This is a genomic window from Sphingomonas carotinifaciens (assembly GCF_009789535.1).
Classification (GTDB): Bacteria; Pseudomonadota; Alphaproteobacteria; order Sphingomonadales; family Sphingomonadaceae; genus Sphingomonas; species Sphingomonas carotinifaciens.
Genome location: NZ_WSUT01000005.1, coordinates 2337608 through 2452950, shown reverse-complemented (window position 1 = coordinate 2452950; position 115343 = coordinate 2337608). Strand labels below are relative to the sequence as shown.

General features: G+C 67.1%; 98 protein-coding genes and 1 tRNA gene (2 of these 99 running past the window's edge). 62 read left to right on the top strand and 37 right to left on the bottom strand.

Annotation, left to right across the window (positions count from 1 at the left end):
• The 6 genes from GQR91_RS13540 to GQR91_RS13520 all read left to right on the top strand — a co-directional run.
• On the top strand, positions 1-891 hold the 3' portion of the coding sequence (locus GQR91_RS13540) for a hypothetical protein (RefSeq protein WP_149682877.1). It extends 834 nt beyond the left edge of the window; only the last 891 of its 1725 coding nucleotides appear in the window; its start codon lies off the left edge, out of view; its stop codon occupies positions 889-891.
• A 14-nt stretch (positions 892-905) separates the two neighbouring features.
• Positions 906-1451, top strand: a complete 546-nt coding sequence (locus tag GQR91_RS13535; RefSeq protein WP_149682878.1) for a hypothetical protein — start codon at positions 906-908, stop codon at positions 1449-1451.
• 526 nt (positions 1452-1977) lie between these two features.
• Entirely contained in the window at positions 1978-2133 is a 156-nt protein-coding gene (locus GQR91_RS19155; RefSeq protein WP_162844010.1) for a DUF6771 family protein, read from the top strand.
• Positions 2134-2230: 97 nt separating this feature from the next.
• Positions 2231-2854, top strand: a complete 624-nt coding sequence (locus GQR91_RS13530; RefSeq protein ID WP_235904093.1) for a hypothetical protein — start codon at positions 2231-2233, stop codon at positions 2852-2854.
• 164 nt (positions 2855-3018) lie between these two features.
• Positions 3019-3330, top strand: coding sequence for a hypothetical protein (locus GQR91_RS13525; protein ID WP_149682879.1), 312 nt, complete (start codon positions 3019-3021; stop codon positions 3328-3330).
• 94 nt (positions 3331-3424) lie between these two features.
• Complete coding sequence (locus tag GQR91_RS13520; RefSeq protein WP_149682880.1) at positions 3425-4114, top strand: hypothetical protein; 690 nt, start codon at positions 3425-3427, stop codon at positions 4112-4114.
• Positions 4115-4595: 481 nt separating this feature from the next.
• On the opposite strand, the gene GQR91_RS13515 is transcribed toward GQR91_RS13520, so the two are convergent.
• Positions 4596-8138 (bottom strand): hydantoinase B/oxoprolinase family protein, encoded by a 3543-nt coding sequence (locus tag GQR91_RS13515; protein WP_149682881.1) that lies wholly within the window; start codon positions 8136-8138, stop codon positions 4596-4598.
• A gap of 65 nt (positions 8139-8203) precedes the next feature.
• On the opposite strand from GQR91_RS13515, the gene GQR91_RS13510 reads away from it, so the two are divergent.
• Genes GQR91_RS13510 through GQR91_RS13495 form a run of 4 tightly spaced genes read left to right on the top strand, consistent with a single transcriptional unit; the run spans position 8204 to position 13063 of the window.
• Positions 8204-8872 carry a DUF969 domain-containing protein gene (locus tag GQR91_RS13510; protein WP_149682882.1) on the top strand — a complete coding sequence of 223 codons (669 nt, stop codon included), beginning with the start codon at positions 8204-8206 and terminating at the stop codon, positions 8870-8872.
• On the top strand, positions 8869-9825 hold the full coding sequence (locus tag GQR91_RS13505; protein WP_160146811.1) for a DUF979 domain-containing protein: 957 nt from the start codon (positions 8869-8871) through the stop codon (positions 9823-9825). The genes GQR91_RS13510 and GQR91_RS13505 overlap by 4 nt, the downstream gene beginning before the upstream one ends.
• The gene (locus tag GQR91_RS13500) at positions 9825-10805 is read left to right on the top strand and encodes a DUF2891 domain-containing protein (RefSeq protein WP_149682884.1); all 981 of its coding nucleotides are present in this window, start codon (positions 9825-9827) and stop codon (positions 10803-10805) included. Before GQR91_RS13505 ends, GQR91_RS13500 begins: the two co-directional genes overlap by 1 nt.
• A gap of 2 nt (positions 10806-10807) precedes the next feature.
• Complete coding sequence (locus tag GQR91_RS13495) at positions 10808-13063, top strand: S9 family peptidase (RefSeq protein WP_149682885.1); 2256 nt, start codon at positions 10808-10810, stop codon at positions 13061-13063.
• Here GQR91_RS13495 and mntR read toward each other — a convergent pair.
• Positions 13027-13506 (bottom strand): manganese-binding transcriptional regulator MntR, encoded by a 480-nt coding sequence (gene mntR / locus GQR91_RS13490; protein WP_112383293.1) that lies wholly within the window; start codon positions 13504-13506, stop codon positions 13027-13029. The genes GQR91_RS13495 and mntR overlap by 37 nt on opposite strands.
• Positions 13507-13549: 43 nt before the next feature.
• Here mntR and GQR91_RS13485 point away from each other — a divergent pair, with 43 nt between their 5' ends.
• Both GQR91_RS13485 and GQR91_RS13480 read left to right on the top strand, forming a co-directional pair.
• Positions 13550-15643 carry a TonB-dependent receptor plug domain-containing protein gene (locus GQR91_RS13485; RefSeq protein WP_160146812.1) on the top strand — a complete coding sequence of 698 codons (2094 nt, stop codon included), beginning with the start codon at positions 13550-13552 and terminating at the stop codon, positions 15641-15643.
• Between the two features lie 7 nt (positions 15644-15650).
• Positions 15651-16109: a thioredoxin-like domain-containing protein gene (locus GQR91_RS13480; RefSeq protein WP_160146813.1), complete on the top strand. Its 459-nt coding sequence runs from the start codon at positions 15651-15653 to the stop codon at positions 16107-16109.
• A gap of 3 nt (positions 16110-16112) precedes the next feature.
• Here GQR91_RS13480 and GQR91_RS13475 read toward each other — a convergent pair whose 3' ends face one another.
• A complete protein-coding gene (locus tag GQR91_RS13475) occupies positions 16113-17465 on the bottom strand; it encodes a chloride channel protein (RefSeq protein ID WP_149682888.1) in 1353 nt (450 codons plus the stop codon).
• A 131-nt stretch (positions 17466-17596) separates the two neighbouring features.
• Between GQR91_RS13475 and GQR91_RS13470 the strand changes: the two genes are divergently transcribed.
• Both GQR91_RS13470 and GQR91_RS13465 read left to right on the top strand, forming a co-directional pair.
• Positions 17597-18871 carry a PQQ-dependent sugar dehydrogenase gene (locus GQR91_RS13470; RefSeq protein ID WP_149682889.1) on the top strand — a complete coding sequence of 425 codons (1275 nt, stop codon included), beginning with the start codon at positions 17597-17599 and terminating at the stop codon, positions 18869-18871.
• 14 nt (positions 18872-18885) lie between these two features.
• The gene (locus GQR91_RS13465; protein ID WP_149682890.1) at positions 18886-19746 is read left to right on the top strand and encodes a hypothetical protein; all 861 of its coding nucleotides are present in this window, start codon (positions 18886-18888) and stop codon (positions 19744-19746) included.
• On the opposite strand, the gene GQR91_RS13460 is transcribed toward GQR91_RS13465, so the two are convergent.
• The 6 genes from GQR91_RS13460 to GQR91_RS13435 are packed head-to-tail and all read right to left on the bottom strand — an operon-like array spanning position 19718 to position 26603.
• The gene (locus GQR91_RS13460; RefSeq protein ID WP_149682891.1) at positions 19718-20632 is read right to left on the bottom strand and encodes a glycosyltransferase family 2 protein; all 915 of its coding nucleotides are present in this window, start codon (positions 20630-20632) and stop codon (positions 19718-19720) included. The two genes, GQR91_RS13465 and GQR91_RS13460, sit on opposite strands and share 29 nt — an antisense overlap.
• A complete protein-coding gene (locus GQR91_RS13455) occupies positions 20629-21531 on the bottom strand; it encodes a polysaccharide pyruvyl transferase family protein (RefSeq protein ID WP_149682892.1) in 903 nt (300 codons plus the stop codon). The genes GQR91_RS13460 and GQR91_RS13455 overlap by 4 nt, the downstream gene beginning before the upstream one ends.
• Positions 21528-22601, bottom strand: coding sequence for a glycosyltransferase (locus GQR91_RS13450; protein WP_149682893.1), 1074 nt, complete (start codon positions 22599-22601; stop codon positions 21528-21530). The genes GQR91_RS13455 and GQR91_RS13450 overlap by 4 nt, the downstream gene beginning before the upstream one ends.
• Positions 22598-23503, bottom strand: coding sequence for a glycosyltransferase family 2 protein (locus GQR91_RS13445; protein ID WP_149682894.1), 906 nt, complete (start codon positions 23501-23503; stop codon positions 22598-22600). The genes GQR91_RS13450 and GQR91_RS13445 overlap by 4 nt, the downstream gene beginning before the upstream one ends.
• Positions 23500-24651: a glycosyltransferase gene (locus tag GQR91_RS13440; protein WP_149682895.1), complete on the bottom strand. Its 1152-nt coding sequence runs from the start codon at positions 24649-24651 to the stop codon at positions 23500-23502. The genes GQR91_RS13445 and GQR91_RS13440 overlap by 4 nt, the downstream gene beginning before the upstream one ends.
• A complete protein-coding gene (locus tag GQR91_RS13435; RefSeq protein ID WP_235904094.1) occupies positions 24648-26603 on the bottom strand; it encodes an HAD-IIB family hydrolase in 1956 nt (651 codons plus the stop codon). The genes GQR91_RS13440 and GQR91_RS13435 overlap by 4 nt, the downstream gene beginning before the upstream one ends.
• A gap of 213 nt (positions 26604-26816) precedes the next feature.
• Between GQR91_RS13435 and GQR91_RS13430 the strand changes: the two genes are divergently transcribed.
• Positions 26817-27617 (top strand): class I SAM-dependent methyltransferase, encoded by an 801-nt coding sequence (locus GQR91_RS13430; RefSeq protein WP_149682896.1) that lies wholly within the window; start codon positions 26817-26819, stop codon positions 27615-27617.
• Between the two features lie 46 nt (positions 27618-27663).
• Here GQR91_RS13430 and GQR91_RS13425 read toward each other — a convergent pair whose 3' ends face one another.
• Positions 27664-28653, bottom strand: coding sequence for an SDR family oxidoreductase (locus GQR91_RS13425; RefSeq protein WP_211368610.1), 990 nt, complete (start codon positions 28651-28653; stop codon positions 27664-27666).
• Between the two features lie 104 nt (positions 28654-28757).
• Positions 28758-29693 (bottom strand): 3-keto-disaccharide hydrolase, encoded by a 936-nt coding sequence (locus tag GQR91_RS13420; protein WP_249042543.1) that lies wholly within the window; start codon positions 29691-29693, stop codon positions 28758-28760.
• 114 nt (positions 29694-29807) lie between these two features.
• Between GQR91_RS13420 and GQR91_RS13415 the strand changes: the two genes are divergently transcribed.
• The 5 genes from GQR91_RS13415 to GQR91_RS13395 all read left to right on the top strand — a co-directional run bounded on the left by GQR91_RS13415 (position 29808) and on the right by GQR91_RS13395 (position 37603).
• Positions 29808-30815, top strand: coding sequence for a zinc-dependent alcohol dehydrogenase family protein (locus GQR91_RS13415; protein WP_174236651.1), 1008 nt, complete (start codon positions 29808-29810; stop codon positions 30813-30815).
• Positions 30816-31109: 294 nt separating this feature from the next.
• Entirely contained in the window at positions 31110-34313 is a 3204-nt protein-coding gene (locus GQR91_RS13410; RefSeq protein ID WP_149682897.1) for a TonB-dependent receptor, read from the top strand.
• A 73-nt stretch (positions 34314-34386) separates the two neighbouring features.
• Positions 34387-35112 carry a SapC family protein gene (locus GQR91_RS13405; protein WP_162527080.1) on the top strand — a complete coding sequence of 242 codons (726 nt, stop codon included), beginning with the start codon at positions 34387-34389 and terminating at the stop codon, positions 35110-35112.
• Positions 35112-36131 carry a cupin-like domain-containing protein gene (locus GQR91_RS13400; protein ID WP_149682898.1) on the top strand — a complete coding sequence of 340 codons (1020 nt, stop codon included), beginning with the start codon at positions 35112-35114 and terminating at the stop codon, positions 36129-36131. The genes GQR91_RS13405 and GQR91_RS13400 overlap by 1 nt, the downstream gene beginning before the upstream one ends.
• Positions 36128-37603, top strand: a complete 1476-nt coding sequence (locus GQR91_RS13395) for a tryptophan halogenase family protein (RefSeq protein WP_149682899.1) — start codon at positions 36128-36130, stop codon at positions 37601-37603. The genes GQR91_RS13400 and GQR91_RS13395 overlap by 4 nt, the downstream gene beginning before the upstream one ends.
• On the opposite strand, the gene GQR91_RS13390 is transcribed toward GQR91_RS13395, so the two are convergent.
• Positions 37591-38586 (bottom strand): LacI family DNA-binding transcriptional regulator, encoded by a 996-nt coding sequence (locus tag GQR91_RS13390; protein WP_149682900.1) that lies wholly within the window; start codon positions 38584-38586, stop codon positions 37591-37593. The genes GQR91_RS13395 and GQR91_RS13390 overlap by 13 nt on opposite strands.
• 234 nt (positions 38587-38820) lie before the next feature.
• On the opposite strand from GQR91_RS13390, the gene GQR91_RS13385 reads away from it, so the two are divergent.
• The 13 genes from GQR91_RS13385 (at position 38821) to GQR91_RS13325 (ending at position 55466) form a co-directional block, all read left to right on the top strand.
• The gene (locus GQR91_RS13385; RefSeq protein ID WP_149682901.1) at positions 38821-40083 is read left to right on the top strand and encodes an MFS transporter; all 1263 of its coding nucleotides are present in this window, start codon (positions 38821-38823) and stop codon (positions 40081-40083) included.
• Complete coding sequence (locus GQR91_RS13380) at positions 40080-41150, top strand: sugar phosphate isomerase/epimerase family protein (RefSeq protein ID WP_149682902.1); 1071 nt, start codon at positions 40080-40082, stop codon at positions 41148-41150. The genes GQR91_RS13385 and GQR91_RS13380 overlap by 4 nt, the downstream gene beginning before the upstream one ends.
• Complete coding sequence (locus GQR91_RS13375) at positions 41147-42295, top strand: Gfo/Idh/MocA family protein (RefSeq protein ID WP_149682903.1); 1149 nt, start codon at positions 41147-41149, stop codon at positions 42293-42295. Before GQR91_RS13380 ends, GQR91_RS13375 begins: the two co-directional genes overlap by 4 nt.
• A complete protein-coding gene (locus GQR91_RS13370; protein ID WP_174236652.1) occupies positions 42292-42672 on the top strand; it encodes a c-type cytochrome in 381 nt (126 codons plus the stop codon). The genes GQR91_RS13375 and GQR91_RS13370 overlap by 4 nt, the downstream gene beginning before the upstream one ends.
• A gap of 13 nt (positions 42673-42685) precedes the next feature.
• A complete protein-coding gene (locus GQR91_RS13365; RefSeq protein ID WP_149682904.1) occupies positions 42686-43612 on the top strand; it encodes a hydroxypyruvate isomerase family protein in 927 nt (308 codons plus the stop codon).
• Positions 43609-44436 carry a 3-keto-disaccharide hydrolase gene (locus tag GQR91_RS13360; RefSeq protein ID WP_149682905.1) on the top strand — a complete coding sequence of 276 codons (828 nt, stop codon included), beginning with the start codon at positions 43609-43611 and terminating at the stop codon, positions 44434-44436. Before GQR91_RS13365 ends, GQR91_RS13360 begins: the two co-directional genes overlap by 4 nt.
• Entirely contained in the window at positions 44433-44996 is a 564-nt protein-coding gene (locus tag GQR91_RS13355; RefSeq protein ID WP_112383272.1) for a gluconate 2-dehydrogenase subunit 3 family protein, read from the top strand. The genes GQR91_RS13360 and GQR91_RS13355 overlap by 4 nt, the downstream gene beginning before the upstream one ends.
• The gene (locus tag GQR91_RS13350) at positions 44993-45829 is read left to right on the top strand and encodes a sugar phosphate isomerase/epimerase family protein (RefSeq protein WP_149682906.1); all 837 of its coding nucleotides are present in this window, start codon (positions 44993-44995) and stop codon (positions 45827-45829) included. The genes GQR91_RS13355 and GQR91_RS13350 overlap by 4 nt, the downstream gene beginning before the upstream one ends.
• 25 nt (positions 45830-45854) lie before the next feature.
• Positions 45855-47528, top strand: a complete 1674-nt coding sequence (locus tag GQR91_RS13345; protein ID WP_149682907.1) for a GMC family oxidoreductase — start codon at positions 45855-45857, stop codon at positions 47526-47528.
• Positions 47529-47636: 108 nt separating this feature from the next.
• Positions 47637-48215, top strand: a complete 579-nt coding sequence (locus GQR91_RS13340; RefSeq protein ID WP_149682996.1) for a TerD family protein — start codon at positions 47637-47639, stop codon at positions 48213-48215.
• A 142-nt stretch (positions 48216-48357) separates the two neighbouring features.
• A complete protein-coding gene (locus GQR91_RS13335; protein ID WP_164727754.1) occupies positions 48358-50709 on the top strand; it encodes a glycoside hydrolase family 127 protein in 2352 nt (783 codons plus the stop codon).
• A gap of 168 nt (positions 50710-50877) precedes the next feature.
• A complete protein-coding gene (locus GQR91_RS13330; protein WP_149682909.1) occupies positions 50878-54090 on the top strand; it encodes a glycoside hydrolase family 2 TIM barrel-domain containing protein in 3213 nt (1070 codons plus the stop codon).
• Positions 54087-55466, top strand: a complete 1380-nt coding sequence (locus GQR91_RS13325) for a family 43 glycosylhydrolase (protein ID WP_235904095.1) — start codon at positions 54087-54089, stop codon at positions 55464-55466. The genes GQR91_RS13330 and GQR91_RS13325 overlap by 4 nt, the downstream gene beginning before the upstream one ends.
• Before the next feature lie 3 nt (positions 55467-55469).
• On the opposite strand, the gene GQR91_RS13320 is transcribed toward GQR91_RS13325, so the two are convergent.
• Positions 55470-56069, bottom strand: coding sequence for a TetR/AcrR family transcriptional regulator (locus GQR91_RS13320; RefSeq protein WP_149682910.1), 600 nt, complete (start codon positions 56067-56069; stop codon positions 55470-55472).
• Between the two features lie 97 nt (positions 56070-56166).
• Between GQR91_RS13320 and GQR91_RS13315 the strand changes: the two genes are divergently transcribed.
• Positions 56167-59565 carry an acyl-[ACP]--phospholipid O-acyltransferase gene (locus GQR91_RS13315; RefSeq protein ID WP_162853775.1) on the top strand — a complete coding sequence of 1133 codons (3399 nt, stop codon included), beginning with the start codon at positions 56167-56169 and terminating at the stop codon, positions 59563-59565.
• A gap of 266 nt (positions 59566-59831) precedes the next feature.
• Here the strand turns inward: GQR91_RS13315 and GQR91_RS13310 are convergent, their stop codons facing one another.
• From GQR91_RS13310 to GQR91_RS13290, 5 genes are read right to left on the bottom strand one after another with little or no spacing between them, the layout of a single operon-like run.
• The gene (locus GQR91_RS13310; protein WP_149682911.1) at positions 59832-62168 is read right to left on the bottom strand and encodes a glycoside hydrolase family 31 protein; all 2337 of its coding nucleotides are present in this window, start codon (positions 62166-62168) and stop codon (positions 59832-59834) included.
• Between the two features lie 29 nt (positions 62169-62197).
• The gene (locus GQR91_RS13305) at positions 62198-63826 is read right to left on the bottom strand and encodes an alpha-L-fucosidase (RefSeq protein ID WP_149682912.1); all 1629 of its coding nucleotides are present in this window, start codon (positions 63824-63826) and stop codon (positions 62198-62200) included.
• Positions 63823-64620, bottom strand: a complete 798-nt coding sequence (locus GQR91_RS13300) for an SGNH/GDSL hydrolase family protein (RefSeq protein WP_149682913.1) — start codon at positions 64618-64620, stop codon at positions 63823-63825. The genes GQR91_RS13305 and GQR91_RS13300 overlap by 4 nt, the downstream gene beginning before the upstream one ends.
• Before the next feature lies 1 nt (position 64621).
• Positions 64622-65422: a GDSL-type esterase/lipase family protein gene (locus GQR91_RS13295; RefSeq protein ID WP_149682914.1), complete on the bottom strand. Its 801-nt coding sequence runs from the start codon at positions 65420-65422 to the stop codon at positions 64622-64624.
• The gene (locus GQR91_RS13290; protein ID WP_149682999.1) at positions 65419-66381 is read right to left on the bottom strand and encodes an alpha/beta hydrolase; all 963 of its coding nucleotides are present in this window, start codon (positions 66379-66381) and stop codon (positions 65419-65421) included. Before GQR91_RS13290 ends, GQR91_RS13295 begins: the two co-directional genes overlap by 4 nt.
• Before the next feature lie 427 nt (positions 66382-66808).
• On the opposite strand from GQR91_RS13290, the gene GQR91_RS13285 reads away from it, so the two are divergent.
• The 3 genes from GQR91_RS13285 (at position 66809) to GQR91_RS13275 (ending at position 73527) form a co-directional block, all read left to right on the top strand.
• The gene (locus GQR91_RS13285) at positions 66809-69646 is read left to right on the top strand and encodes a TonB-dependent receptor (protein WP_249042542.1); all 2838 of its coding nucleotides are present in this window, start codon (positions 66809-66811) and stop codon (positions 69644-69646) included.
• Positions 69647-69720: 74 nt separating this feature from the next.
• On the top strand, positions 69721-71304 hold the full coding sequence (locus tag GQR91_RS13280; RefSeq protein WP_311732277.1) for a GH39 family glycosyl hydrolase: 1584 nt from the start codon (positions 69721-69723) through the stop codon (positions 71302-71304).
• Positions 71305-71316: 12 nt separating this feature from the next.
• Positions 71317-73527 (top strand): WD40/YVTN/BNR-like repeat-containing protein, encoded by a 2211-nt coding sequence (locus tag GQR91_RS13275; protein WP_149682917.1) that lies wholly within the window; start codon positions 71317-71319, stop codon positions 73525-73527.
• Positions 73528-73531: 4 nt separating this feature from the next.
• On the opposite strand, the gene GQR91_RS13270 is transcribed toward GQR91_RS13275, so the two are convergent.
• The gene (locus tag GQR91_RS13270) at positions 73532-73864 is read right to left on the bottom strand and encodes an L-rhamnose mutarotase (RefSeq protein WP_149682918.1); all 333 of its coding nucleotides are present in this window, start codon (positions 73862-73864) and stop codon (positions 73532-73534) included.
• A 126-nt stretch (positions 73865-73990) separates the two neighbouring features.
• On the opposite strand from GQR91_RS13270, the gene GQR91_RS13265 reads away from it, so the two are divergent.
• From GQR91_RS13265 to GQR91_RS13230, 8 genes are all read left to right on the top strand, one after another.
• Positions 73991-74779 (top strand): IclR family transcriptional regulator, encoded by a 789-nt coding sequence (locus GQR91_RS13265; protein ID WP_149682919.1) that lies wholly within the window; start codon positions 73991-73993, stop codon positions 74777-74779.
• 164 nt (positions 74780-74943) lie between these two features.
• Positions 74944-76242, top strand: a complete 1299-nt coding sequence (gene fucP, locus GQR91_RS13260; protein ID WP_235904104.1) for an L-fucose:H+ symporter permease — start codon at positions 74944-74946, stop codon at positions 76240-76242.
• A 22-nt stretch (positions 76243-76264) separates the two neighbouring features.
• The gene (locus GQR91_RS13255; protein ID WP_235904097.1) at positions 76265-76996 is read left to right on the top strand and encodes an SDR family oxidoreductase; all 732 of its coding nucleotides are present in this window, start codon (positions 76265-76267) and stop codon (positions 76994-76996) included.
• A gap of 31 nt (positions 76997-77027) precedes the next feature.
• Positions 77028-77885: a fumarylacetoacetate hydrolase family protein gene (locus GQR91_RS13250; protein WP_149682921.1), complete on the top strand. Its 858-nt coding sequence runs from the start codon at positions 77028-77030 to the stop codon at positions 77883-77885.
• A 5-nt stretch (positions 77886-77890) separates the two neighbouring features.
• Complete coding sequence (locus GQR91_RS13245; RefSeq protein ID WP_149682922.1) at positions 77891-78760, top strand: amidohydrolase family protein; 870 nt, start codon at positions 77891-77893, stop codon at positions 78758-78760.
• A complete protein-coding gene (locus tag GQR91_RS13240) occupies positions 78757-79803 on the top strand; it encodes an aldo/keto reductase (protein WP_149682923.1) in 1047 nt (348 codons plus the stop codon). Before GQR91_RS13245 ends, GQR91_RS13240 begins: the two co-directional genes overlap by 4 nt.
• Positions 79800-80102, top strand: a complete 303-nt coding sequence (locus GQR91_RS13235) for a UxaA family hydrolase (protein WP_149682924.1) — start codon at positions 79800-79802, stop codon at positions 80100-80102. Before GQR91_RS13240 ends, GQR91_RS13235 begins: the two co-directional genes overlap by 4 nt.
• Complete coding sequence (locus tag GQR91_RS13230; RefSeq protein WP_149682925.1) at positions 80099-81298, top strand: UxaA family hydrolase; 1200 nt, start codon at positions 80099-80101, stop codon at positions 81296-81298. Before GQR91_RS13235 ends, GQR91_RS13230 begins: the two co-directional genes overlap by 4 nt.
• A gap of 10 nt (positions 81299-81308) precedes the next feature.
• On the opposite strand, the gene mgrA is transcribed toward GQR91_RS13230, so the two are convergent.
• The 3 genes from mgrA to GQR91_RS13215 form a co-directional block, all read right to left on the bottom strand.
• Positions 81309-82388: an L-glyceraldehyde 3-phosphate reductase gene (gene mgrA / locus GQR91_RS13225; protein ID WP_149682926.1), complete on the bottom strand. Its 1080-nt coding sequence runs from the start codon at positions 82386-82388 to the stop codon at positions 81309-81311.
• Between the two features lie 72 nt (positions 82389-82460).
• Positions 82461-84956: an ABC transporter permease gene (locus GQR91_RS13220; protein WP_149682927.1), complete on the bottom strand. Its 2496-nt coding sequence runs from the start codon at positions 84954-84956 to the stop codon at positions 82461-82463.
• Complete coding sequence (locus GQR91_RS13215; RefSeq protein ID WP_149682928.1) at positions 84953-85627, bottom strand: ABC transporter ATP-binding protein; 675 nt, start codon at positions 85625-85627, stop codon at positions 84953-84955. The genes GQR91_RS13220 and GQR91_RS13215 overlap by 4 nt, the downstream gene beginning before the upstream one ends.
• Positions 85628-85651: 24 nt before the next feature.
• Here GQR91_RS13215 and GQR91_RS13210 point away from each other — a divergent pair, with 24 nt between their 5' ends.
• Positions 85652-86371 (top strand): arylesterase, encoded by a 720-nt coding sequence (locus GQR91_RS13210; protein ID WP_149682929.1) that lies wholly within the window; start codon positions 85652-85654, stop codon positions 86369-86371.
• 122 nt (positions 86372-86493) lie between these two features.
• On the opposite strand, the gene GQR91_RS13205 is transcribed toward GQR91_RS13210, so the two are convergent.
• Genes GQR91_RS13205 through radA form a run of 9 tightly spaced genes read right to left on the bottom strand, consistent with a single transcriptional unit; the run spans position 86494 to position 94694 of the window.
• Positions 86494-87075 (bottom strand): retropepsin-like aspartic protease family protein, encoded by a 582-nt coding sequence (locus tag GQR91_RS13205; RefSeq protein WP_235904098.1) that lies wholly within the window; start codon positions 87073-87075, stop codon positions 86494-86496.
• A complete protein-coding gene (locus GQR91_RS13200; protein WP_149682930.1) occupies positions 87072-87836 on the bottom strand; it encodes an MBL fold metallo-hydrolase in 765 nt (254 codons plus the stop codon). The genes GQR91_RS13205 and GQR91_RS13200 overlap by 4 nt, the downstream gene beginning before the upstream one ends.
• A complete protein-coding gene (locus tag GQR91_RS13195; protein ID WP_149682931.1) occupies positions 87833-88609 on the bottom strand; it encodes a TatD family hydrolase in 777 nt (258 codons plus the stop codon). The genes GQR91_RS13200 and GQR91_RS13195 overlap by 4 nt, the downstream gene beginning before the upstream one ends.
• Positions 88609-90165, bottom strand: coding sequence for a methionine--tRNA ligase (gene metG / locus GQR91_RS13190; RefSeq protein WP_149682932.1), 1557 nt, complete (start codon positions 90163-90165; stop codon positions 88609-88611). The genes GQR91_RS13195 and metG overlap by 1 nt, the downstream gene beginning before the upstream one ends.
• A 46-nt stretch (positions 90166-90211) precedes the next feature.
• The gene (locus tag GQR91_RS13185; protein WP_149682933.1) at positions 90212-90541 is read right to left on the bottom strand and encodes a DUF423 domain-containing protein; all 330 of its coding nucleotides are present in this window, start codon (positions 90539-90541) and stop codon (positions 90212-90214) included.
• Complete coding sequence (locus GQR91_RS13180; protein WP_149682934.1) at positions 90541-92289, bottom strand: cation:proton antiporter domain-containing protein; 1749 nt, start codon at positions 92287-92289, stop codon at positions 90541-90543. Before GQR91_RS13180 ends, GQR91_RS13185 begins: the two co-directional genes overlap by 1 nt.
• On the bottom strand, positions 92289-92729 hold the full coding sequence (locus tag GQR91_RS13175; protein WP_112383241.1) for an iron-sulfur cluster assembly scaffold protein: 441 nt from the start codon (positions 92727-92729) through the stop codon (positions 92289-92291). Before GQR91_RS13175 ends, GQR91_RS13180 begins: the two co-directional genes overlap by 1 nt.
• The gene (locus GQR91_RS13170) at positions 92726-93283 is read right to left on the bottom strand and encodes a CvpA family protein (protein WP_149682935.1); all 558 of its coding nucleotides are present in this window, start codon (positions 93281-93283) and stop codon (positions 92726-92728) included. The genes GQR91_RS13175 and GQR91_RS13170 overlap by 4 nt, the downstream gene beginning before the upstream one ends.
• Positions 93284-93320: 37 nt before the next feature.
• A complete protein-coding gene (gene radA / locus GQR91_RS13165) occupies positions 93321-94694 on the bottom strand; it encodes a DNA repair protein RadA (RefSeq protein ID WP_112383239.1) in 1374 nt (457 codons plus the stop codon).
• An 87-nt stretch (positions 94695-94781) separates the two neighbouring features.
• On the opposite strand from radA, the gene GQR91_RS13160 reads away from it, so the two are divergent.
• Entirely contained in the window at positions 94782-95921 is a 1140-nt protein-coding gene (locus GQR91_RS13160; protein ID WP_149682936.1) for a glycosyltransferase family 4 protein, read from the top strand.
• 6 nt (positions 95922-95927) lie between these two features.
• Here the strand turns inward: GQR91_RS13160 and GQR91_RS13155 are convergent, their stop codons facing one another.
• A complete protein-coding gene (locus GQR91_RS13155; RefSeq protein WP_149682937.1) occupies positions 95928-96953 on the bottom strand; it encodes an Ldh family oxidoreductase in 1026 nt (341 codons plus the stop codon).
• Positions 96950-99331, bottom strand: coding sequence for a glycoside hydrolase family 127 protein (locus GQR91_RS13150; RefSeq protein WP_249042541.1), 2382 nt, complete (start codon positions 99329-99331; stop codon positions 96950-96952). The genes GQR91_RS13155 and GQR91_RS13150 overlap by 4 nt, the downstream gene beginning before the upstream one ends.
• A 306-nt stretch (positions 99332-99637) precedes the next feature.
• Here GQR91_RS13150 and GQR91_RS13145 point away from each other — a divergent pair, with 306 nt between their 5' ends.
• Positions 99638-100117, top strand: a complete 480-nt coding sequence (locus GQR91_RS13145; RefSeq protein ID WP_149682938.1) for a cell wall hydrolase — start codon at positions 99638-99640, stop codon at positions 100115-100117.
• 8 nt (positions 100118-100125) lie between these two features.
• Here GQR91_RS13145 and GQR91_RS13140 read toward each other — a convergent pair whose 3' ends face one another.
• Together GQR91_RS13140 and GQR91_RS13135 are read right to left on the bottom strand one after the other, a co-directional pair.
• Complete coding sequence (locus GQR91_RS13140) at positions 100126-100416, bottom strand: DUF2218 domain-containing protein (protein WP_112383236.1); 291 nt, start codon at positions 100414-100416, stop codon at positions 100126-100128.
• A complete protein-coding gene (locus GQR91_RS13135; RefSeq protein WP_149682939.1) occupies positions 100416-100982 on the bottom strand; it encodes a PadR family transcriptional regulator in 567 nt (188 codons plus the stop codon). The genes GQR91_RS13140 and GQR91_RS13135 overlap by 1 nt, the downstream gene beginning before the upstream one ends.
• A 100-nt stretch (positions 100983-101082) precedes the next feature.
• Between GQR91_RS13135 and GQR91_RS13130 the strand changes: the two genes are divergently transcribed.
• The 13 genes from GQR91_RS13130 to GQR91_RS13070 all read left to right on the top strand — a co-directional run bounded on the left by GQR91_RS13130 (position 101083) and on the right by GQR91_RS13070 (position 112841).
• Positions 101083-102393 carry a replication-associated recombination protein A gene (locus GQR91_RS13130; protein ID WP_149683003.1) on the top strand — a complete coding sequence of 437 codons (1311 nt, stop codon included), beginning with the start codon at positions 101083-101085 and terminating at the stop codon, positions 102391-102393.
• Positions 102377-103243, top strand: coding sequence for a DUF429 domain-containing protein (locus tag GQR91_RS13125; RefSeq protein ID WP_149682940.1), 867 nt, complete (start codon positions 102377-102379; stop codon positions 103241-103243). The genes GQR91_RS13130 and GQR91_RS13125 overlap by 17 nt, the downstream gene beginning before the upstream one ends.
• 26 nt (positions 103244-103269) lie before the next feature.
• A tRNA-Thr gene (locus tag GQR91_RS13120) sits at positions 103270-103345 on the top strand.
• 23 nt (positions 103346-103368) lie between these two features.
• Entirely contained in the window at positions 103369-104064 is a 696-nt protein-coding gene (locus GQR91_RS13115; protein ID WP_112383232.1) for an endonuclease/exonuclease/phosphatase family protein, read from the top strand.
• 13 nt (positions 104065-104077) lie between these two features.
• Positions 104078-106339, top strand: a complete 2262-nt coding sequence (locus GQR91_RS13110) for a patatin-like protein (protein ID WP_149683004.1) — start codon at positions 104078-104080, stop codon at positions 106337-106339.
• Positions 106340-106403: 64 nt separating this feature from the next.
• Complete coding sequence (locus GQR91_RS13105; protein ID WP_149682941.1) at positions 106404-106736, top strand: hypothetical protein; 333 nt, start codon at positions 106404-106406, stop codon at positions 106734-106736.
• 5 nt (positions 106737-106741) lie between these two features.
• Positions 106742-107416: an orotidine-5'-phosphate decarboxylase gene (gene pyrF / locus GQR91_RS13100; protein ID WP_149682942.1), complete on the top strand. Its 675-nt coding sequence runs from the start codon at positions 106742-106744 to the stop codon at positions 107414-107416.
• A gap of 1 nt (position 107417) precedes the next feature.
• Entirely contained in the window at positions 107418-108056 is a 639-nt protein-coding gene (locus tag GQR91_RS13095; protein WP_149683005.1) for a phosphoribosylanthranilate isomerase, read from the top strand.
• Between the two features lie 64 nt (positions 108057-108120).
• Positions 108121-109350: a tryptophan synthase subunit beta gene (gene trpB, locus GQR91_RS13090; protein WP_149682943.1), complete on the top strand. Its 1230-nt coding sequence runs from the start codon at positions 108121-108123 to the stop codon at positions 109348-109350.
• The gene (gene trpA / locus GQR91_RS13085) at positions 109347-110159 is read left to right on the top strand and encodes a tryptophan synthase subunit alpha (protein WP_149682944.1); all 813 of its coding nucleotides are present in this window, start codon (positions 109347-109349) and stop codon (positions 110157-110159) included. The genes trpB and trpA overlap by 4 nt, the downstream gene beginning before the upstream one ends.
• Positions 110156-111010, top strand: a complete 855-nt coding sequence (accD, locus tag GQR91_RS13080; protein ID WP_149682945.1) for an acetyl-CoA carboxylase, carboxyltransferase subunit beta — start codon at positions 110156-110158, stop codon at positions 111008-111010. Before trpA ends, accD begins: the two co-directional genes overlap by 4 nt.
• Positions 111011-111022: 12 nt before the next feature.
• Entirely contained in the window at positions 111023-112342 is a 1320-nt protein-coding gene (locus GQR91_RS13075; RefSeq protein ID WP_149682947.1) for a bifunctional folylpolyglutamate synthase/dihydrofolate synthase, read from the top strand.
• Between the two features lie 67 nt (positions 112343-112409).
• Entirely contained in the window at positions 112410-112841 is a 432-nt protein-coding gene (locus GQR91_RS13070) for a DUF6628 family protein (RefSeq protein ID WP_149682948.1), read from the top strand.
• Here GQR91_RS13070 and GQR91_RS13065 read toward each other — a convergent pair.
• Both GQR91_RS13065 and GQR91_RS13060 read right to left on the bottom strand, forming a co-directional pair.
• Positions 112834-114162, bottom strand: coding sequence for an AmpG family muropeptide MFS transporter (locus GQR91_RS13065; RefSeq protein WP_149682949.1), 1329 nt, complete (start codon positions 114160-114162; stop codon positions 112834-112836). The genes GQR91_RS13070 and GQR91_RS13065 overlap by 8 nt on opposite strands.
• Before the next feature lie 55 nt (positions 114163-114217).
• Positions 114218-114673 carry a response regulator gene (locus GQR91_RS13060; protein WP_112383222.1) on the bottom strand — a complete coding sequence of 152 codons (456 nt, stop codon included), beginning with the start codon at positions 114671-114673 and terminating at the stop codon, positions 114218-114220.
• A 110-nt stretch (positions 114674-114783) separates the two neighbouring features.
• On the opposite strand from GQR91_RS13060, the gene GQR91_RS13055 reads away from it, so the two are divergent.
• A protein-coding gene (locus GQR91_RS13055) for a pseudouridine synthase (protein ID WP_149682950.1) crosses the window boundary here: on the top strand, positions 114784-115343 show its 5' portion. 862 nt of this gene lie beyond the right edge of the window; only the first 560 of its 1422 coding nucleotides appear in the window; the start codon lies at positions 114784-114786; the stop codon falls past the right edge of the window.

Below are 115343 nucleotides of genomic sequence, written 5' to 3'. Positions count from 1 at the left end.
AGCGGCCTGTCGGTCGGCCTGTCCGTGCTGCAGCAGGAGGCCAGCAGCGCCACGGTGGTGCAGGGGGGCCGCATCAGCCGTCTGGCGATCCAGCAGTTCGACGGATCGGCAGGCGCCCGGGCCGATGTCGATCAGGGCACGCGCAACGGCGAAATACTGGTGCAGCAGAAGACCGCCGCGCAAGCGGACGTCCTTCAGACCGGCACCAGCGGCTATATCTTCGTGAACCAGGGCAGGGGCGCGGAGGGATCGTCGGCCGGCGTGGTACAGCAGGGCGACAATAATTCGCTGGTGCTGCACCAGCGCGCCTGGCCCGAGGGAGCCGCGACCGGTCCGGCTGGCTCGGTCGCCACCATCCAGCAGATCGGCGACGGCAACAGCGCGCTCGCCTTTCAACATGGCACCGGGGCGCAATATGCCACCCTGGAGCAGACGGGCACCGCCAATCGTCTGAGCACCTGGCAGGGCGGCCGGGGAAACCAGCAGGTCACGCTGCGTCAGGGCGGCAGCGACAATTTCGCGCAGACGGCGCAAGGGGGAAGGCCTGCGGACGGCGCAACACCGCTGGACCCGGTCGCATTCGAGGATGCGGCATCGCGAAACCTGGTCATCGCGCTGGAGCAGCCGGGGAACGGCAACACCGCCGTCCTGACCCAGACCGGACGCGACAACCTGATCGATGGGCGACAGTCCGGGAACGGCAATGCGGCGGTGGTCACGCAGTTCGGCAACGTCCTGTCGGTCGAGTTCGATCAGTCCGGTAACAACAACCGGATCGACCTGACGCAGGACAGCATGTTCAACAAGGCCAGCATCTACCAGCTCACCGACGACAATGTCACGAACATTACGCAGAGCGGGTTCAGCAACACGGCCGTCGTTCGTCAGTAACGGGAGGTACGGTGATGACAGGACCGGCATCGCTTCTGTTGCTGATCGTCGGGCAGGTGGCCGCCCCCGCGCCATCATCGGCGCAGCAAAGTGTGCAGATCGATCAGGTGGGCGATGCCGCTGTTACGGCGACCCACCGAGGCGGATCGCGTGGGGCCGTGCGCATCGATCAGGACGGTGATCGCAATATGGCGGACGTCGCCCAGATGATCGCGCCACCGGCTTATCGGCCCGACGACACCGCCGAAGCGTCGGTTGCGATCTACCAAAGGGGTAGCGGGAACGCCGCATCGGTCCGTCAGTTCGGTATGCAGGGCCTGATGAACGAGGCGATCCTGTCGCAGGACGGATCGGGCAACATCATGCGACTGGAGCAGTCCGGTGCCGGCAACCGGGCGGAACTGGAGCAGACGGGCGATGGAAACGCCATGGACGCGCGACAGATCGGTGACGGCAATGTCCTGCGCTGGGCGCAGACAGGCAGTGGCCTGCCCGATCTCGGCATCACCCAGACCGGCGGCCAGACCATGGCGATCAGCCAGACCGGGCCGGGACGCTAGCATTGCCGCACTGCTGGCGATCTTCCTGATTGTCGGCACAGCACCGGCGGCCGCGCGCCAGCAGGTCGACGCAAGGGTGTCGACACCGGCACAAAAGACGGGGGTGGAACAGATCGGTTCCGCCAGAGCCAGTCGTGCCGCGACGACCGCCTATATACCGCAGGTTTCGCAGACCCGGTCGATGTCGCAAAAGGGCATTCCCGCTGCCGCCCCGATTGGTGGACGCGATCGGTGCGATCCGTCCGTCCACGCTCCGACGCCTCGGGATATGCTCTGCCGCCCGGACGTGCAGGTATCCCGGCACCCCGCCGAACCCTCCTCGCCGAAGACGCGTCGAGCCTCTTCGCTGGTGGATACCCTTGCCAACGAGACGGGGCGTTCCTCCGGAAATATTGACGAGACGGCGGGCGCCATCGCCATTTTGGGCTTTCCGACCGGGGGCAACCCGCCTGCCCGGCGCTGACGCGCGGCGTCGAACGTCGTCGCAGGGGCTTGTCACGGTCACCGCAATCGTCAAAGTCGAGACATGACCGATCCCATGCTCCACGCCATCACCGCCGTCGTGCGCCGCGCGCCCGAATGGGTGCGGCACGACCTGATGGCCAAGGACGCCGGTACCCGGGAACGTGCCGAGGACGCACTCGCTGCGATGATCGCCGCCGCGTTGCAGGCACAGCCATAGGTCGGCCCGAGGGGCATCGCGGCATTCACGTATACGCGCCGGTGCGATGGTCAAGCGCCATATGGCCGGTTAGGATCGCGGCGGAGAAAAGAAGTTGATGCTACCGTCGTATTATCCCAGCGGGCACACCCGCGCCTTCATCCGCATCCTCATGCCATCCGCGTGCTTCGCCCTTATCTGCCTCACCGGCAGTCCGACGCACGCGATCGACTATGCTGCCCGCGATGTCGGGGACTGGACGGTTGCGGCCAGCAAGGATGGTCAGGGCTGTTTCCTGACCCGTACCTATGACCGCGCCGGCGACACGACCCTGCTGCTCGGCCTGGACGCGGACGGCGCCAACCACCTGTCGGTGCTGAACGCGAACTGGTCGATCAAGCCGAAGGACCGGCTGAAGCTGGATTTCCGGCTGTCGAACGGCGGCTATGCGAAGCATGCCGCCATCGGACTGCGATCGGATGGCAAGCAAGGCTTCGTCACCAGCTTCGAGGCCAAGTTCCCGGCCTATTTCGCCAGATCGAACGAATTGCATATCGCGCGCGGTGACGTGCCGGTTGAGCGATTGAACCTTGCCGGCAGCGGCGCGGCGGTCGCCGAGTTGCGCCGCTGCGTCGCGGCGCAGCGACTGGAGGCGAAAGCGGCCAAGGCCCGCAAGCCGCGCGGCGATGATATTCCGGAGGACCCGTTTGCCCCCTCTGCGCCACGCCGGTCAAAGAAATAGCTGCATCATCGCCCACGCAATATGCGACGGATCGCCCTGCTGCCGCGCCTTGTGGATGCGCATATTCCATTCGGCACGCGCCGTGCACGGTCGAACAGAAACCGGATTGTGGAACCCTTCCGGCTCAGCTTGATTGTTGCAGTTAGTTAACGAGTGGAAGATGTATGTCTGCTTTTGCGTCAAAATCCCTGTTGGCCGTGGTGACATTGGCCGGTGCCGTCGGCCTCAGCGGCTGCGCCACGAAATCCTATGTCCGCGAACAGATCGCGCCGGTCAGCCAGCGCGTCGATACGCTGGAAGCGCGACTGCAGGAAACCGATGGCACGGCCAAGGCGGCGCTTGCGGAAGCGCAGGCCGCATCCGGCCAGGCGCAGAACAACGCGCAGCGGCTTGACCAGCTCAATGGTCGCGTCGACGGCGTCGATCAGCGTCTGACGGCGCAGGAGCAGCGTCCGGCCAGGCGTCCGCGCCATTGATCGTGCCGATCGGCACGTCATAAAGATTGTTGTTGTTACGGATCGGCCGACCCTTGCGGGACGGCCGATCTTTTTTTCCGGATATGTCCAACCGATGATCCATGTTCTGCGGGCGCTGACCGGGCTAGCGCTGATCCTTCCGGTCGTGGCGGAGGCGCGCACCACGCGGGTGAAGGCACCCCAACCGGTTTCCGCGGTCAGCGGTGATGCGGAAACGCCCATCACTCCGTCGCCGGCCGCCGACCGCGTCGCGCAGTGGGTCGCCACCACGAAGGACAACCGGGCGCTGCCCTGGGCCGTGGTGGACAAGGAAAACGCCGCGCTGTTCCTGTTCGATGGCAAGGGCAAACCGCTCGGTGCGGTCCCGGTGCTGATCGGGATCGCCACCGGGGACACGGCCAGCCCCGGCGTCGGCAACAAGAAGCTCGCCGATCTGGGACCAGCGGAGAAGACCACGCCCGCCGGGCGCTTCCTTGCCAAATTTGGAATGGCAGTGGCCGGCGAGCGGGTGCTCTGGGTGGATTATGCGACCTCTGTCGCGATCCATCCGATCCCCAAAGACGCGGCGGCGCGGGAAAAGCGGCGGGAGCGCATGTTGTCGCCGACGCCGGAGGACAACCGGATCACCTTCGGATGCATCAACGTGCCCAAGGCCTTTTACGGCCGCGTGCTGCGTCCGTTGTTCCGCGGCAAGGGGGGCTATGTCTATGTGCTGCCCGACAGCACGCCGATCGAAGCGGTGTTTCCGCGCCTGCGGGTGCAAGCGGTGATGAACGGCGGCTAGTTCGGGGTGGCATCCAACTAATCCATGCTGCCGTTGAATTCTAGATCACCGTGCATTAAACCTGCATCATCACATCTGTTCGGCCTGAGCGAAGTCGAAGGCCAAGCGCTGGTGGCTGTGCTTCGACTACGCTCAGCACGAACGGACCGCGGTGGATCGGATTTAACGCAGCTTGCTCTAACATAGCTGTCGAGGAGCGACAAAGCCGCGTACTTGGAGACATCCTGCCGCGTTTAACTCTGCCTCGTTACAAGTTTTTGATACGCTTCTCAAAAACCAAGCGATCCCTGGGGTGAAACGACACCCCCGTTCGTCTCGAGTAGTTGTCGAGTAGCGGCAACGCCGCGTATCGAGACGACGTATCGAGAGACACGCCCCGCCCGTGGCGCGGGCTTAATCGGCCCGAAGGCCAGATGCACTCAACGATATCGTTCGGCTTCACGACACCGGCACGGGTGATATGTCGGCATCCACTCGGAAGCTATCCCGCTGCCCCATATCCCCCGCCACCGGGCGTCTCGATCACGATCCGGTCTCCTGGCGACAGTTCGATCTGGTCGGTCCCCTTCAGGATCTGCACGCTGCCATCGGCACGTTCGACGCGCTGCGCGCCCGCCATGCCGTCACCGCCGCCGGCAAGGCCGAACGGGGCAACCGTGCGGCGTGAAGCGACCAGGGTGACGGTCAGCGGCTCCAGCGCGGTGATCGCCCGAACGGCGCCATCCCCGCCGACATGGTCTCCCGCGCCGCCTGAGCCGCGCCGGATGGCGAAGCGATCGAGGCGGACGGGATAGCGCATCTCCAATATCTCGGGATCGGTGATGCGCGTATTGGTCATGTGCGTGTGGACCGCCGAGACGCCGTCGAAACCCGGCCCTGCGCCGGCCCCGCCGCAGATCGTCTCATAATATTGATGGGTGTCGTTACCGAACAGGAAGTTGTTCATCGTCCCTTGTCCCGAGGCGCAGGCATCGAGCGCACCGAGCAGTGCATTGCACACCGCCTGGCTGACCTCGGTATTTCCCGCCACCACCGCACTGCCCGGTGGTGGCGACAGGAACGATCCATCGGGGATGATGATCGTGAGGGGGGCCAGACAGCCTTCGTTCAGCGGCAGGTCCTCGCCCACCAGGCAGCGGAATGCGTAGAGGACGACCGCACGGGTGACGGCGGGCGGCGCGTTGAAATTGCCCTGGCTGGCGGGTCCCGTGCCGGTGAAGTCGATCGTCGCCGCGCGGCGCTGATGGTCGATCGTCACCCGGACCTTCAGCGGCGTACCGTCGTCCATCTCGTAATCGAACATGCCGTCCGACCGGCGGGACAGGACCCGGCGGATGCTTTCCTCCGCGTTCGCCATGACATGGCCCATATAGGCACGGACCACCGGCCAGCCGCGCGTGGCGACCAGCGCGTTCAGTTCCGCAATGCCCGTCGCGTTGGCGGCGAGTTGCGCCTTGATGTCGGCGATGTTGGTGTCCGGGCTGCGTGCCGGATAGCGGGCGTCGGCCAGCAGCCGGCGAAAGGCGTCCTCGCGTAGAACGCCGCCATCGACCAGCAGGAAGTCGCTGATCACCACGCCTTCCTCGTCCAGCGTCCGGGAATTGGGCGGGGTCGATCCCGGCGTTAGCCCGCCGATATCGGCGTGATGACCACGATTGGCGACGAAGAAGCGGAGTTCGGTGCCGTCGGCGTCGAACACCGGGGCGATCACCGTCACGTCGGGCAGATGGGTGCCGCCGTTGAACGGATCGTTCAACGCGACCACGTCACCGGGCTTCAACGTCGCACCGCGGCTGGCGATCACCGCCCGGACGCTTTCGCCCATCGCGCCGAGATGGACGGGCACATGCGGCGCATTGGCGATCAGCCTGCCGGCCGCATCGAACAGTGCGCATGAGAAATCCAGCCGCTCCTTCATGTTCACGCTGCTTGCGGTGTTGCGCAATATGACGCCCATCCGCTCGGCGATCCCCATGAACTGCGTGGCGAACAGTTCCAGTTGCACCGGATCGGCGACCGTCGGATCGGGCTCGGCCCGCGCAGGTGCGCCGGTATGGGCCAGCAACAGCTCGCCGCCCGCGCCCACCTCCAGCGTCCAGCCCGGCTCGACCATGGTCGTCGCGATGGCTTCGCGGATCAGCGCGGGGCCGGCGATCGTGTCGCCGGGGCGCAGGGCTTCGCGGGCATGGACGGGCGTCGCATGCTCCGCGCCGCCGGTCCACACGGCCACCGTCGCGATCGGCGCCGGCAAGCCGCCCTCGCGTGGCGGGAGCGGCGGCGGGGTGACCGGATTGCCCGGCAGGATCGCCTCCACCACCAGGCTTTCGATCACGATGGCGCGATCGGGGCTGTTGAAGCCGAAACGGGCGCGGTGCGCGTCCTCAAAACTGCCCCGCATCGCAGCCGTCTCGTCCAGGGGTACGCCCAGCGCGGTGTCCGTTCCCGCATAGCGCAGGTTGACGGTGACGACGCGCCGCGCCTCCCCGCCAAGCTCCGCCGCCGCCGCATCCCCCAATGTGGCGGCCAGCACGTCCAGCGCCTCGCCCAGCGGACGCTCCACCGATCGCTGCCGGATCGCAACCCGGTCCGCCAGCCCCATACCATAGGCCGACAGCACGCCCGCCAACGGATGGATCAACACCCGCCGCATCCCCAGCACCTCGGCCACGCGACACGCATGCTGTCCGCCCGCACCGCCGAAGCATTGCAGCGCGAAGTCGGTGACATCCTCACCGCGTTCCAGCGCGACGCGCTTGATCGCGGCGGCCATGTGCGCGACGGCGACCTCCAGAAAGCCCTCGGCGACTGCCCGCGGATCGTCCCCGCCGCCCATTTCCGTAAAGCCACGCTGTGTCGCCTCGACGTCGAGCGGCTGGTCGCCGTCCGGGCCGAAGACCGCCGGGAAGTGCTCCGGCTGGATTTTTCCAACCAGGACGTTGGCGTCGGTCACGGTCAACGGCCCACCACGCCGGTAACAGGCGGGACCGGGATTGGCACCTGCGCTGTCCGGACCGACGCGGAAGCGTGCGCCGTCGAAATGCAGGATCGATCCCCCGCCGGCTGCAACCGTCTCGATCGCCATCATCGGCACGCGCATCTCGACCCCGGCGACCTCGGCATCCAGCACGCGCTCGAACTTGCCCGCATACAGCGCGACATCGGTGGAGGTGCCACCCATGTCGAAGCCGATGACCCGGTCGAACCCGGCCGCTTCCGCGGTCCTTGCCGCCGCCACTACTCCGCCTGCCGGACCGGACAGTATCGCGTCCTTCCCCTCGAACACCCGAGCATCCGCCAACCCGCCACTGGACTGCATGAAATGCAACCCGACCCCACCCAGTGCGTCGGCGACCCGGTCGACATAGCGGCGCAGGACGGGGGACAGGTAGGCGTCGACGGTGGTGGTTCGGCCGCGGGCGACGAGGCCGATGAGGGGGCTGACGGCGTGGCTGGCGGAGACCTGTGCGAAGCCCGCGGCGCGGGCCAGTGCCGCGACCCTTGCCTCAACCCCCGGATGCGCCCACGCATGAGCCAGGGCGATCGCCGCCGATTCATAACCCTCGACGCGCTTGGCGGCGAGCAACGTCGCCACCTCCGCTTCGTCGAGCGAGGAGACGCTTTCCCCATCACGGTCGATGCGTCCGTCGATCTCGATCACGCCGTCGTACAACGGTGCAGCGACATGGATCGCGAGATCGAACAGGCGCGGCCTCGTCTGGTTTCCGATCGCCAGCAGGTCCCCAAACCCGCGATCCACGACCAGCAACGTACGTGCGCCCTTGCGCTCCAGCAGTGCGTTGGTGGCGACCGTCGTGCCCATCTTCACTTCTGCGATACGGGCGGGCGGCAAAGGCTCGTCGTCGGCTAACCTCAGTACCTGCCGAATGCCCGCGACGGCCGCATCGGCGTAGCGTTCCGGGTTTTCACTCAGCAACTTGGCCGTGGTCAACGAACCGTCCGGCGCCCGTGCGACGATGTCCGTAAACGTACCACCGCGATCGATCCAGAAAGCCCAAGGTGTCATGATCGTTGCTGCCTCATGGGCCAACGTATACGAAAGGGTGAGAGGGGCGTGAAGGGGGCTGGGATTTGCTGGTACTGTCGGGGATCGCCATCATCGTCATCGGCTTCCTTGTCGGGGTCAATCCGCTGCTGGTGGTGACGGTGGCGGCGTTGGCGAGTGCGGCGGCGGCGGGGCATGGGCCGGTGGAGGTCGTGGCGCTGATCGGCAAGGCGTTCGTGGAGGGGCGGTTCCTGGCGGTGGTGTGGCTGGCCCTACCGATGGTCGGGCTGCTGGAGCGGGCGGGGTTGCGGGAGCGGGCGCGGGGGATCGTGCAGGGGTTGAGGCGGGCGACGACCGGGCGGGTGTTGCTGGGCTATCTGGTGCTGCGTCAGATTACCGCCGCGCTGGGGCTGACCTCGCTTGGCGGGCATGTGCCGATGGTGCGGCCGATCGTCGCGCCGATGGCGGAAGGTGCCGAGGCGCGGGACGAGCGTGACTCCCTAGACCGTGAGACGCGGGACCATATTCGCGCGCATGCCGCAGCCGTGGACAATATCGGTCTGTTCTTCGGCGAGGACGTGTTCATCGCGATCGGATCGATCCTGCTGATCCGCGCGATCCTGGAGCAGGAAGGCATCGTCGTCGCGCCGCTGAGCGTCGCCGTCTGGGCGATCCCGACGGCCATCGCGGCCTTCGTGATCCACGGCACCCGATTGATGCTGCTGGATCGTCGCCTGAAGGCGCGGCGGGCGTGATCGGACTGGATGCAGTGGGGATCGCCGCGGCGACGTTGCCGGGGGCAGTGGCGGTTCATCATGCGTTCGACCGGTCGGAGGCGACGCGGTGGCGCAATGCGGGGTTCTGGGCGATCTTCGCGACGTTGCTGGGGGCGGGGCCGTGGTTGCCGGACCTGTTGAACGGTTGTCTGGTGCTGGCGATGGTCGGACTGGCGACCTGGGGATTGCGACCCGCGCCGGTTGCAAGCAGCGATGACGCGGCACGAGCGGGCAGCGCGGGGCGGATCGGCAACCGGTTGTTCGTGCCGGCACTGGCGTTGCCCGTCCTGACGCTGGCCGGCACCTTGCTGATCCCCGACGGCCGGATTGCCGGCATGTCCCTGATCGATCCCAAGCAGGTGACGCTGGTCGCGATGGTGGCCGGGGCGTTTGTCGCGCTGCTGCTGGCGATGCGCCTGACCCGGCCGCCGCGATCCGCACCGGTGGGAGAGGCACGGCGGCTGGTGGATGCGATCGGCTGGGCGATGGTGCTGCCGCAGATGCTGGCCGCCCTTGGCGGCGTGTTCGCGATGGCGGGCGTCGGCAAGGTGGTGGCCGACGGCGTGGTGAACGTCGTCGCACTCGACACGCCGCTGGCGGCGACCATCGCCTATTGCGTCGGCATGGCGCTGTTCACGATCGTGATGGGCAACGCCTTTGCCGCGTTTCCGATCATGACCGCGGGCATCGGCCTGCCGATCGTCATCCGGCAATTCGGCGGCGACCCGGCCGTGGTCGCGGCGCTGGGCATGCTGTCCGGCTTTTGCGGAACGCTGATGACGCCGATGGCGGCCAACTTCAACATCGTGCCCGCCGTCGTGCTGGAGTTGCGCGACCGGTTCGGCGTGATCCGCGTGCAATGGCCGACCGCCATCCTGTTGCTGGCGTTCAACATCGCGGTGCTGGCCCTGTGCGCTTTCCCGAAAGGATGATGATGCACCCCGATCTAGCCGCCCGTTTCGCGCGTATCGCGCTGGGCCATGTCACGCGGGATTATCCGCACAAGGCCGATCACGTCATGACCGGTGATGCGGACGCCTATATCCCGCGGGTCGTGCATCCGATCTTCTTCGGCAGCTTCGACTGGCACAGTTGCGTCCACGGCTATTGGCTGCTCGCGCGTGTCCGCCGCCTGTTTCCGGATGGAGCGGAGGCCGGGGCGATCGACGCGTTGTTCGCGGATGCGTTCACGCTGGACAAGGTGGAGGCGGAGCGCGCCTATCTCGACCGCCCTGCATCGCGCGGGTTTGAGCGCCCCTATGGCTGGGCCTGGCTGCTGATGCTGGCGAGCGAGTTGCGGGTCGGGGGCAGCGTGCATGCCGATACCTTGCAGCCGCTCGCGGATGCCTTTGTCGCGCGATTTCGTGCGCATCTGCCGATGCTGACCTATCCGGTGCGTGCCGGTACGCACGCCAACACCGCCTTCGCACTGGTGCTGGCCGATCGGTATGCGCGGGTTGCCGACGACAGCGCCCTGCGAGGCCAGTTGGCCAGCCGTGCGCGGGAGTGGTTCGCCGCGGACCGCGCGGCGCAGGCGTGGGAGCCGAGCGGCGAGGACTTCCTGTCGCCCGTACTGATGGAGGCGCTGGCGATGCAGCGCCTGTTGCCGCCGGATGAATTTGCGCCGTGGTTCAGCGCCTTCCTGCCCGATCTTGTGCGTGGTGAGCCGGCGGCGCTGTTGACGCCGGCAAGGGTCAGCGATCGCAGCGATGGCAAGATCGCGCATCTCGACGGACTGAACCTCAGCCGCGCCTGGGCGATGCGCGCACTTGCAAAGGCGACAGGCAGCGACGTGCTGGAAGATGCGGCCGAGCGCCATCTTGCCGCCGCGATCGGCGAGGTCGCAGGCGATTATATGGGCGAACACTGGCTGGCGAGCTTTGCCTTGCTGGCGCTGACGGGGGTGGATTGATCATGCGGGGATATGCGTTTCTGGCGACGGCAGTGCTGTGTCTTTCCTGTGCCGCGGTGCAGGCACAGACGGCGCCCGCCACTGCGCCGCTGACCGTGGAGCGGATCTTTGGTGGACAGGGGGTTCCGTTCGAGCACGTCGATGGCGGTGAATGGACGCCCGACGGGACCGGCTTCATCGCAATCGAGGGGGCAAAGGAGGCCGCGGGGGGCACCGATCTGGTCCGCTACGATGCGCGGACCAATGCCCGCGCGGTGATCGTGCCGGCGAGTGCGCTGATCGACACGGCGACCGGAAAGCCGATCGCGATCGAAAGCTATGCCTTCTCATCCGACCGGCGCAAGCTGCTGATCCTGACGAATGGACAGCCCTTTCGCCGGACCCGCGCGAAGGGCGATTACTGGCTGTTCGACATGGGCAGTCGTTCGCTACGCCGGATCGGCGGCGATGCGCCCGCCGCCAGCCTGATGTATGCGGAGTTTTCGCCCGACGGATCGCACATCGCCTATGTACGCGACAACAACCTGTACGTCGAAGGGGTGAACGGCGGCGAGCCGCGCCGACTGACCCAGGATGGCGACGCGCTGATCGTCAACGGGCTCGGCGATTGGGTGTATGAGGAGGAATTCTACCTGCGCAAGGCGTGGCGGTGGAGCCCGGATTCGCGGCGGATCGCCTTTTGGCGGTTCGACACCTCCAGCGTCGGCACATTTTCGATGATCACCAACACGGTGGGGCAATATTCGCGGGTGATCCCGCTGCAATATCCCAAGGTCGGTACCGCCAATTCCGCGGTGAAGGTCGGCACCGTCGACGTCACCAGCGGGGCCACCACCTGGGTCAAGCTGGAAGGTGATCCGCGGCAATATTACGTACCGCAGATGAGCTGGGCGCCGGACTCCCGCGCGGTCTTCCTGCAACAGGCGAACCGCTTGCAGAACGACTTTGCGGTCATGCTCGCCGATGCCGACACCGGTACGACAACGCGGATGTTCGACGAACGCGATGCCGCCTGGGTGGAGGCCAATCCCGATCCGACCTGGACGGATAGCGGCCGCGGCTTCACCTGGATGAGCGAGCGTGACGGTTGGCGACACCTGTATGTCGCCTCGCGCGACGGCAAGACGATGCAACTGCGCACCCCGGGACAGTTCGACGTGATCGACGTGCTGCTGGTCGATGCGAGGAACAATCGGGTGTGGTTCACCGCCGCGCCAGGCGATCCCACCCGCCGCTATCTATACCGCGTAACGCTGTCCGGACGCGTGCGGGTGGAGCGGGTGACGCCGGCGGGACAGCCTGGCACGCATGTTTACGACATCGCGCCGGGCGGCCGCTATGCCCGGCATGTCTTCTCCACCTTCGACACCGCACCGGTGACCGAGATGATCGACCTGGCGACGCATCGCCCGGTCCGGGTACTGGCCCGCAATGCCGCCGCCAATGCGGTGGTGCAGGGGCAGGGGCTGGGCAAGACCGAGTTCCTGCGGTTGGACATTGGTGACGGCACCATGCTGGATGCATGGCTGATCAAGCCCAGGAACTTCGATCCGGCCAAGCGTTATCCGATCCTGTTCCAGGTTTACGGCGAACCATGGGGACAGACCGTCGCCGACAACTTCGGTGGCAACACCGCGCTGTGGCACCGGATGCTCGCCGAGCGCGGCTATCTGGTCGCAAGCATCGATCCGCGCGGCACCGCATCGCCCCGGGGCCGGGCATGGCGCAAGAGCATCTACCGGCAGGTCGGCATCCTTGCCTCCGCCGATCTGGCGGCGGGCGTCACCCGGATGCTGGCCGATCGGTCCTATATCGATCCGGCGCGTGTCGGCATCTGGGGATGGAGCGGCGGCGGATCGATGACGCTGAACGCGTTGTTCCGCTATCCGGACCTTTACAAGACCGGGATCGCGGTGGCCGCGGTCGCCGACCAGATGCTGTACGACACCATCTATCAGGAACGCTATATGGGTCTGTCGACGGGGAACGCCGACGGCTATAGTAACGGGTCGCCGATCAATTTTGCGGACAGGTTGAAGGGCAATCTGCTCATCATCCACGGCACCGGCGACGACAATGTGCATTACCAGAATCTGGAGCAACTGGCGGATCGGCTGATCGCGGCCAACAAGCCATTCCAGATGATGGCCTATCCGGATCGCTCGCACGGCATTTACGAGAAGCCGGGGACGAGCGTGCACCTGTATTCGCTGATGACCCGCTATCTGGAGGAAAGGTTGCCGCCCGGCGGACGCTGATCGGCCAGCTGGGCGGTCAGCGCCTTCAGCCGGGCAAGCGTGGTTTCGCTGACATGATGCTCGATCCCCTCGGAATCGAGCGCGGCGGTGGCAGGGTCGACGCCGATGGCGAGCAGGAAGTCCTGCACGATCCGGTGCCGCTCGCGCGCGACGCGGGCAAGCTCCTCGCCGGCGGGCGTCAGGAACAGCGATCGATAGGGCCGGTTCTGGACAAGTCCTTCGCGGCTCAGCCGCTGCACGACCTTTGATGCGGTGGCCAGGGTGACGCCGGTATGCTCGGCCAGATCGGTCAGGCGCGCCTCGCCGAACCGCGCGATCAGGTCGCCGATCAGCTCGACATAATCCTCCGCCATTTCCGTCTGATGCGCCTCGCGCACCTTGCGAAAGGCGGCGGCGCGAGTGTCTGGGTTCTGGCTTTCGGTCATCACGGCGTCCGGGTGCATTGCGGCTTGTCGCATGGGAAGCGCCGCACTACAAATATTAGCCATGGCTAAATCAATGTGCCACGTCATCATTCTGTTTGCCGCGTCGACGTGCCCGGCGGCGGTGCAGGCGCAGGCCGGGGCGCCATCCGGCGATATCGTGGTGACGGGAACGCGCACGCCGCGCACGGTGCGCGAGGCGCCGGTCAGGACCGATATCATCGGTGAAACCATCCTGACCGCTACCGCGCCGCGCAGCCTGGCCGATGCACTGGACTGGCTGCCGGGCGCACGGTCGGAGAGCAACTGCCAGAATTGCAACACGACCGAGATCCAGTTGCTGGGGCTGCCGGGGGTGTACAACCAGATCCTGCTCGACGGGCTGCCCTTGGTCAGCGGCGTCGCCGCGGTGTACGGGGTGGAGCAACTGCCCGCGGTGCTGATCGACCGGATCGAGGTGGTGAAGGGCGGCGGCTCCGCGCTGTACGGGCCGGGCGCGGTGGCGGGTGTGGTCAACGTCCTGCCGGTCAAACCGCTGCGCTCCGGGATACGCGCCACGCTGGATCATGGTCGGCTGGCGGGGGAGAGTGCGGTAACGGGCTCCGCGATGGGGACGCTGGCGCTGGGCGGCGGCGGGGCGCTCAGCGTGTATGGACAGGTCGCGCGTCAACCGGGGGTGGACCTGAACGGCGACGGCTATACCGAACTGGCGCGGTTGCGGCAGTGGAGCGGGGGCGTGCGGGGCAACGTGGCGGTCGGCGTAGCGACGCGGGTAGCGGTCGATTACCAGTATAGCGACGAGCAGCGGCGCGGCGGCAATCTGCTGAACCGTGCACCGCACCTCGCCAATATCGCGGAGGCGGTGGACAGTCGCGTGCACCGCGCCAGCCTGAGCGTCGAGCAGAGGCTTGCGGAGGCGACGACGCTGACGGGCATATATGCGCTGTCGCATGTCACGCGCGACAGCTTCTATGGCGGGCTGGGCGATGTGGAGATCGATCCCGCCGCACCCGGCTATGATGCGGCGGCATTTGCCGCGGCCGAGGCGGTCAGTCGCCGACAATATGGCGCGACGCGCGACACGCTGCACTTCGGCGAACTGCGCCTTGCCGCCACCCGCGGGGCGCATGACGTGCAACTGGGCGTGCAATATCGCGGCGAGCGCGTGGATGATCGCAATCTCGACGCGGATGGGCGCTTTCTGGGTACGCTGAGCAAGGGAAGCTTTTCCACACTGGGGGCGTTCGCGCAGGACGAATGGTCGCTGTCGGGCGCGGTCCGGTTGCTGCTCGGAGCGCGGATCGATCGCAGTTCGGTGCTGGACGACGTGATCGCCTCGCCGCGGATCGGGTTGTGGTGGTCGCCGTCGCCACCATTGGTGGTACGGGCAAACTGGTCGACCGGATACCGCGCGCCGGAGATCTTCAGCGAGGATGTGCATGTCGCGGTGTTGGGCGCGGAGCCGGTGCGGGTGCGTAATGCGGGGGGGTTGGAGGCGGAGCGGGCGGATAGTCTGGCGCTGGGGTTCGACTGGCGGCCGGGGTGGGGGAGCGGGGCGCTGACGCTGGACGGGCAATTCTATCGCACCACCATCCGCAACACCTTCTTTCTGAGCGAAATTCGCGAGGACGCCGGCGGCCTGTTCCAGTTGCGGGACAATGCGGGAGGCAGCACGGTGACGGGGGCCGAGCTGAATGCCAGCGTGCGGGTGAACGCGCGGTTGCGGCTGACGGTGGGCGCGGCGTGGATCGATGCACGGTATGATGATGCGCAGCGGGTGTTCGAGGGGGAGTGGCGGCAGCTCTTCACCCGGCGCTACCTGAAGAGCCCCCGCTGGAACGCGATCGGGCAGGCCGTGTGGACGCTTTCGCCGCGGCTCGATGGATTTCTGGGCGTGCGCTATGTCGGGCCGATGGATGTGCTGAACAATCGGCTGGGTGTGATCCGGCGCAGTCCCGCCTTTCTGGTCGCCGACCTGAGCGCGACGCGCCACTTGCCGGTCGGTCAGGACCGCGAGATCGACGTGACGCTGGGGTTGCGCAACGTCACCGATGCCCGCCAGCGCGACCTGGAAACGGGTGCGACGCGCGACAGCGACTATGTCTATGGCCCGCGCAGCCCGCGCACCCTGTTCGTGCAGGCCCGTGCGCATTTCTAGGCGGACGATGCTGGCGGGCCTGCTGGCGATACCCGGCGGCGTGACGGCCACGGCGGCGCCGAGGCTGGAGCGGCTGGACCGGGGGCGCCTGATACCCGCCGGACTGGCACCGGCGACCCGGCGGCTGCTGGTCTATTGCGGGGCGAGCTGGTGCGGGCCGTGCCGGGCGTTCCTCCCGACCTTGAAAGCCGCCCATCGCCGTCTGGCCGAAAGCGGATCGGACGCCGAGATCGTCTATGCCGGCGACGATGCCGAGCTCCGCGCGCACCGGGATTACGTCATGCGCGAGCGGATGCCCTGGCTGCTCGTGCGCCACGACGATCCGGCGCGCAGACGCCTGCGGGGGCTGGGCGGTACGGCGTTGCCGGGCCTGTTGCTGCTCGACCGGGACGGTGGCGTGCTGGGATCGAGTTGGCGCGGCGACGGGGTGAGCGTGCCGGCCGCTTTTCTGGATGCCGTGCGCTGAGGTTCAGGGCGCCGAGGTTGAGGGCGCTGGGGCTGAGGGCGCGGGGGTTGCGAAGGTGCGCGACAGGCCGTGGTAGAGCCTTTCGCGGCACACCCACTGGCTGGCGGCATCGGCGATGAAGGCGGTGGCGAACATCGGGAGCATCAGCCCGCGGCTGGCGGTAGTTTCCGACAGGATGATGACCGCAGTGAGGGGCGCGCGAACGACACCGGCGAAATAGGCGACCATGCCCAGGATGACGACCGCGCTGGCCGGCTCGTTCGGGAAAAGGCCGCGCAGGAGATTGCCGACCCCGGCCCCCGTCGCCAGCGAGGGCGCGAAGATGCCACCCGGCAGCCCCGCGATAGCGGTCACCGCGGTGGCAAGGAATTTGGCCGGGCCGAACCACAAGGGCGCATCCACCCCGACGATCATCGCACGCGCCGGGAAATAGCCGGTGCCCCAGGTAAGCCCGGTGGACACGCCAAGAATCGCGACGATCGCCCCGCACAGGCCGGCGAAACGCACCGGGTAGGCGCGCGACCAGCGCGTTACCCGGTTCCGGCCCAGTGCCATGGCGAGGAGCAGGCGTGAGAACACACCGCCGGCCACGCCGCCGACGATGCCCGCCACCGGCACGACCAGCAGGGCCGACATCAAGGGCATGTGCGCACCGATCGCGCCGAAATAGACATAATCGCCCTGCACCGACTGCGCGACCATGCCGGCGATGACGATCGCGGCGAGCACCAGCAGCGTTACCCGCTGTTCATAGGCGGAGGCCAGTTCCTCGATCGCGAACAGCAATCCGGCGAGCGGCGTGTTGAACGCGGCGGCCACCCCGGCGGCGCCACCCGCGATGAGGACGCCGCCGCGCAAGGGCACCCGCACCAGCCGATGCGTGAACCCCATGATGGCGGCGGCCAATTGCACGGTCGGCCCCTCGCGCCCGACCGATGCGCCGCTGAACACGGCGCCGATCGTCAACGCCGCCTTGGCAGCGACGGTGCGGACGGAGATCAGCGTCGAGGTGGCGCCGTTCGGGTCCGCCTGTGCGGCAATGACTTGTGGAATGCCGGACCCGCGTGCGAGCGGCGCATAGCGGCGGGTCACCCAGACCAGCGCCATGAAGGCCAATGGCGTCGTCGCCAGCGGCAGCCAGCGCCAACGGTGCGCGTAATCGGAAAAGACTTCGCTCGCCCAGTCGGCGGCGAGCGCAAAAAGCGTGGCGACGATGCCGATTAGGATCGCCCCGGCCAGAATGGCGGCCCGCGTGCGAAACTGCACGGAGCGCGGACCACGGGCGCGCAGCAAGGCCCGGTAGCGTGACGGCGTCCAGCGTGTCACGCGTATCCAGCGGTCGATCGGTCCGGTCATGGCGTCTTCTAAACCGGGATCGACCCGGCGTCATCCCAGCATGGCCGTATGCGCGCAATCGGACGATCCCGGTTCGCAAGGGATATAAGGCCGTCTCGGGCGGTTTTGTGGCGATACAATCGGGAGCCGTCATGACCAGAAACACCATCGCCCGCTGCATCCTCGCCACGACGCTGATCGCCGGCACCGCTCATGCCCAGCAGGCGCAGCGCGTGATCGGCCTGAAGGATCAGCCGGAACCCTATGCGACGGAGTCGGTGGTCAATCATCCACGCACGATCGGCTGGCCGGACGGACGCAAGCCGGTTGCACCGCTTGGGTTCGAGGTGGTGAAATTCGCGGGCGGACTGGATTATCCGCGCCAGGCGCTGCTGCTGCCCAATGGCGACGTTCTGGTGGCCGAGGCCCGCACCAAGCCGAAGCTGGACGCCGATCCCGAAGTGCAACGCGGTCAGGCGCTGTCGAAGACGACCGGCTTCAGCGCCAATCGCATCACCCTGTTGCGTGATGCGAACCGCGACGGTGTGGCGGAGGAACGCTTCGTGTTGCGCGAAGGGCTGAACCAGCCGTTCGGCATGCAATATGCCAATGGACGGCTCTATGTCGCCAATACGGACGGGGTGATCAGCTTCCCCTATCAGCCGGGGCAGACGCGGATCACCGCCGCGCCGCGCACGATCGTGTCGCTGCCGGCGGGCGGGTATAACAATCACTGGACGCGCAACCTGTTGCTCAGCCCGGACGCGCGCACGCTCTACGTATCGGTCGGATCGGCCTCCAATGTCGGTGAATATGGCATGGACGAGGAGAAGCGTCGCGCCGCCATCCTGGCGATCGACCTGGCGACGGGACGCGAGCGGCTTTATGCTTCGGGCCTGCGCAACCCCGTCGGCATGGCGTGGGCGCCGGCGTCCTCGACGCTGTGGACCGCGGTGAACGAGCGGGACGAGATCGGCGACGACATCGCTCCGGATTATCTGGTCGGCGTTCGTGAGGGTGGCTTCTATGGCTGGCCCTACAGCTATTATGGAAAGCAGGACCCGCGCCACGCCAATGAGCGGCGCGATCTGCTGGCGACGACGCTGATGCCCGATGTCGCGGTCGGGCCGCATAGCGCCGCACTCGGCCTTGCCTTTTCGAAGGGGGCGGGGTCGCCGATGGCCTTCGTCGCGCGGCATGGATCGTGGAACCGGTCGAGCTTCAGCGGCTATGACGTGCTGGCCGTGCCGTTTGCCGCGGGACGCCCGACCGGTGAGCCGCAACCGTTCCTAACCGGCTTCGTCGCCGATGCGAAAAAGGGTGACGTCTATGGCCGGCCGGTGAGCATCCAGACGCGCGACGACGGCGCGGTGTTCGTCATCGACGATGCCGGCGACACGGTATGGCTGGTTCGCCGGACCGCGTGACCCCAGCTTGCAGGGTGACGATCCCGGTAGCGGCGGCGTGTCTGGCCGCCGCACCGGCGGCTGCACAGACGATCCCGTTCGTGGATACCGAGGATGCGACGCTGTCCGAAATCGATGTTCGGGAAGGCACCGCTCATCCCGTCATCTCGTTCGATGTGCGCAATGGCGATTATGCGCGCGGAGCCTATGACGATGACGACGCCGGGTTGGACCGGGTGCCGGTGCATCTGTCGATCGGTGGCGCGCTGGTCCTGCGGCGGGGGCAGGGCGATGCGGGCGCGCTGTTTCTGGTCGGGCAAAGCTCCAACGGCTTCCATGCGCCGCGGGCGGATGAACGGGCGTCGCCGCGCGCATGGTATGAGAGCAATTCGATCGTCAGCCTGGCATGGCGTCCCGCCGCGGGGCTGACGGCTGCGCTCGCCTATGCAATCAAGGCCAGTCCTAACGGCATCGCATCGACCACGCATGAGGCGAGTGCGACCTTTCTCTACACCGGCGACGATGCGGTCGGCTGGCTGAAGCCGCGTTTCGCGGTGACGCGGCGAACGCGGGGGCAGGGCGGCTTCTACACGATCGGCGGGATCGCGCCGTCCTTTGCGCTGACGGAGCGGGAGGATGGGCCGACGCTGGCCGTGCCTGTCATGGGCGGCGTCGGCTGGCACGGCTTCTATGCCGCCGACAGTGGCGACCGCGCCTATGCCAGCGGCGGCCTGTCGCTGGCGCAGCCGGTGCGGATCGGCGGGGCCAAGGCGACGGTACAGGCCGAAATACTGGCACTGGTCCGCGACGATCGCCTGCGCCGGCTGGATGCGCCGGCGGGCACCACCGCGACCCTGGTGCCCCATGCTACGTTGTCGCTGGCCCTGGCCTGGTGACGCCTGACCGGCGCCAATAGGCGCACAGGCCGCGCGCCTTGTGGAACAGGCGGAAGCCGTAGAAGCGGCGGATGCCGGCATGCGTCCTTACCGGATCGCGCAGGTCGCGGCGCAGGTCGCCGACGTCGCGCATGATCGCACGCAGCACCCGGCCATCGCGGAACAGATGCTTGGCATAGAGCGCGCCGTCGCCGAAGCTGTAGCCGGTCAGCAATTGCCGTTCCTCGCGCGTGTCGCGGCGGCCGTGATGATGATCGACCGTCATGCGCGGATCGTAGCGCAGGGGAATGCCCAGCCCGGTGGCGCGGAACAGGAAATCGGTATCCTCCGCCGCGACAAAGGGCGCGCCGGCGCCGAAACGTTCGTCGAACGGTCCGACCAGCGCCAGCACGTCCGCGCCGAACGCCAGATTGGCGCCCATGACGAAACCGCCGGGAAAGCCGCGGGGGTCGGCGACCATCGGATGATCCTCCAGCTTCACCGTGACCATCAGGTCGCGTGGATCGCCGAGCAGGATGCGCCCGCCGATCACCGCCGGGCCGGGCGCTTCATCGAAGGCGCGGACGAGCGCGGGGAAATAGTCGGCGTGCAGGACGCAATCGTCGTCGGTCATCGCGATGATCCGCCCCCGCACCACGGCCAGTCCGGCATTGCGCGCGGCGGCGAGGCCGGGGCGATCCTCCCGGACCAGCCGGACGGGGAAGGCCTGTGCCGCGCACCAGCTGGCCAGCACGTCGGGTGTATCGTCGCTCGATCCATTGTCGACCAGGATCACCTCGACGGCCGTATCGGGTGCCTGCGCAACCGCATGGGCGACCGACGCCAACGTCGTGCCGAGCGAGGTGCTGCGGTTGCGGGTGCAGATCAGCAGTGAGATTTCGATCATGCCAATTGCGCGGCCGCGCGCTCCGCCTCCGCCATGGTCGTGGCGCGGATCGCCGGCACCCGTTCCGACCCCGCCCATGCCGCCAGATAGGCGGCGATCTTGCCATAGTCGTTGTCGAGCACGACGTGGGGAATGCCGAGCAGGTCGGCCAGAATATGGCCGTGCAGCCGATCGGTCACGATGACGCGCCCACGCGACAGCAGGCGCAGACCGCGGTCGACGCGTGCCTTGGCCTGCGACGTAAAGGCGCGGGGCAGGTCGGGATCGTCCTCCAGCCAATCGACCATGGTGTTGCCGGCGGACGGTATCGTGGCATGATCGCGCCGCTCGTCGTCGGTGCGCAGCAGCATCAGGACGTCGCAATCTGCGGGTGCGCGCGGCTGGTGGCCCAGCGCGAAGGCGGAATCGGGCGCGAGATGCGTGGGGCAGGACAGGTGCGCGTTTGCGAAATCGAGGCTCGGCCGGTCGCGGACGTAGAGCGTGAAATCCGGATGTTCGATGGCGAGGCCGGCGAAGCGCGCCACGCCGTCGGGGTTCCGGAAGTGGATGGACTGCGGCAGCTGCACCACCGCGCGGTCATGGACCGTCGCCAAGATATGCTCGCGAAACTGCTGATGGTGCGGCCAGATATCGCCGAGATTGCCACCGCCATGGAGGAACAGCGTCCCCGTCGGACAGGCGCGGCGAAAAGCCTCGGCATCGAAATCATGCCATGTGGAGACATAGGCGGGCTCGCGCCCGGTTACCCCGCGCAGCATCGCGATTTCGCCGAGCCAGATCGCGCTGTCGCCGACATTGGCGTGGTCCGGAAAGTCGACCAGGGCATAGGGGTCGCCGGGCCCGACATGGGTACGATACAGCTGGTCGAGGGCCTGCTGGATAGCGTTCGCCGTCGTCATGCGGCGAGCGGCGTCCGCGCGGTGGCCACGTCGCGGTACAAGGCCTCGCAGCGGTCGAGCCAGAGGTCGTGGGTGAAGGATCGCTCCACGCGCTTGCGGGCGACGTCTCGCGGCAGGGCCATGGCCGTGAGGATCGCGTCCGCCAGTCCGGGAACGTCGCCGGCGGTGGCGAAGCATCCGGCCTCCCCGACGATCTCGCGCGCGGCGCCCATGTCCAATGCGGCAACCGGCAGGCCGCATGCCATCGCCTCGACGGCGACCAGTCCGAAAGGCTCGTCCCAGCAGGGCGTGAAGACGAAGACGGAGGCTTGGCCGATCGCAGCGGCGAGCGCCGCGCCGCCCAGATGCCCGCCATAGCGGATGTCGCCGCCGAGCAGCGGCTCTACCTCGGCATGCCAATAGTCGGGGTCCTCGACCGGGCCGAACAGGGTGAGCGGCACGCCCGCGATCCGCGCTGCCTGCGCGGCCAGATGCGGGCCCTTGTTCGGGGTGATCCGCCCGCACCATGCGGCGCTGCCGTCTCCTTGGGCGACGAACGGCCACAGGGCGGGGTCGATGCCATTGTGCAGCACGGATGCCTCGGGCGGCGCCCCCTCCGGCCACCATGCGGTAAGTTGCCGGGCGGAGGTCACGGTCAACCGGTGGGTCGGCACTGCACTGGCCCGGACGAACCAATGCAGCGCGTCATAGGGCGGAACGTGGAGCGAGGTCACGGTCGGCACCGTGGCCGTGCGACCCGGCTCGATCGGGAAGCGGTGCAGGCTGTTATTGTGCACCACGTCGAACCCACCGGCCGCGATCCGGTCGCATGCTGCGTCATAGCCGCCGTCGAGATGCGCGATCAGCGGTGCAGAGCCGCGATGCTCCGCCCAAGGGAAGGTCGCCTCGTAATGGGTCGGCAGGACGGGATCGATGGTGAAGCGGGGATCGCTGTCGCCGGACGCGAACAGCACGACATCATGGCCGCGCGCCTGAAGCCCCGCCGCCAGATGCCAGCAATGCGACTCCATGCCCCCGGCGAAGGGTTGCGCGATGCGCTGGCGGACATGGCCGAGGACCGCGATCCTCATGCCGCGACGCGCGCTTCCAGCAGGCGAATGACGGTGGCGGTGTTGGCATAGGGCTGATGACTCTGCTGCCCGGTCAAGGCCAGATCCTCGGCATCGGGGCGGCGCAGGATGCGGATCGGCCGGCCCGGCGCATGGTCGATCAGGCCCATCAGGCCAAAGGCGTGCAGCCAGTGGCCCATGGTGCGATAGCCCCATTTCTCCTCAAAGAGTTGCGCATTGCGTACCACGCTGTCCAGATGGTGGACGGGCGGCATGTGATGCGGGTGATATTGGTGATACGCCAGCGCGCCCTTCACCCAGGCGATCGGCACACCCGCCTGATCCAGCGTCTTGCCGAAATCGGTATCCTCGCCGCCATAGCCGGCATAGCGTTCGTCGAACCCGCCGACGCCGAGAAAGGTGTCGCGCCGCATCGCGAAGTTGAGCGACCAGAAGCAGCGATAATCCTCGCACCGCTCGATCCCGCGGGGCGGGGGACCGCGCCGGTCGGAATGCTTCACCGCGACCTCGGCAAAACGGTCGAAGGACCAGTCGCCGGCCGTGGCGCCGCCCGGCAGATACATGACCTCGCCCATCAACAGCCCGTCATAGTCCGCCAGGAACCCGGCATAATCCGCGACCAGCGTCGGCGTAGGGATGCAGTCCATGTCGAGAAAGACGATCATCTCGCCGATGGCGGCGCGCGCCGCGGCGTTGCGCGCTTCGGCCAGGGGCAGCGCGTCGCCGACGATCTGCATCTGACGAATGGGGAAGGGCGCGTCGGGCAGCACATAGAGCGCATCCTGCATCACCGCGACGATCAGTTCGGTGGGCTGCTGCGTCTGCCGAGACAGGCCGTGGACGAGGTTGACGAGGTGGTCGGGGCGGCCCTTGGCCAAGGTGACGACGGAAATCTGGGTCATGCGGATGGTTGCTCGTTCGGCATGGGGTGGGAAGGGGCGGGGGTGGAACAGGGCGTCCAAAGCCGGTCGGCAAGCGCCTCCAGCCAGCGGGCGGTCGCCTCGGCAGGTGCATCGTCGATCATGCTGCGTTGCCGGTGAGGGTCATGGGCAGCCAGCGTGTCGGCCAGCGCCTGGCTCCACCCGCTGGCCGAGGATGGCAGATGGGGGCGGACGGTGGCGACCCCGGCGCGGGCGAGCGCGTCGGCCTTGCAATGCTGTTCGTCGAAATAGCGCCATTCGGGCACCGCCAGCCAGGGGCGGCCGGCGGCCAAAATCTGCTGACAGGTGGTGTTGCCCGTCGAGGCGATGACGATGTCAGCGGCGGCGATATGATCCGCCGCATCATCCACCCAGCCGCGATGTTCGATATTGGCGGGTTCGGTCGCGTGCCAGTCGCGCTGCACCGGGCCGATGGTGATCCAGCGCGCGTTCGGGCGGGTGCGGGCGCCGACACCAAGCGGCGCCTGCGCGAAACCGCCGCCGCCGCCGCCCGCGACCACGAGGATCATTTCCTCGCCCGGTGCGATGCCAACGCGCTGGCGAGCCACTTCGCGCTCGGGAACGCGGGTGTCCACGCCAAGGCCGCCGGCAAAGCAGGTACGGGCGCGCATTCCGGCATCCCAATCGCTCTGCGCAAGATCGGCATGAAAGGGCGCGAGCAGTCCGGCAGCACCGTCATAGGCCGCGCGGTGACCGGGATCGCCACGTTCGCCATGCTGGAGGATCTTGACGTGCGGCACCGAACAGATGCGGGCCAGTTGCGCGATTTCGGCAGACACGTCGCAGATCATGAGCGCAGGGTCGGCATGGTCGAACCACGCGGTGATCGTCGCCATCGCGCGCCGTATGCCGGGCCAGCCCAAGGGCGCGCAGTGCAGCGTATCGGGCGTCGGCACCCAATCCATCGTTCCCGCTTCCGCACCCGTTACCTCGAAGAGCGAGGGAATGCGAATGCGTTCAACATGATCCGGCAGCGACGGGAAGATGTCGTCGCGTGCGCAGAAGATGGTGAGGGGGCGTCCGGGCGGCAGGGCGCGGGCGATGGCGGCGCAGCGTTCGGCGTGGCCGCGGCCCTGATGGTGGACGAAATAGCCGAAGGGGCGGGTCATGCCGCCACCTGCAGCGGTGCGGACGCCAGTCCATGCAGCGCCAGCCCCTCCAATACGCCGGCGGCATGAGGTGCCGCAGTCCGGTACAATCCCGGTCTCGGTTCCAGATGGTCGAGATCGGTGTCGGCGTTGGCAACGACGATGGCATGGCCGCACGCCGCCAGCATATCAGCATCGTTTCCGCTGTCGCCCGCAGCGAGACACGCCGACAGGGGCAGTCCCATTCGACCGGCATAGGCGGCAATGGCAGCGGCCTTGCCGCCGGCCGGTGCCAGCACATCGATCAGGTGGCCATGCGAAAAGATGACGCGCGCGGCCACTCCTGCATCGGCCAGCGCATGGCGAATGGTGGCGACCGTGGCCTCGTCGCCAAAGAAGCTGATCTTGTGCCGGGTCTGCACCGCATGCGGTTGCGCGGTCAGCGAAAGCGGCGCCAGCGCCTTCACCGCTGCATCGCGGTCCCAGTCCCGGTCGAGCAGTGCGGCGTAATCAGGGCACGCGCGCCAGTTCCCGTCGTCATCCCGCCGCATGATCCGCGTGCCGACATCGACGATATAGGCATCCGGCTGAGGCAGGTTCCATGCGCCAAGTACAGTGCGCGCATCATGGAACGAGCGCCCGGTCGCCACGATGAACGGGATGTCGCGAACGCTTGCCCAGTCGGCAAAGGCGCGCGCGCTTTCCACACAGCCGGTCAACGTGTTGTCAATATCGGAGGCCAGCAGCCGCGGCTGCCCCGCCGTGCGATAGACGGCGATCGACGAAGCCGCATAACGATCCCAGCTATAGCGATCGACCCGCGCCAGTGCCGACGCGGCGAGCGTGGCGTGGCGGTTCGCATCGCCGATGAGCGTATGACAGGCATCCGCGATCGCCGCATAGTCGCGCGGATCGACCAGCAGACCGTGGCCGAGCGCGGCGACGATCTCCACCGGTCCACCGTTGCAGGTAGCGACCACGGGGACACCCGCCGCAGCGGCCTCGATCACGGTCAAGCCGAACGGTTCATGCAGCGCGGGATTGACGAACACGCCGCCCCGGCCCGCGCGTGCGTAGAGTGCAGCGACATCGGCCGCGCCGTGTCGTGCAGGCAGCGCGACTTTCCCGCGAAGCAGCGGATTCGCCGCCAGCGCCGCCAGCTCGTCCAGCACGGCGCGTTCCTCACCCGTCGCATGGTCGTGCTGACCGGCGAGGATCACGAGGTTGGCAGCGGATCGCAGCGCCGGATCGGCGGCATAGGCGCGCAGCAACGCCGCAAGGTTCTTCTTGCGGACCGGCCTCGCGATCGCGAGCAGGATGGGCAGATCGGGATAGTCGAACCACGTGCCCAGATGATCGGCGAGTGTCTCCTCGCCGCTGGTGGCAGCACGATGTGGCACGCCCGGCGACAGGCAATGCACACGCGCCGCTGCCGTGATGCCGTATCCGCCGATCTGCCGATCCGCTTCGTCCCGTGTCGACACGATGATGGCATCGGCATGGCTGATCGCGTTCCGCTCCGCCGCGATACGCGCTTCCAGGGCATCGCCGGCAAAGCCCTGCCTGCGCTTGTCGATGCCCAGCGCATGCGGGGTATAGACGAAGGGAATGCCGAAGCGCTTCTGGGCAGCGCGGGCGACGTCGGCGGCGTCGGCGAAATGCGCGTGGATCACGTCGGGCAGGCGGGGAAGTGCGGCCAGATACCGGCAGAATGCCTCCGTAAACGCCGCAAGGTCGCCGGCCAGCTCCTCCTTTTCGAGATAGCGGCGATCGTCGGTGGCGATCCGCTCGATCGTGAGCTTGGGCCCAAGCCGTTCCGATCGCTGGGCATGCACAGTGCCGAGTTCGGCATCATCGAACAGGCGGGTGACGATGCTGACCGCATCCACGCATTGCCGCTGTGCCTGTGCGGCGGCAGCGTCCAGAACATAGGCGATATGGCCACCGGTATCAGCGGTGATGCCGAACGTCACAGGCGGTGCTTTCAAACAGCCGCCGAGTGCGAGATGAATGATGTGCAGCGCAGCCCCCATTTTATTGCTGGCATGTAACGTTGCTAACCCAGATTGGCTCCAAGCGGTTGGATCGGCGTGGCGGCCGCAGCCGTACCTACCCGTGGCGAGGTTGTTTCAGCCTCCATGGCGAGGCATGATCGCCGTAATTCAGCCGTTCAGGAGAGGCCCGCCATGTCCAGTCCCATCGTTGCATTCGCCTGCGTCGCCGCGCTGGGGAGCGCGGGCATTGCGGCGCAATCCGTCCGGCCCGGCAAGGACATTGCCGCCGCCGTTGCCGCCTCTACCCGTAGCGAAGCAGACCGAGCGCGCGATCGTTATCGCCATCCGGCCGAGACGCTGGCTTTCTTCGGTGTAAAACCGACGCAGACGGTGGTCGAATTCATCCCCGGTGGCGGCTGGTATACCGCTATCCTGGCACCGATGGTGAAGGGGCGCGGGCACTATGTCGCGCTGGTGCCGACATCGCAGGCGGAGCGCACCAGCGCTGCGCTCGCTGCCAAGGCGGACGCCTATGGCAAGACGGTGGTCCGGACGGTCGATTTCGCGACCGGTGTATCCACCGTGCCGGCGGGCAGCGCAGACGTGGTGCTGACCTTTCGCAACGTCCATAACCTGTTGATGCAGGATGATCCGGCGGTGGCCGGGCGGACGTTCAAGGCGTTTTATAATGCGTTGAAGCCGGGGGGCGTGCTGGGGGTGGTCGACCATCGGTTGCCCGAGGAGATGGATGCGGCGCGGGAAAAGTCGAGCGGGTATATCAAGCGTTCGACGGTGGTGCGTCTGGCGCAGGAGGCGGGCTTCCGTCTGGCCGGGGAGTCGAAGGTCAACGCCAATCCCAAGGACACGCACGATCACCCGCAGGGCGTATGGACGCTGCCACCCTCCTATCGCCTGAAGGATGTCGACCGCGCCAAATATGCCGCGATCGGCGAGAGCGACCGCTTCACGCTGAAGTTCGTGAAGCCGCAATAAGGCATTGCCCGGAAACGGTTTCGATCGCGTTTCCGGGCGATCCCTATCAGGCGGGCTGACCGTTACCGCCGGACGATCCGAAAATCTGTCCGGTGGAATAGCTGAGGCTGGGATCGGCCGCGGCGACATAGAGCGCCGCGATCTCGGCAGGCTGTCCCGCCCGACCGAGCGGTGTCGTCTCGCCGAAGCTGCGCAGCTTGTCCGGCGTTGCGCCGCCACTCACCTGTAGCGGTGTCCAGAACGGTCCCGGCGCCACGGCGTTTACCCGGATACCCCGGCTGGCGAGTTGCTTGGCCATGCTCTTGGTGAAGTTCAGCACCGCGGCGCGGGTCAGGGCGTAGTCGACGATGTCGGGGGACGGGTCGCCGGCCTGTTCGGACGAGGTGTTGACGATGACCGCGCCCGCGCCCATCCGCTCCACGGCCGCTTTGGTCAGCCAAAAGGGTGCGTAGACGTTCGTCTTCATCGTATCGTCGAAATCCTGGGCGGAAATGTCTGCGATGCCGGGCCGGGTCTGTTGCCGCGCCGCGTTGTTGACCAGGATATCCAGCCCACCGAGCTGTTCGGCCGCCTGTTGGATCAGGCGCCGGCAAAAGCGTTCGTCGCGCAAATCGCCGGGGATCGCGACCGCCTTGCGCCCCTCCGCGCGGATGAGCGCGATCACCTCGCGCGCGTCGGGCTCCTCGGCGGGCAGATAGTTGATCGCGACATCGGCGCCTTCGCGGGCATAGGCGATCGCCGCGGCCCGGCCGATGCCACTGTCGCCGCCGGTGATCAGGGCCCGCTTCCCCGCCAGCTTGCCCGATCCCTTGTAGCTCGTCTCGCCATGGTCGGGGCGCGGCGTCATCCTGGATGCCAGGCCCGGCCAGGGTTGACGCTGAACGGGGTAGGGCGGCTTCGGATAGGCGCCCGCGGCGGGCGTGGTCGCAGCAGAGGCTTTGCCGCCCTGTGCGGCGGCCCCCGCCTGCGTCGCGGCGACGGCGCCCGCGGCCACCGCCGCCCCTGTCACAAAGGTGCGACGTGTTGTGTCGGTCATGATCGTATCTCCCGGATATACCGGTCCACAAAGCATCGGCGGATCGGTTCCGTTCCGCCCGCCACCGCTCCGAACGCCAAGGTTCGGGAGCGGTGGTTCTGCCATCATTTCACCACGATGCGAGGCAGTGTGCGGATCGGCTCCACGGTGATGGCGCGGAAGAAGGTTTCGGCGCCCTCCGACTGCAACTGGATATGCCCGTGCGTCAGCGGCTGGCGGGTGCCGTCCGGCGCGACCGTCGCGAGATCGCGGGCTTCGGCCACGGGCACGCCATTGACGACGTGGATCGCCCGGTCGCCGACCACATACAGGTCGAGCGTGTTCCATTCACCGATCGGGCGTTCGGCATCGCTGCCCGCCTCGACATTCCAGGTGCCGGTGCCGTTCACCATGTCGACGGTGCGCCCGGTTGTACGGAAGCGGAGGTGCGGCGCGATCAGCGAGGGGTCGAGCGCCACCGTCGTGCGGGCACGTACCTTGCCGCCGACCATCACGATCATGCCGGTCGACCCCTTCATGATCTCGAATTCCACCGACGGCCGCCACGTTCCGAACACCTCGCCCGGCTGGCCGTGCGTGTGGTACAGCAAACCGTTGTTCGGCGGCTCCTTTTCGCGGGGTGCCCAGGTCTTGGCGCCCCATTTATATTGCAGGCGCAGGTGATAATCGCGCAGGTCCGCGGTGTTCACCAGACTGCCCCAGGTCTGCCCCTTGATCCAGATCGCGGATGCGCCGTCCACCCGCCTGACGGCGAAGTCGCCGGACGTATCGCGGCTGGTGCCGACCGGCTTCGCATTCGGATCGCCACGATAGGTCAGGGCCGGGTCGGCATAGCCGAGCCACGGTTGCCAACCGGTCAGGCTGCGCCCGTCGAATAGCGCGGTGGCCTTGCCCGTCGCCTTTGGCAGATCTGCCAGCACCAGACGTTGCCGGGCAGCGGGCGGATCGCCTGCAATGGCGCGCGCCTGTTCAAGCGAGCTTTGCGCCCAGGCCGCGGCCGGCAGCAGGAGCGCTGCAAATATCATTTGTTTTTTCAGCATGATGGTCCCCGAATCCTCGCCGGCGAACGTGACCGGAACGGCGGGCGAATGCAAACGCGACGATCCTGCACTCTCGGGCGTTCGAAGCCCCGCGACAGTGACAAGGACCATGACATGAAGGCAATGGCTTTACGTGCCCCGATCGGCCTCGACCGATTGGCGATGGAGGACCGGCGCGATCCCGGCGAGCCAGGACCGGGCGAGATCCGGGTCGCATTGCATGGGAGTTCGCTCAACTTCCACGATCTCGGCGTGGCGACCGGGCGGATGCCGGCCGCGGACGGACGCATCCCCCTGGCCGATGGCGCCGGCACCGTCGAGGCCGTCGGACCCGGCGTCGGCGAGTTCGCGGTTGGCGACAAGGTCGTGTCCTGCTTCTTTCCCGATTGGCAGGATGGGACGCCCACCGTGGGTGACTTTTCGCGCACGCCCGGCGACGGCATCGACGGCTTCGCCCAGGAGTTCGTAGTGCTGCCCGCAACGGCCTTCACCCGTGCGCCCAAAGGCTTCGACGCGGTAGAGGCGGCGACGATCACCACCGCAGGCCTGACGGCATGGCGCGCGCTGGTCGTCGATGGCGGGATCAAGGCCGGTGACACGGTCCTGCTGCTGGGCACCGGGGGTGTTTCCATCTGGGCCTTGCAACTCGCCCGCTTGATGGGGGCGACGGTGGCGATCACCTCCTCATCGGGCGAAAAGCTGGAACGGGCGCGGGACATGGGTGCGGCGTTCACGTTGAATTATCGGGAGCAGCAGGATTGGGGTCGCGTGGTGCGCGACTGGACCGGGGGGCGGGGCGTCGATCATGTGGTGGAGGTCGGCGGACCGGGGACGCTGGCCCAGTCGATCGAGGCGGTGCGGGTCGGCGGGCACATCTCGCTGATCGGCGTGTTGACGGGAGCTGGTGGGGAGGTGCCGACCGCTGCCCTGATGGCGCGGCAGGCGCGGCTGCAAGGATTGATCGTCGGCAGCAGGCGTGAGCAGCAGGATTTTGTCCGCGCATTGGACGCCGCGGAGATCCGCCCGATCATCGACCGCCGCTTTGCGCTGGACGCTCTGGCCGACGCATTCCGCTACGAAATGGGTGGCGCGCATTTCGGCAAGATCGGCGTCGAATGGTGATGCGGTGGCGGGGCCTGCCGTGGCGGGCCCCGCCACCGTTCATGGCATGCAGGGTTTCTGCCGAACTCTTTGCAAACGCCGCAGCGATCATTTGACGGAGTAATATACCAAAGTATTGCCATGTATCGCCTTTTCCAAGACTTTCGCCCGCGAAGTAAAAATGTAGAAAAAACCGATTCTTATCTCTTGCGGCTTGGCGCGCGTCGGGCATATGGTAGCGATCACAAAGCCGGCATCTGACCGGTGGGAGGAATGGGCCGAACAAGGACGGCCCGCTATTAGGAGGGGCAAAATATGAAGGCCAGTGGTCTCACGTCGACGCTCGCGCGGTCGGTATCCCTGGTGGCGGTCGCCACCTGTCTCACATTGACGACCACCGCATTTGCGCAAACCCAAACCGGGGCAGAGGCGACGAACGCGCAGCCGACGACCCCGCCGGGCACGACCGCCGATCCGGCTGCGGCGGCGGGCCAGCTAACCACGCCGCAAACGGCGCCGGCGTCGGAAAGCGCCGCCACGGACGGCACCGGCGACGAGATCGTGGTGACCGGTATCCGCGCCAGCCTGGAGCGGTCGATCGCGATCAAGCGCAACTCCACCGGTATCGTGGACGCGATCTCGGCCGAGGATATCGGCAAGTTCCCCGACACCAACCTGGCCGAATCGCTTCAGCGCATAACCGGCGTGTCGATCAACCGGACGAACGGCGAAGGTGCACTGGTAACGGTGCGCGGCTTCGGGCCGAGCTACAATCTGGTGACGCTCAACGGGCGCCAGCTGGCGACCGCGAACGTGTCCGTGGTCGGCGGCGACCAGAATGCCGACACGGCGCAGGGCTCCAGCCGTTCCTTCGACTTTTCCAACCTGGCGTCGGAGGGCGTGCGGACGCTGGAGGTATACAAGACGGGGCGGGCCGCGATCCCGACCGGCGGTATCGGCGCGACGATCAACGTCGTCACCCGGCGCCCCCTGGACGGCAAGGGCGGCCTGACCGGCAGCGTCGGCGCCAAGGCGCTGTACGATACCAGCACGGACGGCTGCCTGGATTGCGGATCGAAGGTGACGCCCGAATTGTCCGGAGTGCTGAACTGGGCCGATCCGACCGACCGTTTCGGCGTTTCGCTGTTCGGCAGCTACCAGAAGCGCAACTTCACCTCGATCAGCGCGACCTCCAACGACTGGAACATCATTCCCTACAGCACTTTCCTGTCGGGCGGGTTCGTGCGGTCGGACGGCAGCACGGTCATCACCGGCGCGCCGACCGATCCGAACCAACTGGTCGGCGTTCCGAACGACAGCCGCTACCATTATGCCGAGGGCAGCCGCGAGCGCATCAACGGGCAGGCGGTGCTGCAATTCAAGCCGATCGAAACGGTAACGCTGACCGCCGATGCGCTGTTTGCGCAGAACCGGCAGGAGGAAATCCGGTCGGACCTGTCGAACTGGTTCAGCCGCCCGTTCGACGAGGTACGCTTCGACGGCAACCCGACGGTCGCCACCGCGACCTATCTTCACGAGACGATCAACGGCGCGAAGGATGAAGGCTTCGAAGCGCAGAACCGTGCGCAGAAAAGCCGGGTTCAGGATTACGGCCTGAACATGCGCTGGGACATTGCCGACAACTTCTCCCTCAACATCGACGGACATTACAGCAAGGCGTCGAGCAACCCCAACAATCCCAACGGCGCCAGCTCGACGCTGGTCGGCATGGGCGCGAACGTCGTCACCGCCCATTCGGTGGATTATAGCGGTGACATCCCCAAGCAGGACATCACCCTCAACGGGCCGTTGACGGTGGCACAAGTAGGGTCGCAGATCGGCCGCACCTTCGCCTCGTCGCAGGAACAGCGGGTGAAGGAGATCCGCGCAGATTTCGGCTGGGATCTTGGCGGGGGCAGCCGTGTCGACTTCGGCGGAAACTTCCGCAACACGGTGATGGATCAGACGCGCGTCGCCACCCAGCAGACGCTGGGCGACTGGGGTATCACCAACCCCGGCGACGTCGAACGGCTGGCGCCCGGCGCGCTGCAAAGCTTCTGCCTGATCTGCAAGTTCCGGAAGTTCGATCCCGGCAACGATCCTGAGTCGCAGATCGCCTTCCGCGGCAACGCAGCCGGCATCTATTCCATCCTGTCGCCTTATTATGCCGGTCTGGGCGCCGCCAACGCCGTCGGCATCACCACCAACGAAGACAATCGTGTCCGGGAAAAGATCTGGTCCGCCTATGCGCAGGTCACCTGGAAGGGCGAGATCGCCAACGCACCGGCGACGCTGGTCGGTGGTTTGCGGTACGAGAAGACCAAATCGCGCTCCATCTCTCTGGTGGCGGTGCCGGCGGGCATCAACTGGGTGTCCGACAACGACTTCACCGTCGTCATCTCGAACCAGAGCAGCTATCTGCGCGATCGGGGCAGCTACGACAATTTCCTGCCGTCGATCGATTTCCAGGTTGAGCTGCAGCAGAACCTGATCGGACGCGTATCGTACAGCAAGACGATCGCCCGGCCGGAATATGGCAATCTGTTCACCTCCACCAGCGTGAACGGCCCGCCGCGCCCGATCGCCAATGGCGGCATCGCAACCGCATCGACCGGCAACGCGCAACTGGTGCCGCTGGAATCGGACAATTTCGATGCGTCGATCGAATGGTACTACAAGCCCGACAGCTATGTCTCGCTCGGGTTGTTCGACAAGCGTGTCCGCAACTTCATCGGCAACGGACAATTCACCTCCGACCTGTTCGGGCTGCGCGATCCCAGCTCGGGCGCGGCCGGCACGCGGTCGGGCCAGGCCCGCGCGGCGCTCCAGGCATTGGGTGCCGACCAGAGCGACGTGAACCTGTTCGCGCTGACCGCCCTGCTCGACCAGACCGGGTCGATCACGGCGGCCACCACGCAGTTCCAGGCGAACTACAACACCACCACCCGCTCGCTGAACGACGATTTCGTCAAGCAGATCAACAGCGCGCGCGACGTGATCGCCAACGGCACCGACGTGCTGTACCAGTTCCAGGTGACGCAGCCGGTCAACAACCGGGATGCCGAGATCTACGGCCTGGAGGTTGCCGGACAGCATTTCTTCGGATCGACCGGGTTCGGTGTCGGGGCGGCCTATACGCTGGTGCGCGGCGATGTCGGGTTCAACATCGGCGCCAGCCCGTCAGAGGATCAGTTCGCGCTGCTCGGCCTGTCGGATACGTTCAACGCGACGCTGATCTACGACAAATATGGGCTGTCGGCGCGCGTCGCCTATAACTGGCGTGACAAGTTCCTGTCGGGGATCAACCGCCAGGGTTCACGCAATCCGGAGTTCACGAAGCCGTTCGGTCAGCTGGACGTCAACATCAGCTACGACATCACGCCCAATTTCGCGGTGTCGTTCGAGGGCATCAACCTGACGGAACAGAAACTGCGCACCTATGCCCGCGACGAGAGCCAGCTCTGGTTCGGGCAGGAGCTGCGTCGCCGCTTCCTGCTGGGTGGCCGCTTCCGCTTCTGATCGGGGATTGCCGCCGATGGCGCTCGCCCGCATGATAGGCGGGCGAGCGCCCAATGGCTTATAAGGTTTGTTCGTGACGAACATCGTGCTTCTCAACAATGTCGATCATCACGATCTGACGGTGATCACCCGCCCAGGCGCTGCTTACGGCGATGCGGTAAACCAGACGCTGATCTTCCCGACCGAATGGGAGGAGGCACAGCGCGATTATCCGATCCTGTTCCGGCGGTCCGAAGATGGCCGGCTTCATTCGGTTGCGCTGCTGGGCCTGGACCGGGACGAAAACCTGTTTCTGGATGATGGCGTGTGGCAGGCGCGCTATATTCCGGCATTGCACCAGCGCGGGCCTTTCTCCATCGGCATACCACGCGACGAGGAGGGCGGCACCGGCGAGCCGATGATCCATGTCGATCTCGATCACGTGCGGGTCGGCCGAGGTGGGGAGGGCAGCCCGGTTTTCCTGCCGCAAGGGGGCAATAGCCCCTATCTGGAAGCGGTCGCGGACGTTCTCAGGCGTATCCATGCGGGATCGCAGGCCAATGATGCGTTGTTCGCAGCACTGGACGCCGAGGGCGTGATCGAGGCGGTATCGATCGAGATCGTGCTCGATGACAGCAAGCGGTACGTGCTGGACGATTTTCATGCGATCGGTGCCGAGCCGATCGCTCGGCTGACGGGCGATGCGCTGGAGCGGCTGCATGCGCAGGGGTATCTGCAACCTGCGATCTGGGCACTGTCGTCGCTCGGCAACGTGCCGCATCTGATCGATCGCAAGAACCGGCGGCTCGCTGGCGCCTGATGGACCTGGCGGCGCTTCCCTCCGTTCGCGTGATCGACGGCCTGCGACATGATGCCGTGGATTTTTCCGCATTGATTAACGACGGCGCGCCGGTGATGCTGAAGGGGGCCGCCGCCGATCTGCCGCTGGTCGCCATAGGTCGGGACGGTGCGGATGCGGCGATGGCGTATCTTGCGCGCTTCGATGCGGGCCGGTCGGTGGTAGGTTTCGTCGGCGAGCCGGCGATCGAAGGGCGCTTCTTCTACAACGACACGCTGACGGCGATGAACTTTGCCGCCGGGCGTGCGCCGCTGGCGGATTATCTGGCCCGCATCCGCGATGGCGAGGATGCGGTGTATCTGGGTTCGACCGATCTGGACATCTACTTCCCCGGCCTGCGGGCCGAGAACCTGGTTGTGCCGGACGGCGTCCTGCCGGGCGGAACCAGGCCGTTGGCGAGCATCTGGATCGGCAACCATACGGTGGCCGCGACCCATTGGGACATGTCGAACAACATCGCGTGTCCGCTTGTCGGGCGCCGCCGGTTCCTGCTTTTCCCGCCCGATCAGATCGCCAACCTCTACCCCGGCCCGCTGGACCCCACCCCCGGCGGACAGGTGGTGAGCATGGTCGATCCGCGGGCCCCCGATCTGGATCGCTATCCGCGATATCGTGCGGCGCTGGAGCGGGCGGTGGTGGCCGAACTCGAACCGGGCGATGTGCTCGTCTATCCGGCACTGTGGTGGCATCAGGTGGAGGCGCTGGACGGCTTCAACGTGATGATCAACCATTGGTGGAACGATACACCCGCCTTTGTCGATACGCCGATGACCACGTTGCTCCACGGACTGCTCAGCCTTCGCAGCCGCCCCGACAGCGAAAAGCAGAGCTGGCGCGCGCTGTTCGACTATTATCTGTTCGGCCCGGCAGGGCAGGGGGCGGAGCATTTGCCGGGGCATGCGCGAGGGGCGCTTGGAGAGATGGATGAAGGGGCGGCGCGCAGGTTGCGGGCACAGGTGATGCAGAGGCTGAACCGATGAGCGAACGGCGGCGGGTGGTGATCGCGGGCGGCGGGACCTCCGGCTGGCTGACGGCCGCGGCACTGGGGCAGCAGTTGGGATCGGTGCTGGATATCACCTTGATCGAATCCGACGAGATCGGGACGATCGGCGTCGGCGAATCCACCATCCCGACAGCGCGGGCGTTCCACCGGCTGATCGGCATCGACGAGCAGCGGTTCATGGCGGAGACCGGGGCGAGCTTCAAGCTGGGGATCGCGTTCGAGGATTGGGGCCGGGTCGGGGATCGGTATTTTCATGCGTTCGGGGAGACGGGGCGGGGGACGTGGATGGGGGCGTTCCACCAGTTCTGGCTGCAGGCGCGGGAGCAGGGGTTCGGGGGGGATCTGGGGGCGTATTGCCTGGAGTTGCAGACAGCGGAGGCCGGGCGGTTCGGGGCAGGCGGGCAAGGCCCCGAGCTGAGCTATGCCTATCATCTGGATGCGGGGCTGTATGCCAGGCATTTGCGGGGGGTGGCCGAGGGGGCGGGCGTCCGACGGGTCGAGGGACTGATCGAGCGGGTCGAGCGGGACGGCGACATCCAGGCCCTCGTGCTGCGATCGGGGGAACGGATCGAGGGCGATCTGTTTATCGATTGCACCGGATTCCGCGCGCTGCTGATCGGGCAGGCGATGGGCGCGGCGTTCGTCGACTGGAGCGAGTGGCTGCCCACGGACTCGGCGGTGGTGACGCAGACGCGGGCGGTGGGGCCGGCGGTACCCTATACGCGCGCGATCGCGCATGGGGAGGGGTGGCGGTGGCAGATCCCGTTGCAGCACCGGGTAGGGAACGGCCTGGTGTATGACCGGGCGCATCTGTCGGATGACGAGGCGCGGGCGCGGCTATTGTCCGCGGTAGAGGGCGAGGTCCTGATCGAGCCGCGTACCATCCGCTTCAAGGCGGGGCGGCGGACGCAGGCTTGGCGGGGCAATTGCATCTCCATCGGACTGGCCGGCGGGTTCGTCGAGCCGCTGGAATCCACCGCCATCCATCTGGTGATGATCGCGGTCACCCGCCTGCTGCAGATGTTCCCGTTCGATGGCGACTGCACCGCGCTGGCCAAGCGCTTCAACGATCAGGCGGCGGCCGACCTGGAGCGCATCCGCGACTTCATCGTGCTGCATTACGTGCTGACCGAACGGGACGACACCGCCTTCTGGCGGCGTGCCAGGACGATGGCGATACCGGACACGCTGCGCGAGCGGATCGCGCTGTTTCGCGACAATGCGATGGCGTATCAGGAGGGCGAGGAGCTGTTCCGCGTCGATTCCTGGGTGCAGGTGATGATCGGACAGGGGGTGGTGCCGCGGCACCATCACCGGATGGGGGCGATCATGGGCGAGGCGCGGTTGCGGCAGGTGCTGGACGACATGCGCGCGCAGGTGGCGCGGCAGGTGGCGACGCTGCCGGTGCACCAGGCGTTTCTGGAGCGTTACTGCCCCTATCCGCGGTAAGCGGCGGTGCTGCCGCGGACCAGGAGTTCGTGCGGCAGGGTGACCTGCTGTATCCCCGTTTCGTCCCGGCGCAGCGTTTCCATGAGCAATTCCACCGCCTTGCGGCCGATCTGTGCCTTTGGCTGGGCGATGGTGGTGAGCGCGGGCTGGTAGAAGCGGGCGAGCGGCAGATCGTCGAACCCCGCGACGGACACATCATCGGGGCAGGACATGCCGGCGGCGGCAACCGCGCTGATCGCGCCGAACGCCATCTCGTCGCTGAAGCAGAAGATCGCGCTGACGCCGCGCGCCAACAGCGCCTGCGTTTGTTCGAAGCCGGATTGCGCCGAATAGTCGCCGACATGGACGTGCACGCGATCCGCAATGCCGTGACGCGCGGCGGTCAGCATGGCCGCGGACTGGCGGTGATGGGTGAGCGGACTGATCGGCGGGCCGGTGACAAGGCCGATGTCATGGTGCCCGAGCGCGATCAGATGCTCCATCATGTCGGTGGCGGCGGCTTCATTGTCGATATAGACGCCCGAGACGCCGAGTTCGGGGCTGTATTCGCAACCGTTGACGATCGGTGCGCCGTCGCGCGAGACGACGACGCGCAGGCTTTCGGGCAGGCGGTGGCCGAGAAAGATCATGCCGTCCACCTCGCGCCGCGACAGCATCGCGGCATATTGATCCTCCACCTCCGGATCGTGCCGCGTGTCGCCGAGGACCACGGCATAACCGGCATCGCGGGCCGCCTCCTCCGCGCCGCGAATGACGCTGGCGAAGAAGGGGTTCGAGATATCGGGCACGGTCAGCAGGATCTTGGCCGCGCGCAGAGTGCGCAGCGTGCGGGCCGCGACGTTGGGCGCATAGCCAAGCTCGCGCACGACGGCGAGCACGCGGTCCCGGGTCGGCTCGGCCACGCGATCCGGCTGGCTGAGCACGCGCGAGACGGTGGCGGTGGACACGCGCGCCATGGCTGCGACTTCGATGATCGTCGGCATGACGCGTTCCATGGGCCTATTCCGGTGGCAATGTCGACCGTTAAGACGCTGTTTGCAAAGGCGCCTGTGACGGTGCCGCGCCGTCCGGACCGCCGCGCCTGCGCCAGCCGCATGATTTTCGACTTTTCCGAAAGGGTTCCGCCCTTTGAGCGAATGTAAACCTTTACATGGGTTCATGATCTGCTTAGCCTCATGATTAGCAAGCAGGAAAACTGCGTGAGGAGAGGTTGGGGCATGGCCGTTGCCGAAGGGTCGATAGACGTCACCGCGAACCCCGCGGACGGATGGTTGACGGGGCGCCTGAGCGCGCTGATGTTCATGCAGTTCTTCGTCTGGGGCGCGTGGAACGTGACGCTGGGCCTGGCGATGCAGACGGTGGGCGTCGGCCACCTGATCGCCAATGCGTTTTCGGTAGGGCCGATCGCATCGATCGTGGGATCGTTCCTGCTGGGCATGGCCGCGGCCCGCTATGTCGCGCCGCGCATGCTGATGGTGATCCTGCATCTGGTCGGCGGCGCCATCCTGTTCGTGCTGCCCGGATTGGTCACGCCGGAGAGCGGCACGACCTTTGTCTGGCTGCTGCTGGGCTACATGATCCTCTATATGCCGACCGTCGGGCTGGCGAACACGATCGCGCTGAAGAGCTTTGGCGAGCGGACGGACAATTTCCCGTTCGTGCGCGCGTTCGGCACGCTGGGCTGGATCACGGCCGGGCTGATCATCGGCTGGGCCGGGCTGTCGGCGAGCCCGGAAATCTTCCGGGTCGCCGCCGTCGTGTCGGTGGCGCTGGGCCTTTACAGCTTCACCCTGCCCAACGTCGCGTCCGACACGCCGCGCGACGAGGGCGTCGTCCGGCAGGTGCTGTGCGTCGAGGCGTTCAGCCTGATGAAGCAGCGCTCGTTCCTGATCTTCGTGACCTGCGCCACGCTGATCTCGATCCCGCTGGCGATGTATTACGCCTATGCCTCGGCCTATGTCGGGGCGGCGGGGATCGAGAATGTCGGGGGCACGCTGGCGATCGGGCAGATGTCCGAACTGCTGTTCATGTTTTCCATGCCGTGGCTGTATCGCCGGTTCGGCGTGAAGCCGCTGCTGCTGGTCGGCATGGCCGCCTGGGCGCTGCGCTACGCGTTGTTCGCGATCGGGGACGGCGGGGACTCGCTCTGGGCGATCTATGTCGGCGTCGCGCTGCACGGCGTATGTTATGATTTCTTCTTTGTCGCGGGTGCGATCTACACGGGCACGATCGCGACCCCCAAGGGCGTGAACGCGCAGGCGCAGGGCATGCTGACGCTGTTCACCTATGGGCTGGGCATGCTGCTGGGGTCGCAGATCGGTGGGTTGCTGTATGCGCAACTGCCGGCGACCCCGAGCATCGCCGACTGGCACCAGATGTGGTGGTATCCGGCCATCGCGGCGGCGGCGATCGCGATCCTGTTCCAGCTGACCTTCCGCGACGACCAAAAGGCACTTGGCAAGATGGAGGCCGCACGATGAAGGATATGAAGGGGCCGGGAATCTTCCTTGCGCAGTTCATGGGGCAGGACGCACCATTCGACACGCTGGAAAACATGGCGCAGTGGGCCGCGGGCCTGGGCTATGTCGGGGTGCAGATCCCGTGCAATGCGCAACTGATCGACCTGAAGACCGCGGCCGAGAGCCGGGATTATTGCGACGACCTGCGGGCCAAGCTGGACCGCCACGGTATCGCGGTGACGGAGTTGTCGACGCATCTGCAAGGCCAGCTGGTCGCCGTCCACCCCGCCTATGACACGCTGTTCGACGGGTTCGCGCCGCCGGAAGTACATGGCAAGCCCGCCGAGCGGCAGGCCTGGGCGGTGGAGCAGGTGAAGATGGCGGCGCGGGCGAGCGCCAATCTGGGATTGAGCGCGCATGCGACCTTCCCCGGTGCGCTGGCCTGGCCCTATGTCTATCCCTGGCCGCAGCGGCCCGCAGGGCTGGTGGAGGAGGCGTTCGCCGAGCTGGCGCGGCGCTGGGTGCCGATCCTCGACGTGTTCGAGGACGCGGGGGTCGATTGCGCGTTCGAGGTGCATGCCGGCGAGGATGTGCATGACGGCGCATCGTGGGAACGCTTCCTGGCGGCGGTGAACGAGCATCCGCGGGCGCGGCTGTTGTTCGATCCGTCGCATTTCGTGCTGCAGCAGCTCGATTATCTCGACTTCATCGACCGGTATCACGACCGGATCTCCTGTTTCCACGTCAAGGATGCCGAGTTCAACCCGACCGGGCGATCGGGCGTCTATGGCGGGTATCAGGACTGGGTGGACCGGGCCGGGCGGTTCCGCTCGCTGGGCGACGGACAGGTAGACTTTTCCGGCATTTTCACCAGGATGGCGCAATATGGCTATGCGGGCTGGGCGGTGCTGGAATGGGAATGCGCGTTGAAGCGTGCCGAGGACGGCGCGCGTGAGGGGGCGCCGTTCATCCGCGACCACATCATCCGCGTGACCGATCATCCGTTCGACGATTTCGCCAAGAGCGGCGTGGACCGGGCCGCGATCCGATCGATCCTGGGCCTGTCGACCGATGGCGGCGCCGCATGAGCGGGCGCCGACTTCGGCTAGGCATGGCCGGCGGCGGCGAGGGCGCGTTCATCGGGGCGGTGCACCGGATGGCGGCAGCACTGGACGGCGACTGGCAGTTGGTGGCGGGTGCGTTCAGCAGCGACGAAGCGCGCAACGCGCGGAGCGGCGCGGCGCTGGGGCTGGACGAAGCGCGCGTCTATCCCTCGCTCGACCTGCTGCTCGAACGCGAGGCGGCGCTGCCCGAGGAGGAGCGGATCGATGCACTGGCGATCGTGACGCCAAACCATCTGCATGCGCCGATGGCGATCGCGGCGCTGGAGGCGGGCTTTCACGTCTTTTGCGAAAAGCCGATGGCGATCAGCGGCGACGAGGCGCGGGCGATCGCCGCGGCGGCGCGCAAGAGCGGACGGTACTTTGCGTTGGCCTTCACCTATAGCGGGTATCCGCTGATCGAGGAGGCGCGGGTCCGGGTGGCGCGTGGCGATCTGGGCGCGATCCGGCTGGTGCAGGTGGAATATCTGCAAGGATGGCTGAGCCAGCCGATCGATACCGGCGGCAACAAGCAGGCCGAATGGCGCACCGACCCGGCGCGCGCCGGAATGGGCGGATGCCTGGGCGATATCGGGACGCATGCCTTTCATCTGGCGGAGCATGTGTCGGGGCTGGCGGCGGCGTCGGTGTCGGCGGATGTCGCGATCCATGTCGCGGGACGACGGCTGGACGACGATGTCAGCGCCTTGCTGCGCTTTCCGGGCGGCGCGCGCGGCGTGCTGAAGGCGAGCCAGGTGGCGGCGGGCGAGGAAAATGGCCTGCGCCTGCGCATCCACGGCGAGCATGGCGGGCTGGAATGGGCGCAGATGGAGCCCAACACGCTGGTGCTGCGCTGGCTCGACCGGCCGGCCGAGACGTTGCGCGCCGGCGGGCCGGGAATGCAGCCGGCGGTTGCGGCGCAATTCCGTACACCTTCGGGTCATCCGGAAGGCTATATCGAGGCTTTTGCCAATCTTTACCGTGCCTTTGCCGGGTCGATCCGCGGCGAGGGCAAGACCGCCCATCCGGGCGTGGCGGATGGATTGCGCACGATGGACTTTATCGAGGCGGTCCTCGCCAATGCGGGGGGCGACCGGAAATGGACCGATATCGGTCCGGGAGAGAATGCATGAAGTTGCTCATCGGCCTGGCCGTGATGGGAGCCGCGTCGGCGGCGTTGGTGTTCGGATCCGAGGCGACGCAGGCGCAGAGTGCCGCGCCCGCTGCATTTGCCGCGTGCAAGGCGTGCCATACGGTCAACAAGGGCGGTCGCAACGGGATCGGCCCGAACCTGCACGGCGTGGTCGGGCGGCCGGCGGCGTCGGTCGCGGGATTCAACTATTCGCCGGCGATGAAGGCGTCGAAGCTGCGCTGGGACGATGCGACGCTGGATGCCTATCTGGCCGGGCCGATGAAGAAGGTGCCCGGCACCAAGATGCCGATCGCGACGCCCGATCCGGCCAAGCGCGCGGCGATCATCGCTTATCTGAAGGCGGAAGGGGCCAAATGATGCAGGTGGGGGCATGACGCTGTCGCGTCGGACTGTTCTGGCGGCGGGGGCCGCTTCGTCGCTTGTCGCCGCGACGGCTGGGGCGGGGGCGCAGCGTCGCCCGTCCAACGCGGCGCGCTTCGCACTGGGCTATGCGCCGCATGAGGGGAGCTTTGCCAGTCGCGGCGGGCTGATCGAACAGATAGCCTATGCCGCGGACCAGGGCTTCACCGCATGGGAGGATAACGAGGCACGCGGCCGCCCCGTCGCCCAGCAGGAGGCGATGGCCAAGGCGCTGGCGTCGCGCGGCATGACGATGGGCGTGTTCGTCGCCAGCATGCCCAAATGGGCGCAGTCCCGGCCGCTGCTGGGCGGCAATGACGAGGCGGAACGCGAGGGCTTCCTAGCCGACATCCGCAGCTCGATCGAGGTCGCCAAGCGGCTGAACGCCAACCGGATGACGGTGGTGACGGGGTTTCTGGACAACAAGCTGCCGCTCGACATCCAGACCGCGCGGGTGATCGACGTGATGCGGAAAGCCGGCGACATCGTCGCGCCGCATGGGCTCGCGATGGTCATGGAGCCGCTGAACACGCGGACCAATCATCCGGGCGTCTATCTGCAGACCATCGCGCAAGGCTATGCGGTGGCGCGCGGGGCGAACAGTCCGGGCGTGAAGATCCTGGCCGATCTTTACCATGAGCAGATCCAGTCCGGGAACCTGATCCCGACGCTGGCGGCGTGCTGGTCGGAGATCGGCTATATCCAGTTCGGCGACAATCCGGGCCGCAACGAGCCGGGTACGGGCGAGATCAACTATGCCAATATCGTCCGCTGGCTGAAGGACAAACGCTATGCCGGGGTGATCGGCATGGAACATGGCAATGCGACAAAGGGTCGCGCGGGCGAGGAGCGGCTGATCGCCGCCTATCGCGCGATCGACGGGGGAGAGCGAGCATGACGGGAATGCGGAAGGTTGCCCCCGCCCTGATGCTGGTGCTGGGCGCAAGTCCGGCGCTGGCGCAGGAGAAGCCGGGGTTCAAGGATACGCCGGTGCTGCCGGGCGGGCAGTGGCGGGTGCATGATGCCGATCGCCCGGCGCCCGCGGTGGTGACGCCCGCGGCGGCTCCGGGCGGGGCGCCGTCGGACGCGGTGGTGCTGTTCGACGGGCGGTCGACCGATGCCTGGCGCGGCGAGCGGGCGATGTGGCCGGTGGAGAACGGCGCGCTGGTCGTGCCGTCGCGCGCCAGAAGCGGCGGCGAGAACAATCTGGTGTCCAAGCAGAGCTTCGGCGACGTGCAGATGCATCTGGAGTTCCGCTCGCCCAATCCGCCGACCAAGACGTCGCAGGACCGGGGCAATAGCGGCATCTGGTTCATGCAGCGCTACGAGGTGCAGATCCTAGATGGCTACAACAATCCGACCTATGCCGATGGCACGGTGGGTGCCGTCTATGGCTGGAAGCCGCCGCTGGTGAACGCGTCGCGCAAGCCCGGCGAATGGCAAAGCTACGATATCGTGTTTGAGCGGCCGCGTTTCGCCGCGGATGGTTCGCTGGTGCGGCCCGCCTATGTCACCGCGTTCCTGAACGGCGTCTTGGTGCAGAACCATCAGGCGATGCTGGGCACGACCGCATGGCGGCAGGTGTCTGCGTACAAGGCGCATCCCGATGCCGCGCCGATACAGTTGCAGGATCACGACTCGCCGGTCGCCTATCGCAACATCTGGGTTCGTCCGCTGACCGAGGCGGCGATCGCACAGGATCTGGGAGGTAAGGGCCAGTGATCGACCGTAGAACCGCATTGGCGGGCGTCGCCGCGATGTTCGGCAGCGCCCTGTTCGCACCGATCGCGCGCGCCGCCGGGCTGGCGCAACCGGTGCCGCCGATCAACCAGGGGCCGCCGAGCGTGGCGGTCTTTACCGCGCCGCAACGCGCGCTGATGACCGCGCTGAGCGAGCGGGTGCTGCCGACGACGGACACGCCGGGCGCGATCGCCGCGGGCGTGCCGGCATTCATCGAGAAGATGCTGGCGGACTGGGCCGAGCCGGGCGACCGGGCGCCGATCGTCGCCGGGCTGGATGCGATCGAGGCGCGCAGCCAGCGCGACTATCGCACGTCCGCCGCCAAGGCGACGCCGGCGCAACAGGATGCGCTGCTGACGCTGGCGATGAACGACCAGATGCCGGGCGGCAAGACCTTCTTCGAGGCGTTCCGGCAGCTTGTCATCACCGGATACTATACGTCGGAGATCGGCATGACGCAGGAGCGCGAATACCTGCCGGTGCCGGGCGAATATAACGGCGCCTTTCCCTATTCCCAGGTCAACAAGGTCTATAGCTCATGACCATCAATCGTCGTCATCTGCTGGCCGGCGCAGGGTCGCTGGCCGCTCTCGGCCTCGTCGGTGCACCGGCCTTTGCCGCAAAGCTGGGGCCGATCGGGCTGCAACTCTACACGGTGCGCGAGCTGTTCCAGAAGGACCCGGTCAAGACGCTGGAGACGGTGGCGGGCATCGGTTACCGCGAGGTCGAGTTCGGCGGTGGCGGTTACGACAGCATGGATCATGCCATGCTGCGCCGGACCATGGACCGCCTGAAGCTGACCGCGCCGTCGGTGCATATCGGTTATGACGCGCTGCTCGGCAATTTCGCCAAGTCGGTGGCGATGGCCAAGACGCTGGGCGCGGGCACGGTGATATTGCCCTATATGACCGACGAGCATCGCACCGAGGCGGGTTGGCAGGCAGCGCTGCCCAACATCAACCGGTTCGCCAATGATTTGAGGGCGGCAGGGCTGAATTTCGCCTATCACAATCACGACTTCGAATTCACCGTGAAGCCGGGCGGGGTCAGCCTGTACGAGCGGTTGCTCCGCGAGACCGACCCGGCGCTGGTGAAGGTGGAGCTGGACCTCTACTGGGTGGCGCATGCGGGCGAAGACGTCCCGGCGTGGATCGAGCGGCTGGCGGATCGCCTGTACGCCTATCACGTCAAGGACATGCGCCCAGACCGCAGCATGACCGCGGTGGGCGCGGGCGTGACCGATTTCGCGGCGTTGTTCCGGCTGAAGGGTAGCGCCGGGGTGCGGCATTTCTACGTCGAAAACGACGAGGCGCCCGCACCCTACATTCCCGACATCACCAAGAGTTTCCAGACGCTGCGCGCACTGCGCGTCTGACCTTCGTTTTCTGGAGAGGACAATCATGGCATCGACCAACAGGTTCGACGCAGTCGTCATCGGTTCGGGCGTGAGCGGCGGGTTTGCCGCCAAGGAATTGACCGAAAAGGGCCTTCGCGTCCTGATGCTCGACCGTGGCCGGATGGTGGAGCATGGCGAGGGCTACACCTATGACGGCAAGCCGGCCTATGAGGTGCCGGCCCGCAACATCATGCCCAAGCCGCTGATCGAAAGTAACTATTTCATCGCCAAGCACGGCTATGTCGCGCCGAGCAACCAGGCCTTCTACAATGACGACAAGGCCAACCCCTATGCGTATGGCGAGGGCAGCCCCTTTTACTGGATCCGCCCGGCGGCGGTCGGCGGCAAGTCGCTGATCTGGGGCCGGTGGAGCTTCCGCTGGGCGCCGGAGGATTTCGACGCGAACAAGCGCGACGGCATCGATGGCGAATGGCCGATCGGGTATGACGATGTCGCGCCCTGGTATTCCTATGTCGAAAAATATATCGGCGTGTCGGGATCGCGCGAGAACCTGCCCTATCTTCCCGACAGCGAATTCCAGCCGCCGATGCCGATGAACGTCGCCGAGACGTGGCTGAAGGGACGGCTGGAGTCGAAGTTTCCGGGCCGCAAGCTGATCAACACGCGCCTGTCCAACATGACGGAGGACAAGCCCGATCAGAACCGCACCAAGTGCCAGTATCGCAACCAGTGCAGCAATGGCTGCTCGTTCGGCGCCTATTTCTCGACACAGGCGGTGACGCTGCCGGCCGCACGCGCGACGGGCAAGCTGACGTTGAAGTCCGATGCCGTGGTGACCAATCTGGAATATGACAAGGCGCGCAAGCGGGTGACCGGCGTCCGCTATGTCGATGCCAATACCGGGCAGGCAGAGGTCGTGTCGGCCGACCTGGTATTCCTGTGCGCATCGGCGATCGCATCGACCCAGATCCTGATGAACTCGCGCGATGCCCGCACCGGACGCAGCCATTTCGACAGCCATGGCACGCTGGGCGCCTATGTGATGGACCACATCTTCCGCGTCGGCGTCGGCGGCGACATTCCGGGGATGGAGGAGTTCATCGAATATGGCCGCCGGCCGGGTGGCGTCTATGTGCCGCGATTCCGCAACATCGGTGGCGACGAAGGGGTCGGGTTCCGCCGCGGCTATGGGTATCAGGGCAGCGCGCGGCGTGAAGTGTCGGAGCCGGTCGGCTTCGGCGCGTCGATGAAACATGGCATGCGCCGTTATGGCCCGTGGAAGTTCGGCATGGGGGCATTCGGCGAATGCCTGCCCTATGCGGACAATCGCGTGTCGCTGCACGCGAACAAGGTGGACCGCTTCGGCGTGCCGCTGATGCGCTTCGACGTGCGCTTCCGCGACAATGAGTTGAAGATGATGGCGGACGCCCGGACGCAGGGCGAGGCGATGCTGCGGGAGGCGGGCCTGACCAACGTGCACAGTTGGGAAAGCGAGCATGTGCCGGGTGACGCGATCCACGAAATGGGCGGCGCGCGCATGGGACGCGACCCGCGCAAGTCCGTGCTGAACGGATGGAGCCAGGCGCATGATGCCAGCAACCTGTACGTCACGGACGGCGCGCAGATGGCATCGATCGCCTGCGTCAACCCGTCGCTAACCTTCATGGCCCTGACCGCGCGGGCCGCGGATCATGCGGTAAAGGCGCTGCGCGCATAAACGACGGCATGGGAAGCATCACCCGCGCTCGGGAACCGGAATGCGTGCGCCGCGCGTTCGGTGATGGGGGCGATCTTCCCAAGACCTGCCGATGATGGAGAAACACCGATGTCCGTAAGCCTGTCCAAGGGTGGCAATGTCAGCTTGTCGAAGGAGGAACCCGGCCTTTCGCGCATTCTGATCGGACTGGGCTGGGACACGCGTACCACCGATGGTACCGACTTCGATCTGGATGCCAGCGCCTTTCTTCTGGGGACGGGCGACCGGGTGCGCGGCGATGCCGATTTCATTTTCTACAATAATCTGCGTTCCGCGGACGGCTCGGTCGAGCATACCGGTGACAATCGGACCGGCGAGGGCGATGGCGACGATGAGGCGTTGAAGGTCGACCTGGCGACCGTTCCGTCCGACGTGCAGAAGATCGCGGTATCGGTGACGATCCATGAAGGCGAGCAGCGCCGACAGAGCTTCGGCATGGTTTCCAACGCGTTCATCCGGGTCGTCAATGATGTCACCGGGCGCGAGATCGCGCGTTACGACCTGTCGGAGGATGCATCGACGGAGACGGCGATGATTTTCGGTGAAGTTTATCGCCACAATGGCGAGTGGAAGTTTCGCGCGGTAGGTCAAGGATATAAAGGCGGTCTCGCGCCGATGGCGCGTAACTATGGCGTGAACGTCGGTTAGGCGGCGCCCTTCTTTGCGGCGGAGATCGCCAACCCCGCCTTGCAATACTCTGACATTTCCTTACCCTTTCCTTCAAGGCCGGTGCCCGACCATGTAAGTCGGACGCACGATGCGGGCACCGGGCCATGGAGAGGTTTTGGCGATGTTGCTTTCCCGTCGTTCCCTGTTGGCCAGCGCAAGCGTCGTGGCGTTGGCGCCGGCGGCGTGGGCGGAGTTGCCCGTCATGCGCAGCCGCCGGGTCGAACCGGTGCCGGCGCGTTATGTGCGGTTGAAGCCGTCGCCCTTTGCCGACGCGTTCGAGGCGAACCGCCGCTATCTGCTGGCCCTCGATCCCGAGCGGTTGCTGCACAATTTCTACCAATCGGCCGGCCTGCCGGCACCCAAGCCGGTCTATGGCGGCTGGGAGGCGATGGGCATTGCCGGCCACTCGCTGGGCCACTGGTTGACCGCATGCGCGCTGGTAGTGGGGAATACGGGCGATCGTGAGGTGGCGGCGCGGCTGGATCATGCACTGGCCGAAATGGCGCGTATCCAGGCCGCGCACGGCGACGGCTATTGCGGCGGCACCACGGTGGAGCGCGACGGCAGGACGGTCGACGGCAAGGTCGTGTTCGAGGAGGTACGGCGCGGCGACATCCGCACCGGGGGGTTCGACCTGAACGGCGGATGGGTGCCGCTCTATACGTGGCACAAGGTCCATGCCGGGCTGATCGACGCACATGTGCTGGCGCGCAATGCGCGGGCGATGCCGATCATGCTGGGGCTGGCCGGCTATCTGGCCGGCGTGCTGGAGCCGCTCGACGACGCGCAGATGCAGCGGGTGCTGCATGCCGAGCATGGCGGGCTGAACGAGACTTATGCGGAAACCTATGCCCTGACCGGCGATCCGCGCTGGCTGCGCATGGCCGAGAAGATCCGGCACAAGGCGGTACTCGATCCCCTCGCCGCGCGGCAGGACAGGCTGGCGGGCCTGCATGCCAACACGCAGATACCGAAGGTGATCGGCCTGGCACGGCTGCATGAGGTGACGGGCAACCCGGCGCATATGGTCGCCCCGCGCTTCTTCCACGAGCGGGTGACGCAGCATCACAGCTACATCATCGGCGGCAATTCCGAGCGCGAGCATTTCGGCCAACCCGATCAACTGGCCGGTCGCATCACCGAGGCGACATGCGAGGCGTGCAACAGCTACAACATGATGAAGCTGACCCGGCATCTGTATAGCTGGCAACCCGATGCGCGCTGGTTCGATTTCTATGAGCAGGTGCAGCTCAACCACATCATGGCGCATCAGCGGCCGGATACCGGTCAGTTCGTGTATTTCATGCCGCTCGCCGTGGGCGCGCGGCGGGTATTCTCCAGTCCCGAAGACAGCTTCTGGTGCTGCGTCGGATCGGGGATGGAAAGCCATGCCAAGCACGCGGACTCGATCTGGTGGAGCGACGCCAGGACGCTGTACGTGAACCTGTTCATCCCGTCCGAACTGGACTGGCCGGAGCGGGGGCTGGCGGTGACGCTGGATACGGCGATGCCGCTGGAGGGCCGTGCCACGCTGACCGTCAAGCGGGCGCCACGCGCGGCGCAGGCCCTCGCCATACGGTTGCCGGGTTGGGCGAAGGCGCCGGTGCTGACGGTGAACGACGTGGCGGCCCGCCCAGTGCTGCGGGATGGCTATGCGGTGCTGGAGCGGCGTTGGCGGGCCGGGGACGTGGTGAAGGTGACGCTGCCGATGGCGGTGGCGTCGCACCCGACGCCCGGGGATGCGTCGATGGTGGCGTTTACCTACGGGCCGCTGGTGCTGGCGGCGGACATGGGGCCGGCGGATGCGCAGTTCGAGGGCGTGGGGCCGGCGCTGGTCACCGCATCGGCTGCGACGGGTGCCCTGGCGCCGGCGGGTGGTGCAGGACAGTTCCGGGCGGTGGGTGCGCTTGACGAGGCGCTGACCTTCAAGCCGTTCTTCTCGCAATATGACCGGCGCGCGGCGGTGTATTTCCCGACCTTCACTCCCGCCGGATGGGCGGGTGCCAGGGCAGGATATGTGCAGGCGCAGGAGGAGGCGCGCACGCTTGCCCGGCGCACGTCGGACATCATCCATCTGGGCGAGATGCAGCCCGAACGCGACCACCAGTTCCGGTCGGAGCATAGCGAGGTGGTGAACTGGAGCGGGCGTTCCGCACGGCGTCTGCGCCCGGGCGAGTCGATGCGGATGGTGCTGGCGCGGCGTCCCGGGGCGGCGGTGCTGCGCGTACTGGTCGCGCGGGGCGATGCCGACCGGAAGATGGGCATCAGTGTGGATGGGCAGCCGCTTGGTGCCGGCCAGCAGGTCAAGGGCGGGGAAGGGCATTTCGCCGCGATCGATTATCCCGTGTCCGGCAACGGCGCCAAGCCGCAGGCCGAGGTGGTGGTCACCGCGTTGCAGGACGATGCCGTGCTGTACGAGATGCGTATGATGACCGCGTCCAGCCCGGCGCGCGACCCGGCGGTGCAGAGCTGATGAAAGTGGGGGAGGCTTCGTCAGCCACGCGCTGATTGACGCGGGTATTCGGGCTAAGTGACCGGCTAATTCAACATCTTGGCCCTATCGGTCGGTTAAGCAAACTTGTAGGATGTATTTTGTCAGGCAAGTCGTCTAGATAGCGACGGTTCGATAAGGGGAGGGGCAATGCGGATCTTCAGGCTGGCGGCAGGTGCCGCGTCGGTGCTTGCGATGGCAAGCGTCGTGCAGGCGCAGGATGGCCCGCAAGTGCAGCCGGTGCAGGTCGATGCGTCCCGCCCCGACTGGGAAAACCCGGCGGTCTTCGCGCGCAACAAACTGCCCGCCAGTGCGACCGGCTTTCCCTTCGAGACGCGCCGGCAGGCGCTGGCCGGCATCGAGGCGGATTCTCGACGGTATCTATCCCTGGACGGCGAGTGGAAGTTCGCCTTCTCACCCGGCGCAAACCGGTTACCCGACGGATTCGAGCGACCCGATTACGACGTGTCCGCGTGGAAGACCATAAAGGTGCCGGCCGATTGGCAGGCGCAGGGCTATGATCAGGCGCGGTACAACAACATCGCCTATCCCTTCCCGGCGAACCGCCCGCTGATCCCGCACGAGACCAATCCGGTGGGGTCGTATCGGCGCGACATCACCCTGCCCGCCGACTGGACGGGGCAGGACGTGGTGTTGCAGATCGGCGCGGCGGGTTCGGCATACTATGTCTGGGTCAACGGGCAGAAGGTCGGATACTCCGAGGACTCGAAGCTGCCCAGCGCGTTCGACGTGACCCGCTTCGTGAAGCCGGGGCGGAACACGGTGGCGATTCAGGTCTATCGCTGGTCGGATGGCAGCTATCTGGAGGATCAGGATTTCTGGCGCGTGTCGGGGATCGAGCGGTCGGTCTACCTGATGGCGGTGCCGCGCACGCGGATCGCGGACACGTTCGTGCATGCCGGGCTGGACGATGCCAATCGCGACGGCCGGTTGTCGGTGGACGTCGCGGTGACGGGCGCGGAGGCGGCGACGGCGCGGATCGTGCTGCTCGATGGTGATCGGCAGGTGCTGACCGCGAACCAGGTGATGCCCAAGGGTCAGGCACGGCGGGTGACGCTGTCCGGCCAGGTGCCGCAGGTGCGCCCCTGGACCGCGGAGACGCCCGAGCTTTACACGCTGGTGACCGAATTGCTGGATAGTCGCGGCGCGGTGGTCCAGTCGACGGCGCGACGCATCGGTTTTCGCACCGTCGCGATCAAGGACGGGTTGGTCAGCATCAACGGCCGGCCGATCACCATTCGCGGGGTGAACCGGCACGAGCATGACCCCGAGACGTTCCACGTCATCAGCCGGGACTCGATGGAACGCGATGTGCGCCTGATGAAGCGGAACAACATCAACGCGATCCGCACCTCGCACTATCCCAACGATCCCTATCTCTACGAGCTGGCCGATCGATACGGCCTGTACGTCATGGACGAGGCCAATATCGAGAGCCACGCCTATATGGATTATGCGAACCGCGCGCCGCGGCAACGCGCCAAATATCAACTCGGCTTCGACCCGGCATGGCGCGAGGCGCATGTCAGCCGCGTCACCAACATGGTGGAGCGCGACAAGAACCACCCTTCCGTCATCTTCTGGTCGCTCGGCAACGAGGCGGGCATCGGGCCGAATTTCGAAGCCGCCGCCGCTGCTGCCAAGACGCGCGATCCGGGGCGGCTGATCAGCTATCTGGGATGGGGAACATGGGGCGGGATCAGCGACCACCGGCCCAACTGGTACGCCGACATCTATGCGCCGATGTACGATCCGGCGGTCAAGATGGACGATTATGCGCGCAACTGGAATTACAAGCAGCCGATGATCCAGTGCGAATATCTGCACGTCATGGGCAACTCTGGCGGCAACATCAAGGAGTATTGGGACACGATCTATGCCCATCCCGAGAAGTTGCAGGGCGGCTTCGTCTGGGACTGGGTGGACCAGTCGATGTACCGCTACACCAAGGATGGGCGCCGCTATTGGGGTGATGGTGGCGAGTATGGCCCCAATCCGGGTGGCGACATCGAATTCGGTGACGGCCTGCTGCAATCCGATCGGACGCCGAACCCGCATCTGTACGAACTTCGCAAGGTCTATTCGCCGGTTCAGTTCGATGGCTTCGATCCCGCCAGTGGCCGGGTGACGGTGCGCAACCGCCATGATTTCCGCGATCTGTCTGGCTTTGCGATGGAATGGGAGGTGCTGGAGAACGGCGTTGCCGTCGCCTCGGGCAAGCTGCCCCCCTTGTCGACGGCGGCGCGGAGGGCGGAGACGATCACGCTGCCACTGGCCGGCGTCGCGCGCAAGGCGGGTGCGGAATATTTCGTCACGATCCGGGTACGGACCCGCGATGGCGCGGTCCCCCTGGTGCCGGGCGGCACGGAGATCGGGTTCGAGCAATTCGCTCTAAGCACGCCGTCCGCCGCTGTTGCGCCGACGGCCGCGGGCAATGTGGCCGTGACGCAGTCCGCGGATGCGGTGACGATGCGGGCGGCGGGGGCGTCGCTGGAGATCGACCGATCGACCGGGCTGATCCGTCGCTACACCAAGGATGGACAGGAATTGACCACCGGGGGTGCACCACATTTCTGGCGCGCGGTGACCGACAATGATCTGGGCGTCGGCAGTGCGGGCGAAATGGCTCCGTGGAAGGCGATGAGCGAGACGCGGCGCGTCCGTTCGGTCCGGGTCGCGGGCGACGCGGTGATCGTGACGTTCGATCTGGGCGATGGTGCTGCGACGTTCGAGGCGCGCTACACGATGGCCGGCGATGGATCGGTGGCGGTCGATGGTGCGCTGACCCCGGTGAAGGAAGGCTTGCCGCCGCCGTTCCGGGTCGGATTGGCATTTGCGTTGCCGACCGATGTCACCACGGTGGAATGGTATGGGCGCGGCCCGCATGAAAGCTATGTCGACCGTAAGACCTCGGCCCCGATCGGCCTGTGGCGCGGGGCGATCGCCGCGCAGAACCACGACTATATCCGGCCGCAGGAGACGGGGAACAAGGTGGATGTCCGCTGGATGGAATTGTCCGGCGCAGGGCGGGGCGTGCGTGTCGAAGGCGATCGGCCGTTGATGATGAACGCGCTCGCCTTTCCCTATGCCGATCTGGATCGCAAGGAGCCGGGCACTTGGAAATCGACCGATATCGTCCCGCACGGGCAGGTCACGCTGCTGGTCGACTCTGCACAATGGGGCGTCGGTGGCGATACACAGTGGAGCGACTTCGGCTTGCCCCTGCCGGAATATCGCACGCGCGCCGAGCCGACGCGGGTCAGCTTCCGCCTCACTCCGTTTGCCGGAAACGGAACGACGCCCGCAAAAGCTCGTCCGGCGCAGGCAACGGAAGTGGAATGATGGGCCTGCCTTTTCTCTCGCGCTTCGCAATGCCGGCTGCCCTGCTGCTGACCGGTGGCGCACTGGCCGGGGCGGCGGATGTGCCGGTGTCGCGCTGGAACATGGCGGGCGCGGGCAATCCGCTGCTTCCCGGCTATTTTGCCGACCCGTCGATCGTCCGGGACAAGGGACGTTGGTATATCTTTGCCACCATCGACCCCTGGGGTGACGATCGGCTGGGGCTGTGGTCTTCCGACAATGGCCGCGACTGGACATTCACGACGCCGAACTGGCCGACCAAGGCGGCGGCGACCGGTCCGAGGTCGGGCGATGCCAAGGTCTGGGCGCCCTCGGTGGTGAAGGCACCGAATGGGCGGTGGTACATGTATGTCTCGGTCGGCAGCGAGGTTTGGGTCGGCACCGCCGACGCGCCCGCCGGACCGTGGCGCGACGCCAATGGCGGACGGCCGCTGATCGCGAGGGATTTCGCGCCCGAGTATCACATGATCGATGCGGAGGCATTCGTCGACGATGACGGACGTGCCTACCTGTATTGGGGATCGGGCCTCAACTGGACGAACGGCCATTGTTTCGTCGTCCGGCTGAAGCCGGACATGGTGACGTTCGACGGGACGCCGCGCGATGTGACGCCGGCCAATTATTTCGAAGCGCCGTTCATGGTGAAGGCAGGGCGCAATTACCTGCTGACCTATAGCGACGGCAACACGACCAAGGACACGTACAAGGTCCGCTACGCGATCGGTACGTCACCGCTCGGCCCGTTTCGCGAGGGCGCGACGAGCCCGATCCTGGAGACCGACCGCGCGCGGGATGTGATCAGCCCCGGCCACCACAGCGTGTTCCGATCCGAGGGGCGGTCATACATCCTGTATCACCGGCAGTCTTTGCCGTTCCCCAAGGGGGGCGACACGGTGTTGCGGCAGGTAGCGGTCGACCCGCTGACGCTCGGGGCGGATGGCGTGATCGCCAAGGTGGTGCCTTCGCATGGCAGCGCAGTGGCGGGGTTTGTGCCGAAACGCTCGGCGGGGCTGCGTTGGCGGGCGTCGGGCAGCGCATCGCCCGAAAACGCCGCGGATGATAACTATGCCACGTTGTGGCAGCCGGTCGCGGGACAGCCGGCGATGCTGGTCGCGGATCTGGGGCGGGCGCAGGCTGTAAAGGGCAGCCGGATACGGCCGGAATATGCGAACCGGCCCTATCATTTCGGTATCGAGGCATCGCAGGATGGGCGGCGCTGGCGCGTGGTCGCACCCGTGGCCGAGCGGCAGGGCTCCCCGATCGAGGTGCCGCACGCGACGACGGCGCGGTATTTGCGGGTGGTGGCGCCGGTGGGTGATGCGGCGATGTGGGAGTGGTCGATCGATCCGCGGGAGTAGGCGCTAGCGGCGGGCGTGTCCGGCGAGGGCTTCGCGGACCCGGGCAAGGGCGGCGATCTCCGGGGCGGCTTCGCCCATGAGGGCCCAGGCGCCGGTGATGGCGAAGGCGCAGTGGCCGTGGACGGTGGCGATGAGGGAGCGGGCAAGGGCGGCGACAGGGGCGTCGGGGGAGGTGTCGAGGGCGTGCGCGACCTCGGCAATGACGATCTCGGTCAGCACGCCCCGAGCCTGTTGATCCTGTTCGGAAAGTGACGCCTCGGCAGGCAGGCGGTGATCGTAGATCGCGGTCCACAAATTGGGGTGCGCACGCGCGAAGCCGAAATAGCCGTTCACCAGCGTGGCGATGCGATCGGCGTCACCCCCGGCGTCGAGCCGTTCGCGAAGATATGCCGCCCATAGCGCAAAGCTGCGCGAGTTGATCGCGGCGATCAGCCGGTCCGAAGTGCCGAAGACATTGTGGATGGTGCCGATCGAATAGCCGATGCGCCGAGCCACCTCACGCGCCGAGAAGCCGGCGAGGCCGACCTCCGCCACTAGTGCTGCCCCGGCGTCCAAGATCAACGCTTCCAGTTCGTCGCGGCTGTGGTCCGATCGTCTGCCCATGTGGCCGCACTACCATGAAATTGAGCGCTGCGCAATTTAGCTATTGAGCGGTGTTCAATTTGTGGTAGGTCCAAGCGTCCCGGAGGAGTCGTCATCCATGTCCGCACCTGACCTGTCGCTGCTTGGCAAGCGCCGTTTCGCGCCGCTGTTCGTCGTCCAGTTCCTGGGCGCCTTCAACGACAATCTGCTGAAGTTCGCGCTGCTGTTCCTGGCCAATTTCGGGCTGTACGCGGCAGCACCGGAAAAGGCGGAGCTGCTGGCGACGATCGCCACCGGCCTGTTCATCCTGCCCTATTTCCTGTTGTCCGCACTGGCCGGGCAGCTTGCCGACAAATACGACAAGGCGGTGCTGATCCGCGCGGTCAAGGCGGCGGAAATCGGCATCATGATGCTGGCACTGGGCGGGTTCTGGCTCCAGTCGATCCCGGTGCTGCTCGCCTGCCTGTTCCTGATGGGCGTGCATTCGACGCTGTTCGGGCCGGTCAAATATTCGATCCTGCCGCAGCATCTGCGCCAGCATGAGGTGATGGGCGGTACCGGCCTGATCGAGGCGGGTACGTTTCTGGCGATCCTGGCCGGGCAGTTGCTGGGCGGAGTGATCCCGGCCTGGGAAGCGGGACTGGTGGCGACGGGCGTGGCGGTGCTGGGCTTCGTGGCGAGCCTGGCGGTACCCTCCGCGCCCGCCGCCGCGCCCGACCTGCGCATCGAGCGCAACATCTTGAAGGGGACATGGAAGATCCTGACCGTCGCCAGGGCGGGCCGGGGCGTGTGGCTGGCGATCCTGGGGATAAGCTGGTTCTTTTCGGTGGGCGCGATCCTGTTGTCCGAGTTCGCACCGCTGGTCAGCGGAACGCTGCACGCCGGGCCGGGCGTGGTGACGCTGTTCCTGCTGGTCTTCTCCGTATCGGTCGCGGCGGGATCGCTGATGGTCAACCGGCTGCTGGGGGGCGAGGTGTCGGCGCGCTACGTGCCGGGGGCGGCGCTGGGCATGGCGGTGTTCCTGATCGACCTGTGGATCGCGACACGCGGGTTCGTGCCGGTCGCTACCCACGCCGATGTCGCCGCGTTCCTTGCCACCGGTGGTAGCTGGCATATCCTGATCGCGCTGACCGGCATCGCCTTTGCCGGGGGCATGTTCATCGTGCCGCTCTACGCCATCCTGCAGGTGCATAGCGCAGCCGCCGAACGCTCGCGGATCATCGCGGCGAACAACATCGTCAACGCGTTCGTCACCGTGGCGATGGTGGCGGTGGTCACCGCCCTGCTGGCAAGCGGGACCAGCGTGCCGGGGGTGATCGGGGCGATGGGCTTCGCCACCCTCGCCATCGCGCTGATCTCGTGCTGGCTGCTGCCCGAGACGGTGTTCAAGGCGCTGATCCGCGCGCTGCTGGTGCTGGTGTACCGGGTCGAGGTGCACGGGGCGGAGCATATGCCCAAGCCCGGCGAGCGGGCGATCCTGGTAGTTAACCATGTGTCGTTCCTCGACGGGTTGTTGCTGGCGGCGTTCCTGCCGGGCAAGCCGACCTTTGCAGTGGCGACGCGGATCGCGCGGGCATGGTGGGTGCGGCCGTTCCTGGGCATGTTCGACGCCTTTCCGGTCGACCCGACGAACCCGATGGCGGCCAAGGCGATGGTGAAGGCGGTGCGCGAGGAGCGGACGCTGGTGATCTTTCCCGAAGGGCGGATCACGGTGACCGGCGCGCTGATGAAGGTGTTCGACGGTCCCGGCATGATCGCCGACAAGGCGGATGCGCCGATCGTGCCGGTGCGCATCGACGGGGCGCAATATACCCCGTTCTCGCGGTTGCGCGGCAAGGTGCGGCTGCGGATGTTCCCGAAGATCGACCTGACCATCCTGCCGCCGCGCCGCTTCGTGGTGGAGGGTGACACCGCCCGGCAGCGCCGCGCGGCGGCGGGCGCCAAGCTGTACGACGTGATGAGCGAGATGATCTTTGCCACGTCGAACACGGACCGGACGCTGTACCAGGCGCTGATCGACGCCAAGGATATCCACGGCGCGCGTGCCGCGGCGGTGGAGGACGTGAAGCGCGAGCCGATGCGTTACGGCCGGTTGCTGACCGGCAGCATCGCGCTGGGCCGCGCGTTCGCACCGCTCACCACGCGGGGCGAGGCGGTGGGCGTGCTGTTGCCCAATGTGAATGCGGTGGTGGCGACATTCTTCGCGCTGCAAGGCACTGGCCGGGTGCCGGCGATGCTAAACTACACGGCCGGGCTGACCAACCTGAAGGCGGCGTGCACCGCGGCGGAGATACGCAGCATCATCACCGCGCGCGCCTTTGTCATGCAGGCGAAGCTGGGCGAGGTGGTCGCCGGGCTGGAGTCGGCGGGGCTGCGCGTCCATTATCTGGAGGATATCGGTGCCGGCATCGGTGCGCTGGCCAAGCTGCACGCGCTGATCGCGACACGCTTTGCGGGGCGGCTGCACCGGCGGCATGGGGTGTCGCCGGAGGCGCCGGCGGTTATCCTGTTCACCAGCGGTTCCGAAGGGCTGCCCAAGGGCGTGGTGCTGACCCACCGCAACCTGCTATCCAACTGCCTCCAGCTATCGGCGCGGATCGATTTCAACTCGGCGGATGTGGTGCTGAACGCGCTGCCGGTGTTCCACAGCTTCGGGCTGACCGGCGGCACGCTGCTGCCGATCCTGTCGGGGGTGAAGACGTTGCTGTATCCCAGCCCGCTGCATTACCGGATCGTGCCGGCGCTGGCCTATGACGCGAATGCGACGATCCTGTTCGGGACGGACACGTTCCTGTCGGGCTATGCCCGGATGGCGCATGGTTATGACTTCTATTCGCTGCGCTACATCTTTGCCGGGGCGGAGCGGGTGCGCGACGAGACGCGCGCGACCTATGCGCACAAGTTCGGCCTGCGGATCATGGAAGGCTATGGCGCGACCGAGGCGTCGCCGGTGATCGCGGTGAATACGCCGATGCATTTCCAGGCGGGCAGCGTCGGCCGGTTGCTGCCTGGTATGGAGGCGCGGCTGGATGCGGTGCCGGGGATCGCGGACGGCGGGCGGCTGTCGATCCGCGGGCCCAACATCATGGCCGGCTATCTGAAGGCGGAAGCGCCCGGCGTGCTGCAACCGCCCGAGGATGGCTGGCATGACAGCGGCGACATCGTGACGATCGACCCCGCCGGCTTCGTCACGATCCGCGGGCGGGCCAAGCGCTTCGCCAAGATCGGCGGCGAGATGGCCTCGCTGCCGGCGGTGGAGGGGTATGCCGCCAAGGTCTGGCCGCAGGGCGATCATGCGGTGGTGACACGGCCGGATGCGCGCAAGGGCGAGCAACTGGTGCTGTTCACCACGCAGCACGATGCGGCGGCGGCGGCATTCCAGGCATGGGCGCGCGCCAATGGCGTGACCGAGCTGGTGATCCCGCGCGATATCCGCGTGGTGGCGGCGCTGCCGGTGCTGGGGACGGGGAAGCTGGATTATGTGATGATGGGGGAAATGGCCGCGGGCGGGCGGTGATTGCTGGTGGGGGGATACCGGCTTTGACCGGAGTATCTATTCTTATCGGGAGATACGCCGCCGCGGCTGGCACTGTCTCGATATGAGCTCTCGATATGCTCCTGCGGAGCTACTCGATCTCTACTCGACACGAACGGGGGAGGGAGGGGGGTGATCCCCATCTTTCAAACCTGCTCCAAAGTCCGTTCGGTCTGAGCGAAGTCGAAGACCACAAGCTGGTGGCTGTGCTTCGACTTCGCTCGGCACGAACGGGGTTGGGTGAACGCCTACGATGCCGGGCGGATCACCTGGACCAGCGTTGCCGGGTTCTGGTCGGTGGGCAGCTTGCCCGAGGCGGTGAGGCGGCCCGCGGCGTCGTCCCAGCGCAGCGTGGCCGAGCGGCCGCCAGCAGCCTTCTTGTAGGCGTTGGTGGTGCCGTCATCGTCGTACAGCGTGAAGCTGGCATCGCGGCCCGGATAGACGCGGATCGCCTCCAGCGGCTGCTTCGTCGCGGTGCTGGGCACCTGCACGCCCATCGGCACGATCGAGCCGGCACGGACGAACAGGGGCACCTGATCGATGGGCGCGGCGACCTCGATCGTCTGGCCGCCGGTGTAGCGGCGGTTGGTCCAGTAATCATACCAGTCGGCGCCGGCGGGCAGATAGACGGGGCGCTTCGTCACGCCCTGATCGGTGACGGGGGCGACGAGGAAGGCGGGGCCGAACATATACTGGTCGCCGATCGTCGCGACCTTGGGATCATTGGGAAAGTCCATGAACAGTGCGCGCATGAACGGGGCGCCCGTCTGATAGGTCTGGTGGCCCATCGCGTAGAGATAGGGCATCAGCGAATAGCGCAGACGCAGGAAGTTGGCGAGAACGGGCTCGGCCGCCTTGCCATAGTCCCAGATCGAGGCGGCGGGACGCTGGCCGTGGATACGCAGAGTGGGCGTGAAGACGCTGTAGCCGAACCAGCGGACCATCAGTTCGGGATAGTCGGCGTAATCAGGCGCCATTGCGGTCGCGCCGGCGGGATCGATCAGTAGCGGGCGTTCGGCCTTGGGGCCGTTCGGCCACTGCCAGCCGCCGATGTCGCTGCCCCAATAGGCCATGCCGGTCGCGGTGAAGCCGAGGCCGGCAGGCACCTGGCGCTTCAGCGCTTCCCAGGTCGATTTGATGTCCGACGACCAGAACAGCGCGCCGTTGCGCTGCACGCCCAGATAGGCGGCGCGCGCAAGGATAAGGTTGCGCAGGTTCGGACGATCCCTTGCCGACCCCTCGGCCACCGGTGTGGTGTGGGTGAGCGGATAGATGTTGTGATAGCGATCGCCCGAGCCGATCGAATAGAAATGGCCGTCCGGCACCAGATCCGGCTCGGTCTCGTCCAGCCAGAACCAGTCGAAGCCCTGCGAGGCGAGATTGTCGCGGATGCGCTCCCAGAACCACTGGCCGGTTTCCGGATTGGTGGTGTCGAGCAGCGCGCCGGCGCGGTCGGAACGGAACGGCAGGCCGTCGACCACGCTGCCGTCCTTGTCGTGAAGGAACCAGCCCTTGGCCGCCAGCGTGTTGTAGTAGCGCGACTCCCGCTCGAAACGCGGCCAGACGCTGAGGATCGAGCGCATGCCCATTGCGTTCAGGCGATCGTTCATGCCCTTGGGATCGGGGAAATAGGTGCGGTCGATGTCGAGCTGGCCCATGCGGGTCCAGTGGAACCAGTCCAGCACCATGACGTCGAGCGGCAGGTTGCGCTGGCGATAGCCGTCGGCGACGGCCATCAGCTCGGCCTGGCTTTCATAGCGCGCCTTGGACTGGATCAGACCGAACGCGGCCTTGGGCGGCAGCGGGGTGGCGCCGGTCAGCCTGGCATAGCCGGCATAGAGCTGATCGGTGGTGTCGCCGGTGATGACGAAGAAGGAGATGCGCTCGCCCACCTCCGACTGCCACTGGGTGGCGTTGTGGAGGCCGGGCATCACCTTCAGCGCGGACGGGTTGTCCCAGACGATGCCATAGCCCTTGTTGGTGACCATGAAGGGGACGCAGACGGTTTCACCGGCGGGCGCGTCGTAATTGTGGCGGCAGTCGATGGTGCGGCCCTTCAGGTCGAGCACGCCTTCCTGGTTCTGGCCGAGGCCGTAATAATGCTCATCAGGCTGCACCGCGAAACTGGCGCCGACCCGGAACGTCTGCTCGCCGTTCACCGTATGGGGGGACATTTCCCAGCCGGTCATCTCGGCGATCGGGCGGCCGTCGGGGCGGGTGACGGTGATGGCGACGGGCGGGAGCGAGGGCGCGAAGTAGCGCTGCATCTGGGTGGGGGCGGCGGGCCAGGGCTGCGCCTTGACGGTGAGGGTCATGGCGGAGGAGGCGAAGATGTCGCCGGACTGGTCGGTGCGGTGGGCCCAGCCGGTGGCGTCGGCAGGGGCGTTGGGGCCGGGTCCGGGGGCGGCGTCGGCGAGGGTGCGGTCGAGCGCGATCGTCACCCGGACGATGTTGGGGGCGTAGGGCTCGATCGCGACCTGTGCGCCGTTGCGGTCGACGGTGGAGAGGGGCGCGGCGAGGGCGGGGGTGGCGGCCAGCGCGGCGAGCGCGGTGCCGGTGGCGAGAAGGTGTCGGAAAAGGGACATCGGTGGAATTTCCTGATGGATGATGGGGTTCAGACGAGGCCGCGGCCGTCGATACGGATGGCGGGTACGAAGGCGGGGGCCTGGGCGCGGGGCCAGTCGAGATGAAGGCCGGCGGCGTCGCGGCGGTGACGCACCGGGCCGCCGCCGAGCAGGGTTACGCGCTCGATCGCGCCCTCGCGCGTAGTGCCCAGCGACTTGATCGTGATCGGACCGGTCGGCGGCGCAAGGAACAGGGCGTAAAGCGCGCCCTTGTTGGTGGTGAAGCGGATGTCCTGCGGCGTGAACGGCTTGGCCGCGCCCTCATTCTGCATGCCGGTGGCGAGCTGCGTCGGCCCCTCGCCATAGATGCGCCAGGGACGCGAGCCGAAGATCGCTTGCCCATGCACCGCGATCCAGCCGGCCATGCCGTCGAGGATCTTCTCCTCCTCCGCGTCGATCGAGCCGTCGCCGGGCTGCGGAATGGAGAGCAGCAGGTTGCCGTTCTTGGACACCACATCCGCCAGGCGCTGCATCACCTGTTCGGCGGTCTTGTACGACCGGTCGTTGAGGCGCGCGACATTGTAGAACCAGTCGCCGATGCAGGTATCGGTCTGCCACGGCTCGTCCCACAACCGGTCGGCAAAGCCGCGCTCGACATCCTGGACCAGACCGAAACGCTGGTGCGGCTGAAGCTGCTTGGCGGTCAGCACGACATCGATCTTGCCGTGCCATTCGATCGAGCGGTTGTAATAGTCCGCCGCGGATTCCAGCCCGACGGGACCGAAGGGCAGGCCGTAATCGTCGAAATAGCAGAGATCGGGCTTGTACTTCTCGATCAGGTCGGTCTGGCGGAGCAGCCAGCGGGTGACATAGGCGGGATCGTCCTTCGGCCCGGTTTCGATCCACTGGCCGTTATTCGCATCGTGCCACTTGTTCATCGCCTCGATGCTGTCGATGCCGTCGGGCAGCACGGCATGACCGCCGGTATAGAGTTCCTGCGGGTCAAGGCCCTCCCACCACTGGCCACGGCCATCGCCCTTGCGCAGGCGGAACGCGTCATAGCGTTCGCCCTTTCTGGGGCCGACGGGATCATAGCCATAGGCGGTCTGGTACCAATGCCAGGCATGCGCGGCGTGATTGGACACGCCGAAACGCAGGCCCGCCTTGCGCGCTGCCTTCTCCCAGATGCCGACCACGTCCCGCTTGGGGCCGACGCGCGTCGAGTTCCAGGCGTGATAGCGGCTGTCGTAACAGTCGAGATTGTCGTGATGGCAGGCAAGCGCGACGAAATATTTGGCGCCGGCACGCACATAGCGCTGGATCAGCGCATCCGGGTCCCAGCGCTCCCCCTTCCAGCGATGCTGCAGATCCTTCATCCCCGTGACCGAGGGGTGGCCATAGGTCTTCAGGTGATGCTCGTACATCGGGTGGCCCTGCATATACATGAAGCGGCCATACCAGTCGCCCTGCTCCGGCACCGACTGCGGCCCCCAATGCGACCAGAGGCCGAGCTTGGCGTCGCGGAACCAGTCCGGATAGCGATAATTCTGGACGAGCGAGGGCCATGTCGCCTGTACCGGCCCCTTGGCGGTGCCCATCGGGCTGGCGGCGCGGGCGGCGGTCGCGAGCCCCAGGGCGGCGGAGCCGGCGAGAAAGCCGCGGCGGTGGAGATCGATCACTTGGAGGCTCCCAGGGTCTTGGTGATGGCAGCCAGCGCCAGCGGGCGCATGACCGCATAGCCCGCCGGCGTCGGGTGGACGCCATCGGTCGCGAGGCCGGGCTTCATCGCGCCGTCGGGCGTGGCGAGCGCGGTGTGGTAATCGACATAGGTGTGGCCGTTGGCGCGGGCATAATCCCGCAACCAGCGGTTCATCGCCGCGATCTGCGGCACCGGCCGCTTGTCCTTTGCCCAAGGAAAGGCGGCGGCGGGCGGGATCGAGGCCAGGATGACCTTGATACCGTTGGCGCGGGCGAGCTGCGCCATGCTGGTGATGTTGCCCTGCACCGTCTCCATCGTCGCGGCCCCCGTGTTGCCGGCGATGTCGTTGGTGCCGGCCATGATATGGACGGCGGCGGGCCGCAGGGCGAGAACGTCCTGGCGGAAGCGGACCAGCATCTGCGGCGTGGTCTGCCCGCTGATCCCGCGATCGACGCGGCCATCCTCGAACATGGAGGGATCGGCGTTGATCCAGTTGTCGGTAATGGAATCGCCCATGAAGACGACCCGCGGCCGGGTCTTCAGCGCGGCATTGGCGGCGGCGTAGCGACAGAGCTGGCCGAAATCGCGGGTGAGCATGTGGAGGTTCCACATCTGCCATCCATCCCCTTCGGGGTGCGGATGCACGGGGCAGGGATCGGCGACGATGCCGACGGGATCGCCGGCATGCGGATCGCCGGGCACGTTGGTCTGCGCCGATAGGGCGGCGCTGGACAGCAGGGCCAGGCCGGCCCCGATTAAGCGGGTGCGTCGCATCCTATCGTCTCCTGTGATGGGCAAGGCCCAGCGCCTGTTCGATCGCGGCCTCAGCGATGGGTGCCATGCGCGCATAGGCGTTGCCCAGCGGATGAACGCCGTCCCGGGTATAGGGGCGCGCCATCAGGCCGGCGCGGTCGACGAGCGCGGTGTGGTAGTCGGCATAGGCATAGCCGCGACGGGCGCAAAAGGCGCGCAGCCAGCGGTTCAGCGCGACGATGGTCGCGGGCTTGCGCTCCTTCACCACGTCGCGGGCGGCGGGCGTATAATCGTTGACCGGCAGCAGCGAGGCGAAGACGACGGCGATCCCGTGCGCGTCGGCGAGATCGGCCATCGCCTCCCAGTTCGCCTCGATCTGTTCGGGCGTTTCCTGTTGCAGAAATCCCTGAATGTCGTTGATGCCGGCGAGGATCACGACGGCCGCAGGCTTCAGCCCGACCACGTCCTGATGGAAACGCAGCAGCATCTGCGCGGTGACCTGGCTGCCGATGCCGCGATTGACATAGGACCGGCCCGGAAAGCTGGCGGCGAGGTTCCACTTGTCGGTGATCGAGTCGCCGAGGAAGACGACGCGGCGCTCCCCGCGTCTGGGGGCTGCCAGTGCCGCATTGGCGGGCGCGTAGAGATAGCGTTCGCCGAAATCCTGCATCAGGCTGGGGACCAGCCTGGCGCGAAACGGGCCGAGCCACGGGCCCCAGTCCCGTTCCGCCACGATGCGGCGTTCGGGCGAGCTTTGATAGCCTTGCGCGGCAGCGGGCACCGCGAACAGGGCGGCCAGCAGGGCAATCGCGGCGCGTTTCATGCCGGGAAGATGCCCTGACCCGCGGCAAAGGTGGCGAAGAGCGACGGCCATGCGCTGGCCGAGCGCGTCGCGGGCAGGCGCACCCCGAAGCCGTGTCCTCCATCCTCGAAGATGTGCAGCGCGGCCGGACGGCCGGCGGCGCGCATCGTCTGATACAGGGCGATGCTGTTGTCGGGCGGAACCAGCCCGTCGTCGCTGGCATGGACCAGCAGGATCGGCGGGGTGGCCGCATCGACGCGCGTTTCGATCGACCATTCGCGGCGCTGGGCGGGGGTCTGTTCGGGGCCGAGCAGCATGTCGCGCGAGCCGGCATGGGTGAAGGGGGCGGAGAAGCTGATGACCGGATAGACGAGGCCGGCGAGATCGGGCCGCGCGCTGAGCCGGTCGGCGGCGTCGACCGGCGTATAGGTGGCAAGTGCGTGGCGGGTGGCGAGCGAGCCGGCCAGATGCCCGCCGGCGGAGAAGCCCAGCACCGCAACGCGGTTCGCCGCAATGCCGAAGCCCGCAGCGCGCGCGCGAATGACACGCATCGCCCGCTGCGCATCCTGAAGCGGGACAAGCGCGCGGCTTGCCCAGCCTTCGTTCGGCAGGCGGTAGAGCAGGATAAAGGCGGTCACCCCCCGCGCGTTCAGCCACGCCGCCTGTGATGTGCCTTCATTGTCGTAGGACAGGAAGCCATAGCCGCCGCCGGGACACAGCAGCGCCGCGGCGCCATTGGGGCGTGCCGGGCGGCGGACGACGACGACGGGGCGGGCGATACCCGTCACCCAGCGATCGGGCGTGGCGGCCCCGCGCGATTGATCCGCGACCTTGCGCGCGATGCGCGCACCGGTGTCGCCGGGCGGCGGCCCGGGCCAGAGCTCGACGATCTCGTCTCCGGGGCCGGTCTGCGCCGCGGCGGGCATCGCAGACAGGGCGGCGGCGCCGCCGATCAGGGTGCGACGGGACAGGATGGGCAGGGTCATGCCGGTAACTCGCATGTCGGAAGGGCGTGGACATCGGCGGGGTTCTGATTCGCCAGCCGCCGGAAAACTGCTTTGACCGACCGCTGCGCGACCGGCCGGATAATGTCGGACATAGGGGCCGATGGCAGGGTGACATTCGATGCACGCAGAGCCGGCTTCATCCTGCCCGGCGTCGGCACCTGATACCCTAGCGGCTGTGTCATCGCTCTCCCCGAACCGCGTGGTATCGTTCCCTTTGCGGTGACCGGCAAAGTGACGCCGATCACCGACGAAATCAAATTTTATCTTCATAGTGGCTATTCCTCAACACCTTATCTGCCGCTATGCAGGCTTTGCGTTAGCGCTCTCACAGAGAAGTGCTGCAAGGTTTTAGGAGGGATACTCGATGGACGCCTGCGAACCCGCGCGCCGGAATGATCGGATGCGCTTGTACTCGACCGCTTCGATGGCCGCATTGCTGATGGCATGGACCGTGCCGGCGGCGGCGCAATCATCCGACAATAGCCAGACGCCTGCCGAGCAGAGCGGTACCGTACCCCCCAGCGGCGATGCCGGAACGGCGAGTCCGCAGGGCAGCGGTGCGGCCACCGATACCGAGGCAGCGGACATCGTGGTGACCGGCGTGCGCGCCAGCCTGTCGACCGCGCAGGGCATCAAGCGCAACGCGTCGCAGATCGTCGATTCGATCGTGGCGGAGGACATCGGCAAGCTGCCCGACCGCAACGTGGCGGAGGCATTGCAGCGCATCACCGGCGTACAGATCCAGCGCAGCTTCGGCGAAGGCAGCTCGGTGGCGATCCGCGGCCTGAGCCAAGTGCGGACCGAGGTGAACGGGCGCGACGTGTTCACCGCCAGCGGCGGGCGCACGCTGAGCCTGGAGGATGTGCCCTCCGAACTGCTCGCCGGAATCGACGTCTACAAGAACCCTTCGGCCGACCTGATCGAGGGTGGCATCGGCGGCCTGATCAACCTCAGGACGCGCAAGCCCTTCGACTTCAACGGGCTGAAGATGTCGGCGAGCGCGACCGCCAACTATTACGACCTGCGCGACACCACGACGCCGCAGGCCAACCTGCTCATTTCCAACCGCTGGAACACGGGCATCGGCGAGATCGGTCTGCTGGTCGACCTGGCCTATCAGAAGACGGCGTTCCGTCAGGACCAGATTTCGAGCCAGCCCTTCTTCCGCCTGGACCCGGCGACCGAGCTGGGTGCAGCGACGCTGGCCGGACTGGGGCGGACCGGGCAGGAGACGTTCCTGCCGCACGGCGTGGGCATCGGCCAGTATCTGGGCGACCGGCGGCGCATCGGCGTGGACGTGGCCCTGCAATGGAAGCCGACCGACACGCTGTTGCTGACCGGCGAATATGTGCGGTCGGACTACAAGTTCCAGTATGGCGACTACAGCTTCTTCGCCTTTACCGGCGATACGCCGATCACGCCGGACTTCACCGCGCCCTTCACCTATGATGCGGACGGCAATTTCCGCAGCGGCACCTTCGTCAACGTACCGATCAATTCGAACACCAGCCTGGAGCGGCGCAAGTCGGTGACCAGCGACTATTCGCTGAACGCCCGCTGGACGCCGACCGACCGCCTGACGATCAACGGCGACTTCCAGTATATCCGCGGCACGACCGACGGACAGCGCTCGATCGTCATCCTCAATTCCAATGCGGAGCGGCTGTTCCAGCAGGTCGGCAGCGGCGTGCCGACGATGATCATCACCCCCGACAACGATCCCACCAATGGCGACGGCCTTTTGCTGAACCCGGCGAACTATGCGGTGCCGGGCGGCTATCTGGACAATGTCAGCCGGTCGGTCGGCAAGCAGTATACCGGGCGGCTGGACGTCAATTACGAGTTCGACACCGGCTTCCTGAAGTCGATCGCGGCGGGCGTGCGCTACACCGACCGGTCGGCAGTGAGCGACAACAGCATCTATGCCTATTACGGGCTGACCGAGACGCCCTATGCGCTGCTGGAGCCGCGCATCTTCGGCGGCGACCTGTATCGCGGCTATCGCGGCATTCCCGAGGGCGTGATCGCCTTCAACCGCAACATCGTTCTGGACTATGACGCGACCCGCAACGCGCTGGCGCCCTTCGTCGGGGCGGAGCAGCGGCAGGCACTGCTCAACGGCGTCACCTATGCGCCCAACGACCGCAACACGCAGGGTGAGAATACCTACACCGCCTACGGCCTCGTCAAGTTCGGTGCGGACGACCTGTCCATTCCGATCGACGGCAATGTCGGCGTGCGCGTCGTGAAGACCAAGGTGAGCACCGCGGGCTTCTCCGCACAAACGCCGCAGGCGCAGACCGGGGTCGATCCCGCGACCGGCCTGCCCATCTTCGGCAACGGCCCGATCAGCTTCGTGCCGCTGGGAGCGGATTCCGATTATACCAAGGCGCTGCCCAGCCTGAACCTGCGCTTCCGCTTCACGCCGCAGCTGCAACTGCGTCTGGCGGCGTCCAAGGCCCTGACGCGGCCGGACTTCACCGCGCTCAACCCGAACATCAACATCGTCGAGAACAATCCGGGCGGTGGCCTGCGTACGGCGACGACCGGAAATGCGAACCTGCGGCCGCTGACCGCGGACCAGCTCGACGCGTCGCTGGAGTATTATTTTGCGCGCACGGGTTCGGTATATGGTGCGGTGTTCTACAAGAAGGTGGACGGCTTCATCGCCAACATCACCTCGACCGAGACCTTCAACTTCGGCAACGGTCCGTTCACCGTCGACGTCACGCGGCCGCTGAACGGCGACAACGGCAAGATCAAGGGCTTCGAAGTGGGCGGCAACACCTTCTTCGACTTCCTGCCGGGGGTGCTGTCGGGCTTTGGCGTGCAGGCCAACTTCACCTATGTCGACAGCAAGGCACCGAGCCCGGATGCGCAGGACACGACCGGCGCGCAGTTGACGGTGCCGTTGGAGCAGCTGTCCAAGTACAGCTACAATCTGGTCGGCATTTACGACAAGGGACCCCTGTCGGCGCGCGTCGCCTATAACTGGCGCTCGAAATATGTGGTCACCACGCGCGGGAACGGTAGCGGCAACCTGCCGATCTTCAACGATGCGCGCGGACAGGTGGACGCATCGATCACCTATACGGTCACGCCCAATTTCGGCTTGACGGTGGACGGGATCAACCTGACCAATACCGAGAACCGCACCTATTACGGGATCGCCAGCCGCCCGCAATCCGCGGTACTGAACGACCGGCGCGTCAGCATCACGGCGCGCTTCACCTATTGACGAACGCGCAGGGCCGGCGGTGCCGGCCCTGCCACCTATCATCCGGGGCCATCATGACCAGCCAGCCACTTTCCATGATCGGCCGAACCCTGGCCACCCTGCTGGCCACGATGATGATCGCAAGCGGAGCCGGCCACGCGGCCGAGGCACAGGCGCCGGTTCGCACGATCGACATCGATCTGGCACGGGCGGGCGAACCGCTGGACCGCTCGTTCGACCTGTCGGTCGGGTCGGATTATCCGGGCACGCTGATCCGGCCGGACAGCCTGGCGCAACTCGACACGGCGGTGAAGGAACTGGGGTTCCGCTACGTCCGGTTCCACGACATCTTCACCGATGCCCTTGGCACCGTGCAGAACCGCGACGGTACAATCGTCTATGACTGGACGAAGATCGACCAGTTGTACGATGCGCTGCTGGCGCGGGGGATCAAGCCGTTCGTGGAATTGGGCTTTACCCCCGGCCTGTTGAAGACATCGCCGCAGACAATTTTCTACTGGAAGGGCAATACGTCGCATCCGCGGATCGACGAATGGGGCAGGCTGGTCGATGCCTTTGTGCGGCACCTGCGCGACCGCTACGGTGCGGAGGCGGTGCGCGGCTGGTTCTTCGAGGTGTGGAACGAACCCAATCTCGCCGGCTTCTGGGAGAAGGCCGACAAGGCGGCCTATCTGGAGCTGTATGAAACCAGCGCGCGGACGATCAAGGCGATCGATCCTGCGCTCAGGGTCGGTGGACCGGCGACGGCGGGCGCGGCCTGGGTGCCGAACCTGCTGGACCATGCCGCGGCCAGAAACATCCCGATCGATTTCGTCACCACCCATACTTACGGCGTGGACGGCGGTTTTCTCGACGAGAAGGGCGGGGACGACAACAAGCTGTCGACCAACCCGGATGCGGTGGTGGGCGACGTACGGCGGGTACGCGAACAGATCGCGGCCTCCAGATTTCCGAAGCTCCCGCTCTATTTCACCGAGTGGAGCGCAAGCTACAATCCGCGCGACCCGGTGCACGACAGCTATATCAGCGCGCCCTATATCCTGACCAAGCTGCGCGCGACGCGCCCCTATGCGCAGGGCATGAGCTATTGGACCTATAGCGACCTGTTCGAGGAAGCGGGGCCACCGCCGACGCCCTTCCACGGCGGCTTCGGCCTGATGAACCGCGAGGGCATCCGCAAGCCGGCATGGTTCGCGTACAAATATCTCCACATGCTCCACGGCCGCGAGGTGCCGAGCGCGGACGACCAGGTATTGGCGACGACCGACAAGGGGCGGACGGGCGTCCTGCTGTGGAACTGGCAGCAACCGGCGCAGACGATCAGCAACCGGCCGTTCTTCACCAAGCTGCTGCCCGCCACGCCCTCGGCCGATGCGGAGATCCGGTTGTCGCACCTGACGCCGGGGCGCTACCGGTTGGCGGTACGGCGTACCGGCTATCAGGCGAACGACGCGCATTCCCGCTATCTGCAGATGGGGTCGCCCCGGTCGCTGACCGCCGCGCAGATCGCCGAGTTGCAGGCGCTGACCAGCGATACGCCGGAGTTGCAGCGAACGGTGCAGGTCGGGCGCGATGGTAGCCATGTGCTGCGCGTGAAGATGCGCAGCAACGATGTCGTGCTGGCGACGCTGGAGCCGGAAAACACGCCTCAGAGGTAAACGGGGATCACCATGCAGCTTCGATCACGCCTGTCATGCCTGCTCGCGCTGGCGCTTGTCGGTACGGCGCCGGGCGTGCTGGCCGAACCGCCGGCGGCGACGCCATATCGGTGGAGCAACGTCACCGTGGGGGCGGGAGGCTACGCACCCAACATCGTCTTCAGCCCCGCCGAGCGCGGCCTGGCCTATCTGCGCACCGATATGGGCGGGGCATATCGCTGGGACGCGAAGGACCGGCACTGGGTGCCGTTGCAGGACGACAATGCGGTGTCGAGCCATATGGGGATCGAGAGCATCGCCCCCGACCCGCGCGACCCGAACGTCGTCTATATGGCCGCAGGGATGAACGCGCGCGAGCCCGCCGCCATCCTGCGCTCCGCGGACCGCGGTGCGACATGGCGGGTGGTGCCGGTGCCGTTCGCGATGGGCGGGAACGAGCCCGGTCGCGGCCTGGGCGAGCGGCTGGCGGTGGACCCGGGCGATCCGCGCACCTTGTTCTTCGGATCGCGGCATGACGGCTTGTGGCGCAGCGACGATGCGGGCGCGCGCTGGCGCCGGGTGCCGGGCTTTCCGGTCAAGGGTCTTGGTCTGCCCAAGGCCCGCGAGGGGCATGGCGGCGTCTCCTTCGTGGCGATCGATCCGACGGGCGCGCAGCCGGGTAAGCGGTCGCAGCGGATTTGGGCCGGCGTGGCGCAGACGGGCGCCGGCGCCTTGTGGCGGTCCGACGATGGCGGGAAAAGCTGGACAGCGGCCGACGCGCCGCCCTTGTTGGCGGCCAAGGGTGTGGTCGACAGCCGAGGCGTGCTGTGGGTCGGATATTCCGATGGCATCGGGCCGAGCGACGCCAAGACGGGCGCGGTATGGCGCTATGGCCGTGACGGTAGCGGACGTGACGTCACGCCGCCGGACTGGCGCACCAGCGGCGCCGAGGGCGGCTTCCTGGGCGTCGCGGTGGCCCGGTCGGCGCCCGGCACTGTCGCGGTGTCGACGATCGACCGGCGCGGGGCGGGAGACTCGCTGTGGGTGACGCGCGACGATGGAGCGCATTGGGAGGATATGGGCGCGCGCAGCCGGCGTGACGTGTCCACCTCACCCTTCCTGTTGCATGAAGGGAAGGGGGCCGATTTCGGGCACTGGATCTCCGGCCTGGCGATCGATCCGTTCGATGCGGGGCATGTCGCCTATACGACCGGGGCGACGGTCTATGCGACGGCGGGGATGAGCGGGAAGGGGGCGATCGACTGGGCTCCGTGGGTGCGCGGGATCGAGCAGACCGCGATCATCACGCTGATCTCGCCCACCGGCGGCGCACCGCTGGTGTCGGGGTTCGGCGACCTGGCCGGGTTCGTCCACCGCGACCTGACCCGCTCGCCCGAACCCAGCTTCATCAACCCCTATCTGTCGAACACCAACACGCTGGATTATGCCGGGCGGGCGCCGAATGTGATCGTGCGGAGTGGCAGCCTGTATGTCGACCGGGCCCGCGATGCGTCGTTGGGGCGGTCGGAGGATGGCGGGGCAACCTGGGTGCCGGTCCGGGTGCCGCCGCAAGGGGCGCCGCCAGCGCGCGACGACCTAATGGGGGAGGCAGCGATCAGCGTGTCGGCGGACGGCGCCACCATGCTGGTTTCGACCCGGATCCCGCAGATGACGCGCGACGGCGGCCGATCATGGCAGGCGGTGCGCGGCCTGCCCGGCCGGACGCGCACGGTGGCGGACAAGGTCGATCCGCGCGCCTTCTGGGCCGTGGATACACAGGGTGGACGTTTGCTGGCATCGCGTGACGGTGGCGCCAGCTTTGCGCCGGTCGCGGGGCGGGGACTGCCCAAGGACCTGGTGCCGGCAGGACGACAGGGGCGCGAGGCGCAGAGCGCGCTGCTCGCGACGCCGGGGCGCAGCGGCGACCTGTGGTTGCAGGCGGGAACGCGGCTGTTCCACAGCAGCGACGGCGGGGCCGGTTTCGTGCCCGCCAGCGGCGCGCTGTCGGTCGAACTGTTCGGGCTGGGGCGCGAGCATCTGTTCGCGATCGGCACGCTGGGGGGCGTGCGAGGTATCTGGCGCTCGGCCGATCGCGGCGCATCATGGACACGGATCGATGACGATGCGCATCGCTGGGGCGGGCGATACCGGGTGATCGCGGGCGATCCCCGGCGCGCCGGCCGGGTCTATGTCGGCACCGACGGTCGGGGGCTGTTCTATGGCGATCCGGCGGCCGCGCGCTGAGGTGTCACGCTCCGTCCAGCGTGAAGATGCGGGTCATCGGCGCCCATTTGTCCGGCGATCCGGCGATACGCTGCTGGAAACGGTCCATCGCCGCCTGCCAGCGGTCGTCGGTGGCGCGCAGATGGTCGGCGATCGCGCGCGGCCAGTCCGCCGATACCTCCGCGACCATGAACAGGCGGGAGCCGAAGCGCCAGATCTCCATCGCCTCGTAACCAGCGGCGCGGATGCCCTCCACCACCTCCGGCCAGACGGCACCGGGCGCGTGCGCGGCCTCATAGGCGGCGATAAGCTCGGCATCGTCGACCAGATCGAGCGCGAAGCAGATGCGTTGGGCCATGTGCGATCCTCATCCCGTTGACCCGGCGGCACTATGGACATGGCCCGGCGCCGTCAAACCAGCGTCGTTGCGGGGCATCGGCGGAACGCCTACCCGAGGAAAGACACGGCAGGAGGATGCGCAACGATGGCGGAGCGAAAGGAACGCAAGGGTAGCTATGCCGCGCCGGCGCTGGACAAGGCGTTCCTCGTCATCGAATTGCTGGCGGACCATCCACAAGGATTGCTCGCCAGCGAGATGGCCAGCGCGCTCGGGCGCTCGCTGGGCGAATTGTTCCGCATCGTGGTGGTGATGGAGGAGGCCGGTTATCTCCAGAAATCGCCGGTGACCGACCGCTATACGATCACCTACAAGTTCCTCGACATCGCGTATCGGGCGACGCCGACCCGGCAACTGACCGCGGCGGCGGTGCCCGAGATGCAGGCACTGGCACGCGCGACGGAGCAGTCCTGCCACCTAGTGGTCGCCAAGCATGCCGAGGGGCTGGTGATCGCGCGCGAGGAAAATCCCGGCGTGCGCGGCTTCGCATTGCGGCTGGGCGCATCGATCGACCTGCTGCGCAGTTGTTCGGGACAGGTGATCCTGGCATTTTCGGCACCGGCCGCAGCGGAGCGGTTGCTCGACCGGATCGAAGCGGCGCGGGGTACGAAGATCGACCGGGCAGCGCTGTCGAAGCGACTGGAAGAGGTGCGGGCTAAAGGCGGCGACATGCGGGAAAGCCCGGTCGCGCGTGGGGTAACGGACGTCAGCTATCCGGTCTTCGGCTTTGGCGGCGAGGTGATGGCGGCGCTGACCATTCCCTTCCTGGAACTGATCGACGGATCGCAGGTGGTCGGCGTGGATGCGGCCCGCGAGATGCTCGCGGCGGCGACGCTGCGTATCTCGCGACTGCTGGGACACGTAGCGGAAGAATGAATGCCAGCGGGTTGCGCCGGTTCGCACATCCCGCTAACTTTCACGCATAAAAGTTAAATATCATGGAGAGGCGCGATCATGGTTGGAGATAGTCGGCATCATCTATCCCGTGGCCCCTTCATGGCATCCGCATCGTACCCGACGGGAGTGCGTAGCTGATGGCGATGCCGGTCATGACGGCGGCGGGTACCCCGCAAGCGGGCGCCACACCGTATCGCGGGCAGCGCTATCTGCCGGCGCTGATCATCACGGTTAGCCTATTCTTCCTGTGGGGTGTCGCCAACAACCTGAACGACATCCTGATCGCGCAGTTTCGCAAGGCGTTTACGCTGTCCGACTTCGGCACCAGCTTTGTGCAGCAGGTGTTCTATTTCGGCTATTTCCTGCTGGCGGTGCCCGCATCGATGGTGATGCGTCGGTTCGGCTACAAGGCGGCGATCGTCACCGGCCTGATGCTCTATGCGGCGGGCGCATTGCTCTTCTACCCGGCGGCGCAGGCCAGCCTGTACCAGTTGTTCCTGCTCGCGCTGTTCGTGATCGCTGCAGGCCTCGCCTTTCTGGAGACCTCGGCCAATCCGTTGATGACCGAGCTCGGCGATCCGGCGACCGCGGCGCGGCGGCTGAACTGGGCGCAGGCGGCCAACCCCCTGGGTGCGATCACCGGCATCCTGATCGGGCGCTTCTTCATCCTGTCGGGCATCGAGCATGACGAGCAGGCCCTGGTGACGATGGACGCCGCGGCGCGCGAAGCCTTTTACCGCAGCGAGGTGCAGGCGGTGGTCGGCCCCTATATGTGGATCGCCGCTATCGTGCTGGCGTTCGCAGTCGCCGCGCTGTTCGTCGCCTTTCCGAAGAACCCGCCGCGCGACGCCGGTGACACGACGCAGGGCGGGCGCTTTGCCGATGTGCTGCGCCATCCGCGGCTGATCGGGGCGGTGGCCGCGCAATTCTTCTATGTCGGCGCGCAGGTCGGGCTGTGGAGCTACACGATCCGCTATGCGCAGGCGAATGCCGGGTTTGGCGAGCGGGCGGGCGCGGACGCACTGTTCGTGTCGCTGGTGCTGTTCGCGGCCGGGCGATTTGCCGGGGCGGCGTTGATGGCGCGGATGGCGCCGGTTCGGCTGCTGGCGCTGTTCGCGGGCATTTCGCTGGCGCTGGCGGCGGTGGCCGGACTGATCGGCGGCACGATCGGGCTGTATGCGCTGGTCGCCTCCAGCTTCTTCATGTCGATCCAGTTTCCGACGATCTTTGCGATCGGCATCGACGGCCTGGGGCCGCTGCGCCGGATCGGAGCCTCGCTGATCGTGATGGCGATCATCGGCGGCGCCGGGCTGACCGCGCTGATGGGGCTGGTATCCGATCTGGCGGGGATCACCCATGCGGTGCTGGTGTCGGCGGCGAGCTTCGCGGTGGTGCTGGCCTTCGCGATCATCGTCGGCCGCGGGTCGGCCAGGGCCGGCTGAGAGACAAAGCAGGAGTAGCAGAGTGGACAGGTTGAAGGGCAAGCGTGCGATCGTCACCGGCGCCGGGCAGGGTATCGGCCGGGCGGCGGCGGAACGCTTCGCACAGGAAGGCGCCAGCGTCGTCGCGGTCGATCGCAATGCGGACGCGCTGGCGACCCTGACGGGGTGCGAGACGCGGCTGCTGGACCTGACCGATGCGGCGGCCATTGCCGCGTTTGGTGCCGAGGCGGGCGAGGTCGACGTGCTGTTCAATTGCGCGGGCTATGTCGATGCCGGCACGCTGCTGAACAGCCAGGATGCCGGCTATCGCCTGTCGTTCGACCTGAACGTCCATGCGATCACCCATATGCTGACGGCGCTGCTGCCCGGTATGATCGCGAGGGGCGGGGGGTCGATCATCAACATGGCCTCAGTCGCGGGGCCGGTGATCGGCGTGGCGAACCGCTTCGCCTATTGCGCGTCCAAGGCGGCGGTGGCGGGGATCACCCGGTCCGTGGCGGTCGATTATGTCGGCGACAAGATCCGCTGCAACGCGATCTGCCCGGGCACCGTGCAATCGCCGTCGCTGGACGAGCGGCTGGCCGCGACCGGGGACGAGGCGGGGGCGCGGGCGGCGTTCATCGCCCGCCAGCCGCTCGGCCGGCTGGGCACCGCGGACGAGGTGGCGGCGCTGGCGCTGTACCTGGCGTCCGACGAAAGCGCGTACACCACCGGGCAGCTGCACGTCATCGACGGCGGCTGGTGCATGGCCTGATCTTTTCTGCAGTTTTGCGAAGGTATTCGATATGAAGCTTTGTCGGTTCGGTGCTCCCGGTGCGGAGCGTCCCGGTGTGATCGATGCGGATGGCCGCATCCGCGACCTGTCCGCGCATGTCGGCGACATCGGCCCCGATGCGCTGGGCGCGGACTCGCTCAAGCGGCTGGCTGCAATCGACCCGGCGAGCCTGCCGCTGGTCGAGGGCGAGCAGCGCTACGGCGCCTGCGTGACGGGGACCCGCCATTTCGTCGCCATCGGCCTGAACTACGCCGACCATGCCGCGGAATCGAACCTGCCGATCCCGGAGGAGCCGGTGGTGTTCCAGAAATGGGTAAGCTGCATTCAGGGGGCGAACGATCCGATCGTGATCCCCAAGGATTCCAAGAAGACCGACTGGGAGGTCGAGATGGGCGTGGTGATCGGCAAGCGCGCCACCCATGTCGCGGAGGCCGATGCCCTTGATCACGTCGCGGGATATTGCGTCATCAACGACGTGTCGGAGCGCCACTGGCAGATCGAGCGCGGCGCGACGTGGGACAAGGGCAAGGGCTTTCCGACCTTTGGCCCGATCGGCCCCTGGCTGGTCACCGCCGACGAGGTAGGCGACCCGCAGGACCTGTCGATGTGGCTGTCGGTGAACGGCAAGCGCGTACAGGACGGCCACAGCCGCACCATGATCTTCGGCGTGGCGCAGATCATCGCCTATCTGTCGCAGTTCATGACGCTGGAGCCCGGTGACGTCATCACCACCGGCACGCCGCCGGGCGTCGGCCTGGGGCAGAAGCCGGAGCCGTGGTATCTGAAGGCCGGCGACGTGGTGGAACTGGGTATCGAGAAGCTGGGCGAACAGCGGCAGGACGTGGTCGCCTGGACGGCGGCGGACTGACGCGCATGACGACGCGGCCGCCCTTCGTGGATGCACACCTGCACATGTGGGATCGGGGGCGGCTGCGCTATCCGTGGCTGGACGAGGCGGACAAGGCGCCGATCGCGGACAGCTACCTGCCGGCCGACTATGTGCGCGAGGCGGCTGCGTGGAACGTCGTCGGGGCCGTGCATGTCGAGGCCGGGGCGCATCCGGGCGATGCGGCGGGCGAGACGCGGTGGCTGGACGAGCTTGCCGCCGATACCGGGCTGCCCACCGCCATGGTCGCCTATGTCGCGCTGGACGATCCGGAGGTGGAGGCGAAACTGGCCTTTCACGCCGGCCATGCGCGGGTTCGCGGCATTCGCCACATGGTGAACTGGCATCCGACCGACCCGGGGCGGGCGGCGCACCCATACGACCTGACGCGCGACGATGCGTGGCGGCGGGGTTACGCGCTGCTGGCGCGCCATGGCCTCAGCTTCGACTATCATGGCTTTCCGCCGCAGCTGACCGGCATGGCGGAGGTGGCGGCGCTCCACCCCGACACGCCGGTGATCGTCGACCATTTGGCGTTGCCGATCGTCGCGGACGGGCTGGAGGCGTGGCGCGACGGCATCACGCGGCTGGCGGCGATGCCGCATGTGTCGATCAAGCTGTCCGGCGCAAGTTTCGTCGGCGCACCCTTTGCCGACATCGTACGCGAGATGATCGACCGCTTCGGCACCCGCCGGGTGATGGTGGCAAGCAATTTTCCCACCGACCGGCTGTTCGCGACGATGGACGAGACGCTGGGCGCCTATGAGGCGCTGCTCGCCGATTTCTCCGAGGATGAGCGACGTGACCTGTGGGGTCGCAACGCCAACACCCTTTACCGATTGGGACTGACGCTGTGAACGATATCGCTCGCCGGACGGTGGGACGTACCGGGCTGACCGTGACTGAACTGGGGTTCGGCGCGGCTTCGCTCGGCAATCTATATCACCCGGTCGCCGACGCCGATGCGCGGGCCGCGATCGAGGCGGCGCTGGATGCCGGCATGACCTATGTCGATACCGCACCGCATTACGGGCGGGGCCTGTCCGAACGACGGGTGGGCGACGCGGTGCGCACCCGCGCGGACGTGGTGGTATCGACCAAGGTCGGGCGGCTGATGGACCCGGATGCCAGCATCACCGACGACCGGGAGCGTGACGGCTTCCGCTCGCCAATGCCCTTCCGGATGCGCTACAACTACAGCCATGACGGCATCCTGCGCAGCCATGAGCACAGCCTGCAACGGCTCGGGCTGGGGCGGGTGGACCTGCTGTATGTCCACGATATCGGCGGCTACACGCATGGCGATGCAGCCGGGGAATATTGGGAGCAATTGACCCGCGGCGGCGGCCTCAAGGCGCTGGCCCGGTTGCGGGACGAGGGTGCGATCGCGGGCTTCGGCATCGGCGTCAACGAGATCGCGGTGTGCCTGGACGTGATGCGCGAAATGCCGCTGGACGCGATCCTGCTGGCCGGGCGCTACACGCTGCTGGAACAGGATGCGCTGGACATGCTGCTACCCGCCTGTGCCACGGCCGGCACGTCGATCGTGATCGGTGGGCCCTATAACAGCGGCATCCTGGCCACGGGGACGAAGGGGGGCGGGGTGCTGCACCATGATTATGGCCCGGCGTCGGACGCGGTGATCGCCAGGGTGCGCGGGATCGAGGCGGTGGCCGACCGCCACGGCGTGCGCCTGCCTGCTGCTGCGTTGCAGTTCGTGCTGGCGCATCCGAGCGTCGCCAGCGTCATTCCGGGGCTCGGCAGCGCGGCGCGCGTCGACCAGACGATGGACCTGTACCGCGCGGCGATCCCCGCCGATTTCTGGGCCGAATTGCGCCATGAGGGATTGTTGCGCGCCGACGCGCCGATCCCCGCCACCACCAAGGAGACCACCGCATGACCCCGCCGGCCGCCATCCGTCTGTCGCCCAGCGACAATGTCGTCGTCTGCTGCCGGTCGGTAGAGGCAGGAGAGAGCTTCGTCGTGGAGGGCCAGACGCTGAGCGTGACGCAAGCCGTGCCGATCGGCCACAAGCTGGCGCTGTTTGCGCTCAATCCGGGTGACAAGGTCTTGAAATACGGGATGCCGATCGGATCTATGACGGCAGCGGCCGATCCCGGCGGGTGGGTCCATATGCACAACATGAAAAGCGATTACATGCCGGCACATCTGCGTGACGCGGCGGGAGACCAAGCATGATCGAGGCATGGCTGCGTGCCGACGGGCGCAAGGGCATTCGCGACGCCATCGTCGTCGTCTATCTGGTGGAATGCGCGCACCATGTCGCGCGCCGCATCGTGGACAAGGTGGATGATCCGCGGGTGCAGTTGATCGGCTTTCCCGGCTGCTACCCCAACGACTATGCGCTGGCGATGATGAAGGCGCTGATCGTCCATCCCAATGTCGGTGGCGTGGTGCTGATGTCGCTGGGTTGCGAGAGCTTCAACCGCGAGGCGCTGGCGCGCCACGCACAGGAGAATGGCCGCCCGGTCGAGACGGTGGTGATCCAGCAATCGGGCGGCACGCGCGGCGCGATCGATGCCGGGCTGGCGGCGGTGGCACGCGTCGGCGCGATCGCCGACGCGCAGGCGGTACGGGTGCCGATGGCGATGTCCGAACTGGTGGTCGGCACGATCTGTGGCGGCTCCGACGGGACGAGCGGTATCACCGGCAATCCGGCAGTGGGCCGTGCCTTCGATACGCTGGTCGATGCCGGTGCGACCTGCATCTTCGAGGAAACCGGCGAGATGATTGGTTGCGAGGGCCATATGGCCGAGCGCGCGGCCAACCCGGCGGTGGCCGACGCGCTGATCGCGTCCGTCCAGCAGGCTGAGCGCTATTACCGCGCGATGGGCTATGGCAGCTTCGCGCCCGGCAATGCCGAGGGCGGCCTGTCCAGCCAGGAGGAGAAGTCTGCCGGCGCCTATGCCAAGTCGGGCAGCCGCGTCATCGATGGGGTGATCCTGCCCGCCGAACAGGCGCCGGGACCGGGGCTGTACCTGCTCGACGTGGTGCCGCCGGGCGATCCCAAGTTCGGCTTCCCCAACATCGTCGACAATGCCGAGATCGGCGAGCTGATCGCATGCGGGGCGCATATCAACCTGTTCGTCACCGGCCGCGGATCGGTGGTCGGGTCCGCGATCTCGCCGGTGATCAAGGTATGCGCGAACCCGGAAACCTATCGCCGGATGGAAGGCGACATGGACGTTGATGCCGGCCGTATCCTGGAAGGCCGGGCGACGCTGGACGAGGTCGGGGCCGAGATCGTGTCGCTGATCGCGGCGGTGTCCGCCGGCGCACAGACCAAGTCCGAAGCGCTGGGACATCAGGAGTTCGTGCTGACCTACAAGGCGTCGGCGCCGGCCGGACCGGCCTGCATGCCGGTCGCGGCCTGAACGCCCCCGCTCAGGAGGCGGGTATACCCTGTGCGGCAGGCAGGTCGACGGTGTCGGACGACCCCGCCCACAGGTTGATGCCGCCATCCGCCGCGGCGTCGTCGATCGCCGACAGCTCCTCGGCCGTAAAATCGAGGCGGTCGACGGCTTTCAGCGAATCGTCGAGCTGATCGACGGTCCGCGCGCCGATCAGCGCGGAGGTGACCCGGGGATCGCGCAGCACCCAGGCGATCGCCATCTGTGCCAGCGTCTGGCCGCGGGTATGCGCGATGTCGTTCAGCTGGCGGATCGATGCCAGGTTCTGCTCGCTCAGCAACTGCGTGGACAGCGATCCACCACGGCTGGCGCGGGCGTCCTTGGGCACGCCACCGAGATATTTCGACGTGAGCATCCCCTGCGCCAGCGGCGAGAAGGCGATGCAGCCGGTGCCCAGATCGTCCAGCGTTGCCAGCAGGTCGCGCTCGATCCAGCGATTGAGGATCGAATAGCTCGGCTGATGGATGAACAGCGGCACGCGCTCTTCCGCCAGGATCGCCGCGGCGCGCCGGGTCAGGCCGGGGTCGTAGGAGGATATGCCGACATACAGCGCCTTGCCCTGCCGGTGGAGCTGCGCCAGCGCACCCATGGTTTCCTCCAGCGGCGTGTCCGGGTCCACCCGGTGCGAGTAGAAGATGTCGACATAATCGAGACCCATCCGCTTCAGGCTCTGGTCGCAGCTTGCGATCAGATATTTCCTGGACGAGCCGATATCGCCGTACGGGCCGGGCCACATGTCCCATCCCGCCTTGGACGAGATGACCAGTTCGTCGCGGTGGGTGCGGAAGTCGGAGGCGAATATACGCCCGAAATTTGCTTCCGCCGAGCCATAGGGCGGGCCGTAATTGTTTGCGAGATCGAAATGGGTGACGCCGCGATCGAATGCCCGTCGCAGGATGGCACGGCCGACTTCGTACACGTCGTCACCGCCGAAATTCTGCCATAGGCCCAGGCTGATCGCGGGCAGTTTCAGGCCGCTGCGCCCGGTCCGGCGATAGGGCATGCCCTGATCGTAGCGGGCGGCATCGGCGGTGTAGGGAACGGAATAGGGCATCGGCACCTCCAGGGATAAGGCTGGACCATCGAACCCCATCTCGGGTTCCGACGGCAAATGGTTGAAACGTCGCTACAAGGCCCGGAGCGATGCGGCAGGCCGGGCCCGCAGCACCGGCAGCGTTCCGGCAATGCCGATGCCGATCGTTACCACCGCGCCACCCGCCAGTGTCGCCAGGATCACGATCCAGTCAGGCATCCAGTCGAACCCGAACACCTGCGTCACCACGAACCAGCCGCTGCCGACGCCCAGCACGAGCGCCACCGCACCGACGATGCCGGCCAGCACCGCATATTCGATCGCCTGCGCCAGCAATATCTGGCGGCGCTTGGCCCCCAGCACCTTCAGCATGACCGCGTCATAGGTGCGTGCTGCGCGGGCAGCGGCGATCGCCCCGAGCAGCACCGCAATGCCCGCCAGCACGGCGATGCCGGCGGCAACAGTGATCGCGGTCGCCATCTGGTTGACCACGTCCTGCACCTGTTGCAGCACGCCGCCCACCTCGACCACGGAGGTGGAGGGGAAGCGGGGGAGCAGCGCCCTGGTCACCGCCGGCGCCTTGGCCGCGGGCATGTCGATCGTCGCGGCCAGGTTGTGCGGTACATCGGCCAGCGCGCCGGGCGAGAACACCATCACGAAGTTGAAGCCCAGCGTGTCCCAAGCGATCCGCCGGAACGACGCGATCCGCGCCGTGCGCTCCAGTCCCAGAACCGAAATGGTCAGCGGATCGCCGATCTTCAGCTTCAATGCCTCGGCAAGACGCGTGTCGATCGAGACGAGGCTTTGTCGTGCCTCCGCCGCGTTCCACCATCGTCCCGCCGTCAGCGTGCTGCCTGCGGGCAGGGTGGTCGCGAAGGTCAGGCCGCGCTCGCCGCGCAGCGCCCAGGCCCCCTCCGGAATCGTCGCCAGATTGGCGACGCGGGTCGTGCCATAGCCGGTGATCGTCCCGCGCATCAGCGGAACGGTGGCAATGACGGCTTTGGGGGCCACCGCGATGACGGTGCGTCGGAACTCGCCTTCGCGATCGGGTGGCACGTCGAGCGCGAACAGGGCAGGGGCGCGCTCCGGCACCGAGCGACGGATATTGCCGTCGATGCTGGTGCGGATGCTGGCGAGCAGCACGAACAAGGTCAGGCCAAGACCGAGCGCGACGACCAGCGACACGGTTCGCGACCCCGGCCGGTGGAGCGCGGCAAGCGCAAGCCGGGCGAGCGGCCTGCGGGGGCGGGGCAGGCGTGCCGCCGCCATCCGGATCACGGTGCCGATGCCCACCAGCGCGGCCAGTGTCGCTGCCGTGGCCCCGAGGAAGGCCGCGGCAAAGACAGGGCGATCGGTGGTCAGCAGGGCCAGCACCGCAACGGGGATACCCGCCGCCACCGCCCAGAGGCGGCCACGCCATCCGCCGCCGGCCCGTGCATCCAGCGCGCCGCGCAGCAATGCCGCGGCCGGCACGCGCCCGGCGGCGACCAGCGGCGCTGCGCAAAAGGCGAGTGCGATCAACAGGCCATAGGCCGCGGCCAGCGCGAGCGCGGCGGGCGCAAGGGTCAGTCCCGGCGCGACCGGCAGCACCGCGCCCACCGCCATGCCGACTAGCGGCACCGCGACGATGCCGGCGGTCAGGCCCAGAAGGATGCCGACCCCGGCGACGGCAAGGACCTGCAGCAGATATATGCGCGCCACCATGCCCGATGTCGCGCCCAGCACCTTCAGCATCGCGATATTCTGGCGCCGCGCATCGAGATAGGAGGTGACGCCGTTGCCGACGCCGATCCCGGCGATGACCAGCGCCGCAAGCCCGACCAGCGTCAGGAACTCGCCCATGCGCGCGATGAAGCGGCTGGCGCCGGGCGAGGCACGGTCGCGGGTGCGGGTTTCCCAGCCCGCGGTGGGGAAACGACGCTCGAACCGCCGGACGGCGCTTGCCGGATCGCCGGCGCTGGCGATGCGGTATCGCGTGTCATACAGGCTGCCCGGCTGGATCAGGCCGGTGCGATCCAGCCCTGCGTGTGCGATGATCGCGACGGGGCCGAGCGTGAAGCCCTCGCCAAGCCGATCCGGCTCGTCGGCGATGATCCCCCCGACCCGAAAGCCCGCAGTGCCGAAACGCAGGGTGTCGCCGGGGCGCACCAGCAGCCGCTCGGCCAACGCCCGTCCGATCCAGACCTCATCACCTGCCGGTGCCCGTGCCGTGCGCCCATCGCCCAGGGTGAGCCGGCCGTAAAGCGGATAGGCAGTATCGACCGCCTTCAACTGAACGGGAGCGGTGGCACCAGCAGCGGTGACCGCCATCGACTGCATCCGGATGGTCTCCGACACCCGTCCGATCGCCCGCATCGCCGCCTGCTCCGACGGCTCGGCCAGACGCTGCGACACCGAAAATTCCAGATCGCCGCCGAGCAGCACTCGCCCACGCGCGGCAAGCTCGCCGCCGATCGCCTCGCCCAGACTGCCGATCGCCGCCAGCGCGCCCACCCCCAGAAACAGGCACAGCAACAGCAGGCGCAGTCCCCGGAACCGCGCCGACACCTCACGCCGTGCGAGCCGCCAGGCCAGCGCCCAGCTGCTCACGCCGCGATCCGCCCATCAGCCAGTTCGATCACCCGGTCGCAACGCCGGGCAAGGGCGGGATCATGGGTGATGATGACCAGGGTCGCTGACGTGGCGGCGCGACGGTCGAACAACAGATCCATCACGCGCGCGCCGGTGGCTGCGTCGAGATTGCCCGTCGGCTCGTCGGCGAAGACGATGCGGGGACGGGGGCCGAGTGCGCGGGCGATGGCGACGCGCTGCTGCTCGCCACCCGAAAGCTGTGCGGGATAATGGTCCAGCCGGTTGGACAATCCGACCGCGGCGAGTTCCGCCTCGGCACGGGCGAAGGCGTCGCGCTCGCCGGCCAATTCCATTGGCACCGCGACATTCTCCAGCGCCGTCATCGTCGGCAAAAGATGGAAGGCCTGAAGCACGATGCCGATCCGGCCGCGCCGTGCGATCGCCAGACCATCCTCGTCCAGCGTGCCGAAGTCGGTGCCCGCCACCTCGACGCGGCCGGAGGTCGCGCACTCCAGCCCGGCCAGAACCGCCATCAACGACGATTTGCCCGAACCCGATGCCCCGAGCAGCGCCAGGCTCTCGCCGTCCGCGACCGCAAGGTCGATACCCTTCAGTATCTCGACCGGCGCCGCGCCGCCAAGCGTCAGCCTTACATCCGCGGCCCGGATGACCATATCGCGTGCGACCATGTTTTCGGGGAATCCAGAATAAAGATGACGAAGACGCCATATGTGGCAGGCGCCGCGCTTATCCAAGCCGCGCTGCTGTCGGCCTGCGATGCGCAGCGCGACGAGGCGCTGCCGGTCACCAACGTCGCGACCCCGGCGCCGACGGCTGCGGCGGCCCTGCCGGTGTCCGGGCCGAAGCGCACGGTGCTGGCCTTCGGTGACAGCCTGTATGCGGGATATGGCCTGAAGCGCGGCGAGAGCCTGCCCGATGCGGTCCAGGCGCGGCTGCGCGGGCAGGGGATCGATGCGACGGTGGTGAATGCCGGCGTGTCGGGCGACACCACCGCCGGCGGACGGCGTCGGCTGGCCTATACCCTCGATCGGCTGAAGACGCCGCCCGATCTGGTGCTACTCGGTCTGGGCGGCAATGACGTGCTGCGTCAGGTCGACCCGGCCGAAACGCGCGCGAACATGGCGGCCATGCTGGAGGAACTGGCGCGGCGAGGTATTCCGGTCATCCTCACCGGCATGATGGCACCGCCCAACCTCGGACCGGATTTCGCCTATCGCTTTAACCGCATCTGGCCCGACCTTGCGCGCGAGCATGACGCCGTGCTGGACCCGTTCATCCTGCAAGCCGTGATCGGCAATCGCCAGCTGATGCTGCCCGACGGGGTGCATCCCAATGCGGTCGGCGTCGGTCGCATGGCGGATCGGGTGGCACCGCTGGTGGCCAGGCAATTGGCGATCTTGCCGGCTGCGTGAGCCACGGTGCTTCGGCGTTGCGCTGCCATCCGGCATCGTGATGTATTCAGCAACTGGGGGAGTGCATTTGCCCTCCTCAAACGTCGCGGATCGTAGCGACCGATAATATATATTATGTAAAACTAGGACGATTTTTCCGGGGTCAGTATCAGCTCACCCTTTTCCACCGACCATGATCCCAGCCGCGACAGGAAGTTCATGCCAAGCACATCCTGATCGCCGAATGCCGGCGATACGACGACGCTTAGGTCGCGCGTGGTGATGCTGCCCACCGTCATCGTTTCCACTGTCGCCGTTCGCGCCGCCACCGGGCCGTTTGCGGTCTGCAGCATGCGCGGAAACGGGCTTTCCTCCAGATCGAGCCCCGCGGCACGCGCCGTAGCTTCTGACAAGGCGGTGATCGTAGCCCCGCTGTCGATCAGCATCGAACGGGTCACGCCGTTGACCGACACATCGGCATGGAAATGACCATCGTCGCCCATGCGGATGCGGGTCTGCATGCCTTCGACACGCTGGTCGGTGAACAGGTCCGTCACATGGTGACGCTGGCTGACCAGGATCAGGCCCAGCGCGAAGATACCGACCCACGCCGCCGCCATCTTCAGGGTCGGCCCCAGTTTCGGACGCCGCACGATCAGCGCGGACAGCGGCAGGATCAGCATGATCCCGTACAGGAGGATATTGGCGACCCGGTCGTCGCTCACGCGACCAGTTCCAGCCCGTCATAGCCCGGCTGCACCCCCGGCGGCAGTTCGGCGCACAACGTCGCATAATCCATCGTCTGGTCCATATGGATCAACGCGGCCTCGCGCGGCCGCAATGTCTCGACCCAGCCCAGCACTGCGGACAGCTCGGGATGCGAGGGATGCGGCCAGCGGCGCAGCGCATCGACCACCCACACGTCCAGTCCGGTATATAGCGCCGCCATCGCAGCCGTCAGCTCATGGAAATCGGTGGCATAGCCGATGCTCTTGCCATCCGCTTCGAAGCGAAGCCCGGCCGAGCGCGTCCCGCCATGCGGTTGATCGACGATGCGCACGCTGATGTCGCCGATCGTGATCGCGTCCGGCAGCTCCTCGATCGTCGCGGTCGGCGGATAGCCGCGCTTGCCATGAAAGACATAGGCGAAGCGCGCCTCCAGCGTCTGCCGCGTATCGGCGCGCGCCAGCCCGCGCACGGGATGACCCAGCTGATGGAATATCTGGCGCAGATCGTCGATGCCGTGGCAGTGATCGGCATGGTCGTGCGTCCAGATGACCGCATCGACCCGGCCGACATTCGCGGCCAGCAACTGGGCGCGCATGTCGGGGCTGGTGTCGATCAGGATGCGGGTGTCGCCATGTTCGACCAGCGCGGAGGCCCGCGTCCGCCGATTGCGTGGTTCGGCCGGGTCGCAGTCGCCCCATTCGTTTCCGATCCGCGGCACGCCCGACGACGTGCCGGAGCCGAGGATGCGGATCTTCACGCGCGCGTCTTTGCGAACAGGAGGTGGAAATTCTCCGCCGTGGTCCGGGTCAGCGCCGCGACATCCTCGCCGCGCAGATCGGCCAGGAACGCCGCGGTATCGGCAACGAAGGCCGGCTCCCCCTGCTTGCCCCGATGCGGCACGGGCGCGAGGAACGGCGCATCCGTCTCGATCAGCAAGCGGTCCTGCGGCAGACGCTTCGCGGTGTCCTGCAGATCCCTGGCGTTCTTGAACGTCACGATGCCGGAGATCGAGATGTAGAAACCGAGCGCCATCGCCTTGTCGGCAAAGTCGCCGCTGGCGGTGAAGCAGTGGATGACGCCGGGATAGGCCCCCTTCCCCATCTCCTCGCCCAGAATCGCGATCGTATCCTCCTCGGCATCGCGGGTGTGGACGATCAGCGGCAACTGCGTCTCGCGACAGGCCGCGATGTGCGCCCGGAAACTCGCCTGCTGCCGGGCCCGGTCGCTATGGTCGTAGTAATAATCGAGCCCGCTTTCGCCGATCCCCACCACGCGGGGGTGCGCGGCGCGCGCGACCAGCCGGGCCGTATCGACATGGCCGTGCTGATCCGCCTCATGCGGGTGGATGCCCACCGACGCCCAGACATCCGGCTCGCGCTCGGCGGTCGCGATCACCGCATCCCACTCGCTTTCGCGGGTCGAGATGTTGAGCATCGCGGTGACGCCGCGCGCCCGGGCGCGGGCCAACACCTCGCCCTGCTGCTCGGCGACGCCCTTGTAGTTCAGGTGGCAGTGGCTGTCGGCCAGCATCAGGCAGCCGCCTCCGCCGGCATCTCCAGCCGCGGAAAGGCCGGGGTCGGCGGCGCCAGGCGGAAGCCGCTGGCGGCATGCGCGTCGTACCAGCCGTCATCGTCGATCGCGGCGTGGTCGCGCGCCTCGGCACCCAACTGGTCCAGCACCTTGCCCGCCGCCACCGGCACCACCGGCAGGATCGCGATCGCCAGCATGCGGATCGCGCGGACCAGCGTGCGCAGCACCGCGTGCATCCGCTCCGGATCGGTCTTGCGCAGCGCCCATGGCGCGGCGGTGTCGATATACTGGTTGCAGGCATAGACACCGCGCATCCATGCCTCGATCCCCTGGCTCAGCATCAGGTCGTCGAATGCGGTGCGCAGGCCTGCACAGGCGACCACCACCTCCTCGATCAACGCGCCGTCCATGTCTTCCGCGCGCCCGGCCTCCGGCAAAGCACCGTCCAGGTTCTTGGCGATGAACGACAAGGTACGCTGCGCCAGATTGCCGAAGCTGTTGGCCAGTTCGGCGTTCACCCGCGTCACGATCGCCTCGGCCGAATAGGAACCGTCCTGTCCGAAACTCACTTCGCGCAGGAAGAAGTAGCGCAGTGCGTCGACCCCAAACGCGTCGGCCAGCTCGCCCGGATCGACGACGTTGCCGACCGACTTCGACATCTTCTCGCCGCGATGAAGCAGGAAGCCGTGCCCGAACACCGACCGGGGCAGCGGAATGTCCGCCGACATCAGGAAGGCGGGCCAATAGACGGTATGGAACCGCACGATATCCTTGCCGATCAGGTGCAGGTCCGCCGGCCAGAAACGCGATCGTTCGCCGTTCCTGTCGGGATAGCCGGTGCCGGTCAGGTAGTTGGTGAGCGCATCGACCCACACATACATGACATGGCCGGGGCTGCCGGGCACCGGAACGCCCCAGTCGAAGCTGGTCCGCGACACCGACAGGTCGGACAAGCCACCCTCCACGAAGCGCATCACCTCGTTGCGCCGGCTTTCCGGCCGGATGAAGTCGGGATTGGCGGCATAGAGGTCGAGCAGCGGCTGCTGATATTTGGACAGGCGGAAGAACCAGGTTTCCTCCGCGGTCCACTCCACCGGCGTGCCCTGCGGCGACAGCTTGGTGCCATCCTCGCCCGCGCTCAGTTCCGCCTCGTCGTAGAACGCCTCGTCGCGGACCGAATACCAGCCCTCGTAACGATCCAGATACAGGTCGCCCTTGTCCGACATCGCCTGCCAGATCGCCTGGCTGGCGGCATAATGGTCGGTGTCGACCGTGCGGATGAACCGGTCGTAGGAAATGTTCAGGCGGTCGGCCATGACATGGAAATGGCTCGACATTTCGTCCGCGAAGTCGCGCGTCGCCAGCCCGCGTGCACGCGCGGCCTGCGCCATCTTCAGGCCATGCTCGTCGGTGCCGGTCTGGAACAGCACATCGCGGCCCGCCTGCCGCTGGAAGCGCGCGATCGCGTCGGCGGCGATCATCTCATAGGCATGGCCGATATGCGGCTTCCCGTTGGGATAATGGATCGCGGTGGTGATATAGAATGGGTCGGCCATGGCACGGGTCCCTAGACCATCGCCGTGGGCCTCTCAACTACCCCGATCAGCCGCGCACGCTCCACGCCAGCCACAGCCATCCGACGATCAACGCCGCCCCGCCAATCGGAGTGACCGCACCAAGCCAGCGCGTGCCCCCGATCGCCATCAGGTAAAGCGTGCCGGCAAAGATCGCGCCGCCCACCACGAAGGTCACTGCCGGTCCCCGAGCATCCAGCCGGAGTGCGATCAGCGCCGCCACGGCATGGACGAGTTGATAATGCGATCCGGTTTTCAGCCACTCGACCGCCTTGCCCTCGGCCCCGTGTGCCCCGAACGCCCCCGCGGCCACCGCAACGGCACCGGACAATGCCGCCAGTATCGCAATCCAGCCCATTACGCCCCTTCCCGTTCGCCTTGCACGATGATCCGGTCGCTGGCCGCGCGCAGGTCGCCGCTGGCATATTGCGCGGCCAGCCGCTCCTTGTCGCGGGCGCGGTACATCGCCTCGGTCCGGTCGATCTCGCCGATGTCGACCTTCAGGCTGGTCAGCGCCAGCCGCGCCATCTTGACGGCCGATTCCAGCACTTCGCGAACGACATAGGCCGCCGGACTCCCCTTCAGCTTCAGCAAGGCCCGGCGGTCATAGGCGCGAACAAGAATGGTCGCGTTCGGAAAGGCGGCATGGACGTTTTCCAATAGGTCGGCGGTGATCTGATCGTCGTCCAGACAGAACAGGATCAGCTCCGCCTCCGCCGCACCCGCCTGTCGCAACAGGTCCAGCCGCGTGCCGTCGCCATAATAGACCTTGGCGCCGAAATCGGCGGCGATGTCGATCATCTGGGTATCGCGGTCGATCAGCGTGACAGGAATGTCCTGCGCGATCAGCATCTGCGCCACCGTCTGGCCGAAACGGCCATAGCCGACGACCAGCGCATTGGCGCCATCGGTCACGGGGCCGTCGCGCTCGCCGCCGGCGATCACCGGCTCCTCGCGGATGCGCCGGGTGGCGGCCATCAGGAACGGCGTGGTCGCCATCGACAGCGTGATGATCGCGCCGAACAGACTGGCCGCCTCGGATGCGATCAGGAACCCGTTCTGCGCCTGCGCGAACAGCACGAAGCCGAATTCGCCGCCCTGGCTCATCAACAGGCCCAGCGCGAACGCCTGCCGCCACTTCATGCGGAACGCCAGTCCGATCAGGAAGATGACGCCCGCCTTGGTCACGATCAGCGCCGCCGCCATCGCCGCCACGAACAGGGGACGCTCGGCGATGGCGGGCAGGTCCAGCATCATCCCCACCGCCAGGAAGAACAGGCCGAGCAGGATCGAGCGGAACGGCTCGACATCGGCCTCCAGCTCGTGCCGATACGGGCTGTCGGCCAGCATCACCCCGGCGATAAAGGCGCCGAGCGCAGTGGAAAGCCCGAGCAGTTCCATCACCGCGGCGCTGGCGATCACGGTGAACAGCCCGGCGAACACGAACATCTCGCGTTCGTTCCAGTTGCCGATCAGGCGGAACAGCGGGCGCAGCAGGAAGCGCCCGGCCAGGATCAGCCCGACGATCGCCGCTACCGTCTGCAGCGCCAATATCCATCCGGGCGGCCCGGCATGATCCGCCGGGTTGCGCGACATCGCCGCCACGATGGTGATGAGCGGCACGATCGACAGGTCCTGGAACAACAGGATCGAGAAGGCCCGCTCGCCAAAGGGGGTGCGCAGCCGCCCCGACGATTGCAGCATCGGCAGCACCTGCGCGGTAGAGGACAGCGCCAGCGGCAGGCCGAGGGCCAGCGCCGCCTCCGGCGAGAATTTGGCGAGCAGCACGATGCCGGTGATCGCCAGTCCGCAGGCGACGACCTGGATCAGCCCCAGTCCGAAAATCTCCTCCTTCATCCGCCACAAGCGGCTCGGCTTCAACTCCAGCCCGACGATGAACAGCAGCAGGACGATGCCGATTTCGGCGATGCCCATCTTGGTCTCGGCATCGCCGACCAGCCCCAGCAGGTGCGGCCCGACCACGGCACCCGCCACCAGATAACCCAGCGTCGCACCCAGCCCCAGTCGCCGGAACAGCAGCACGAAGCTTAGGCCGAACCCGAGCAGGATCGCGCCGTCGCGCAGCAGCGAAACCTCTGCGTGCATCAGCGCACGGGCAGCCGGGCGGCGGCATCGGCCGCGGCATCCGCCGCCGCCTCGAAGGCCAGCCGGATCGAGGCATGCCGCGCGGTATAGCCGAGCGCCGGCTCGAACACCGCGAGCCCCGGCCATTCCGGCGGCGTACCCTCTCCCGCCGCCAGCCATGCGCCCAGCGCATCGCGCGCCGTCGCCAGTTCGGCAGGCGTCCGGCCCAGTATCTGCGCGGCGAGCAGCGACGAGGATGCCTGGCCCAGCGCGCAGGCGCGGACCAGCATCCCCAGCTCGGTCACCCGGCCATCGTCGTCGACATTCACGTCCACCGTCACCCGGCTGCCACAGATGGGGGAGCGCTTCTCGGCCGTGCCCATCGGGTCGGTCAGGCGCTCGTGATGGGGAATGCTGGTCGCCAGCCGCAGGATCTCGGCATTGTAGAGGGGCGCGTTCATGGGGCAGGATCGCCTATGTTGGACGGGGCCGGCGCGGTCGCCGCCCCAAAGACCGGCAGCCCGCGGCGGCGCCGGTCGACGAAATCCGCGATCCCCGCACTGGTGGCGTTGAGCAGCGGATAGGTGCGGCTCGTCGCCATCCATTCGGGCCGCCGCGCCGGCCCGCCGCCGACGGTATCGACCAGCAGGGCGACGACCAGGAACAGCAGGCTCGCCAGGATCAGGCCCTTGAGCGCGCCGAAGCCGAAGCCCAGCGCCCGGTCGACCGGCCCCAGTACCGAGGTTCGCGTCCGCTCGCCGATCATCCGCGCGACGAGCTTGCCCCCGAAATAGGTGGTGCCCGCCAGGATCGCAAAGGCCAGCACCGCCGCGCCCGATACGGTGCCGACCATGCCGGTCAGCGCCTGGGCCAGCGGGATATGGAACAGCTTGAGCGCGGCCACGATCGCCACCCAGGCGAACAGCGACAGCACCTCGGTCACGAACCCGCGGGAAAAGCCCAGCACCGCCGATCCGATCACGGCGAGCAGGACGATGATATCGAGCGCGGTCAAGGTCGTGGCCGTCCGTTCCTGTGGTCAGGTCCTCTCGCTACCCGCGCCCCAGCATATGGTCAACGAAGCCGGCCAGCGTCTTGAAACCGGACAGCGTCAACCCGCCCTTCTCCCCGGTCATTGCCGCGGGCACCAGCGCCCGCTCGAACCCCAGCTTGCCCGCCTCCTTCAACCGCAGCGGACCGTGCGCGACCGAGCGGATTTCGCCCGACAGCGCGATCTCGCCAAAGGCCACCGCATCGGCTGCCACGGGGCGCTCGGACAGTGCCGAAACCAGTGCCGCGGCCACGGCCAGGTCCGCCGCCGGGTCCTGCACCCGGTACCCGCCGGCGATGTTCAGATATACCTCCGCCGACGAGAAGCTGAGCCCGCAACGCGCCTCCAGCACCGCCAGGATCATCGCCAGCCGCCCGGAATCCCAGCCGACCACCGCGCGCCGCGGGGTCGCGCCCGACGCCAGCCGCACGGTCAGCGCCTGGATCTCGACCAGCACCGGCCGTGTGCCCTCAAGTGCGGGAAACACCGTCGCCCCCGTCACCCCCTCGTCCCGATTGGTCAGGAACAGCGACGATGGATTGGCGACCTCGCTCAGGCCTTCGGTCTGCATCGAGAAGACGCCGATCTCGTCGGTGCCGCCGAACCGGTTCTTGATCGCGCGCAGGATGCGATACTGATGGCTGCGCTCGCCCTCGAACGCCAGCACGGTGTCGACCATATGCTCCAGCACGCGCGGGCCGGCGATCGATCCGTCCTTGGTGACGTGGCCGACCAGCACCAGTGCGGTGCCGCGGTCCTTGGCGAAACGGATCAGCTCCTGCGACGACGCGCGCACCTGGCTGACCGTGCCCGGCGCGCCTTCGATCAGGTCGGAATGCATCGTCTGGATCGAATCGATTACCAGCAGCGCGGGCGGCGGTCCGCTCGACAGCGTGGTCAGGATGTCGCGGACCGAGGTTGCGGCCGCCAACTGCACCGGCGCCTGCCCCAAGCCCAGCCGCCTCGCCCGCAGCCGCACCTGATCCGCCGCCTCCTCCCCCGACACATAGGCGACACTGCGCCCCGCCATCGCCAGCTTCGCCGCCGCCTGCAACAGCAGCGTCGACTTCCCGATCCCCGGATCGCCCCCGATCAGCGTCGCCGACGCCTCGACGAACCCGCCCCCCAGCGCCCGGTCCAACTCGGCGATCCCCGTCGTCATCCGCTCGGGCAGCGCGATATCGGTATCCAGCCCGACCAGCTGGAAGGCCCGCCCCCCGCCTTGCAGATTGTGCTTGGCCGCGAACGGGGTCACGACCTTGGGCGCTTCCTCGACCAGCGTGTTCCATTCGGAACAGTCGACGCATTGCCCCTGCCACCGGGACGCGACCGATCCGCAAGCCTGACAGACGTAGCGCTTCTGAACCTTTGCCATGCCGCCGATATAGCAGGGCAAGAACGATTGGGGAACATCTACACGGCGGTGGTCTTGTCCGCCGCGTCAAGCTATGGCGCGCGCTCCATGGCCCCGAATGCACTCCGCGTCGCCTTGTTCAGCGGCAACTACAACTATACCCGCGACGGCGCGAACCAGTCGCTGAACCTGCTCGTCGGCTATCTGCTTGCCCGCGGCGTCAACGTCCGCGTCTATTCGCCCACCCTGCCCCGCCCGGCCTTCGCCCCCACCGGCGATCTGGTCGATGTGCCTGCTTTGCCAGTGCCTTTCGGCCGGGCGGAATATCGCATCGCCCGCGGCCTGCCCGCCGCCGTCCGCCGCGATCTGGTAGCGTTCGCCCCCAACATCGTCCATGTCTCCGCCCCCGAACTGCTCGGCCACGCCGCACTGCGCTGGGCGCGGCGCGCCGGTGTGCGAACCGTTGCCTCGTTCCACACGCGATTCGAGACCTATCCGCGCTATTACGGCCTCGGCATGCTGGAGCCGGTCTTTATCCGCATCATGAAGCGCTTCTACGACCGCTTCGACCGGGTACTGGTGCCCAGTCCCAGCATGGTCACCCTGCTGCGCGAATGGGGGGTGTCCGCGCCGATCTCCATCTGGTCGCGCGGCATCGACCATGACCGCTTCACGCCGGCACGGCGCGACCTCCAGTGGCGCCGCAGCCTCGGCATCGCCGATGAAGACGTGGCGATCGGCTTTCTCGGCCGGCTGGTGAAGGAAAAAGGTCTGGACGTCTTTGCCGCCGTGCTGAAGCAGCTTCGCGCTCGCGGCGTGCCGCACAAGGTGCTCGTCGTCGGCAAGGGGCCTGCGCAGGGCTGGTTCGCCGAACAGGCGCCGGGCGCGATCTTTGCCGGCTATCAGACGGGCGACGACCTTGGCCGCGCCGTCGCCTCGATGGACATATTCTTCAACCCCAGCGTCACCGAGACCTTTGGCAACGTCACGACCGAGGCGATGGCGGCCGGCGTGCCCGTCGTCGCCGCGCGTGCCACGGGGGCGGTCGATCTGGTGGCGGACGGGGCGACCGGCTATCTGGTCGACCCTTGCGACATCGCCGGCTATGCGGACGCCATCGCCCGCATCGTCGCCGACCCCGATCTGCGCCGCCGTTTCAGCGAGGCGAGCCGCGCGCGCGTCGATGGCTATCGATGGGACACCGCCAATCAGGCGGTGCTGGACGCTTATCAGGAATTGATGGCCTGACGGTGCCTACCCGCTCCGCAGCGCCATGATGTCGTCATGCAGCGCGCGCGGGATGACCACGCCGTCGCGCAGGCTCTCTGCCCGCGCGGCGTAGCGCCTCGCGGAGGGCAGGCGCGCCCCCTGCCCCTCGATCGCCGCGAACATGGCCTCGGCGCGCGCCAGATGGTCCGCCACCGCATCGCCCAGGAAACCCGCCGGGTCGATCGCGATCACCAGCTCGCCGCCGATCGGCGAGCCGCCGCGACCGCCATCGGCCCTGATCGACTCCGCGCTGGTCATGTCGCCGATCAGCGGTCCGGCGATCAACTCCACCATCGCCGCCAGCGCCGATCCCTTGTGCCCGCCAAAGGTGCGCATCGCGCCGTTCAGCACCGCCGCCGCATCGGTGGTCGACCGGCCTTGCGGGTCATATCCCCAGTCCTCCGGCACCGGGCGGTCCGCACGCCGGTGAAGTTCGATTTCGCCGCGCGCGACCGCACTTGTCGCGAAATCGAACACGAACGGATCGCACCCCGGCCGCGGCCAGCCAAAGGCGATCGGGTTCGTGCCGAACACCGGCTTCGTGCCGCCGGCGGGGGCGACCCAGGCATGGCTGGGGGTAAAGGCCAGCGCAACCAGCCCCGCCTGCGCCAGCGCCTCCACCTCCGGCCACAGCGCGGCGAAGTGCACGACATGGTTGATCGCCATCGCGGCGATGCCGCAGGTGCGCGCCCGCTCGATCAACAGCGGCTTGCCCCGCTCGAAGGCCAGTTGCGCAAACCCGCCGCCGCCATCCACCTTGACCAGCGCCGAGGCGGGCGATCGTACGACCGGCACCGCATCCGGCACCACCACCCCGCGCGCAACCGAATTGGCCGCGATCAGCAGGCGGTAGATGCCGTGGCTGGCGCACCCGTCGCGCTCGCCCGCCACCATGGTCTCGGCCACAGCATCGGCGTGATCGGGCGCCAACCCCGCGCCACGCAGCTTTTCGCGGGCCAGACCGCGCAACGCGTCCAGCGTCATCGCCACGCCGTCCGCCACTGGCGTCATGCCACCGCGCCGGGCTTGGCCGTGTACATGCGCACGCCGAACACCGGGCCTGCCGAATTCCGGTCATGCGGCACGAAGCGGACGCGGACCGACTTCTTCCCCTTGGTCAGCGCCTCCGGCAGCGGATAGTCCACATCGAAGAATTTGCCCGGCCGGTCATTGTCCAGCCGCTGCGTCGCCACCTTCACATTGTCGATCAGGATGTCGAAGTCGCGCGAACGCTCGCTGCCCCAATAGGTCGCCTGCAGGACCAGCGGACCCGGCCGCACCGCCATCGAAAACTCGATAAACCCGCCCGAGCGCGCATCGCGGCCCTGCCGCCCGCGATAGGTGACTGGATAGGATATTTCGGAAACGAGATTGTGGTCGCGCTCCGGCTGCATCTCACCCAGATGCATGACGTCGACCGAGCGCGCGGTGATGTCGCGCAGCCGCGCCTGCTCGGCGGTGAAGGCGGCTTCCTCCGCCGTCCACGCGGCATCGCTGAACGTCTTGAAATATACCGCACTGCGCCGCTGATACTGACGATAGAAGGGCACAAAGCTCATGTCCGCCGGCCGGACGATGCCGCGCGTGGCATAGTGCGCCGCCGCCGCATCGGTCGGAGTGAAGGCCGCCAGCAGGTCGCTGCCGACCAGCGCCGGGTCCGCCTGGTCCCACTTCTGGTCGACCGGCCCGAGATCGGCCGCCAGCACCAGCGGACCGCGTACCACCGCCACCGTCTGCGTGTCGCCGGGCGTCGCCTCGATCCGCAGGTCGAGCGGCAAGGTGATCGCCACCGCGTCCCCGCTCTGCCACCGCCGGTCGACGATCGCATAGCCACGCTCGATCCGCGGCGTCGTCGCCTCGCCATTGACCGTGACGGTCGCCTTGCCGTTCGCCCACCCCGGGATGCGCAGCGCCACCGGGAAGCGGCCACCCTTCACCCGGTTGAAGGTCAGGGTCGATACCGGCTCGAACGGATAGCGGGTGTCCAGCATCACCGCCGCCTTGCGCGCATCCCATCGTGCATCGGCGGGGATATACAGATTGACGAAGAATGTGCCGTCATCCCCCTCCCAGAAGATCGACTCGCCGTGCTTGGCATGGCTTTCCATCCCCGACCCGACGCAGCACCAGAAGGCATCGTCATCGACCGTGGAAAACCCGCGCTCCACCCCGGTCATCAGCGGCGTCATATAGGTGAAGCCACCCGTTGCCGGGTCCTGCGCCGACATCACATGGTTCAGGTGCGCGCGCTCGTAAAAGTCGAACAGCGCGCCCTCGGGCTGCCAGGACCAGAGCTGCCGCGTCAGCTTGAGCATGTTGTAGGTGTTGCAATGCTCGCATGTCTGTTCGGTGATGTGCTGCGCGATCGTGTCGGGTTCGGAGAAATATTCCCGGTCCGCGTTTCCGCCGATCACATAGCTGTGATGCTGCGTCACCCGGTCCCAGAAGAAGCGTGCCGCCTGCGCCCGCAGCTGATCGCCGCCCGTCACCTCGTGGATGCGCGCCAGGCCGATCAGCTTGGGCACCTGCGTGTTGGCGTGGAAATTGGCCAGCCGGTCCTCACCCTTCATCAGCGGATCGAGCACGCGATTGTCGTAGATCAGCCGCGCCATCTTCAGCCAGCGCGGATTGCCCGTCCGCGCGTACATTTCGGCATAGCTTTCATTCAGTCCGCCATATTCGCAGTTCAGCACATCCTGCACCTGCTCGGGCGTCAGCGCGGCGAACATACGCTCGAAATAGCCGCCCAGCCCCTCGACGACGGTCAGCGCCCTGGCGTTGCCCCAGCCATCATGCACGTCCAGCAGCCCGGCGAACAGCTTGTGGACGGTATAGAGCGGCGACCAAGATCCGTTCAGGTCGAACCCGCCCGACTTGATCTCCCCCTTCATCACCTCGCGGAAGATCTCCTCGCCATCGACGACGGTGCCATCCTTCCGCTTGCGTTGCAGCGCCCCGACATAACCGGTGCCGCGCTTGGCCTGCGCTTCCGCCAGTTCGTCGACGATGTAATCGGCGCGGCGCTTCATTTCCGGATCGCCGGCCTGCTGCCAGGTCAGCACCAGTGCGGTAAGGTAATGACCCAGCGTATGGCCCGCGATCGTGTCGCTTTCCCACCCGCCGTAAATCTCTGCCTTGGGCTCCAGCCCGGCATATCTGCGGAAGTTGTGCAACAGCCGGTCGGGTTGCAGGCGGTGAAGATAGGCCCGGTTCCGCTCCACGGCGGTCGCATAATCCGACGGACGCAGTCGGGTCGCCGCCAGCGGAAGCGGCTTGGCACGCTTCGTCTTCATTTCCGGCGTGGCGGCAAGGGCGCCGGCGGCCGGCAAGAGGGCGCACGACGCCGCCCCGATCATTAGCATACGGCGGTTCGGGGCCAGAGTCGTCATCTGCGGCATCTCCTAAATACCGTATACGGTTATGCCGCGTCGTTGGTCACGTCAATGGTGTGCGAGGTTGCATAAGGATCCCCCGTTAACCGAAATTCGTCCCGACCCGGCCACGTTTCATCGACTGGCCTTTGACCCGCCGCCGCGTTTCAAGAATGAAAGCCTCGGTCCAGCCGAAGCGACCATCCTCCGCCACAGGGACGCAGGATGCCGCGAATGGCGAGACGTAGGGGAACCTCGACCGCTAATTGTTCCGGATTGCCTCGGCGGGCGACGAACACCCTTGCGCATGTGCAGTGAGCGGGAATGACCAAGCGGCGTTCGATCGTGATGCGCGTCCTTATCGTCGCAGCCGGTGTCTTCGGAGCCCAGGCCGCGACCGCCGCCGTACCGGCAGCCGACACGCCGCCCATCACCGTCGCCGCTGCGACCGACCCGCAGGAAGTGGAATGCATGGCTAAGGCTATCGTGCGCGAAGCGGGCAACCAGCCCGAACGCGGTCAGGTCGCCATCGCCCAGGTCATTCGCACCCGCATGAAAAGCGGCCGCTTTGCCCCCAGCGCCTGCGGCGTCGTCAAGCAGCGCGGCCAGTTCTTCGATCCGGATGCGTATAATCCTTCCCGCACCACCAGCCGCTGGACCAATGCGATCCGCATCGCCACCGAAACGCTGAACGGCCTTGGCGAGGAGGTCGCGCCCGGCGCGCTCTTCTTCCGTTCGGCCCGCGCCACGTTGAAGCAGCGCATCCGCATCGTGCAGATCGCCGATCACATCTTCTACCGTTAAGGGCCGGCTCAGCCCTCGCGCCAGTCGAAGGTCAGCGGCGCCTCGCGAAAGGCGAACCGGTCCAGATGGCTGGACACCACCTCGCGCATTCGGTCACGATCCTCACCCTCCGGCACGCTCAGCACCACGTCCAGCGTCTCGCTGTCGGCGCGCATCTCCAGCCGCGATCCGTTGGGGAAGTCGATCGTCCCTTCCTCCGCGGTGAACGCCACCGTCATCTTGTGCGCCCAGTGCTTGGCCAGTTGCTGCAGATAGCGGCTGGCGGAATGGGTGGGTACGCGGGCGACCGATATGCTCATCACTTCATCCTCTCGATCTTGCGGGCCGCCTCGTCGATCAGCGCCGCCACCTCGTGCAGCGTGTCCTCGCTGACGTCGTCGCGCATCAGGCGATGCTGCAACACCTGACGCAGATTGCCCATCGCGCGGCGGATCGGCGCGCCATCGGTCCGCTCGCGGTGATCCGCCAGTTTGCGCAGCCGGGCGAACAGTTCATCGACCTGCGCCGCCGCCTCGGCCAGATGGCCACGCCCCGCCTCGGTCGTCGCAAAGCGCTTCTTGGTTCCCTCGGATCGATGTTCCTCGATCAGCCCCATCTCGTCGAGCAGGGTCAGCGTCGGATAGACGACGCCGGGACTGGGGGCATAGCTACCGCCCGACAATCCTTCGATCTCCCGGATCAGGTCATAGCCGTGCCGCGGTGCATCCGCGATCAGCTTCAACAGCACCAGCTTCAGTTCGCCGCCATCGAACACGCGCCGCCGCCCGCGTCCGCCCTCATGCTCGCCGCGCCCCGGCCTACCATGCCGACCGCCGCCACCGAACGGGCCGTCCGTCCATGCGCCATATCCCATTCCAAATCGCATCGCGACCTACTCCGATATATCTTGATGCATCAGATATATCTTGAGCCAATCTGATTTCAAGAGGCATGACGTGCCCCGCGGTCACGCCTATCTTTGCCGCATGGCCGATCTGTTCGCGGGGCTGGACCCCGCTCCTCCTCCCGCACCCGATGCGCCGCTCGCCGATCGTCTTCGTCCCCGGGACCTCGGCGCGGTCGTCGGCCAGGAACATCTGACCGGCCCGGACGGCGCGATCGGGCGGATGGTCGCGGCCGGCCGCCTGTCCTCGATGATCCTGTGGGGCCCGCCCGGCACCGGCAAGACCACGATCGCCCGCCTGCTCGCCGATGCGGTCGATCTGCGCTTCGTGGCCATCTCCGCCGTCTTTTCCGGGGTGGCCGATCTGAAAAAGGCGTTCGCGGAGGCACGCGACCATGCCCGCACCGGCCGCCGGACCCTGTTGTTCGTGGACGAGATCCATCGTTTCAACCGCGCGCAGCAGGATGGCTTCCTGCCCTATGTCGAAAACGGCACGGTCACATTGGTCGGCGCCACCACCGAGAATCCGTCCTTCGAACTGAACGCCGCACTGCTCAGCCGTGCGCAGGTGCTGATCCTCCACCGTCTGGACCGGGAGGCGCTCGGTCGACTGCTCGATCGTGCCGAGGTCGAGATGGGCCGCCCCCTGCCCCTGCAACCCCAGGCGCGCGAGGCGCTGGTGGCAAGCGCGGATGGCGATGGCCGCTTCCTGCTCAATCAGGCGGAGACCCTGTTTTCGGTCGGCCTTGCCGAACCGCTGGACGCCGCCGGCCTATCCGCTTTTCTTCAGCGTCGCGTCGCGGTGTACGACAAGGATCGCGAGGGGCATTACAACCTCATCTCCGCGCTCCACAAATCGATCCGTGGCTCCGATCCGCAGGCCGCGCTCTATTATCTCGCCCGCATGCTCACCGCCGGCGAGGAACCGCTGTTCCTGCTCCGCCGCCTGACCCGCGCCGCGGTCGAGGATATCGGTCTCGCCGACCCACAGGCGCTGCAACAATGCCTTGCCGCCAAGGAAGCCTATGATTTCCTCGGCAGCCCGGAGGGCGAACTGGCGATCGTGCAGGCGTGCCTTTATCTGGCCACCGCGCCCAAATCGAATGCCGCCTATATGGCGCAAAAGGCCGCTTGGCGCTCGGCGAAGGAAACCGGATCGCTGATGCCGCCGGACAATATCCTGAACGCCCCCACCAAGCTGATGAAGCAGATCGGCTATGGCGCCGGCTACCAATATGACCATGATGCGGAGGACGGCTTTTCGGGCGCGAACTACTGGCCGGACGCGATGACGCCGCAACGCTTCTACGAGCCGACGGGGCGCGGGCTGGAAAAGCGCATCGCCGAGCGCATGGCGTGGTGGGATGCACGGCGCCATGAACGCGAGGGCTGACCCGCCCGTCCATTTCCGCCGCTTCGCCGCGATCGACTGGTCCGGCGCGTGCGGTCATCGCCACCGCGGCATCGCGGTCGCCGTGGCGGAGGCGGGCATGGCCGCGCCGACCCTCGTGCCGCCGCCCGGTGGCTGCTGGTCGCGTCAGGCGGTTTACGACTGGGTTGCCGCCCATGCCGATACGGCGATGCTGATCGGCTTCGACTTCAGCTTCTCCGCGCCGTTCCTCGACCGCGGCGCCCATCTGCCCGGCGAGCCGGCAACCGAAGACGCGCCCGCGCTATGGCAACGGGTCGACGCGAGCAGTACCGACGCCGATCTAGGGGCCGCCACCTTTGTCGACGCCCGTCGCGGCATCCATGTCTATGGCGCCGCCGCCGACGGTGCGAAGGCCAGGTATCTCCGCTACCGCCGCTGCGAAACCGCCATCGCCGCCATCGGCGGCCGCCCGTCCAGCATCTTCGACGCGGTGGGGGCCGCGCAGGTGTCGAAGGCCAGCTTCGCCGGCATGCGCCTCCTCCACCGGTTGCACGGCACGGTGCCCGTCTGGCCGATCGATCCCCTTCCCGCCACTGGCGCACTGGTCGTGGAAATCTACCCGGCCCTGGCCGCCCGCGCCGCCGGACTGGGTCGCGGCAAGCTGCGCAGCGCCATCATGCTCGATCAGGCCCTCGCGGCCATGGGAAGCGCGCCCCACGCCGCCCTTGCCCGCTATGACGACCACAGCACCGATGCCCTGCTGACCGCGGCATGGCTGCGCGCCGACTCGGCCAAGCCATCGCTCTGGAACCCGGCCGGGCTCACCGGCGAGATTGCCCGAACCGAAGGCTGGATTTTCGGCGTGGAGTAAGGCAAGAGCCCGCGCGACCAGGACGTGCCGGTTTAGCTCAGATGGTAGAGCAGCGGTTTTGTAAACCGAAGGTCGCGGGTTCGATCCCTGCAACCGGCACCATATTCCGGCGTTACCCATCCGGAATGATAAAAGTCGCCAGCTACAATATGCGCAAGGGGATCGGCACCGACCGGCGGCGCAATCCTGAGCGGATCCTGGAGGTCCTGCGCGAGGTGGACGCCGATGTGATCGCACTGCAGGAGGCCGATCGCCGCTTCGGCACGCGCGAAGGCGTCCTCCCGCTCCATCTTCTGGCCGAACATAGCGACTGGAAGCCGGTCCAGTTCGGCATGCGTGCCCTGTCGATGGGCTGGCATGGCAACGCCATCCTTGTGCGCAAACAGGCCGAGATCCGTCATCACGAGGCGATCCACCTGCCCGCGCTCGAACCGCGCGGCGCGGTGGTGGCGGAGATCCGGTGTCGGGACACCCATCTGCGCGTCATCGGCATGCATCTCGACCTGTCCGGTCTGTGGCGCCGTCGTCAGGCCGCGGCGATCCTGAACCATGTCGATGCCTATCCGGACCGGTTGCCGACCGTCATGATGGGCGACCTGAACGAATGGACGGCCGCGGCCGGCTGCCTGCGCGATTTCGGACGCGACTTCGCCTTTGCCGGCACCGGCCCCAGCTTCCACGCGCGGCGGCCGATCGGGCGGCTCGACCGGATCATGGTGTCGGCCGATCTGCGCATCGCCGAATGCGGCGTGCATCTCAGCCCGGCCTCGCGCAAGGCGTCCGATCACCTGCCCATCTGGGCCAATCTGGTGCCCGCATGATGCGTCGCGGGTGATGCGCGAAAAGGAGCTTCGCCTCGCACTCGTCTGCTATGGCGGCATCAGTCTTGCCGTTTACATGCACGGCATCACCAAGGAGATTTGGCACCTCGCCCGCGCCAGCCGCGGCCTCCATGACGGCGATCCGCCCCCCACCGGCAGCGCCGCCGTTTATCGCACGCTGCTGGAGGAAATCGCCGAACAGGGCGGCTGGCGTATCCGCATCCTGCCCGACATCATCGCCGGCGCCAGTGCGGGCGGCATCAACGGCATTTTCCTGGGCCAGGCCATCGCCACCGGCCAGTCGCTCGATCCGCTCACCGATCTCTGGCTGACCGCCGCCGATGTGGAGGCGTTGATCGATTCCGCCGCCGCACCCGCGTCACGCTTCTCCAAGGTCTGGGCGCTTCCCCTTGCCTGGATGGCCGCCGGCCGCAGCGCGGATTCGGTGGAGGCGCTGGACGACACCACGCGCGAGGAGGTGCGCGCCAAGCTGTCGCATTTCGTTCGCTCGCGCTGGTTCGAGCCCCCCTTTGGCGGGACCATCTTCACCGGCCTGCTGCTCGATGCCTTCGACGCCATGGCGGCGGCGCCGCGCGGTCCCCGATTGCTGCCCGCTGGGCAACCACTCGATCTCTACGTCACCGTCACCGACTTCACCGGCCACCCCGAACGCCTGCAACTCCATTCGCCGGCCGAAGTCGTCGAAACCGAACATCGCATCGTCATCGACTTCAGCGATGGGGGCGAACAGGTCCATACGCTTGCCCCCGCCGCCGAACTCGCCTTCGCGGCGCGGGCCACCTCCAGCTTTCCCGGCGCCTTCCCGCCGTTCAGCGCAGGCGAGATGGACCGGGTGCTGGAGATGCGCGGAAGCCGCTGGCCGACCCGCCGCGCCTTTCTGCGCCGCGTGCTGCCCCGCCATCATGCCGCCAACGCTGCCGACCGCGCTGTGCTGATCGACGGATCGGTGCTGGCCAACGCACCCTTCCGCCCCGCGATCGATGCCTTGAAGCAGCGTCCGGCCCGGCGCGAGGTCGACCGCCGTTTCGTCTATATCGATCCCTCGCCGGGCACGAAGTTCCGCCTGGGCGGCAGCGGCGCAGAGCCCGGTTTCCTTCAGACCATTCTCGGCGCGATCAGCGAGCTTCCCCGCCAGCAACCAATCCGCGACAATCTGGAGGCGATCGCCGCCCGGTCGGAGCGGATCGACCGCATGCAGGGCATCGTCGCGGCGATCCGCGGCGAGGTGGAGGCGGAGGTGGAGCAGCTGTTCGGCCGCACCTTCTTTCTCGATCGCCCCACGCCGGCCCGCCTCGCCGCCTGGCGTCAGCGTGCCCATGCCGGCGCCGTCGCCAAGTCGGGCTTCGGTTTCGCCGCCTATGCCCATCTGAAGCGTGCGGGTGTCCTGGATCACCTTGCCGCCATGGCGGCGGAGGCGGCAGGCGACACCGGCGCGCCACGCCGCGCGCGCATCCGCGGGGCGCTTGCCGCCGCGCTGGACGAGCGGCTGGCGGACGACGACACCGCGATCGTCGATTTCCTGCGCAGCTTCGACCTCGGCTTTCGTATCCGCCGCCTGCGCCTGCTCGCCCGGCGGCTGGCGGAGGTCGAGGCGGATCCCCCCGATCCCGCGATCACTGCGATGCGGCGCGCCATTTATGAAACGCTGGCCGCGCATCTCGATCGGCAGCGCGGCACCGCCCATCCGGCGCTGCGCCCCGCAGTGCGCTCGTGGCGCGGCGAGGCGGAACCGCTGCTGGGTGCGCTGGCCACCGCGCTCGACTGCCGCCGCCTCGATGATGAAACCGACGCCCGGCTGGCCGAGGCGCTGGCCGCCCTCCCGCGCGAGCCGCGTCGCACGCTACTGCTCAGCTATCTCGGCTTTCCCTATTTCGACGTCGCCACGCTCCCCTTGTTGCAGGGCGAGGGGCTGGATGAGTTCGACCCGGTCAAGGTCGATCGCATCTCGCCCGACGATGCCGTCGCGATCCGCCCCGGTGGTGCCGAGGCGACGTTGAAGGGCATCCAGTTCAACAGCTTCGGCGCTTTCTTCAGCCGGGCCTACCGGGAGAACGATTACCTGTGGGGGCGCCTCCACGGCGCGGAGCGGATGATCGACATCACCGTGTCCTCCCTGCCCCCCACCATCCGCATGCGCCCGGGTCGCGTGGCCGCCATCAAGCGCGCCGCCTTTCTCGCCATCCTCGACGAGGAAGAGCCGCGGCTGACCGCAATCGCGGCGCTTATCGCCTCGCTTCGCCGCGAGATCGGCTGAAGGCTGGCCTTGCCCCCCGATCGCGGCTAGACCTCGGCATGAGTATCGTTACCCGAGGACCCGCATGCAGTTCCTGAAGATCCTGTTCTGGTGTCTGCTGGCGTTTCTCGCCGCGGCGTTCACCATGGGCAACTGGACCACCGTGCCGATCCGGCTGGTCGGCGGGCTGATCGCCGACGTGAACCTGCCGGTCCTCCTCTTCGTCACCTTTCTGCTCGGCCTCGTGCCCACCCTCATCTGGCAACACGCCGTCCGCTGGCGCCTGCGCCAGCGCCTCGCGACGGCCGAGCGCAACCTGACCGACTTGCGCAGCAGCGTCGTCGCCGCGACCGAACCGGTGGCCGATCCCACCACCCCGCTTGCGATGTCGATCGACAAGCCCGGCACGGCGATCTGACCGCGATGAGCAACCGCATCTATGTCGCGATCGACACCCCCGATCTGTCCCGCGCGCTCGCCCTGGCCAAACGCGTCCGCCATCATGTCGGCGGGATCAAGCTGGGCCTGGAATTCTTCTGCGCGCATGGTGCTGCCGGCGTGCGCGAAATGGCGCATCTCGACCTGTCGGTCTTCCTCGACCTCAAACTCCACGACATCCCCAACACCGTCGCCAAGGCGATACAGGCCCTCGGCCCCATCGCACCTGCGATCCTCACCGTCCACGCCAGCGGCGGCCGCGCCATGCTGGAGGATGCCAAGGCCGCCGCGCCCACCGGCACGAAGGTCGTCGCTGTCACCATGCTGACCAGCCTCGACGCCACCGACCTGTCCGACACCGGGGTCACCGGCGCCCCCCACGACCATGTCCTGCGCCTTGCCGAACTCGCCCATGATGCCGGCGTTGACGGCATCGTCTGTTCGGGCGCGGAGGTGGCCGCGGCAAAGGCTGCCTGGCCGAAAGGCTTCTTCGTCGTTCCCGGCGTTCGCCCCGCCGACGGACCGGTCGGCGACCAGAAGCGCGTCGTCACGCCGCGACAGGCGATCGACGCCGGCGCCTCCATCCTGGTCATCGGACGCCCGATCACCCAGGCCGATGATCCTGATGCCGCCGCCCGCGCCATCGCGGCTACTCTCTGACGTGCCCGTCACCGCGAAGATCTGCGGCCTGACCACGCTGGAAACGCTGGACGCCGCCCTGTCGGGCGGTGCGTCGCATGTCGGGTTCGTCTTCTTCCCCGCCTCGCCCCGCCATCTGACGCTGGAGACCGCGACGGGGCTCGCCGGCCGGGTACCCACGCATGTCCAGCGGGTCGGTGTCTTCGTTGATCCGGAGGACGCGCTGGTCGAGGCCGCGGTAAAGGCCGGACGCCTCGACGCCATCCAGCTTCACAAGACCCCGCCTGCCCGTGTTGCCGCGATCCGCGCCACCTTCGGCCGCGACGTGTGGGCCGCGGTCGCGGTCAAGACCGGCGCCGATCTGGCGCAGGCCGCACATTATGCCGGTACCGCCACGCGCCTGCTATACGACGCGAAGACGCCGGAGACCGCCGAGCTTCCCGGCGGCATGGGCCTGCGCTTCGACTGGCGGCTGCTGGAAGGCTTCCGCCATCCGCTGCCCTGGGCGCTGTCCGGCGGTCTGGATGCCGGCAACGTGACGGAGGCCGTTCGCCGCACGTCGGCGACGCTGGTCGACGTGTCGTCCGGCGTCGAAAGTGCCCCGGGTGTCAAGGACAAGGGCCGTGTGCTCGCCTTCCTGAAGGCGGTGCAATCGCTCTGATCCCGCCGGGCGGGCGCAGGATGCAATCTCGACACCGGCCGCCATGGTGCTAAAGCGCGGCCCCATGACCGCGCCAAACTCCTTCCGCGCCCAGCCCGACGATCGCGGGCATTTCGGCGACTATGGTGGCCGCTACGTCGCCGAGACGTTGATGCCGCTGATCCTGGATCTCGACCGCGAATATCGCGCAGCCAAGGCCGATCCGGCGTTTCAGGCGCAGTTCGACGACCTGCTCGAACATTATGTCGGCCGCCCCAGCCCGCTCTACTTTGCCGAGCGCCTGACCGAGGCGCTGCGCACTGGCGCGGCCGAGGGCATGGGCGCACAGGTCTGGTTCAAGCGCGACGAGCTGAACCATACCGGCGCGCACAAGATCAACAACTGCATCGGCCAGATCCTGCTTGCGATCCGCATGGGCAAGACCCGGATCATAGCCGAGACCGGCGCCGGCCAGCACGGCGTCGCCACCGCCACCGTCTGCGCGCGCTTCGGCCTCCCTTGCGTCATCTACATGGGCGCCAAGGACGTCGAGCGGCAGCAGCCCAACGTCTTCCGCATGAAGCTGCTCGGCGCCGAGGTGAAGCCCGTCCAGTCCGGCGCGCACACGCTGAAGGACGCGATGAACGAGGCGATGCGCGACTGGGTCGCCAACGTCCACGACACCTTCTACATCATCGGCACCGCCGCCGGTCCGCATCCCTATCCCGAACTCGTTCGCGATTTTCAAAGCGTGATCGGCCGCGAGGCGCGCGAACAGATGTTGGCACGCACCGGCCGCCTGCCCGACCTGCTCGTCGCCGCGATCGGTGGCGGGTCGAACGCGATCGGCCTGTTCCACCCCTTCCTCGACGACAGCGATGTGAAGATGCTCGGCGTCGAGGCGGCGGGCGAGGGGCTGGAGGCCAAGCACGCCGCCAGCCTCGCCGGTGGCTTCCCCGGCGTCCTCCACGGCAACAAGACCTATCTGTTGCAGGACGAGGACGGCCAGATCGCCGAGGCGCATTCGATCTCGGCGGGGCTCGATTATCCCGGCATTGGTCCGGAACATGCCTGGCTGAAGGATATCGGCCGCGTCGACTATACCGCGATCACCGACAAGGAGGCGCTGGACGCCTTCCAGCTTCTCTGCCGGACAGAGGGCATCATCCCCGCGCTGGAGCCGTCCCACGCCATCGCTGCCGTGGCCAAGGCGGCGCGCAGCATGCCGCGCGAAAAGGTGATCCTCGCCAATCTGTGCGGTCGCGGCGACAAGGATATCTTCACCGTCGCCGACGCGCTCGGGGTGGCGATATGACCCGGCTGGCCGACACCTTCGCCAAGGCCGCTGCCGAGAACCGCGCCGCGCTCGTCGCCTTCGTCACCGCGGGCGATCCGACGCCCGCCGCCACGCCCGCGATCCTCGACGCGCTGGTGGCCGGCGGTGCCGACGTCATCGAACTCGGCATGCCCTTCACCGATCCGATGGCCGACGGCCCGGCGATCCAGGCCGCCAACATCCGCAGCCTCGCCGCGGGCACGCGCACCGCGCATATCCTCGCCATCGCGACCGAGTTTCGCGCGCGTCACCCGCATGTGCCGCTCGTGTTGATGGGCTATGCCAATCCGATGCTGCGCCGCGGGTCCGACTGGTTCGGTCAGGCCTGCGCCGCGGCCGGCGTCGACGGGGTGATCTGCGTCGACATTCCGGCCGAGGAGGACGAGGCGCTCGGGTCCTCGCTGCGCGCGCACTGCGTCGCCCCCATCCGCCTCGCCACGCCGACCACCGACGCACGGCGCCTGCCTGCGGTGCTGGAGGGGGCCGGCGGGTTCCTCTATTATGTCTCGGTCGCCGGGATCACCGGGCTGCAACAGGCGGCACAGGCCTCGATCGAGGACGCGGTCGCGCGGTTGAAGGGTCAGACCGACCTGCCCGTCGCGGTCGGCTTCGGCATCCGCACCCCCGATCAGGCGGCGGCGGTCGCGCGCGTCGCCGACGGCGTCGTCGTCGGCTCCGCGATCGTCGATCTGGTGGCCCAATACGGCGCGGATGCGCCTGCGCCCGTCACCGCCTATATCACGTCTCTGGCCGACGCCCTGGCGTCCGCTCGAAAGGTTTCCGCATGAGCTGGCTTAACAGCGTCCGCAACGTCATCCCCTTCGTCGCCAAGCGGGAAACGCCCGACAATCTCTGGCACAAGTGCAAGGGGTGCGGGCAGATGATCTTCACCAAGGAGCTGGAGGACAATCTCCACGTCTGCCCCAAATGCGATCACCATGAACGCATCGGTCCCAAGGCGCGCTTCCAGCACATCTTCGACGAGGGAAGCTGCAACGAGCTTCCCGCGCCCAAGGTGCCCGAGGATCCGCTCAAGTTCCGCGACACCAAGCGCTATACCGATCGCCTGAAGACCGCGCGCACGGGCGCGCAGGAGGCCGATGCGCTGGTCAATGCCCGCGGCACGATCGACGGCCACAAGGCCGTGGTCGGCGTACAGGACTTCGCCTTTATGGGCGGATCGATGGGCCTGGCCGTGGGCGAGGCATTCGTCCGCGGGGTCGAGGCGGCGATCGCCGATGCCTGCCCCTATGTCATCTTCACCGCCTCGGGCGGTGCGCGCATGCAGGAGGGCATTCTCAGCCTGATGCAGATGCCGCGCACCACCGTCGCCATCCAGATGCTGCACGATGCCGGCCTGCCCTATATCGTCGTGCTGACCGATCCCACCTCGGGCGGCGTGATGGCGGCCTATGCGATGCTGGGCGACATCCAGATCGCCGAGCCCAAGGCGACGCTCGCCTTTACCGGCCGCCGCGTCATCGAAAACACGATCCGCGAGAAGCTGCCCGATGATTTCCAGACCTCGGAATATTATCTCGACCACGGCCTGATCGACATGGTCGTCCACCGCCGCGACCTGCGCCAGCAGCTCGCAACCGTGATCGGCTATCTCGCGCCCGCCGCCCGGGCCGCCTGACCAGAGGGCCCCATGGCCGACCATGCCCGCTCCACCGATCCCGCCGTGCAGGAACAGCTCGACCGCCTCTGGTCGCTGTCGCCCGGCGCGGACATATTGGGGCTGGACCGGATCACCCGGCTGCTCTCGCGGCTGGGCGATCCGCACCACCACATGCCGCCCGTCTTCCATGTGGCGGGCACCAACGGCAAGGGGTCGACCTGCGCCTTCCTGCGCTCGGCGATCGAGGCGGCGGGGTATAGCGTCCATGTCTATGCCAGCCCGCACCTCGTCCGCTTCAACGAACGCATCCGCCTCGCCGGCCGCCTGATCGAGGACGAGGCGCTCGCGGCCCTGCTTGCCGAGGTTCTGGATCACGCCGACGGCATCGGCGCCAGCTTCTTCGAGGTGACGACGGCCGCCGCCTTTCTCGCCTTTGCGCGCACCCCGGCCGCCGCGACGATCGTCGAGGTCGGGCTCGGCGGCCGGCTCGACGCGACCAACGTCATTCCCGCACCCGCCGTTTGCGGCATCGCCGCACTCGGCCTCGACCACCAGGCGTTTCTGGGCGACAGCCTCGAACAGATCGCCGCCGAAAAGGCCGGCATTGCCAAGGCGGGCGTTCCACTCGTCACCATGGACTATCCCGCCCCCATCCGCCGCATTGTCGCCGATGTCGCCACATCCGTCGGCGCCCCCGTCGCCGCCCGCCGCCGCGCCTGGACCAGCCAGTCTGCCCGCACCACCGTGCGCTACACCGAACCCGGCTTCTCGCTCGTCGCCAACAGACCGCGCCTCGCCGGCCCCCACCAATCCCGCAACTACGCCCTCGCCCTCGCCATGCTGCGCCACCAGGGCGCCCTCAACATCCCCGAGGCCGCCATGCGCGCCGCCGCCGACTGGGCGCATTGGCCGGCGCGCATGCAGCGGCTGGAGCATGGGCCGCTGACCGCCCGCCTGCCGCTCGGCTCCGCCTGCTGGCTGGACGGTGCGCATAACCCATCCGCCGCGCTTCCCGTCGCTCGTGCGCTGCGCCAGCGTCGGGAAGGTCGCCCGACCGCGCTCGTCATCGGCATGCTCGCCAACAAGGATGCAGGCCCGGTTCTCGCCACCCTGGGTGGCGAGGTTCAGCATGTCGTGGCCATCCCGGTGCCCGACCATGACCACCATCCGCCGGCCGATCTGGTCGCGCAGGCCCAGATGTTGGGGCTGAGCGCGGAGACAGCCCCCAATCCGGCGATAGCCCTCGACCGGATCGCCATTCATTTCGGAACGCCGGTGACCACGCTTATCGCCGGCTCCCTCTATCTGGCCGGTGAAGTGCTCGCCGCAAACGACCAACCGCCCGACTGACGATCAGTTGCTATTGACTTGCAATAACGCACGCGCGACGGTGTCCTCCACACCACGGAGTCGTGCCATGACTGAAGCCACCGCCACCGTCGCCACCGTCCTGCCGCACGCCTTGCCCGGCTGCCCCAATGCGCGGATCGCGCTGTTCGCCATGCGGCGAATGGGCGCACATGGCCTGGCCGATGCCCGTGCCGCCCACACGCTGTTCACCGCCTTCGGACAGGGCTTTCGCCGCCCGCTCGTCCTGACCCGCACGCTGATGGCCGATCTGGCCGGCAGCGCCACCGGCCAGATCGCCATTGCACCATGCTGCTGCGCCCGCATGACGCCGGCCGAATCCGCCCTCCTGACCGTTCTCGCCCGTGTCGAGGTCGAGCCGGAAAAGGCGCATTATCTGATGAGCGACCTGCTCGGCATCCGGCGGGTCGATGCCGTCCTTGCCAGCGCCGCCGCGGTCGCCGCCGCCTTTGCCGACGACGGCCGACCGATCGTCATGTAAGCGGCGCGGCACCCTCGCGGGCATCGCCCTCGCCGGCGGTGCCCGCACTGCCGATCGACCGGTCCACCAGCCCCGACCGGCTCATCCACCAGAACAGCGCCACGCCCGGCAGCGCCAGCACGGTGGTCAGCAGGTAGAAGTCGACATAGCCGAACCGCTCGACCAGCGCGCCGGCGGTCGTGCCGGTCGCCACCCGCCCGACGACGCTCGCCGCCGCCGAGATCAACGCGAACTGCGCCGCGGTGAAACGCAGATCGCACAATGCGGAGAAATAGGCGATCACGACGACGCCGCCATAGCCGCTCGCGATGTTCTCGAACCCGATCGCCGATGCCATGCCAAGGTTGGAATGCCCCGCCGCAGCCAGTGCCGCAAAGCTCAGGTTCGAAACCGCCATCAGCACCAGCGCCAGCAGGACGGACCGCTTCAAGCCCAGTCGCGCATACAGAATGCCGCCGATGAAGATGCCGATCAGATAGGCCCAGAAGCCGACGAACACGTCGTAGAACGCGATCTCGTCACCGGTGAACCCCAGATCGTCGAACAACAGCCTCAGCGTCAGATTGGCCAGCGTATCGCCGACCTTGTGCACCAGGATGAACACCAGCACGACGATCGCGCCGGGCCGCGCGAAGAACTGCACGAACGGCCCCCAGACGGCCCGGATCGCCTCCCCCATGCCGCGCCGCTCGACGGGCGCGCGATAGCGCTGCGGTTCGCGCAGCCACAGGCCGGTGATCATCGCTGGCAGGGCAAAGATGGCACAGGCCAGATAGGCCGATGACCATCCGGCCCGCTCCGCCACCACCAGGGCCAGCGCGCCGGCGCCTGCGGAGCCGATCCGCCAGCCATATTGGCTCATCCCCGATCCGACGCCCAGTTGCCGGGGCTCCAGTATCTCGATCCGATAGGCGTCGATCACGATGTCGAATGTCGCCCCGGCCAGCCCCACGAAGATCGCCGCGATCGCCGTTGCCTGGATATCGGCCCGGGCATCGACCAGGGCGAGATTGATCACCGCGGCGATCACCAGCACCCCCGCGACGATCAGCCAGGATACACGCTGCCCCAACCGGCTCAGGATCGGCAGGCGCACGCCGTCAACGATCCACGCCCACAGGAACTTCAGGTTATAGACCAGAAACGCCAGGCTGAACGCCGTGACCGTCTTCTTGTCGATCCCGTCCTGTGCCAGCCGCGTGGTCAGCGTCGCGCCGATCATCGCATAGGGAAAGCCGGAGGACATACCCAGCAGGAACGCCGCGATCGGCTGCCGCTCCGTATAGGGGCGCACGCCGTCCCACCAGGTCCTGCTTTCCATCCGTCCACATACTCCGCCGCTGGTCCGGGCGGACCCTAGCGGGATTTGCGCGAATTCAAAGCGACGTATTGGTGGGTGCCGGTACCGCCACGGCGAACAACTGGAAACCCGCCGGCAGGCGCCCCGGCCTTTCACCGCTCAGCGACGAGTCGATCGCCGCAATCGCGTTGAGCAGATCGCGCTGCGCATAGGGCTTCGCCAGATAGCCGGCGGCAAAGGCGATCGCCTCCTCCGGAAAACTGCCCGTCACGAACAACACCGGCACACCCCGCGCATGGGCGGCGCGCGCCACGTCCAGCCCGGATCCATCGGCCAGCCTGACGTCGGCCAATACGAGGTCGATCGCCTCTTCGGCGTGCAGCACGTCCACCGCACCCGCGACCGTATCCACCGTTTTCACGATTTCATAGGCGGCATCCGACAGCAGATGCTCGGTGTCGAACGCCACCAAGGGCTCGTCCTCCACCACGAGAAGCCGCACGATATTTCGCTTTTTCCGCCCGAACACCATATCCTGCCCGACGACTCGCTTCTCGTTTCGTTCCTGTTTCTAACGCGTGGGTCTGGCGAAACGACGCAAATATTTTCCATGCAGGCGCGGACTTCTGTATCAGCCGCCGCATGAGTGCCACCGAACATCGTATCGCCAAGCTGCTGGCCCGCGCCGGCGTCGCCTCCCGCCGAGAGGTGGAGCGCATGATCGCGGAAGGGCGCGTCGCGTTGAACGGCACCGTGATCGACACGCCGGCCACGCTGCTGCGCAATCTGTCCGGCGTCACGGTGGACGGCAATTTCGTCGATGCGCCCACGGCGACCCGCCTGTTCCTGTTCCACAAGCCGACCGGCCTGCTGGTCACCGAACGCGATCCCGCCGGGCGCCCGACCATCTATGACGCGCTGGCCCCCGACTTGCCCCGCCTCGTCCCCGTCGGCCGCCTCGACCTCAATACCGAAGGGCTCCTCCTCCTCACCACCGACGGCAGCTTCAAACGTCAGCTCGAACTGCCCGCAACCGGCGTCGAGCGCACGTACCGCGCACGCGCCTATGGCGACATCACCCAGGCCCAGCTTGAGGAATTGAGCGAAGGGATCGAGATCGACGGCATTCGCTACGGGTCGATCGACGCCAATCTCGAACGCCGCACCGGCGCCAATGTCTGGATCGAGATGACCCTGACCGA

Excerpts from the sequence above, each read along its gene's own strand:
- GQR91_RS13535 (WP_149682878.1), top strand. The coding sequence starts at position 906 with ATGACAGGACCGGCATCGCTTCTGTTGCTGATCGTCGGGCAGGTGGCC.
- GQR91_RS19155 (WP_162844010.1), top strand. The coding sequence starts at position 1,978 with ATGACCGATCCCATGCTCCACGCCATCACCGCCGTCGTGCGCCGCGCG.
- GQR91_RS13530 (WP_235904093.1), top strand. The coding sequence starts at position 2,231 with ATGCTACCGTCGTATTATCCCAGCGGGCACACCCGCGCCTTCATCCGC.
- GQR91_RS13525 (WP_149682879.1), top strand. The coding sequence starts at position 3,019 with ATGTCTGCTTTTGCGTCAAAATCCCTGTTGGCCGTGGTGACATTGGCC.
- GQR91_RS13520 (WP_149682880.1), top strand. The coding sequence starts at position 3,425 with ATGATCCATGTTCTGCGGGCGCTGACCGGGCTAGCGCTGATCCTTCCG.
- GQR91_RS13515 (WP_149682881.1), bottom strand. The coding sequence starts at position 8,138 with ATGACACCTTGGGCTTTCTGGATCGATCGCGGTGGTACGTTTACGGAC.
- GQR91_RS13500 (WP_149682884.1), top strand. The coding sequence starts at position 9,825 with ATGATGCACCCCGATCTAGCCGCCCGTTTCGCGCGTATCGCGCTGGGC.
- GQR91_RS13495 (WP_149682885.1), top strand. The coding sequence starts at position 10,808 with ATGCGGGGATATGCGTTTCTGGCGACGGCAGTGCTGTGTCTTTCCTGT.
- mntR (WP_112383293.1), bottom strand. The coding sequence starts at position 13,506 with ATGCACCCGGACGCCGTGATGACCGAAAGCCAGAACCCAGACACTCGC.
- GQR91_RS13485 (WP_160146812.1), top strand. The coding sequence starts at position 13,550 with ATGGCTAAATCAATGTGCCACGTCATCATTCTGTTTGCCGCGTCGACG.
- GQR91_RS13480 (WP_160146813.1), top strand. The coding sequence starts at position 15,651 with ATGCTGGCGGGCCTGCTGGCGATACCCGGCGGCGTGACGGCCACGGCG.
- GQR91_RS13475 (WP_149682888.1), bottom strand. The coding sequence starts at position 17,465 with ATGACCGGACCGATCGACCGCTGGATACGCGTGACACGCTGGACGCCG.
- GQR91_RS13470 (WP_149682889.1), top strand. The coding sequence starts at position 17,597 with ATGACCAGAAACACCATCGCCCGCTGCATCCTCGCCACGACGCTGATC.
- GQR91_RS13460 (WP_149682891.1), bottom strand. The coding sequence starts at position 20,632 with ATGATCGAAATCTCACTGCTGATCTGCACCCGCAACCGCAGCACCTCG.
- GQR91_RS13455 (WP_149682892.1), bottom strand. The coding sequence starts at position 21,531 with ATGACGACGGCGAACGCTATCCAGCAGGCCCTCGACCAGCTGTATCGT.
- GQR91_RS13450 (WP_149682893.1), bottom strand. The coding sequence starts at position 22,601 with ATGAGGATCGCGGTCCTCGGCCATGTCCGCCAGCGCATCGCGCAACCC.
- GQR91_RS13445 (WP_149682894.1), bottom strand. The coding sequence starts at position 23,503 with ATGACCCAGATTTCCGTCGTCACCTTGGCCAAGGGCCGCCCCGACCAC.
- GQR91_RS13440 (WP_149682895.1), bottom strand. The coding sequence starts at position 24,651 with ATGACCCGCCCCTTCGGCTATTTCGTCCACCATCAGGGCCGCGGCCAC.
- GQR91_RS13430 (WP_149682896.1), top strand. The coding sequence starts at position 26,817 with ATGTCCAGTCCCATCGTTGCATTCGCCTGCGTCGCCGCGCTGGGGAGC.
- GQR91_RS13425 (WP_211368610.1), bottom strand. The coding sequence starts at position 28,653 with ATGACCGACACAACACGTCGCACCTTTGTGACAGGGGCGGCGGTGGCC.
- GQR91_RS13420 (WP_249042543.1), bottom strand. The coding sequence starts at position 29,693 with ATGCTGAAAAAACAAATGATATTTGCAGCGCTCCTGCTGCCGGCCGCG.
- GQR91_RS13415 (WP_174236651.1), top strand. The coding sequence starts at position 29,808 with ATGAAGGCAATGGCTTTACGTGCCCCGATCGGCCTCGACCGATTGGCG.
- GQR91_RS13410 (WP_149682897.1), top strand. The coding sequence starts at position 31,110 with ATGAAGGCCAGTGGTCTCACGTCGACGCTCGCGCGGTCGGTATCCCTG.
- GQR91_RS13400 (WP_149682898.1), top strand. The coding sequence starts at position 35,112 with ATGGACCTGGCGGCGCTTCCCTCCGTTCGCGTGATCGACGGCCTGCGA.
- GQR91_RS13395 (WP_149682899.1), top strand. The coding sequence starts at position 36,128 with ATGAGCGAACGGCGGCGGGTGGTGATCGCGGGCGGCGGGACCTCCGGC.
- GQR91_RS13390 (WP_149682900.1), bottom strand. The coding sequence starts at position 38,586 with ATGCCGACGATCATCGAAGTCGCAGCCATGGCGCGCGTGTCCACCGCC.
- GQR91_RS13385 (WP_149682901.1), top strand. The coding sequence starts at position 38,821 with ATGGCCGTTGCCGAAGGGTCGATAGACGTCACCGCGAACCCCGCGGAC.
- GQR91_RS13380 (WP_149682902.1), top strand. The coding sequence starts at position 40,080 with ATGAAGGATATGAAGGGGCCGGGAATCTTCCTTGCGCAGTTCATGGGG.
- GQR91_RS13375 (WP_149682903.1), top strand. The coding sequence starts at position 41,147 with ATGAGCGGGCGCCGACTTCGGCTAGGCATGGCCGGCGGCGGCGAGGGC.
- GQR91_RS13370 (WP_174236652.1), top strand. The coding sequence starts at position 42,292 with ATGAAGTTGCTCATCGGCCTGGCCGTGATGGGAGCCGCGTCGGCGGCG.
- GQR91_RS13365 (WP_149682904.1), top strand. The coding sequence starts at position 42,686 with ATGACGCTGTCGCGTCGGACTGTTCTGGCGGCGGGGGCCGCTTCGTCG.
- GQR91_RS13360 (WP_149682905.1), top strand. The coding sequence starts at position 43,609 with ATGACGGGAATGCGGAAGGTTGCCCCCGCCCTGATGCTGGTGCTGGGC.
- GQR91_RS13350 (WP_149682906.1), top strand. The coding sequence starts at position 44,993 with ATGACCATCAATCGTCGTCATCTGCTGGCCGGCGCAGGGTCGCTGGCC.
- GQR91_RS13345 (WP_149682907.1), top strand. The coding sequence starts at position 45,855 with ATGGCATCGACCAACAGGTTCGACGCAGTCGTCATCGGTTCGGGCGTG.
- GQR91_RS13340 (WP_149682996.1), top strand. The coding sequence starts at position 47,637 with ATGTCCGTAAGCCTGTCCAAGGGTGGCAATGTCAGCTTGTCGAAGGAG.
- GQR91_RS13335 (WP_164727754.1), top strand. The coding sequence starts at position 48,358 with ATGTTGCTTTCCCGTCGTTCCCTGTTGGCCAGCGCAAGCGTCGTGGCG.
- GQR91_RS13330 (WP_149682909.1), top strand. The coding sequence starts at position 50,878 with ATGCGGATCTTCAGGCTGGCGGCAGGTGCCGCGTCGGTGCTTGCGATG.
- GQR91_RS13325 (WP_235904095.1), top strand. The coding sequence starts at position 54,087 with ATGATGGGCCTGCCTTTTCTCTCGCGCTTCGCAATGCCGGCTGCCCTG.
- GQR91_RS13320 (WP_149682910.1), bottom strand. The coding sequence starts at position 56,069 with ATGGGCAGACGATCGGACCACAGCCGCGACGAACTGGAAGCGTTGATC.
- GQR91_RS13315 (WP_162853775.1), top strand. The coding sequence starts at position 56,167 with ATGTCCGCACCTGACCTGTCGCTGCTTGGCAAGCGCCGTTTCGCGCCG.
- GQR91_RS13310 (WP_149682911.1), bottom strand. The coding sequence starts at position 62,168 with ATGTCCCTTTTCCGACACCTTCTCGCCACCGGCACCGCGCTCGCCGCG.
- GQR91_RS13300 (WP_149682913.1), bottom strand. The coding sequence starts at position 64,620 with ATGCGACGCACCCGCTTAATCGGGGCCGGCCTGGCCCTGCTGTCCAGC.
- GQR91_RS13295 (WP_149682914.1), bottom strand. The coding sequence starts at position 65,422 with ATGAAACGCGCCGCGATTGCCCTGCTGGCCGCCCTGTTCGCGGTGCCC.
- GQR91_RS13285 (WP_249042542.1), top strand. The coding sequence starts at position 66,809 with ATGCGCTTGTACTCGACCGCTTCGATGGCCGCATTGCTGATGGCATGG.
- GQR91_RS13280 (WP_311732277.1), top strand. The coding sequence starts at position 69,721 with ATGATCGGCCGAACCCTGGCCACCCTGCTGGCCACGATGATGATCGCA.
- GQR91_RS13275 (WP_149682917.1), top strand. The coding sequence starts at position 71,317 with ATGCAGCTTCGATCACGCCTGTCATGCCTGCTCGCGCTGGCGCTTGTC.
- GQR91_RS13270 (WP_149682918.1), bottom strand. The coding sequence starts at position 73,864 with ATGGCCCAACGCATCTGCTTCGCGCTCGATCTGGTCGACGATGCCGAG.
- GQR91_RS13265 (WP_149682919.1), top strand. The coding sequence starts at position 73,991 with ATGGCGGAGCGAAAGGAACGCAAGGGTAGCTATGCCGCGCCGGCGCTG.
- fucP (WP_235904104.1), top strand. The coding sequence starts at position 74,944 with ATGCCGGTCATGACGGCGGCGGGTACCCCGCAAGCGGGCGCCACACCG.
- GQR91_RS13250 (WP_149682921.1), top strand. The coding sequence starts at position 77,028 with ATGAAGCTTTGTCGGTTCGGTGCTCCCGGTGCGGAGCGTCCCGGTGTG.
- GQR91_RS13245 (WP_149682922.1), top strand. The coding sequence starts at position 77,891 with ATGACGACGCGGCCGCCCTTCGTGGATGCACACCTGCACATGTGGGAT.
- GQR91_RS13235 (WP_149682924.1), top strand. The coding sequence starts at position 79,800 with ATGACCCCGCCGGCCGCCATCCGTCTGTCGCCCAGCGACAATGTCGTC.
- GQR91_RS13230 (WP_149682925.1), top strand. The coding sequence starts at position 80,099 with ATGATCGAGGCATGGCTGCGTGCCGACGGGCGCAAGGGCATTCGCGAC.
- mgrA (WP_149682926.1), bottom strand. The coding sequence starts at position 82,388 with ATGCCCTATTCCGTTCCCTACACCGCCGATGCCGCCCGCTACGATCAG.
- GQR91_RS13215 (WP_149682928.1), bottom strand. The coding sequence starts at position 85,627 with ATGGTCGCACGCGATATGGTCATCCGGGCCGCGGATGTAAGGCTGACG.
- GQR91_RS13210 (WP_149682929.1), top strand. The coding sequence starts at position 85,652 with ATGACGAAGACGCCATATGTGGCAGGCGCCGCGCTTATCCAAGCCGCG.
- GQR91_RS13195 (WP_149682931.1), bottom strand. The coding sequence starts at position 88,609 with ATGCTGGCCGACAGCCACTGCCACCTGAACTACAAGGGCGTCGCCGAG.
- metG (WP_149682932.1), bottom strand. The coding sequence starts at position 90,165 with ATGGCCGACCCATTCTATATCACCACCGCGATCCATTATCCCAACGGG.
- GQR91_RS13185 (WP_149682933.1), bottom strand. The coding sequence starts at position 90,541 with ATGGGCTGGATTGCGATACTGGCGGCATTGTCCGGTGCCGTTGCGGTG.
- GQR91_RS13180 (WP_149682934.1), bottom strand. The coding sequence starts at position 92,289 with ATGCACGCAGAGGTTTCGCTGCTGCGCGACGGCGCGATCCTGCTCGGG.
- GQR91_RS13175 (WP_112383241.1), bottom strand. The coding sequence starts at position 92,729 with ATGAACGCGCCCCTCTACAATGCCGAGATCCTGCGGCTGGCGACCAGC.
- radA (WP_112383239.1), bottom strand. The coding sequence starts at position 94,694 with ATGGCAAAGGTTCAGAAGCGCTACGTCTGTCAGGCTTGCGGATCGGTC.
- GQR91_RS13160 (WP_149682936.1), top strand. The coding sequence starts at position 94,782 with ATGGCCCCGAATGCACTCCGCGTCGCCTTGTTCAGCGGCAACTACAAC.
- GQR91_RS13155 (WP_149682937.1), bottom strand. The coding sequence starts at position 96,953 with ATGACGCCAGTGGCGGACGGCGTGGCGATGACGCTGGACGCGTTGCGC.
- GQR91_RS13150 (WP_249042541.1), bottom strand. The coding sequence starts at position 99,331 with ATGACGACTCTGGCCCCGAACCGCCGTATGCTAATGATCGGGGCGGCG.
- GQR91_RS13145 (WP_149682938.1), top strand. The coding sequence starts at position 99,638 with ATGACCAAGCGGCGTTCGATCGTGATGCGCGTCCTTATCGTCGCAGCC.
- GQR91_RS13140 (WP_112383236.1), bottom strand. The coding sequence starts at position 100,416 with ATGAGCATATCGGTCGCCCGCGTACCCACCCATTCCGCCAGCCGCTAT.
- GQR91_RS13135 (WP_149682939.1), bottom strand. The coding sequence starts at position 100,982 with ATGCGATTTGGAATGGGATATGGCGCATGGACGGACGGCCCGTTCGGT.
- GQR91_RS13130 (WP_149683003.1), top strand. The coding sequence starts at position 101,083 with ATGGCCGATCTGTTCGCGGGGCTGGACCCCGCTCCTCCTCCCGCACCC.
- GQR91_RS13125 (WP_149682940.1), top strand. The coding sequence starts at position 102,377 with ATGAACGCGAGGGCTGACCCGCCCGTCCATTTCCGCCGCTTCGCCGCG.
- GQR91_RS13115 (WP_112383232.1), top strand. The coding sequence starts at position 103,369 with ATGATAAAAGTCGCCAGCTACAATATGCGCAAGGGGATCGGCACCGAC.
- GQR91_RS13110 (WP_149683004.1), top strand. The coding sequence starts at position 104,078 with ATGCGCGAAAAGGAGCTTCGCCTCGCACTCGTCTGCTATGGCGGCATC.
- GQR91_RS13105 (WP_149682941.1), top strand. The coding sequence starts at position 106,404 with ATGCAGTTCCTGAAGATCCTGTTCTGGTGTCTGCTGGCGTTTCTCGCC.
- pyrF (WP_149682942.1), top strand. The coding sequence starts at position 106,742 with ATGAGCAACCGCATCTATGTCGCGATCGACACCCCCGATCTGTCCCGC.
- trpB (WP_149682943.1), top strand. The coding sequence starts at position 108,121 with ATGACCGCGCCAAACTCCTTCCGCGCCCAGCCCGACGATCGCGGGCAT.
- trpA (WP_149682944.1), top strand. The coding sequence starts at position 109,347 with ATGACCCGGCTGGCCGACACCTTCGCCAAGGCCGCTGCCGAGAACCGC.
- accD (WP_149682945.1), top strand. The coding sequence starts at position 110,156 with ATGAGCTGGCTTAACAGCGTCCGCAACGTCATCCCCTTCGTCGCCAAG.
- GQR91_RS13075 (WP_149682947.1), top strand. The coding sequence starts at position 111,023 with ATGGCCGACCATGCCCGCTCCACCGATCCCGCCGTGCAGGAACAGCTC.
- GQR91_RS13070 (WP_149682948.1), top strand. The coding sequence starts at position 112,410 with ATGACTGAAGCCACCGCCACCGTCGCCACCGTCCTGCCGCACGCCTTG.
- GQR91_RS13065 (WP_149682949.1), bottom strand. The coding sequence starts at position 114,162 with ATGGAAAGCAGGACCTGGTGGGACGGCGTGCGCCCCTATACGGAGCGG.
- GQR91_RS13060 (WP_112383222.1), bottom strand. The coding sequence starts at position 114,673 with ATGGTGTTCGGGCGGAAAAAGCGAAATATCGTGCGGCTTCTCGTGGTG.